Raw genomic sequence first — 115,343 nt, forward strand, 5'->3', positions numbered from 1 at the left:
TAAGTTGTACAAAAAACACCCGACGCAGCTCTCCGGTGGTCAGCAGCAACGTGTTGCGATCGCCAGAGCGTTGGTCAGTGATGCCGAGATCATTCTCGCTGATGAGCCTACTGGAGCACTCGATCAGAAAACAGGCAGGGAACTGCTCGAGTTGCTAAGTTCGATCAATGAAAATGAAAGAAAAACGATTATCGTCGTTACACATGACGACAAGGTCGCACAATATACCAGGCGGATCATCTCGATCAATGATGGAAGAATAGCTGCGGATGTTGCCAACACCGAAAATCCTCAAGATGTTTTCAAAAATACCTCCAACTTGTAGTGTGAGAGTCTGTCAATAGGTTTGTGTAAACCTGTACAAGTGGTGCTCCTTATCGCAAATGGAGATCGACAAGATCAGGAAAGTGGCTAGCAAGCAATGGAAGGATTGTCCCCAGTTTTGTAACCGTAACGCTCACTTTCGAAAGATATCCATACCTCGCCAAGCAGAGCATCTTGAACAGTGATTCGTCATTGGGAAAGATGCTTTTGCCTTTGGTAGTCTTACTCAATTGTTGGTGCACTTATTTTGCATGTCGTGTTTGGTATAGCCCCAAAGTGTCGTCCAGCTCAGCTTCCGGTATCTCCTGTAGAGTTTGAGCCTACAGGTCTTTCAGCATATCTTATAGATCCTAGACATCTGCCATCTTGTTCTCTTTGTTGAATTGTCGCAACGGTTGTTTAGAAACCAGTTTTTTATCCATGGGATGTTCTCCATTCTGTTAGACTGATTTGATTCTTTCCGGCTGGTTTCGGGATTTACACAAAATATTTTGCAGACTCTTTCCTGAAGTCGCACCTGCGCTGTTGCTTCCACAGATGTTGTATCCCGCGCCCCACACAATCGACTAGACCGATTCCAACAGGTATTCGATAAACTTCCGATGTGCGGGCGACATCCATTTCTTCTTATGATAAACAGCCTGCGCGTAGAAGAGGGGCTGGCCTTCCTTCGCACTCAACGTTTTTACCTTCTGCTCACGCACTAATGCCTCCACGCTAATCGACGGTATCAAGCTGATGCCCAGCCCGCTTACGACGCTCTGCTTGATCGCCTCCATGCTGGAAAACTCCAACCTGTTCGATGTGTCAATTCCCTTCCTCAAGAGATACGCCTCAAAAAACCGCCGTAACGAGCACTCTTTCCCGCTAAAAACGATGCACTCTCCGCTCACCTGCTCGACTTCGGTGATGGCAAGACTCGCTCCACCGATAAAGACTAACGGTTCTTCTGCAATGACTTCCACTGTGAGGTTGGGATCTTCGACTTTTGGTTCTAACACGATCGCAATATCGAGTTCGCCAGCATGGACTCGCCCGCGCAAATTGATGCAGTCGTCGTTGATCAACGAGATATTCACTTCAGGATAGCTCTGGATATACTTGGACAGGATCGGCCCAAGCGTATAGATCGTCATCGTTTCGGATGCCCCGATTCGAAGATCGCCTTTGATCTGATCGTCCTCAGCAGACATCGCTTGAATCTTCGAATAGGTGGTTAGTAGCTCCTCTGCATAGGGGTACAGCGCTTGTCCAAAGGCGGTCAATTCAATTTTCTTCCCCAACCGATCAAACAGGGGAGCTTTCATCTCCGCTTCTAGCTGTTGGATATGCGCTGTGACTGTGGCTTGGGAATATTGCAAGGTTTGGGCAGCTTTTGTAAAACTCTTCTGATCCACGACCGTCTTGAATGTTTTCAACTGGCGGATTTCGATTGCTGGCACCTCCACTCTGTGGTTTTGTTATCAGATTTTCTGAAGATATCGATTGGATATTTCATTTTTACTGAATAGGATTTTTATTATACCATCTTGGTAGTGCCGGCACCGCATCATCTCAAACCATTTGGGAGGTTGATCAAATGAAAAAAGTCTGCTTGCTATTGCCCAACGGCTTTGAAGCTGTGGAAGCCAGCGTATTTACAGATGTGCTCGGATGGAACAAGGAAGAGGGCGACGGCTCGACCGAACTGGTCACCGTGGGCACCCGTGAAAAATTGCGCTGTACGTTCGGTTTCACTGTACTCCCTGACCTGTTGCTATCTGAGGTCAAGGCGGACGATTTTGATGCGCTAGCTTTGCCAGGCGGATTTGAAACAGCAGGTTTTTATGAAGATGCCTATCGGGAAGATGTGCTCGAATTGATCCGAGCATTCGATGCCCAGGGAAAAGTGATCGCCTCGATCTGTGTCGGCGCATTGGTGCTTGGCAAGAGCGGAGTGTTGCAAGGTAGACTGGCGACCACCTACAATCTAAACGATCGACACCGACAGAAACAGCTGGCGGAGATGGGCGTGAATGTCCTTCCAGATCGGCCGATCGTCATCGACAAAAACATCATCACCTCTTACAACCCTTCAACCGCCTTCGAAGTGGCGTTCACCCTGCTGGAGTTCCTCACTTCCAAAGAAAATGCGGATCAGGTCAGAAGGCTCATGGGGTTTCTTGAATGATAAAAAATGCCGACCATCGAGCGATGTGGTCGGCATTTTTCATTCCCCAGCGAATCGGTGCTCAAGCAACCGTGACAACCAACAGCGCGATCTAGTTTCCAGCAAGCGATCTTCACCAGATGAGAAAACGACCCTCCACGATCTCCTGTGCGAACCTGATGACCTCGGTGCGAAACCGGGGTCATTTTTTAGGCAGTCACCTAATCCTCCTCATGCGAGTACCCTGTGAAAAGAGACTTTACGACAAGAGGTGAAAGCATGGGGTACTACGTGCGGGTGGAACCGAACGTAAACATTTATGTGGAAGATGTTGACCCTGGAGGTGGGAAGCCCATTTTGTTTCTGCACGGATGGCCGGCCAACCATAAGCTGTTCGAGTACCAGTTCAATGTGCTGCCAGCGAAGGGATTCCGCTGCATCGGCTGGGATATGCGGGGATTTGGCAAATCGGATCGGCCGTGGACGGGCTACCATTACGACCGGCTGGCAGATGATGTTCGGGGTGTTGTCGAAGCGCTTGGACTGCAAGATTTTACATTGGCAGGCCACTCTGTCGGTGGCGCGATTGCCACTCGGTACATGGGTCGTCATCACGGGTATGGCGTCTCCAAACTCGCCCTGATCGCAGCCGCAGCCCCCAGTGTCACGCAGCGTCCAGTTTTCCCCCACGGGTTGCCTGCCGAAGAGGTGAGCAAACTGATTCGGGCGACGTATGCAGACCGTCCCCAAATGCTGCAGGATTTCACCAACCTGTTCTTCTTCCAGAACCTGACGCAGCCGTTTGCCGATTGGTTTTTTCAACTAGGAGTCGAGGCAGCCGGTCATGCCACGGCGAAAGTTGCCACCTCCTTTCGGGATGAGAGCACATTTGCCGATCTCGGCAAAATAAACGTTCCCACTCTGATCATGCACGGGATTCATGACAAGATCTGTTTGCCTCAACTAGCCCTCGCCTTACATCGGGCGATTCGCAACTCTAAGCTTTTGTGGTTCCAATACAGCGGACATGGGCTGTTCTGGGAAGAGCGCAACAAGTTCAACGAGGAACTGGAGAAGTTTATCAACTAACAAACTGATCCGACCTGAAGCGGAGCCAATTTGCTTGGCTCCATTTTCTGAATTTTTACATCAATTATTAAATAGAAACTTGTTATTCAAAAGAAAATGTGATACATTAGATGTGGGTTTACAAATAAAAAGGAGGTATGTTAAATTGAAAAAGAAGATGGTACTGGCAGCGCTCGTTGGTGCAATGACTTTAGCAGGTGCAGGTTCTGTTTCGGCAGCTTCGGTCGATTTTGAGAAAACCGGAACAGGCGCAGAAGGCTATGTGGCAGCGGTTGAGAATACCGACCTTGTGACGATCCAAGACTGGGTCTACACTCGCGGCTACAGCAAAAGCTATCAAAACCTCTACGGCATCACCGTAGCCACTCAAACCACGAACACGCAGTGGCGCGCGAACGATGCGAAGACACAAAACCTCGCATCCGGTTCGCTGTGGCAGGATAACTGGGCGACGATCGCCTATGGCTACAAGGATGAAACCAACGCTTGGAACTATTTCTATTCCAACGTTGGACAGGCCAAGCAATCGGTCAAGTTTGAATCGGGGATTCCGACTCCGTGGGGCCATGTAGGCGGATCTAACTTCACTTCGACGATCGTGACGAATGTCTCCCCCGATGGCTCGACCACTGCGTATTAATTCGCAACGGCAGCATCGATCCACGCTATTTTGAGAAAAGAGGGATATTTGTATGATCCGTATCCAGTCGCTGACAAAGCGATACGGTCAACATCTTGCGCTCGACCATTTGACCGTGTCGATTCAGCCAGGGGATTTGTACGGCCTGATCGGGCCCAACGGGTCCGGCAAGTCCACCACTTTGCGCATTCTTACTTCATTGATCCAAGCGGACAGCGGGACCGTACAGATTATGGGTCAACATCCTTCGAAAGTATTGGGGAAGATGGGGATACTCTTTGAGTATCCTCATCTCTATCCCTACTTGAGCGGATGGGACCACCTTGTGTTATGGGGAAGTACGAATCAGCGTCCGTCAAAATCGCAAGTCTCCGAAATCGCCGAGCGAATCGGTCTGCAGGCGAGCATTCGGCGCCCGGTGAAAAAGTATTCGCTCGGCATGAAACAGCGACTTTTGATCGGGGCGATCCTGTTGCGCAACCCGCAAGTCTATTTGCTCGATGAGCCGACCACCGGTCTCGACCAGGAGGCCATTCATTATTTGCATCACCTGCTGAAGGAAGAGGCGGCGCGAAACAAGACGGTGCTGATCACTTCGCACACACTTTCCGACCTGCAAGGTGTTGTGAACCGCATCGGCATTCTCGCGCGCGGCAAGCTGGTCGTCGATGAGCGCCTTGACAACCTGTTGCACGCAAAAGATCAGTACAGCATCACATTTGCCGCAGGAAAAATGGAACAGGCGATCAATTTTCTGCACCAACATCCGCACGTTCGCGTCTTAAAGCATACGGGGCTAACTGCGAACATCTATTTGGAACAAATGGAGATGGAAGCTTTGCTTCAGGCACTCTACCAAGTCCAACTCATCCCAATCGAATTCAAACGCCATTCATATACATTGGAAGACATCTACACTTTGCATACGGGAGGGTCAGCATGAACCTGATTCGCAATGAGCTGCTCAAACAGCGCAAGCATGTGTTCACCCTGCTTGGATTCGGCTTGCTGCTGCTCCTGATCGTCTATTCGTTCAGCTCGACGTTCGATCAGTATGCAACGACGCAAGAGAGATTTGATCAATTTGTTCAACAAGAAGAAGCAAAAGGCAATCATGTGGCACCTTTACAAGCGGACGATCCGCTGTTGTTGATGAAGGCGGTGCTCAGCACGGAGAATGCGCTCTCTTGGTCGATGCTCATCCTCTCCACATTGGGGCCGATCGTGGCCTGCATCATCGGTTCGCTGTTGATCGGGAACGAGTATCGATTTGGCACGGTGCGCTATCTGCTCACCCACGGTGCTTCGCGCACCAATGTGCTGCTGTCCAAAGTGGCGGTGCTGATGCTGATCTTGGGTGGCATGATCTTGTTGCTCTGCATCGCGGGCGTCGTGACGGTGATGGTGATCGACATGCTCTACGGAATGTCGTTCGCGATGCCTGCCGGACCGCTGATCCTCGAATTTCTCGTCACCTTCCTCGGCCTGTTCTTGTGGGGCTTGGTCGGCTTTTCGATCGCCTTGTTTTTCCGCAATCCGCTGCCAGGAGTGGCGCTCGGGATCGGTTGGCCAATCTTAGAGGCTGCTGTGCTCGATCGATTTGGGATCAGAGACATGCTGCCGCTGTGGAATCAAAAAGCGTTGCTCGCCCACACGTTTGAACGGCTTGGAACGGTTGGTCCGGCTGGATTCCCGGTGCTTCCAGAGTATCCTGATATCATGCAAGCGCTGCTGATCACTCTGGTTTACGTGGGAATTCTGATCGCCAGCAGCCAAGCGGTTTTTCAGAGACAACAGATTTCATAATCAAAGCTGCCGACCATCAAGATGCATGGTCGGCAGCTTTTTTTAAAATCCAGCATCGATGAGCGAAGTTTTTCATCGTCTCTCGTTATCAATCATCCTCTCGATTCTCTTGCTGATGCAATCGTCGAAGGATCGGGCTCAAGAGGCAACTGCTCCCCCAGATAAGAGGGCGCAATTGGGATCGTTCCTCGTCGCGGCTTGCTTGCCGGTCGTAACGACGAGCATTGGATCGACATAATCGACATAAAAAAATAGATCGCCTCATCGTTGGTAGCTTCGGCGATCAATTGCGCAGGTCGGTGGTTGTGACATGCGTTCTTTTTTATTGGTTTACCTGTTCGTCCACGCAAATAGCTGAATAAAACTATATAATACACTATCTTTTGTATGGTGGTGAAAGCGATTGAAAGCTAAAGGATCAAAAACGAAAGGCAGACAAGCGGGAACGAAGAAGAAAAATCAAAAACACAAGAAAGTTGATGCACAGCTCGTCCAGATGCGGTTTTTTCAACAGGCGACTCCCATGACACCTATCACTCCTCAATCGGTAGCACCTTCGATGCCAACAACACCCATTTCCCCACAATCTGTGTCACCATCTTTTCCAACAACGATTATAGGTGGAGTGCCATTTCCGATGGGCCCAAGTCCAGAAGAAACGGCTCGTCGAGCATTAGCCGAATCATTTCGTCCGACTTACCAAGGAGGTCCGCTGATTTTCTTTGGCCCGCAGCCAACTCTTCCACCGGTCAGGCAGATGAGCCCGCTCGAACAGATTTTTATGGTTCCCTTTTTGTTTGGACGACGGCCATTTACTGAGCGCCGCTAACGTTGGACAGGCTAATTCGTTCGACAGTTTTGCTCAATTTCGGATCTGCTACTTTCGCGATGCAAAATTGTCGAGAATACGCCGCTCCGCTTTACAGCACTTTCAAGCCGCTGATCGCTCTTAAAACGCAACGTGCGCCTGTCCTTCCCGCGACAGGCCTTTTTTGTGCTCAGATGGCTGCCCTCCCCTTGTCTACATCAACAGGAGCTTCACTCGGCGAAAACTCTCCCTCATGTAAGATGATCATTAGAGTTCACCGACTCCATTGATCACACCCAATTCCGTTCCAAGAACGAGCAGCTCATCATATGGATCACCAGCCAATCCCAATACATGAGCGAAGGCTGGCTCCGTTTTCATGCCCTGTTCTTTCAGTCGAATAATTTCCGCTTTGATCTGCGGATTGGTCATCAACAGATGATGTTCCACCAGCATGTGCAGATACGCATTCTGTTGTTCAACCGCTCTCGGTTGAGCAAATAATTCAAACTCGAAGCCACCATAATGAAAATTGGTCAGCACCGTGGGCATGTCCGACATCGTCAAGTCTCGTAGAACAAACCCATCCAGCTGCCCGTATCGCGATTTCACATCTTTGCTAAAACGATCAGGTTCATAAACTTCCAAGATGATGTCTAGGTCGGAGCCCTTGATATCGATCGCGATCGGGATGGTTCCACATAGAACTGGATTATATTTGCTCATGTCCTCCAAGATCCCTAATTGATGAATCACCTGGAAAGCACGACGCTGTACTTCATTTCCTGATTCTAAATAGTTGATCGTCCGAAAGATGAGTATCTCCCCCTTGAAACCGCACCCGCGTTTCCGCTGCTCTGTGCGCGCAAACTCGATGTCAACTCGGTAACAGACAAATTGTTTACTGTTCCTTTTTTATATTCCTCCACCACGATCTCTGCAACGATCGCCCGCTGTTCTGCTTCGCTCAGGGATGTGAATCTCGTCATATACTTGTACAATATCTCGCTCATCATGCTTTCCTTTCCCCTCGTCGAACTGCCTGTTCGTTCAGAGTCGTTCTGCTCTCTCCTCCCCACTTTACCACTTTTTTGCTGAGGTACACCGCAAAGGGAGCATTACACAAGCGCTCACCGATCAGCAGCGCTTCGATTTACACAAAAAAGCCACCCCTCTACAGGGATGGCTTTATCTGATTGCCTCGGTGGCATCGAACTTCAACTCCAAGTTGCGCAATAGAGCTACACTTCTTGTCCACTTCGAGATCAGAATTGAGACTGCACTTTCGCGACATCTTAACTATAGGCCAGCTCTTTTTCGTCCAGACCTAGCACCTGCGCAGTCGTTGCATGAATCTCTTGGAAAAGCTCTGGGTTGGCCACGAGCGACACGCCATACGACGGAATCATCTCTTTGATCTTCACTTCCCATTCCATCATCTCTTGTGGGAAGCATTTTTCCAGCACTTCAAGCATGACGTGGACGGCGGTAGAAGCACCTGGAGAAGCGCCGAGCAGAGCAGCGATCGAGCCGTCAGCTGCACTCACAACTTCTGTGCCAAACTGCAGCGTTCCTTTGCCGCCAGTCGCAGTATCTTTGATCACCTGCACGCGTTGGCCGGCTACCGCAATGCCCCAATCCGCGCTCTTCGCATTCGGAATGAACTCGCGCAATTCTTCCATGCGCTTCTCATGCGATAACAGAACTTGCTGGATCAGGTATTTGGTCAATGACAGCTCTTTTACGCCTGCTGCCAACATCGTGATGACATTGTTCGGTTTGACCGAACCGATCAGATCGAAATTCGAACCCGTTTTGAGAAACTTGGGTGAGAAGCCAGCAAACGGGCCGAACAGCAACGTTTTTTTGTTGTCGATATATCTCGTATCAAGATGCGGAACGGACATCGGCGGAGCGCCCACCTTCGCCTTCCCGTATACTTTTGCATGATGTTGCTCGACAACTTCTTGATTTTTACATACCAGAAAGAGTCCGCTTACCGGGAAACCGCCGATATGCTTCGACTCAGGAATGTTCGATTTTTGCAGCAGCGGCAGACTGCCACCACCTCCGCCGATAAAGACGAATTTTGCCGTGTGGTATTCGACTTGACCACTTTCGATGTTGCGCACTTTCACTTCCCATAATCCATCGCTCGTACGTTTAAGATCCTCAACGCTATGCTTGTAGTTAATCTCGACGTTCTTCGTCTTTAAATGGTCAAATAGCATACGGGTTAATGCACCGAAGTTGACATCTGTGCCGGAGTCGATTTTTGTGGCTGCGATCGGCTCATCCGATGTGCGGCCTTCCATGATCAGCGGAATCCATTCCTTCAGTGTTTCCGGGTCATCCGAATATTCCATTCCCTGAAACAGAGGGTTGCTTGCCAACGCCTCAAAACGCTTTTTCAAAAACGAAACGTTCTTTTCCCCTTGTACGAAGCTCATATGCGGGATCGGCATGATAAAGTCTTGCGGATTGCGAATCAGATTGCTGTTTACAAGGTACGACCAAAACTGTCGGGAGAGCTGAAACTGTTCATTCACTTTAATCGCCTTGCTGATATCGATCGATCCATCAGATTTTTCGGATGTATAGTTAAGCTCACACAGTGCAGAATGACCCGTCCCCGCATTATTCCACTCGTTCGAGCTTTCTTCACCTGCGTCTGCCAGTTTCTCAAACACTTTGATTTCCCACTCTGGCGCCAACTCTTTCAGTAAGGACCCCAAAGTCGCGCTCATGACCCCAGCACCGATGAGGATGATGTCTGTTTTTTTCTGTACCTTGCTCACGATAACCTCTCCTTTTCCCCTACATACGCATATACGCATAAAAGAGTAAGCACTCCTGCTTAGGTGTCTCAAAAAGCAAGGCGCTACTCGGCAACATTTCTTTTCTGACTCGATTATACCATACGCGAGTCTATTATAGAGTTTTATAGATTGTAACATCTTACATTATATGGAAAATATAAAATGTTTTTATTTCGTAAATAATCAGAAATTTATCCTCGCCGTTTGAGGAGCATACCCAAAGCTCGCTCCACCTCATCGGGGATGAAAGCCACCCGATAAAAAGGGCTCGCTGACGCAATCAGGTCAGGGAGCCCTTTTTATCGTTTAGACATAAGGAAAGTTACGGTCATACCTTTCTGGCAGTTCGATCGGTTCACCGCTCACTCATCTTTTGATTGATTTTAATCGATTGTACAGTAAGCAAGGGAAGCGCCCATTTTTGTCGAATTCCAATATGTTGAAGAAAGGTTCGCACATCTTCACACCACTATTTGCCGCAGGAGGCATCTATCATTATGGCTTTTACTATCAATAATCTGACAGATAACGACAATGCTGTGATCAAGCAACAACTTGGCGGTTTTACGGTCATCGAGTACAAAGAGGATCTGAGCAACTCCACGCTGGAGGATGCACAATCCAACTTCTACATGAGCAAGAGCAATATGCGCAATAAACAGCTGATGATCGAATTAGAAAACAGTGAAGTTATGATGAGAGCAGGGGCCATGCAGTATATGATTGGCAATATTGAGATGACCACAGGGGTAAAAGGTGTTGGCGGTTTCGTACGCAATCTGGTAACCAGTGCGGTAACTTCGACCAGTGCGATCAAGCCCCACTACAAAGGCACCGGTACGATTCTGCTGGAAACCACCTATCAATATCTCTGGCTGATCGATGTCGACAACGACCATATCGTCATCGAAGACGGCATGTTCCTCGCTTGCGATACGACGCTGGATATCTCAGTCACTGCGCGTAAGTCCCTTTCCTCAGCCGCACTCGGCGGAGAAGGTCTGTTCAATCTGAGTGCCAAAGGGAGAGGCATCCTGGCGGTGGAAGCGCCCATCCCTTCCGAAGAAGTTGTCATCGTGGAATTGCAGAATGATGTGCTGAAGGTCGACGGAAACTTTGCGATCATGTGGTCGCATTCACTGGACTTCACCGTCGAGCGTGCGGGGAAAACCTTGGTCGGATCTGCTGCTTCCGGCGAAGGGCTGGTCAACGTGTATCGGGGAACCGGCATGGTCTGGCTAGCACCGCACATGCAATCGCGTCCGATTCCAACTCTGTCATAACCGACCGACGTTCGTCTATGAAAATTCACTGAGCTTGCATCACCAAAGTGGGTGGATTCAACGTACGACTCACCGCTGAGGAACTTGGCGAACAAAAAAGCCGGAGCTTCGACGCTCCGGCTTTTTTCGTATCGAGCAAAGCTACATCGCTTCGTCACTTCGTTTCGAAGCGGACATGAAAAGTTACCTTCGTTCCTGAACCTAACGTACTTTCGATGTGCAGTCCCGTTCCGAAGTGCCGCTTTAATCGCTGATCCGTATTGATCAAGCCGACTCCCGACCCGCGATCCGCCTTTCGCTCCAAAATTCGCTGCAATTGCGCTTCGTCCATTCCGACCCCATCATCTTCGACCGTGATCTCCGCATGCGAGTGATGGACAGCGATCCGAATCAATATTTCTCCCCCGCGAGCGCGTTTCATAATGCCATGTCGTATCGCATTTTCCACCAACGGCTGAATCGAAAGAAAGGGGATTTTCAATTCCCCGCAGTCATCTACATCCCAAACCAACTGAAGGCGTTCTTCAAACCGAACCTTTTCGATATAGAGATAAGAGCGCACCAAGCTGAGCTCCTCTTCGATCGGCACAAGTCCATCCGTATCCTGAAACCTGAACTTGCTCCGCAAGAAATTGCTGAACTCCTCAAGCAGATCTCGCATCTTATCCAAATCGATGTCGCTCAAGGCAGCCACAGCATTTAGCGAATTGAATAAAAAGTGAGGTTGGATTTGCGCTTGCAGCCATGCAGCTTCTAATCGCAATTGTTCCCGAACGACCTGTTTGATCGTAGTGAGCGCCTCGATCCGCGATCTGATCTCCAACGCTTCCACCGGCTTAGTCACATAATCGTTTGCGCCTGCTGAAAAACCGCTTTGGATATCTTTCGGCTGGCTTCTGGCGGTCAGGAGCAAAACGGGAAGCTCGGTGAGTGCAAACCGCTCTCGTATCCTGCGGGTCAGCTCATAGCCAGACATCTGCGGCATCATAATATCGGAGATGACCAGATCCCATTCCTTCGTATCGAGCAGAGCCAACGCTTCTCTACCGCTCGTCACCATCGTCAGGTCATATTCGTCGGGCGGTAAGATAGCTTCAAGCACTTGAAGGTTGACCGGGTCATCATCAACGATCAACAAGAGCGGGAGATCACGATTCGTATCCAAGCGAGTCGACTGCTTCGCGATCGGTAGAATTTCCGCTTGCTCCAAACCGATTGCTGCTGCTGCCTGAATCGGCATCGATTGCAGCGCTGATGGTTCGACCGAGATCGGAACATGCGACTCTTCCTTCTCATTCACCCCCGCCAGCTCTAAGGAAAATGTAAACGTAGAGCCTTCTCCCAAAACGGAGGACACCGCTAACGTACCTCGATGAAGCTCGACCAGTTGCTTGCTGATGCTCAACCCGAGTCCAAAACCGCCTTCAATCATGGTCTCGCTCGGGCTGGCTTGCTCATACGGCCGGAAGAGGCGTGCCAGCATCTCCTCATCCATTCCGATCCCAGTATCCGCAATCGCCACATAAGCTCTTCCGTCCCTCGCAGTAGCTTGGATCGAAATAACTCCTTCATTCGTAAATTTCACAGCATTATGAAGCAGGTTGAAAACGATTTGAATCACCCGGTTCTCATCCGCAATCACCGGAGGAAAATCTTCCGGAATTTGATTGACGATTTGGACAGACTTCAACTCTGCGTTATATTGCAGCATATCGAGCACTCCGGTTACGATGGGCTGAATCGAGATGACTTTTTCCTGTAGACGCGGATTGCCTTCCCGTAGACTCATTCCATCAATCAGATCGTTCAAGATGAGCGTTAGCCGACGTCCGACTGTCAAAACAGTTTCAAGCTCTTTGATACTCCGATCCTGTAACAAATGCCCTTCCCGTTTTAGGACCGATTGTGACATGTTAAGCATGCTGTGGAGCGGGTTTTTGAACTCATGTGAAGTGTTGGCCAAAAACTGATCCTTGTGGTCATTCATTCTTTGCAATGTTGCAGCAATTTCCTTTGTGTTCGCATGCATTTTGAAATATTCCTTAAACCATACGGAGGCGATGCACCCCATCGAAATAATCAGATCAAACGGATAGTGGACAACACTCAGCCCGCTTTCCCGCCAGATCAACAGCCAAAGAGTATGGTGAACCAGCGCAAGTATCGAAAACAGAAGTAGCAGATGTTGTCGAATATCCTTGATCACTCGTTTAAAGACTGCGATCAGCGTGATCACGCCCGCTATGCTACCCAATAGGAAATACACCGGAAAGAGCGCTATCACCTGATGGGGAGCTAAAAACAACGTGATGCCAGCAATCCCTAGATTCATTGCGATATAAACTGGATAAATTCGGCGCCAATAAGGGAGCTCGCGATGGTTCATACACTCCAACAACGCATAGCTTCCGATCATGAAAGAGACATTGGCGAGTCGAAAATCCCAGTCACTGCCGATGTAGTACAAGTAGTGGAACAACTTCTCGTCACTGCTAAAGGCGGTGGAAATGGTCACACATAGTGTTAGCAACGAAAAATAAAGCAGCCGTTTTTCCTTGTTGCCTAACAAAAATAAAATCAGAGCATAGACAGAATGCGCAAGGAAAATAATGATCCCCAACAGCTGCATGGAAACGGACAGTTTCATCTGCTTTGCAATCGCTTCTTCTGAACCAAATTTAATCGATCGAATAATCCCACCGCTGCGACTGTCCACATAATTTGCCGCCTGAATCACCAGGTCGATCACGCCGTTTTCGTCTGCCATAAAGCTGGTTGAATAAGGCAGGTTCTTCGCCGTATATTCGTCCTTCGTCTTCCCCACCTGACCGGATCTAGCAAGCAGTCGGCCATTCACATATACTTCTGATGATGTCCGCACGCTTGGCAAGTGAATGCTATAATTTAGCTCCTTTTCCGGATCTACAACGATCCGCAGGCGATAGGATGCAAATCCGTATGGAGTGGACGCTTCCCCTTCGCCAGGCAACGTTTCGTTCCATCCGTTCGGAACCGAAATCAGCTCGGGCTCCCGCTCGCCTGACACTTGCTGCCGACTACGATCCAGCAACAATTGGGAAGGATAGAACTCCCACTCCCCATCCAGCAAGAGAATGCCCCGATCATCTGCATTCCACTCCCGCAAATCCAATTGCCCATTTTTTATGGAGATCTGGTTTTGATCAGGGAATAAATCCATCCACACAAAGCGCAGGCCGGATAGAGTGACCAATAACAACCCGATTAACAAGATAATATGGATCTTTCTCATTTGGAAACTTGGGCGGTCTTTTGCCAAGAAGTATCCCTCTCCTACTCCATTCTCTACTCTTGCACATGTATGTATTTGATCAAGCTCTTATACGCGATGACATTCAAACGAGAAAAAACGATCAAGATGTCCCTCTGGTTATTATACCTTCTTTGTTGGGAATTGTTATTCAAATCTATAATAAAAATGAGTGAATAGATTTACAAATTCAGATTATCCCTCGTCACTGCTTTATCACCGGTCGCAACGATCATGAGGCGTTAGATTGCTGGGCCGGCAGTTGCTTCCATTGACCGCTTCCCTCACTAAAGATGCGCTTATCGTACCAGCAAGTTTGAAGGGCACCCAGTCGGGGGCCTTTCGAACCGATGGTTGATGGCTGCGTAGAAAATGCAATACTTCAGCGTTGAGCCGCTCCTGAAACTGTTCCCGATCAAATCCAAGCGGGTCTTTCATGCACGGCAAAAAGCCTGCGCAATGCGAAGTGGCACAAGACGCAGGCTCTCCCTTTGGTATTTCTCCACTATTCTACACCCTTCAGCGACTCAATCATGTTTATCTTGGTTACCTTCCTTCTAAGAAGCAAGTTAGAGAGGATGGTGAGTAAGAAGGCCAGCAGAACAGATATCAACAGTACGGAAATATTTAGTTTATCCGGGATCTGTTGATGGGTACTGGATAGTGCCTTTACAACATTCGCATACATATAGCCGCTAATCGGTAAGGCTACAAGAACTGCAAATGCGGTTAGGATGATGTTTTCAAAAAATATCAGCCTGTTTATTTTATGCTTTTGATAGCCTAACACTTTAAGGGTCGCAAGCTCACGATTCCTTTCATAAATGTTTATGGAAGAAATCGTATAGATAGCGCCAAAGGAGAGTATGACCGCACAAATGATAAACATGATGAATATAAAGCTGTTCTGTTTCAAGATATACTGAGCCGATTTCTCTAGATCTGTCTTATCTGCGATAGCATCTACTTGCGGATCTTGTTCAAAGAAGTTGCGGATGCTGATAAGATCGGCCGAGCTATTTGCTTCAACTAATAGCGAGGTCGGACTGTACTCCAACCCAAAGCTCTTTAAATAATCGGGCGTGATGTAAAACGACGGATTCGAATACTGGGTAGATATCTCTAAGACTTTCATATCTACAGTCTTGTTTTTAAGCTCTGGTGCTTTAAACGCTATTTTGATGAGATCCCCTTCTGAAATGTGATATTTGTCGGCGTATGATTTCGGTACCAGCACACCATTACTTTCTAAAGATATCCGATTTTCATTTTTGTCAAAGAAATGAATGAGGTTGTTTTTCTTTTCAGTCACAACTAAAGACGCCTTTTCTGCTTCATTATCTTTTACGAATTCAACAGGAAAGGTGGATAAAAAGTAGCTGTTCTTAATACCGGCGGGTAGTTGAGAAGTATCCGAAGATGCTCCCATTCTATAATCTACCCTTAGATCATAGGTATACACATCTTCAATTTGGTTCGCTACTTTTTGCAAGGAAGTTTGAGTACCAAAAGCAGTTATCAACAAAACTGTGCTTACTACAACGCCTACCGAGCTGGCCAGAGCTTTTTGTTTGTTGAGGAATATATTTCTCAGAATGATCTTGTAACTGTAAGGAATCCGACTCCAAACACCTGGAATTCTTTCGATGAATATCTTTTTCATCGTTTTTGGCGGTTTCGGACGGATCGCCTGAGCCGCACGTTCCTTCAATATGGTTCTGCCGCTTAAGTAGCAGGATAGCATCCCAAACGCGCTGGAGATAATGATCGGAGGAATGATTGAATAAAGAGAAAGCGTGAATTGAATGCCTGGCAGCGAATAGGCCTTTGCATTCGACTCAGTTACGAATGGAACAAATACGAATGCGGCGATGGCACAGCCTAGGATTGAGCCGATAATACCGACCAGCACAGGGTATCCCATGTAGTGCAGCATGATGTTTCTGTTTTTCACACCCAAAGCCTTCATAATGCCTACTTGATTTCTTTGAGAATCTATCAACCTCGACATGGTAAGAAATAAGATGATCGCTTCGATCAAAAAGAGCACCAAAGGGATGACCTTACTCATCAGATCATTATTATGTATCGTGGCGTTTAGTTGGGAGTAGCTGAAAGTCCGCTCTTTGCTCACTTGGTTTAAGTAAGGAAGCTGTTTGGACTTTTCCTCAAATGACACGCCCAATTTCCCAATATCGTAACCATCTTTAGCATCGACCATGACCTCATTATAGGAAAAGCCATCTGCGATTTCAGAGATGGACTCTTCGCCAATATAAGCTACTCCGTAGGTTTTATGGTCTTGTATTTCGTTCTTTTTTGCATGTTCAACATTCTCGCCCAAGCCGCTAATCGTAAACTTCAAACTTTTATCATCTGTACGTATACTGATTTCATCGCCGACACGATATTGATGTTCTTTGGCATAATGGGAATCTAATAAGATTTCACCCTTTTTTGACGGAATGCTACCCTCAATCATAGTAGGCGTATTGATCTCATTGCCTACAGGGATCGAATGAATTTTCAACGTAGCTTTATAACCGTCAAAAGGCTGCGTGGCATCAAATGTATAGCGCCCTTCTAGTTTATTGATGCCTTCCACTTCACTCAAGCCAGCTATCTCTTGTCGGGAAATGTTGCTGTAATATACATTCAAGTCACTTAAATTATGTTCCTGAAAGTACGCCTTCGTATAAGCGCTAAGATTATCGCTCAAGGTGACCAGCCCCGTATAGAAAAAAGCTCCCACCGCGATCACCAACACAAAGGCCAAAAATTGCCCTGCAGATTGTTTGATATCTCTGAGTAATTTGATAAACAGTTTCATAATCACCACTCAATCCCTTCAACGCTTTGCTTGTCAGCATTAATCGTTATGCTTTCTATCTTTCCGCTCTTCACCTTAATAACTTTATCGGCCATAGGAGCGATGGCCGAATTATGTGTGACCAAGACGACGCACTTTTTCGTTTCCTTGTTCAAATCTTGAAGAAGCTTTAAGACAGACTTGCCTGTAACATAATCCAAAGCTCCGGTTGGTTCATCGCAGAGTAAGAGTAAAGGATTTTTGGCAACAGCTCTAGCGATAGCCACTCTTTGTTGCTCTCCTCCCGAGAGTTGAGAGGGGAAGTTCTGGATACGATTCGTCAGTCCAACTTTATCTAAAATGTCTTTAGCATCCAGATGGTTTTTACATACTTCGGTTGCAAACTCAACATTTTCAAGTGCGTTCAGATTCGGAATCAAGTTGTAGAATTGAAATACGAAGCCCACTTTCTCACCGCGATATTCGGTCAATTTTTTCTCGTTGAATTTTGTTATTTCTTGGCCATCGACAAACACTTGACCTGAGGTAGGCGTATCCATACCGCCAAGTATATTTAAAATCGTACTTTTGCCTGCACCGCTTGCACCCAAAATCACGACGAATTCTCCCTCTGATATGGAAAAATCAACACCATCCAGGGCCTTGATTTGCACTTCTCCTATTTGGTAATCTTTCGCCACTTCTTTGAACTCGATTAGATTTTTCATCGATCACATCTCCTTGTAACGCCCATCAGACAGGGTGGATTTTCTTCACTTCTTTTAAAGAACGATCAAGATCTGTGTGGCTATTATATCTTAATTTGCCGGATTTTGTCATTCAAATTTGTAATAAAAATGAGTTGGTAGCTTCACTAATTCAGATTATTATTCATCGCAACTTTATCACGGGTCGCAACGATCATGAAGCGTTAAATTGATGGGCCGGCAGTTGCTTCAATTGACCGCTTCCCTCACTAGGGATGCGCTTCTCCGCTTATCGTACCAGCAAGTTCGAAGGGCACCCAGTCGGGTGCCCTTCGATCAGATCGATGGTTGATGGCTGCGCAGGAAATGCAATACTTCAGCCTTGAGCCGCTGATGAAACTGTTCCCGATCAAATCCGGGCGGGTCTTGGGAGGGAGGAAATGACGGGGTGATCATCGATTTTGGAAATGGGCTTAGGAAAGAAAAGTGTCCTGCATTTTCGACCGTTGTGTACTGAATCTTATTCGGGTCAGCTACTCCCCCGATAATGATCTGTGCGTGAAAAGGAGGAGTGTACGGATCATTCTCCGCATCAAGCATGAGGATCGGGAGGTTAACCGCACGCAATGCCCCTTCAGCCCGAAACCAAACGGACGCCGGCGCCAATAGAACCAGAGACTTGATCCGGTGATCTGGCACTACCTCGATGATCCGGGATTGTCCATCTGATGACTCCTGCGGAAACGAGGTCGGTATGCCGCCTGCTGCTGCCAACGCGGTGTAGCCGCCCAAGGAATGCCCGATGACCGAAACGGCTTCAGGTATGATTTTACGGCTGAACCCCTCATGCTCAAAAAACCAATCGATCGCCAGGCGAAGATGCCTCGGTCTGTATTCGAGGTTCTGAACCGTCCCTTCCAGGCGATTGTCGTCTCGATTGTTGTACAGATGCTCGGGCATGCCGACGATAAAGCCGTTTCGCGCTAAATGCCGAGCAAGCGTCCGATACACAAGCGGAGAGCCACCCGTACCATGTGAAATGAGCACGAGAGGAAACTCCCCTTCCAAGAGTTCTGCGTCTCTAGCCACTTCCAGCACATAGGGCCCTAGTTGCTCTGCTTGTTCAGGCCTGTCTGTCGGATACATCACCCGCATGGAAAACGGAACTCCCAGCGAGGCGTCGAATAGTTGTACTTCAGAATATCCTGCATACACTTGCCGATTCCTTTCTGTCATTCAAGAAAGTCCTCCAATCCTCTTTGTGCTCGGGACGATCGCATCGGGATCTAGATGTCAAATTATGAATCCTCCTGCGGTGGCCCCTGATATCTATGATCATCGTGTGCAAATTCGGTCGGTTCCTTCGAATATTCCCTGATTATAGCAACCGTGTACTATAATTATACTGAAATGTGTCTTCTATTCTCGCAACGGCGTTCTACCACCCGATTTTGTCTGCGTATTACCAGTCCCTAAAAGCAATTGGGAAACATCATGTAACCGCCGTTGGCGGCGTGGCCGGCAGCTGTGCAATATCATATTTGCCGTCCTTAAGGAGAACAGTCAGCATCGGGCAACACCACCTAAAAAATTTACCATTGTGGGGGGAAAAATAATGATTGATTTTAACATCATTCTGTTTGACGATTTTGAAACGCTTGACGCTTTTGGCCCTGCCGAGATTATTGGAATTGTGCCCGAAATCTACAAGCTGGACTACTTTTCATTACATGGGAAAACCGTAACCAGTAGTCAAAATATCCGGGTAACTACCAAACCTTTTTCCGATATGAATCCAGAAGGCGTTTTACTGATACCAGGGGGTATGGGAACTAGAGCACTGGTAAATGACGCTGATTTCATCCATGAACTGAATACGATTGCTCATAAAGCTGCTTTTGTCTTAACCGTTTGTACTGGTTCTGCACTTCTCGCAAAAACTGGGATGCTTGACGGGCGACCTGCTACATCAAACAAAATGGCTTTCGAGTGGGTTCAATCTGTCAATACCAAAGTGGATTGGGTTAAACATGCCCGCTGGGTAGCTGACGGGAATTGTTACACCTCTTCCGGTGTTTCTGCGGGCATGGACATGACTTTAGGATTTGTCGGCGATATCCATGGCCAAGACATCGCGAAGAGAATTGCAGATGATATTGAATACATTTGGAACTCTAACAAAAATTTCGACCCTTTTGCCCTTTGACTTTAAATAGCAGTTCTTTCACCACTTCGGGCCAACATGGCCCGAAGTGTCAACGCTCATCATGGGCTACGGAGTGGCGGTCTTTGATGGCAACCAGCGCATGATCGATTATCTGCGCCATTCGAGGTATTTCTGCCGGACCACCCTTGCATACTCGCTAAAATATACCCTAAAAGAGGTATGGAGCAGAGGTCGGCGCTTCTTTACTATATGTAATGGAAGACTTTATCAGGAAGGGAACAGCAACCGATATGGGAAATGCACTTACCGCTTTTGCCTTGGCCTTTTTGATCGGAGCCATTTTTTACGGTATTTTGTGGTGGCAGGGTGACGGCATGGGCCTCAGATTTGCCAAATGGTACTTCATTATCCTCTTCGTTGTATCGATGATCGTCGGAATCGTCACCCTCATCACTGGCAACAGCATCTTCGAGTAAACTTAGCCCCTCTCCGAACAAATAACAAGAACGGCAAGAACGCCAAGGTGCTTCCCTGGCGTTCTTGCCGTTCTTGCCTTGCGCAAATCGGCGATTTACAAAGCGAGGAGCCCGCGATAGACTGATGCAAAGAAATATTTGACTCTACCTTAAACACAATCCCTCTTTTGTTAAGACATTGACTTACCTAGCCTGCTTGATGGACGGTGTGATCGATTTTATGCCAAATGCTGATATAAATCGCAGTGTGTACGATGTAGGAAGCGACACTCCCTTTGCGACGTTGCGGGAATGGTTGCTCAAGCGAACCGCCATGCCGCCGGAGCAATTCCTGCCTTTTGCCCGTGCACTGGCGGCCGCGCTTGCCGAGAGCTGCAACCGCGGCTTCCCTTTGCCGGAGTTGCAGCCAGATAAAATCGCCGTCGCTGTTGACGGCAGCGTTCGGCTGTTGCAGAGGGAGCAGCGCGACCCGCTGGGCGAAGCTACCTGGCCTTATTGCTCTCCTGAACGCACGGGGCGCATGCAGCGGCAGGAGGACGAGCGCAGCAGCCTGTATTCGTTAGGCGTTATTTTCTATGAAATGCTCGCGGGGTCGCCGCCGTTTGCGGCGGACGATCCGCTCGCTTGGATGTATATGCATCTGGCGCAAAGTCCGCCCCCGCTGCGCGGGCGGCTGCCCGATCTGCCGGAAGCGCTGGAGCAGGTCGTCCTGAAGCTGTTGGACAAAAATCCGGACAGGCGCTTCAAATCAGCAGAAAGCTTGCTGGCAGCGCTTGAAGATTGCGAGCAGGCCAATCCGGCCCAGCATGGGGCGCCCGGCTTCTACGGACGGGAATCTGAAGTCGCACAGCTGGAGCATGCGTTCCGCTCCGTCTGCCTCGGATCGTCCGAGGCCGTATACGTATGCGGAGAGGCTGGCGTTGGCAAATCGCGGTTAATCGAAGAGACGTTCCGCGACGGCAAGCTCGCCGATTCCTATTACTTCATCTCCGGCAAATTCGAGCAGCTCGCTTCCGGCGTGCCCTATGAGCCGATCGTCAAAGCGTTTCGCGGCTTAATACGCCGACTGCTCGGCGAATCGGAGGCAGCCTTCGAGGCGTGGCGTGAGAAGCTGACACGGACGATGGGAAGTGTAGCTGGCGTAGTCGCCGCGCTCATCCCTGAGACGCGTCTGCTGTTCGGAACGGATGCGGCAAGCGAAGAGGAACTGCCGACGGCAGAAGCGCGCAATCGGTTTCTCTACGCATTCCGCCGCTTTGTAGGAGCACTCGCGGCCAAGGAGCATCCGCTCGTGCTGTTCATCGACGATCTGCAGTGGGCAGATATGTCGTCGCTGCAGCTGCTCGACGCCTTGATCCGCGATCCGGAATGCCAATATTTGCTGCTCATCGGCGCCTATCGCCCGGAGCTCGGCGCTTCGATGCCGCTGCCCGGCTCTGGAGCGGAGGGAAGCGCATCGGAACAGACTGTCATGCGGTATATCCGGCTCGCCTCGCTGCCGCTGGAGACGCTCAACAGACTGGCAGCCGACACGCTCGGTGCGGCCGAGGTTCAGACGCTGCCGCTGAGCGCAGCATTGGTCGCCCGCACCGGCGGCAACCCGTTTCACTTCAAGCAGTTGCTGCTTCGACTGCGCGATGAACGGCGCTTGCAGTGGCAGCCGGACAGCAACATCTGGCAGTGGCAGATCGATTCCACCCTTGGCGACGATGCCGAATTCGAGGTCGTCGGCCTGCTGGATTACCGGCTAGGGCTGTTGCCACAGTCTGCTGTCGAGCTATTGAAGGCGGCTGCCTGCGTGGGCAGCTCGTTCAACCTCAAGCTTGTCGCCTCCGTCTGCAGACTTTCGGAGGAGCAAGGTCTGGCAGCCTGGCAGGCGATGGAAGCCGGAGGGCTGGTGCTCCGCCAGCCGGACGGAAGCGCCCACTTCGCCCATGACAGCATTCAGAAGCTGATCTATAACCGGATCGGCGAATCGGAGCGCTCGCACCTGCACCTGGCGATCGGGCGATCCATTTCCGCAGAAAGAACGAGCGAAGTCGGCGGAGACGAGAGGCTGTTCGAGCAAGCCTTGCACATGAACCGCGGAGCGGAACTGCTGAACAGCGACGAGGAACGGCTTGCGCTCGCGGAGCTGAATTTACAGGCTGGCAACCGCGCCTTGGCCACTTCTGCCTATGATGCTGCGCTCAGCTACTACAGTCGCGGCAGCTCCCTGCTCGAAGAGGGGCACTGGAACGACCGCTTCGATTTGTGCTTCGAGCTGAGCGTCCGTTTGGCAGAATGCACCTATCTGTGTGGACAGGGAGAAGATTCGCTGCGACAAGTCCATACCTTGCTGACGCGAGCGCGCAATCCGATCGAACGCAGCCGCGTGCAAATGATCCGCATTATGCAGCTCATCAATCAAGGCAAATATGCGGAAGGAACTGCGCTCGGCATGCAGAGTTTGTCCGAGTTCGGAATTCGCCTGTCCCCGAAGCCTGGCCCGCTGCGGTTGCTGGCCGAGAAGTGGAAAACGAACGCGATGCTGGCCCGCTCAGATGATCGACTGCACCAGCTGCCAGAGATGACCGATCCGCAGCTGATCGCCGCCCTAAACCAGATTGTGGCGATTGTGCCGTCCACCTTTTTTACCGACAAAAAAGTATTCTTCCTGCTGACGAGCAGGGCATTGCGGCTCTTGCTTCATGGTGGCCACTCTCCGCTTGCGGCTGTCGTCTTCTCCGCTTATGGCATGCTGGCTGAGACCGCTTGGCGCAAGCACGGGATGGCGATGCGGCTCGGTCGGTTGGGTGTAGCGCTCGCCGAAAGCGGCGGTCTGGCGTCGGTCAGCAGCATGGCGCTCACCATGCACAGCGCGGTCAACAGCATCTTCGCCGGAGACGCTCGCGAGACCGACCGCTACTTGCCCGAGGCGATGCGCCACGGCCTGAACGCCGGCGATTATATTTTTGCCAGCTTCGCCATGGGCGGCCATGTCAACTCCCTGTACACGCGCTGCTCGCTGCGCGAGATGGCGCGCGTCATCGCCGAGTACATGACGGTGCTTGAGACGACGAAGGATGAGTTCGTGCAGCAAAACTTCTATCTGTATCTGCAATGGATTGCTGCGCTTCAAGGGAAGACAGAATCGCCAGTTTCCTTCAACGACAGCCAGTTCTCAGAAGCGGCCTTCCTTGCTCGCATCGGGCGAGAGGAGACGGCCGCGACGACGCTCTATCAGTTCAGCACGTATAAAGCGCAGTTGTGCTACCTGCAGGGTCGTCATGATGAGGCTGCAGCATGGTGTCTCAGGGCAGCGGAGCATGAGCCGTATGCCACCCACCTCCCGCATCTGCCAGAATGCTGCTTCTACGAAGCGCTCGCTCTGATCGGCTCCCATCTCGCGGAGGGAGCCGGGCGTAGACGCGGCAAAGCTGCACGCATTCGGAAGCTGCTGCGCCGCTACCGCCAATTTGCGGCCGGCAGCGAGATCAACTTCCGCGCCCGCTGCACGCTGCTGCACGCCGCCTATGCCGAATCGCGCGGACGCGGCAAAGATGCTGAACGACTGTACGATGCAGCGCTCCGGGAAGCTTACGAATACGGCGATTTACGGGCGAAGGCGCTCGGCGGCGAGCTCGCCGGACAGTTCTATGAGCGGAACGGGCGGCCAGCGGCAGCGAGCCATTATCATCGAATCGCGCTGGAGGGTTATACAGAATGGGAGCTGCCCGGCAAGATCGAACTGCTCGCGACTAAGCTGAACGAGGCTCGTCGGGGCGAGCAACTGCGGCAGGGCAAGCCAGACGATTCGCCAAGAGCAGAGCTTTCCGCGGGAGACGCGGGGGCTGCGCGGCAGGTGCTGCGTGAAGCCGAGCTGGAAGCTGAGCTGACCGCCATTCTGCGCGCGACCCGCGTCATCACCGGACGCGACAATGCTGACACCATGCTCGCTGAACTGTTGACGATCATGATGACCTATGCTGGAGCCAGCACGGGCGCCCTGCTGGCGGCAGGCGGAGAAGATCTGCGCATTCAGGTCTACGCCGAGCCGAATCAAGCGGCCGTCGCCGCCGAGCGCGCGCTGCAAGGAAGTCCGCTGCTGCCCGAGGGCATCGTCCGCTATGTGTATCGCACACAAGAAACGGTTGCCTACAACGGGGAGTCGGACAGCTGGCTCGCGCGCAATCCCTACGTGGCGTTGCATCGCCCGCAGTCCATGCTATGCCTGCCGGTCAAGATTCACGGCACGCTGCTCGGCGTGCTCTATCTGGAGAACCGCCTCGCATCCGGCGTGCTCGATGCAGCGCAAACTGGCGTACTGCTGTCGATGGCCTCGCAGGGCCTGATGATGTGCGTGCTGCGGCAGTCCCCGGACGGTGAGCCTTTCGCCGAGGAGGATGCGCCGCAGGTGCAAGGCGATGTCATCGAGGAGCCGCTGACGGAGCGCGAGTTGGAAGTGCTCGCTCTGCTAGCTGCTGGGCTTTCCAACAAAGAAATAGCCGACCGCCTGATCATCGCGGTCGGCACAGTCAAAGTGCACGTCAAGCATATATTCGCGAAGCTCAAGGTCAACCGCCGCACGAAAGCGATCATGCAGGCGAAGGAACTGAAGCTGCTCGACTGATGGAGGAAGGGGGTCACTCTATGGGTGACCCCCTTCAAACTTCCCCGGTTTCAGATCGACTACATCCTGCATGCAGGATAACTCATCAGTCGGAATGTACCTGTGCCCTTTCGACTTCGCCGCTGAGGTAGCGGAGCGCCTCATACGTTTGCGAAGCGGAACGGATGGCGCCAGCAGCCCAGTGGGAGGCAGGCACGTCAGACCAAGCCTGACCGCCGTCCGGCAAGGACGGACGCCCGAGCACGCGGTTCAATATGGTGACCGCTTCGGCCCGCGTCACGCTCTGGTCGGGGCGGAAACTGCCGTCCTCGTAGCCGATCATCCATCCCCGGCGTTCAGAGGTAGCAATCGCTGCGGCAGCCCAATGGGATGCCGCGTCCGGGAAGCGGGGCTGACCGGATGCTTGCACTTGGCGCCACCGCACGAGCACTGTGGCCAGCTCGGCTCGCGTCAACGGGTCGTTCGGGCTGAACAGCCCGTCAGGTCGACCGCCCATCCAACCCGCAGCAGACGCCTGCGCGATCGCGTCTGCCGCCCAATGCGTTTGCGGCACATCGCGGAACGCCGCCGCACTGCTGTCGCCGGTGCGAGCACCTCCGTCCGCCGCCGTTAGCTTGGCAAGCAGAGCGGCCAGCTCGGCGCGCGTTACCGACCGGTCAGGGCCGAAGCTGTCGACGGTGTAGCCGCTGACATAGCGCTCGAATAAGGCTTTGATCGGCTCAGCCTGAAGCACCGCAGCTCGGCCGGAAGCGTCGGAGTGCACCGCGATGCCTGTCGCGCGGCCTTGCAAGTCGTAGCGAATCGTACCGGGCACGATCGATTTCGAGCCGTCACCGTTGACGATTAAGACCGCGAGCTTGCGCAGGGCGGCAGAATCGATTCCTTCAGGCAATGGCAGCACTAGCCAAGCGGCTTCGACCGCCCCGCCGGTGACGTTTGCCGTGACTTCGGCTGGAACGCCGACGAGCTTCACCTGCAACTCGCCCGCACCTGCCGCCTTGGCGTCGCTCAGCGTCTTCTCAGCGTCCTTCGGCTGGCGCAAGGCTCCCAATTCTACGACCAGCTCGTCGCCCGTTACGGCCAAAGTTCCGGTCGGCAATTCATAAGCGACAGCGCCGATGTCCAGCGTCAGCCGGATGTTATGCGCCGACAGTTGGGACAGCGCCTGCGCCGAGAGCCGGAGCTTGACGGCGTCCACCTGCGGAGCATACTCGCCGATCAGTCCGATTCGCAGCTCGTTCTCCCGGCTCGTCTGCGCGAGTGCGACGATCGCCGAGGCATCTTCCAGCTGCAGCTCTTTCATCATCCGACCGTCAGGGCTCTGGCTGGCAGTTTCGTTCAGCACCGCCGGAGCAGGCTTGCCGTTCAGCCACGCGGTAAATGCGGCAGACGATGATCCTCCGCTCGACGGCAGGCCTTCGCGAGTCGCTTTGATCGTATAAATCTTCTGCACGGATGGAAGATGTGCGGATACGACAATTCGAATCGTATTGACGCCGAAATTCAGCGGGATCGAAGCCGTTTCCCCGCGGACGAGCGCTTTGCCGTTTACGGTGACTGTGGCGTCCTCGTCCTCCGCAGCAGCTTCCAGCGTCATCGAGCTTACCTTCGTCCCCACTTTAAGCTCATAATTTTGCTGCTCGGGATCGAAGGTGGGAGAGAACGCCAGCTCTTCCTCGCCGACCCAAGCCACGAGCGAGAGAAGCGAGGCATTCGTGCGCCTGATATTGTCGATCTCGATCGTCTCAAGCGCTTCGTTGCCGGCAGCATCGCGGACATAGACGGTGTACGTACCGTTCACCTCCGCATCGAACTTCTTGTCTGCCTGAATATCCTCGCTCAACCCTTCGCGGAAGTAACCGATCGACCGTTCTCCCTCCGACCAAAGGAGGTCGGAAATCGAATTCCCCGCTCCCTGGGCCGCCGCTTGAACAGATACGGTCACTTTTCCGCCAACCGGCTGGGTCGTCTCCGGGATAAGCACAAGCGTCGGCGCGTCTCGGAAAATGTTCGCCACGGTCAGCTGTCTGATCGTTTCATTGCCAGCCTGATCAATGGCGATCACCGTATACGTGCCATTCATCTCAACAGTAAATTCACCGTCTTCCACCTCGCTGGACGGCCACGGAAAGTCCGGAATGGGAGCCGCTGACGCCCAGCGGACGCTCTCCATGCCGCTGCCGGTGTCCGCCGCATTCACGGCGATGGTCACGCTGGCTTTCGTTGGCGCGGTCGTGCTCGGTGTCAGCGTTAAAGTTGGCGCCTCGCGGTCGATATTGGAGATGTTGATGAACGAGATTGCCACATTGCCAGCCTCATCCCGTGCGTACACCGAGTAAAGGCCGTTCTCACTCGCTTCAAACTCCTCCGTCAAAAGCGCATTTTTGCCTCCGCCGTCCGCAAAGAAGGCGACATCTCGCTCGCCCTTGGCCCAGCGCAGCGCGACCAGCGAAATGCCAACCTCCTCCCCGGCGGAATGCGCTTCGATGCCAACCGTTACCGGCTCGTTTGTCGGGAAGCTCGGAAAAGGCGTCAGCGCAATCGACGGAGCCTGGCGCAGAAGATTCGACACGGTGATTGTCGCCAGCGCTTCGTTGCCGGCCGTATCTTCAACATAGGCAGTGTAAGTCCCGTTTGCGGCCACGAAAAATTCAGTCGTGAACGAAGTGCCGTTGCCTGATTGAAAATAGGCGGCATCCCTCGTGCCCTCCGCCCAGAGACGCTTGCCGATCGCGACATTGTCGGACGCCTCTGCCGTCACCACGACATCTGTATTCGTCGGTGCGGTCGTGCTCGGCGAAAGCGTCAGCGTCGGCGCTTCGCGGTCGATGTTGGCAACCGTCACCGGCATCAGGGTTACCTTGCCGATGCGGTCGCGAGCGTACACGGTGTAGATTCCGTTTGTGCTCGCCGTGAAGCTGTCGGTGAACGCAGTTCCTTCCGCCAAAAAGTAGGAGGCGTCTTGTGCGCCTTCCGCCCATTTGATTTGCTCCACGCCGCTTCCCGCATCGCTCGCCGTGACCTGTACGGTCACGTTCTGATTCGTCGCTCCGGCGGGCGATAGCGTATAAGAAAGAGTGGGAGCCATTTTGTCGTGGATGAGAGACGTGCTGTCTGTCGTCGTCGAAAGAACCGGCCCTGGCGCCCCTGCTAGGGAGTAGAATTCTGCCGACACCGGAATAGGCCCTTCCTCGACGTTATAATCGAACAGATAAAGGCTGCCCTGCCACGTGGTGCCGCCTCCCTCGGCGAACATGGTGCGGCCGGCAATCTTCAGGATCGGCTCCATGATCGGTCGGTCGGTTATGAGAGTGACCGTTAGGGAATCGCCAGGCTTGGCGTATTGAGAATTCCCACCGTCCGAAGAGATCGAAAAAGACACGACGGACGGAGTCGGTCGGTTCAGGTTGTAGGTCGTAAATTGAACGTTGCTAATCTCCACCCAGGCCGTATGGAAGGAGACGAGCGTCGCCCACAAGGCGTTCGGTGGAATTTCGGTCGCGGTTGTCGCGGTCAGCACATCGGACCCGTTCATCGAGTACTGGAAGACAGTATTCTGGATCGGGTCGCCCGGGGTACCGTCTATTTCGAAAGAGGAAATCGTGGCCCAGGTGGCCGTTGACGGGATACTCATTGGGTCGGACGTTTGCTGGATTTTACCATTTTGGCTGTATGTGTAACTTTCTGCGGTGCTGTTACGCATCCAGCCTTCCTCGTAAAAATTGGAAGGCGTAGCCCAATCTGCCGCAGCCGGCGGTAGGTCAAATGTTTGATGAACCGTGCCGTTAACGCTGTATACATAGTGAGTGACTTTTCCGGCATAGGTCGTATTGAACAGCATTTCGAAGTCGGTCATCAGTTTGCCTTGGAAAGCAGCCGCGCTGGCTGGCTGAACGGTTGCCGCCGTTGTCAGGGCTGCGAACAGCGGCAGCAGCAACACGACGACTGCCAGCAAGGATTGGATCCTGCGTTTTTTCATCGGACTATTCCTTTCGTCTGTAAAATCATCTCGTGCGAAATCGGAGCGAATGCCTGAGCAGAGAAAAAGGGAGCATCGCTCAAACCGTTCACCTCCCTCTCCGTTGTATTCAACGCTGTTAGCGTAAAGCGCGCACACCCAAAAGACCATACTCCCTTCGGGGTATTTTGACACGCTTCACCTCGCAGCCGCGTCAAAATAGACTCAGCAGGAAAAGAGTCGGAGCGTCGCCCTCCTTTGCAAGCCCCGCAGCAAAAGGCAATCTTCAGGGCGCTATTCGTAGCAGATTCACCTGCAACTTGTAACAACATCATGAGGGGCTGTCTCAAAAGGTCATACATTGACCTGAGACAGCCCCTCTCTGTTGGGACACGGTATATGAAGTGTTGAATTTGAGCAGCCGCAGCAACTCAATGTCCAATCAGGACTCCCCTACGCCGCAGATTTAGACTGGATCAAGGCATCAAGCGGTGAGCAGGTATTCGCTCAACCAGAGGTTCGTTTCACTTGGCAAGAGGCGTTGAAGTTCGCTGTTCCTGCGCAGTGCACACTCATGCTTACAAATACCGCGCCGTGACGGAACGCTCACACTTCACAAGTTCGGCGGGCGGCCCTTCGAAGAGAATCTCCCCGCCGCCGGTGCCGCCATCTGGGCCCAAATCGATGATCCAGTCGCTCTTGCGGATCACGTCCAGATTGTGTTCAATGACGATCACAGTGTTTCCTTTCGCCACCAGTTGATCGATGATGCGCAAGATGGTGGCAACATCAGACATGTGCAACCCGGTGGTCGGTTCATCAAGAATGTAGATGTTGCCTTTCTTGTTCAATTCCTTACCCAGCTTCAGCCGCTGGCATTCCCCGCCGGAAAGCGTGCTCAGTGGCTGCCCCAAGGTCAGATAGTCAAGGCCGACCGTTGCCAGGCTCTTCAACTTGCTCCGAATGTCCTTCGCTTCGAAAAACTCCAAAGCTTCCGCAACGGTCATCTCCATCACATCTACAATGTTTTTCCCCTTGTACAGATACCCGAGCACATCCCGTTTAAAGCGGGTGCCGTCGCACTCACTGCAGACCATCTCCACCTTATCCATAAAGGACATGTTGAGCTCCACGATTCCCGTGCCTTTGCACGTTTCACAGCCGCCCTCCGAGTTCGAACTAAACAGCCCGCCCTCCACATCGTTTGCACTGGCAAACGCTTTGCGGATCGAGTTCATGATGTCCGAGTACGTGGCCGGATTGGAGCGTATGTTGGCGTGTACCGAGCTTTGGTCGATGCGAACCGCTTCCGGAAAATCTTTAGCAAACACTTCGTTGACCAGCGTGCTTTTGCCGGAGCCTGCCACTCCTGTCACCACGGTGAACACACCTTGGGGAACGCGAAGGCTGACATTTTTCAGATTGTGCAGGCTGCTTGTGCTGCTTTCGAAAAACTTGTCCACCGGCCGTGGATCTGCATTGATGGCGGTGTCGCGTGTTAAATAGTTGGCGGTGAGCGTATCGGAAGACAACAACCCCTGATAACTGCCGCTGTACATGATCTGCCCGCCGCCGGAGCCCGCTTTCGGCCCGACGTCAATGATGTGGTCGGCAACTTGAATCACATCGGGGTCATGCTCCACCACCAGCACGGTGTTGCCTCTGTCCCGCAGTTTGACCAGCATTTCATTCAATCGATACACATCCCGCGGGTGCAGGCCTGTGCTCGGTTCATCGAAGATGTACATCAAGCCGGTTAAGCTGCTGGACAGATGCTTCACCATCTTGACCCGCTGCGATTCGCCGCCAGATAACGTCGTCGTTTCCCGAGACAGGCTCATGTAGCCCAACCCGATCTCACACAGATTTCTCAGCCGTTCCACAATGCCATCCACGACCGGTTTCGCCATCGGATGATCTACTTGCATCACCACATCGATCAGCTCATCCAATTGCATGTCGGTCATATCAGCAATGGAGTAGCCCAAGATCTTGGATGTCAACGCCTTCTCGTTATAGCGCTTACCATGGCAAGCTGGGCAGGTGACAGTCGTGGTGAACTGATTCAGGATTTTGGCGCCCGCTTTCGAGGTGTCTTTGTCCGTTTTCACGTTCAAGCGCATGAATCTGACCGCAATGCCCTCGTATGTGGCGTTCAAATCGCTGTCCTGATACGTGACCACCACTTTTTGCGGCTCCGCATCCATCAGCTGCTCCAGCTCTGCTTCTGTATAGTCTTTTATCTTTTTCTCAATGTCGAAGAAACCTGACTCCGCATACATCTTCCACAGCCACGTCCCCGGCGCAAAGCCTGGCAACAAGATGGCGCCTTCACGCAGCGATTTTTCCCGATCCAGTGCAGAATCTACATTGAGCGTGATGGTTCGGCCAATCCCCTCGCATTTGGGGCACATGCCGCTGGGATCATTAAAGGAAAAGGCGTTGCTGTACCCGACCTGCGGTTCGCCAAAACGTGAAAACAGCAACCGGAACAGCGCATTGATGTCTGTTATAGTCCCCAGCGTAGAGCGAGCATTCCCGCCCAGCCGTTTTTGGTCGACCACAATCGCCGTGGACAGGTTGCTGATCTCATCCGCTTCCGGCCGGCTGTACCGCGGCAAAAACGTTCGTACATAGCTGCTGTACGTTTCATTTAACTGTCGCCCTGCTTCCTGAGCGATCGTATCAAACACGATGGAGGACTTACCCGATCCAGAAACCCCGGTAAAAATCGTGATTTTGCCTTTGGGAATCTGCACGCTGACGTTCTTCAGATTGTTTACCCTCGCGTTCATGATTTCGATAAATTCCTGTTTCATCTGATAGCCTCCTCTTCGTCTCTCATTCCCGCAGACATCAATTATCCCAATTGGCAGCTCCAACATGCAAGGAGTTTTTTGCGGAAAGTTTCTATGTATTCAATTATTAACCACGATCAGTGCAAAATAGCATGATGCATGAAATAATTTCTTGCTCGTGCTTGGTGGGCAGTCATTGGGAGGTCTGGCAGTTCGTATTGATCATGTTGGCCCAACATCGATTTTTCTCGATCTGAGGATGTACGCCGGGTACCGGATAGGCATGTGAAAACGCACTCTTACATAGGGTGAAGGAATGGGGAGTCATCTGAAAGGAGCTGTAGAAAATGGCGGGAATGTGCTTTGAGGACGGCGCCCTCTTTGAACTCCGATTTTGGCTGCAGATTTTTGGCGATCATGCGAGGTTTATTCGGGATGGGCTTGCCTCAGGGGAAGCGGCGGAAATATCCGTTGCGCAGCAGTTTATTCAGGCATTTGACAAGTTGTTGGATACCGCGCGGCGGAACCTGGATGGCGAGAGCATCGCAACCTTGCTTCAATCTGTCAATCCTTGGACTTCACAATTGCGTAGCTATAAGCTTCATTTGCTGCGACGGTCTCTAACAGGGGATATCTCCATCCATTTGTCCCAGACGTTTTTGAATCATATGGTCAATGAAATCGAGGAAGCGATGCGTGTTTTTGCGGCGCTGACAAGCGTCCGACTACCTCCTTCGGGACCAGCGGTTCATCAGCATTTGCTTTGGCTTCAAGACGCAGTCGGCCACGCGGGCATCTTGTCTGGCCAATTCGATCTGGTCGAGCAGAGCTGGAAAAACAAGAGCGAGGAATTCGAGCGCTATTTTCAAAACTATTATCTGAAAGCGATCGAGCTTGCCGGATATATGCGTACTGGCTTGACCGATTTCCCCGCTTTGCGAAGGTTCAATCGGGAAGCCAATTCTGTGATGCTTCTTTTTATGAAATTTCTGTCCGAAGTGCAGGAGCTTACAGCTGGAAAGGAATTACTGGGCACGATAGCACAGCTGATGCCCGATCATATGTATCGTGAAGAGTGCTATTACTTGACCAAACTCTCTCAAGCTGCTGCAGGTGTGCCCCACCTTGATTGCGATCCTGCCAAACCTAGAGCTGGGAACTGATCTTGCCTATCTGTTCTTTTCTGAGCATTAGACAGCCTTGGAGGTCTGCTTCATGTGCTTTGCCCCAACTCCCTTGCTCGGTCGAGCCCAGATGATGAAGTAGTTAGGTTACACAGTTCAAAAGAATCCTTTCCCAATTTTGGAAAAGGAACTTCTCATTTCAAGCCTTCATAACAGAGATTTTCATTTTTCTCCATTACTGACTGTAGCGTTCAGCAGATATGCAGGTTGTTTCTTACAGCACTTTTAAATAGATCTTTCGAATGCTAGCTTTCTCCTCAGCTTCACAAATCTCTGCAAGCTTGCTCCGAAAAGCATCATTCGCGTATTTAGGTAAACTGTAGATTTGCGTAAGCGCATAAGCTGCACTCCAACGTACCACCGTGCCGCTATCTTGAGTATTCTCCAACAAGCGCTCGATCGTAGTTTCAAGATCTTCCGCGAAGAGATGGGCGATATTTCCAATGACTTTGGCCGATTCCCATTTAAGACGCGATGCCTTTGCTCCCAGATGGTCAGTGGCGAATTTGAACAAATCCGAATTTGCCACTTCAGGCTTGTTGCTCGTGGCATATTCAAATGCTTCCATGCATGTCGCTTTCAAAGGTTCCTTCGCTGTGTTCGCAAACTGAATAACGTCCAGAACAGCCAATTCCCCGTCTAATATAGTAGCAGCAAGCGCTTCCGTTTTTTCTTTTGGTTTGATGTCTTTTCTTTTTATCAATTCGTTTAGATTCATGATACCCTCCTCAAATGATCGATCTACGGCTGAACTCAGTTGTCACCCCTCCGGCGCCTTGCGAACTCCAAGTATACCTCTTCCAACGTCGGAATCCTCTCCGCAGGAATGTTCGCGTCCCGACCATTCCTAAGCGCCTCGTGCAGCATGGCCGTTTTCCACTGCTGCGGCGATTTCGGCCCGGACACGGCTCCATCCACCATGAAAAGCACCTGATCGACCCAATCCTCGATCTCCGAATACATATGACCGACCAGCAGGATGATGCAGCCGTTCGCATGTTTGTGCAGGAGATCCATCACATTGGCTCTCTCTTCTAAATCCAGCCCTTCCAAAGGCTCATCCAGAAGCAGCAAATGCGGATCGCTCAGCATCGCTTGAGCGATCGACAATCTTCTTCTTTGCCCGGTGGATAACGATTTGATGCGGCTTTTCCCGAATCGGGCAAGGCCAAAGTCGGTCAGCACCTCAGCGACCCTGTCCGGAATCAGGCGGGGCGAGATCAGCCTCATTTCCGCCGCATAAGTCAAAAAATGTTCTGCCTTCATCTCCTCGTAAAAGGCAAACTGCTGAGATACATAGCCGAGCCGTTCCCGAAACCGTTTGCCCCCCAGCTGTCGATCCTGCAGCGTAAACCGAATGTCACCTTTGCCGAATGTCCGGATGCCGGCGATGCATTCGAGCATCGTCGTTTTGCCGCATCCATTGGGGCCGAATAAAGCGTTGATTCCCGGCGACAAGGAAAATTCCGCACCTTCGAACACCCAAGGAGCAGCCAACGAATGGCGGAACGCCGCCTTGCACACATCAAGCCGGATCATATCGCCCATTCTCCCCCTTCCCACCGTATCGGATTGTCCAGCAAGCGACGAAGATGAGCATCGCCGTCATCGCGAATGCGATGATGCGGCTGCTTCCCCAATATGCATAGCCGGTGTCGCTCATGAAGTAAAACGGTCCGAGCAAGTCCCTTAATGCTAATTGCGCCGCCCATACCGCGAGCGACAAACCAGCTCCAATCCGCGGCCCGAAACGGACGATGGCAGCAAATGCGAGTGCGGTGCAAAAGCATAAAGGCGCCAACCAACCGATGATAAATGCGAACAACGGGCCGGTCTGACCGGTCAGCGATAAGAGGACGCTGGCCGCCAAAGCCAGTATCATGTCATACAGAACGATGATGCCCAGCCGTCCCAACATCATCTCGACCGGAGAGACCGGGAAAGTCGCCTCCAGCTTGGACATCGGCGTGCCATACGACCTCAGCGCATAGAAGACGCCGATTCCGGCTACAAATGTCGATACGAAGACGAAACTATTGATACCGCTGCGCCCGATAAGCGGCATTGCGAGCGCGCCGATCATCATGATGACAGCCGATACGATCCAAAACGACTTGGAAAACAGCCGAACTTGCGGCGCGAGAAAGCGAATGAGCGCGACCCATAGCGGCGCGCTTCCCGGCTCCGCATGCGGTAGACGGTCGGCAAATCTCAACCGCTCCGGCTCGGCCACAAGCGGAGTCAAGCGGGCGAGAAGCGCCTTCGTCTGTTCATCAGACGGACCCTCCACCCGATATCGCTCTAAGCCGCGTGTGGTTCCCTCGAACGCTTCTTGGCACCACTCCTCCGCATCGCCCTTGTCCGCTTCTTCGCGAAAAATCGGCTCCAGTTCCCGCCATATGTCTTGAGTCCGTTCACCTGGGGGAATGCGCCTTTCCATGCGGCTCCACCTCCTCCGTCTTCAGTATCTTAGCCATCTTTTTAAACGTCTTATATAACTTCGTCTTGATCGATCCTAGCGGCTGCTCCAAGATTTCGGCAATTTCGTCCAGCTTGAGCTCGTGATAAAACCTGAGAACGATCACTTCCCGCTCATCGTCGGCCAACCTGCCGAGTGCGCGAATCACCGCTTCCCGTTCCCACTGTCGCTCCAATATGGACGAAACTGTGTCGCCGGCAGAATGAAGGGACATTTTATCGGCTCCGCTTAACGCTTCCTTGCGATAAGCTGACGACTTCCAAACGTCCTTGCACAGATTGGTGGCAATGCGGTAGATCCATGGGCGAAACCGGCTCGGCAGGCGTCCTGTCCTCACGGTCTTGCACACGCGGATAAAGCATTCCTGGCATAAGTCTTCTGCGAGCGATCTGTCGTTCAGCATGCGCTGCAAATATTCGTAAATCGGTTTATGATAGCGGTACACAAGCGCCTCCAAGCTGGCCTCGCACCCAGTCGCGATCTGGCTCAACAACTCCTCGTCGGAAATCATCAGCATCCCTCCTTTCTTTCGGCTCATTTTTATGGCTCTTATTTGCCGAGACTGTCCGTATCGGCTTGCCGTTTCGACCGCAACCGCTTTTGAAGCATATAGGCGCCGACTCCGATCGGGGTGTAAGCCGTAAATGCCAAGATTCGTTGCAGCAGCCCCCTGATCATCGATTTGTCGATTTCCACCATTCCGCTCATGACCGGAATCATCGCCACAAACAACAAGATATTGCCGACAAAGTATCCTTTCAATAGCCGCGAATCGCTTTGCTTCCACAATGCGATGGCAAAAATAATCGGCAGCAGGAACGTGCCGACCCCCAAAATCCCTCCGCCATGTCGTGGGTCGGGACTTGGAAATATGCCCGATAATAGAGTGCCGAGTCCAGCTGAACAAACGGCTAGCGACACGATCCATGCCAAATATGGGCGGGTTCCAAGGCGAAGGAACGCACGCAAAAAACCTAAAGCAGCAATCAGGGTCACGACTCCGAGCAAAATAATTGCCACATTGACCGGCATCGGATAGACAGCATGATTGGAGCCGAGATCGCTTGCAGTATTCCTTATGAAGCTATAACCCGGGTAAAACGGCGCGGCGATGACGGGGATACCGAAATAAAGAATCGGGATCATCAGACCGAAGCGAAGCATAGCTTCCGTACCGCTCCACGCCTTCTTCGAATGCGGGGCAGTTTCGCCGCCGTTCTGCCACGGAGATAAGAGACCTCTTTTCTCATTCATTCCACGCAGCCTCCTTCCGCCCCTTTCTTTTACGGGGTCAAGCTGTTTAAAAATACGATAAAATCCTTATCGACATCATGTTCATTTCCTTCATACCGACGCGCGTACTCGTATAGCTGTCGGATCGCCTCGGGAAACCGCGCTCTTCCGAACGCTTCATACACTTTGTTCAGCGCCAAGTAAACCGGATGCGGTGCACCGTTCCACTGATGCCTGCTCGGGATGAACAAAGGTTCGTCCCGCCCGGTATCGTCATGCCCGATCGATTGCGATATCGCTTCTGTCATATATCCAGCCAGTTTAGACTGGGGGACAGACATGATGCTTGCATCAAGAACCGTTGCCCGCAAAAGATCCTCGTCAAAATAAGCCAAGCCGTTATAGGTCATCGAAGCAGGGTGGTTCGGGTAAGATAAATAGTTGAAGCCATTGCTGTCGATCGGTTTAAGAAATTCCCCCTTGATCGGCGGCGATCTGTATAGCAGTTGGTTGTTGATCGATTCGTTTTGCACCTTGCCCGGATAATCGGCGCGGACAAAATGGATGCGGCTCGGATAATAAGCATCCGGATTGAGCATCTTCGCTATTTGGGACAGCTCCGTATAATGGGCAAGCAGGTTGCTGGCAATGCTCTTCGCACGGTCCGGAGGAATTTGATTCGATAAGACGATCGAAACTGTGGCCAGATGATTCGACTCGCTCCACTCGGTCATATTCCCGCCAATGAGGTTGAAGCTGCGAACGCCCGACGCATCAAATACGACACGCTGTCTCCCATCCGCCGCTTGGGATTTCGTCCTCTCCCCGTTCGCGATCAGCTGCAGCTGCTCACCCGCTTCAACCTCCACATGAAAATCTGCAGGCTGCCGGTAAGGCTCGCTCTCTCGAACAGCTTCATCCACAATGGGACTTGATGGTCTTTCGTCGAAGCGCACTTGCTCCAGTTCGGCCAGCCTGTCAGTTCCCGGGTAAGGATACCATCCGTAATATCCCGGCAAGAACAGCTGATCCGCATCGACAAAAACTCTTCGCTCCCAATGGGCATCAAGCGAATCGTCGATTCCTCCAGACCCTTGCGGATCATACCAATCATTGATCGTACCCGCATATTTCATCGTGGTTTCCACGACCGTGCGAGGCTGAACAGGCCGAGCCGGGACGACCCATACGACATCCTCTCCGGGCTCCCACTCGAAAGCTGCTAGCATCCCGTCGACCTTGATCTCTTCGATTTGGAAATGATGTCTGAGCGACAGCGGAAAGCGCTCCATCGGCTCCTGACCCTCATGCTGCAATTGGATTGCGCTCTGCACTTCCATGCGGTGCTTTTCCCCGATAGTTACCTTCAAATCGTATTTTCGTGCTGTCAACATGGCGTACTTCTTGCCCAGAAGGAGCATGTTCTTATGCTGCTGCGTCAGTGGGTTCGCGTTCGGATCCGCTTCTTCGCCTGCCAGAAACCGTTCGACAGCAATTCGATTGATCTCCGAAGGATTTTCTTGGAGCAGCTGTCTGTAAAAGGTGAAACTCTCCTTGGACGATTCGGTACGCTCCGTCCAGATGGACGCATAGCCAAGTGCGCTCATAACCATTGTGACGACGGTGGCAGCAGCAGTCGAGCACAGGACTGTATTCCGGCTCTTTTCCTTTCTCTTTCTCTTCGCGCTGTACACGATTCCTCCGAATATGAGGACGATCAGCGCGATATGGAACAAACGGAGAAGCCCGTATGCCGCAGCGTCTGTAAAGCCCCATAGTTCCGAATAAAAGCCCAGCTGGGTCAAGTCGGATAAACCAATATCGGCCAAATAGGTCCACTGTGCCGGCATCCATTCGAGCAAAACAACTTTAGTCAAAAACAAAACACCCGCGACCATCGCCACGCTGTACAAATAAACGATGCGGTTGCGGGTCCAAGTGCCGATCCAATAACCGAGCAAGATCGTAAAGGTCGTCGGAATGATGAATGAGCTGAGCATATATAGCCCCGTTGCCATCGCGGAAAACGCCATTCCCGCATGCCAAGCATGGTAGGCGTAAAAGCACGCGGGCAGCAGGGAAAACGCGCCCAGCGGAATGATCAAGGCGAGCAGTCTGGCCGAAATCAATTGTGCGGAACGATAGGGCAAAGCACCTTGTATCAGAAGAGTCTTCACCGCCGTTTCCCTTCGCGCCACCGATACGGCCATAAGCGGTGCCAGCAGAAACAGAAACCACATGAACTTGTATGAACTTGAGATGGTATACCACCCAATATCGTCCGCATACGCGTTATTGATCAGAGAGATTGCAAAAGCCCCACCTGTCACGACCAGCAGGATCAAGCCGAACCATCCTCGGAACATCAGCTTCCATTCGACGACAGCATATTTCCAAGTCGCAATCATGTCAGCTGCACCTCCGGCTTCATGACATCCAGATACGCATCTTCCAATCCGCTTGCCGCCAGCTCCGCCCCTGCAAAGGGTTTCGCTCCGTCACCTGACAGCACGCGTATTTCCCGACCGTATGCCGTCTTCCGGGAAGAGAGCACTTTCATGCGCGTTTTAATCGCATCAAACTGAGACTCTTCGACCATCCCCGTCCATACCCTGTCCTTCACCCGTTCAAGCAGCTGTGCTTGTGTGCCCTGGTAGACGACTCTGCCGTCCTTCATCAGGGCAAGCTGACTGCAGCTGTTGCCGATATCGGCTGCGATGTGAGTCGACAAGATGACAATGCGATCTTTGCCCATCTGATCGAGCCGCTTGCGAAAGCGAATTCGCTCCTCCAGATCGAGTCCTGCCGTCGGTTCGTCGACGATAATCAGTTTCGGAGATCCGATCATCGCCTGAGCGATTCCGATCCGCTGCTTCATGCCGCCAGAATAGCTTCCCATCAGCTTCTTCGCTCGATCGGTCATATTCACTTGTTCCAGCAGCGAAGCAACCGCCTCTTTTCGCTGGCGCGAATTCGTGATTCCTTTCATCAGCGCCACATAATCGAGATACTCGTATCCGGATAAGTTGCCGTATAAACCGAACTCTTGCGGCAAGTACCCGAGCATCGCTCGAATCGCCTGATCGTCCCGCCCCAGCTTGCAATCGCCGATCTCCACGCTGCCTTCCTTGGCCGGCAGCAAGGTGGCGAGAATTTGCATGAGCGTCGTTTTCCCCGCCCCATTCGGACCAAGCAAGCCGAAAATGCCCGTTTGTATCGTCAAGGTGACCCCGCTTAGCGCAGGCGTGGCACCGTATGTTTTCCCCAAGTTGGTGATCTGAATTTGCACAGGCTGCCCCCTCTCCCAAAAGTAACCCGCTTGCTCGGTGCTCGCGCGCGTTGAGCATGCTTCGGCTAGTATAACGAGCATGCAGCGAAAAAGATTTGGTACGGCAGCATTTTTTTGAAACATTTTTATTCGCTGGCAAACATCGATGAAATTGCCAATTGCGAAGCTTTCGCGCGAAAACGGCAAGCTTACACCGAAAAGACCATCCTTTGCGGGATGGCCTTACACTACAAAAATCTCGAAATGAGAATAGTGCAGAATCGGTCAACGCTCATTTTTTCAAAACCGATTCCCAAACTTCGCTTTATAAGGGCAAAACCACTCCTACTCAATCAGATCTAACCCTCGCTCATGAATAGCTCAGATGTTTGAGATGGCAGATCAATAATTTTTTTTATACATATACGCATAAAACATAATTTGTTTTATCGATATGGTGGACGTAATATAGCACCCGTAACCAAAGTTCAAAGTATCGGAGGCAAAATAGATGGGAAAACAAATCTTACTGGCTGTCACCAATCATACAGATCTGCAGGAAGGCAAAAAGACAGGAATCTGGCTATCAGAATTCGCGGAAGCTTATCTGGCTTTCCAAGAAAACGGCTATGCGATCACAGTGGCAAGCCCAAAGGGAGGAACTGGCCCGATTGACCCAGGCAGCGTTGACGACCAAACACCGCCAGAAATCTTGGACGCTGCCAAGCATCTGGAAAACACCAAAAAGCTGGATGATGTAACGGCAGAAGAATTCGAGGGGATTTTCCTGCCTGGCGGTCATGGCACGATGTTCGATCTGCCAGAAAACCAAAAGCTCCAGCGATTGCTTCGTGAATTTTACGAGCAGGAAAAATTGTCGCCGCTGTTTGCCATGGTCTCGTTGGCGCGACTTTGTCCAACGGACAGCCGCTGGTCGCAGGCAAGCGCGTGAACGCATTCACTGACAGAGAAGAAGCAGCGACGGGCTTAGGCCCTTACCTGCCATTCCTCTTGGAGAGCAAAATCCGTGATCTGGGTGCTATTTTTGTTGCGGCGCCAAACTGGAACACACATGTAGAAGTCGACGGCAACCTGATTACCGGACAAAATCCTCAATCTACGCTCGCTGTCACAAAAGCAGTAGTAAGCAAACTAGGCGATTAATACACGTGAGGCTGATCGACGAAAAATATCAGCCTCCTTCCATAATCATCTTTTATACAAAAGGAGGGCTACTCACTACTATGATCACGGAAAATACGGCCCATCACTCTGAACAAGAAAATGCCACTCGCAAAGGATCGACTCTCGCCTTGTTCGCGCTCACACTCGGGGCGTTTGCTATCGGGATGACAGAATTCATCATTATGGGGTTGCTCCCTGAAGTGGCAACCAGTCTGAAGGTCTCGATCCCGATGGCCGGCTTCCTCATTACGGGATATGCACTGGGAGTTGCGATCGGTGCTCCCTTCATCACGCTGGCTACCCACAGAATGCCGCGCAAAGCACTTTTGCTATTTCTGATGATTCTATTTATCGCAGGAAATGGGCTTGCCGCTCTCGCACCGAATTATACGGTGCTGATGCTGGCTCGCATCTTGGCAGCACTTACCCACGGATCGTTCTTCGGAGTTGGCTCGGTCATTGCCTCAGAGCTGGTTCCCAAGGAAAAGCGCGCCGGTGCCATCGCCATCATGTTTACCGGGCTGACACTGGCTAATATTTTGGGTGTGCCGTTTGGAACATTTCTGGGACAAGCGTACGGCTGGCGCTCTACTTTCTGGGCGATCACGCTGATTGGGATCATTGCGCTGATCGGGATTTTCATGCTCGTCCCGAAGGTCGCCAACGCAACATCTAGCCTGCGAAAAGAGCTCGGGGTGCTCAAACGCCCAGCGGTTCATATCGCGCTGTTGATGACCGTATTCGGGTTTGGTGGTGTATTTACAGCTTTTACGTACATTTCGCCAATCCTGGTGGATATCACGGGCTTCTCACCTGGCTCTGTTTCCTACATCCTCGTCCTATTCGGCTTGGGAATTACCATCGGGAATATTTACGGCGGAAAATTGGCAGACCGCAGCCTGTTCCCCTCCCTGCTTGGGATACTTTTCGTGTTGGCGATCGTGCTTGCCGTATTTAGTTTCACAGATCAAAATAAGCTCCTCACCTTGATCACCGTATTCGTATTGGGAGTCGCAGCATTTGGCACCGTTCCCGGTCTGCAGCTCCACATGCTGAACACAGCCAAAGAAGCACCCACACTCGCCTCGACATTGAACATCGCTGCCTTTAATCTGGGCAATGCACTCGGTGCCTTTATCGGGGGGATCGTCATTGATGCGGGCTTTGCAGGAGGGCTCCCTGCCGTGCCATGGGTCGCTTCGCTTGTGACGGTCATCGGAATTTTGTTTACAATATGGGGAGCACAACACCAGAAACGTCTCAGTTAAGAAAGGATCGCGAGCATGGTGGACTTTGAATGGTACCGAAGCTTTATTAGCATCTACAAGCATAGCTCCGTATCGGAAGCTGCCAGGACGAGGATGATGACCCAACCAGCCATGAGCCAGCATTTGGCTTCCCTGGAAGCAGAGGTGGGGGAGCCTTTGTTTACACGAGCTCCCCGGAAAATGATTCCGACGGAGAGAGGAAAAGCGCTCTATACACAGGTGGCTCCACTCATCGAAGCTTTGGAGGAAACCTCGCAAACCCTCAAGACGAACGCGATCTCTTCTTTGCCCGTACTTCGAATTGGGTCTGCGCATGAGTTTTTCCGGGAACATATCGCTCCGCATATTGGCAGCTACCAGATGCGCGTCATCGCCTATCTCGGTGTCGCTTCCAAGCTACTTGACTGGCTGCTTGAAGAAAAGGTAGACATCATCGTCATGTCTAAAAAGCTCACTGCCCCTGGAATCGAATATATCCCGTACATGCAGGAAAAGTTTGCGTTGGTGGCGCCTCCTGATTACGTTGAACCAACATTTGACGATAAGGGGTCATTTGAAGCGTGGCTTTGCTCCCAACTGGCGTACCAGATGAAAAACCGGAATTCGCCTCATCTAAAGACATTGATCGAAGCACTGAAAAAATCAGTTTGAATATACACTTCTTCCAAGTTGGAAAGAGGCTGTCATCCTATGCTGGATCACAGCCTCTTTCTTTAAAGTACCGGTCGAGCGTAAGGTGTGCGTCATCGTTGTTCGAATGCAAGCTTCAATCCAAATCCAATAGGAGCCGCTCCCGTAATTCGATCCATCCAATTTGGGGCATTTTTACTTTGAAGCCACTTCGCAAGATCGACTTGAACGAAAAGAAAATAGACTTGGCACACGAACTCACCAAGCCTACTGTAAAGGAAATATCTTTTGATCGAGTGCAATAGGTTTTGTCTACCCGTAGCCTTGACCTTGGTCGTGACCATCGTGAAGCATCTCGTAGACAACCAAAATAAAAAGAAATAGATCGCCCTTGAGTTGGCAGCTCAGCGATCTATTTCGTCTTGCAAATCCATATTGAGCCGACACCCTTGATGGGTATCCGTTGTGCAACGACCGTAGGTGTTCATAGCACCTATGGTCATTTTTTATCCTATGCATTGCTTGTAGTCTTATTCTAACACACCATCTGCACTTGCTTCAAATCGCGCTTCCCTTACTATGATACAGCTCTCCTCACTCAGCAAGTCTTATAGCGCGGCAGTCTACTGGAAATCAAGGCGCATCACGACCCGACGCTCGGTGGGTCTGGTCACCTCGCGGAACCCGGCTGCGGCAAAGGCATTGCGGCTGCCGACGTGAAGCTCCCCCCACGCGATCTCCTTTCCAGGTTCGGTGATCATCGGGTACCCCTCTACAGCGCGGGCCCCCCGCCGCCGAGCGAATTCGACTGCAGCGCGCGTGAGCTCATAGGTGAGTCCGCGCCGACGATAGCCATTGCGAATGACGAAACAGGTGATAGCCCAAACGCCATCGTCGTTCTTGTCCTCGTTCCGTCCCGCCCACGGAACCCGGCTGCTCAACAGCTTATTGTAGGCAGTCCGAGGCTCAATCGCACACCACCCGACGGGCTGATGGTCGAGGTATGCGACGAGGCCGCTGGTTGTGCTCGACTCTGGGTTCCCGCAGTGGGTCTCGGCGCGAAGCAGGAAGGCGCGTTCGTCGTCATCTACCTGTTTCCACTTCGAGTTCGGGATCTTGTACCGCTGGCAATAGCACTGGGCAGCGTGGCACCGGGCAGAGCCTAGTACAACGTCTAAGTCCTCCCATGACGCCTCGTTCGCGGGCACAACAGAGATGTGACCACCTATTGTCGACATTGAGACCGCCCCCTTGTCTTCGGAAATTGCCTTTCGAATTCTTTCGTGGTCATCTGCCTGTACCTTCACACATCCAATCATGGAAGGAGGTGAGGTCGGTAGTATGACAGAATATCAGACGCTTATTCTAATGATATCGTCCATATTTATTTTTGAGCATCCAGTACAAATAAGGATGCGTCATGATTCATGAATATTTTACTTCCAGTATAGATAGTTTTGGATTGGATATCTCTAAAACCTATTTTGCTCATAAGCTCGGTAAGGATTTCTTGATCGAATCCATTATGAACCTTATCTGAGGCTATGTTTTCATTTTTATCAAAATCTACGATCAGCAAATGTCCTCCTGCATCTAGGACATCATATAACCTTGATAAAACTAATTCAGTATCTTGAATATGGAGTAGAACCTGAGCCATGAAAATGTAGTCAGCACGTAAATCCGGTCGACTTTCCTTTTCGAAGTCAAAACATAATGTATCTGCGTTCTGGATCTTAAAGTCGGAGATTTTTTGCTTTATCTGATGAATCATGTTTTGCGATGTATCCAGAAAAAGCATAGATTTGAAATCATTCAATAAGTTCATTCCAACAAGACCAGTTCCGCACCCAAAATCAATCGCGCTCTTCCTGTCTGCGTCAACTAAATATTCACGAATGGCATCTGATGCTACCTTGGCAATTTGGATTCTTTCAGAAGTGTCATATCGATTCGCCATCATTTCAAAGATGTCGTTATTTCCCACGATTACCCCTCCAAGTCTGTTAGAATCTAAATCCCCAAAATAACTCCCCAACTTAGATGTTTCGTCGCGGTGACACGACTTTCTCCAAAAACCTAAATGATCAACTTGTTTGTTTTCGAACCAGCAATACACAGCACTCCACTTGGTCACCGTATCGTTCTACGTGCTACATGCAAGTCAGCCGCCCCAAGAGCCTGATTTTTTTGTACTGTCAGGCGGAGAGCATCCTTCTATTCCCAGACCTTCATCTTACCACAGCTTGCTCCGTATTCGTCTCGTCTGTCCTCACGTTGTAGCTATGACTTATACTGCCAGCAACATAGTAATACCGAGTATGCTCACAACAGAACCCCTCTTTTCTTCAGGCGCCATTTTGAAAATCAAAGTGATGCCGATCGAGGACACCATGCAGTCGCCTATACCCTGTATCATCCGAAATAATATTTTTCACTGAAAAGGACCTATTCAAAAAAATCGCGTCCTCCAAGGGAGAACGCGATAGGAAGCAGCCTGACTCTGTGTTTCAACATCGTCATTTACGCTTTCGGGCGACCACCGCCAAACGACCGTCGTCGGTCGAATACTCGCACGTGGAAAGCACAAGAAGCTTGTCGCCATACCTGGCTGTCACGCCCGTGTCGTAAAGAGCGAGTTTCTTGATGTTCTGAACATACGAATCGAACTCGGCAGGCGTGCTTACCGTCCCAATCTGGTAGTATTTAAAAACGTCGTCCGATTTGCGATAAACTTTGGACAGAATAACGGCAACTATCTCATACTCTTCCTTTTCGTAAAGCGTACTGAACTGGAACTTAGCATGCTCCTGATAAAAGCTTTCTTTCTTGTACTTCAACAGATCTGTAAACATCGAGCCGCTGTTCATGTGATGTCCATGAATCAGCAAGATGTCCGAACTGTTGATCCGGCTGTCAGCATCCAAAAAGGGGAGGCCGCTTGTGTTTTCCTGTTTATCAAAATCGTGATTGAGATAGAACTGCGCATCCTGTGAGTTCTGCATAATCGGGTAACTGATTCGGGTGCCGCCCATCTTCAGCCAACCGACAATGTCCGGGTTTCTCTCGTAAAGCTCGCGAAATTCGGGAAGCATGCCCGGCTCATGCGCCGGGATCAAAGAGGAGGGGAGTGCATCCCCTCCGCCTTTGGCCGACTCTTTCTCCCAAACTTTCGTCAGCTCTTCAATTTTCTGTTGCTCAGCATAATCCCGCAGGAGAGTTCTCGCAACAGTGACGAGAGAAAATACCAACAGAAGAGAGGAAACGGCGATAAGAAATTTTTTAGTTTTACTCAATTCCTTACCGCCCCTCCAGTTATTAGATGTGCTTTTTCTTTTTGCCACCGCGTAGACAGAGTCCGATCGTAATCAAGGACATCAGCGCCAAAGCCATATAGAAAATGGGCGATACGCCGCTTTCCCCTGTTTTCGGAACATTGTCCAGATCGCTGTCGGTTCCGGGCTTACCGGGGTTAGGCCCGGGATTCCCAGGTTCTGGCTTGACAGGGTCAGGCCTTGGATTGCCGGGATCAGTTCCGGGATCAGTTCCGGGATCAGTTCCGGGATCAGTTCCGGGATCGGTTCCAGGATCAGTTCCAGGATCAGTTCCGGGATCGGTTCCAGGATCAGTTCCAGGATCAGTTCCGGGATCAGTTCCGGGATCAGTTCCAGGATCAGTTCCAGGATCGGTTCCGGGATCGGTCCCAGGATCGGTTCCGCCGCCATTGCCACCAGAACTTACCGGCCTCAGCTGTACATCGTAGCGTACGATGTCGCTTCCGACCGAGATCGTTGGGCTCGTATGCGTCTCATACCCGGCTTTCGTTACAACCAGATAGTAATCTGTGTCCGGGAACACCATGTAAGCATATGCACCGTTTGCGTCGCTGTTCTGACTTGGGCTGGCGTTATCGTTCGGCGCAAAGCCCGGAATCGCAGGCAGCGTCACTTTCGTGCCCGGCACGATGCCGTTCGCCCTGTTCTTCGGCGTATCGGCATAGTATAGCGTCACTTTGGCGCCTTCGATCGTTTTGCCGGTCTTTGCGTCCGTAATGATGCCATACGGGTCGACGAGCTCCTGAGAAATATTCAATTCCCCGTTCGCCTTCACGTCCAGCTCCGCGTCTGGAATGAGCGTCAGTTCTTTGCCCGGCTCAACTTCGTAACGCACTTCCATCTTGTAGCTCCCCGCAGATAGACCATCCACAGAGAATGCGCCGTTCGGTTGCAAGCCGAATGCTTTCGGAGCCCCGTTCTCATCCACAACATATTGGCCGTTCGCATCCCGCAAATAAATGCGCATCTTGCCGGCGAGCGCGCTGTCCAGCAGCGAAGACTGCCCTTTAGGCTGCTTCAGAAGCACGACGCCTACAGCCGTAATGTTCGCCGGTATCAGCTGTCCGCCCTTCACATTGCTGTCAACTTCCGCTTTTTGCGTGAAAGTGATCGACTCGTCAGCGCCATTGATTTTGATCTTTTTCGTGAAGCTGATCGTATAGTCGCCACCATACTCCACCGGGAGGAAGTACACGCCATTCGCATCGGTCGTGATCGTGTGCTTCTCGCCATTCGTATCGTTGGTGATGACAACGGTCGCATTCGGAATCACTTCGCCCGTCGTGTTGTCGCGCAGCACCCCGGTGATTGCCGCCGGAACGGCGGTTACCTTCGTAGTGGCGGTCAATTTGCCTTCCGTCAGACTGTCCACCTTAGCCGTGATGAGGTGCTCCTCAGGCGTCGTGGTTTCCAGCTTTGGCGGTGTATAAGGGATGACCGCTCTTCCTTGTGCATCGGTCTTGGCCGTGACTTCCGATTGATCCGGCAGGACGAAGACGATCTCTTGGTTCGCAACCGGCTTGCCTTCATAATCGGTCAACGTTGCTGTCAACTGCGTAGGCGTCAAACCATTGCCGGGAACGAACTCTGGATCTGCCGTCAGCGTCAGATTGCCGGGGAGATACTTCGCATTGACGAAGCGGGCTTCGGCAATCTGCTTCTCCATGATCGTGCCGCTATGCGTCCGATTCACCGGGTCGGCGGTGTAATTCTCGCCCGAATAATCGGTTTGGACGACGATATAACTGTCTCCGCTCGGAATGCCTTCAATGGCGACAGTTTCCCCGTGCTTCAGGGTGATCTTACCGTCAGACTTGATCGTTCCCTGCGTGCCGTCCGACTTCGTGTAGGGATACGCAGCACCTGCAGCGGCGTCAGGGAATTTGACCGTAAACTCAAATTCCTTCTTCTTGTCCGCCCCGCTGCCTTCCACCATCTGCCCGATCAGCAGGCCGCCGTACACCATCCGCGTGTTGACGATCTCCGCTTTATGGTCGCCACCATCGACAATGGTGCCGGTCGTTTGCCGATCCGGCCAATTCGTCGTGTAGCCGTCGCGCGAATAATCGGCCTCGGTGACGGTGTAGGTCGTATCCAGAGGAATCCCATCGATGACGGCAGTTTCCCCATGCTTGAGGGAGATCTTGCCGCCAGACTTGATCGTTCCATTCGTACCGTCCGACTTCGTGTAGACGTACTCTCCGCTTGCACCCGCGCCTTCGAAGGTGACGGTGAACTCAAACGACTTGTTCTTGTCCCCACCATTGCCCGCGACCGTCTGCCCGATCGTCAGCTTGCCGGGAAGGTGCTTGGTGTTGACGAACTTCGCTTCGACCGTTTCCTTCGCCACGATGCTTCCGGTACGCGTCAGGTCGGCCGGATTCGTAACGTAGCCATCGTCTGTGTAATCCTTCTGGACGATGGTGTAGGTGATGCCATCCGGGAGATTGAAGATGATGGCCTCGCCGCCTTTCAGCATAACAGTTCCGCCGCTGGCCACAGTTCCGCTTTTGGAGCCGGAATAAGCATAGGACTTGCCGGTGCTGAAGGTAACCGTATACTCAAATGCCTTGTTCGGGTCCGCACCTTTCCCCTCAATCGCCGTGTCCAGCTTCAAATCGCCGGGCACCCACACCGGGGTTGGCACTTCCAGCGGTTTTTTGTCGGTTACCTCCACCCCGTCCACCCAGATCGGATTAAAAGGAGTGGATGCCACACGCACCTGATAAACCGTCGTGGTCGGCAGATAGGTGGTCGGGTCGATATAGGTTTGCTTGAGCACGTAAAGCCCCGCTTTGACAAACATGCTAAGTTTGCCGTCTGCACCTGTGGTTCCGACTTTGACCTCGGTTACGCCGTCGGGCTCATACAGCGTGAATGTAACGCCACCCAGCGGCTTGCCGTCCGGATCGACTTTGAGTAGATCCAGCTTGCCTTGGGTTTCCGCGCTGCCGCCCACGTCACTGTTGTCGACCGCGTGTTCGCTTTTGGCGCCGATGTTAGTCAAGGTGTCATCGCCCATCAGCTTGATCTCGTTGCCAGCCTTCCCGCCGCTGGGCACTTTGGTGACCTCAGTCTGATAGACAATCTGGTAGAACTGATTTGGATCTGCCATGCGGAAGATCAGTCGGGTCGCGCCGCCTTCCGTGACAGTTTCGACCTTGACCTCGCTGTTCGGGTCGTACATGTTCAGCGCGTCGCCGTCCCTCGTCAGCACACCGCTGGGGGTCAGCTTGGCTCGATATACTGCCATGTCAGGGCGTCGCAGCGAGAGGTTCCCGTTTTCGTCCTTGCGCAGCGCCAGCCCCTCGCCAAGGGTGTCCTGCAGATAGACGTCGTCCTTCATCTCGAAGGGCGGGGTGTAATTCACCGTCCACTCCAGCACGCCGGGGTTCGGCTTGGTTACCGATTTGCCCAGCGACTTCATCGGGACGATGACCTTGCGGCTGGCTTTGACTGCGGTAGGCTCATCCCCCCATTTGATGTTCAGCTCGGCGTTGTTATTCATCTCATGCTTTGTTTTGCCGGTTTCAAAGTATTGACGTAGGGTCTCCTCGGTGGGTCTCGCCTTGACCAGAATGACATAGGGACTTTCCAGCTTGGTAAAGGAAAAGGTGCCTATGTTCCCTGCGGAGGAGAAATTCACCAGATCACTTGGGTCGGAAATAAGCGTCGTAGCGCTAACAGTCGCTCCATAGTCTGCCCGGTTTCCGTTGTAAATCGCAAAATCCTGCCCCTCCGCATAGGGCACAAACTCCCAGCCCTCGGGCAGGGTATCGACGAGATTGATGTCGCTGGCAACGTGATTGCCGCCATTCTTTGCCATCTCCTCGGTCTTCAGGCCGTTCATATTGACCGACAGCCGGAAGGTCACCGTCTTGGTCACCTGATCAAAGGCCGCCAGTGTATATGCTTCATTACCGTCGTTCCGAATGTAGTGGTTGACAGAATTGGGGTTAAGGGTTGTCCCCTCCGGCCTTGACGCAAAGAGCATTTCTTTGGCCAGCATGCCGCCGTTGACCTGTTGAGTAGGGAAACTTGAATCAACTGTCCATTTTGTCCCTTCAAACAGGGACGCCTTATTACCGTGAGTTGAACTGTTATTGCCCGCAAAATGCTGCCACTGCGTCATCAGGGAATTAAATGCGAAGGAAGCGGGCGCATCGGTATTGTATCCGGTGACACGAAGCAAGTCGGCAACAGGCTTCCCATCCTGTGAAACTGTGTATACCTGATGCTCTAAGCCGTCGCTCGACTGAAAGGAACCGGACTGAAACCGCTGGTAGTAATTCGGAAAAATGTTCTTCAACTGGGCCAAGATTCCGGCGTCAATCTCTGGGTTGACGGTAACCTTGGTGAAGTCGATTGAGTTCTTATCCCCGTACACCAGCAGATCGTACACCGAACCGTCTGGAAGGGCCTCTTGAGGTGTAAGGGTAACCTTCCACGGCAATGTGCCGGAAGAAAGGACATTAACACCGGTACCTACGCTCTTGGTCAGAGTATGGGCACCAATGGTGACCACCGCAGTGTCCCACACGGTAGCTTGGTCATTGTCCTGCACGGTATTGACATCCAGCTTCCACTGGGCGATCGCCTTGTTGGTAAAGCTGGTTGTACTGCCTGTAACTTCGGACACGATGACCAGCCGGATCGGGCCGTTCACCTCACCGAAGGAATACTCATTTCCTACAGGTTCGATCGGCGTTTTTGTCGCGAACCAGTCCTTCTTGACACTGTCCCACGCCTGCCATGTGGCCGATTTCCAGGTAAGTCCGGCCGGCAGGGCATCGGTGATCTTGAAGTCTTTCAGACCCTGTTTGCTGTAGTTCTTGTTGACATCGATCGTCCATGTAATGGTACGCGGGTCTGTAGAACTCGACCGCTTGTCCAGCGTGCCGCTCTTTTGAATCCAGTCTGGTTTGATGGCGACTCGCCACGAATTCGAAGAGAGCAGCTTACTGTCCGACTTGTCCCTCAGCTCCGCGATATTGGTGACGGTCTGCCACCCATTATTACCGCTGTTATACTCATAGTAATACATCGCCTTGGGTATCCACGTCTTGAAGGTGACGATCGCCTTGTCACCGAAGTTCGCGGGGAAGGTGTACGCCAGCGCGTTCGTGGTGCCGCTGTCCGGTGTTACCGCACTGCCGTTGACCTTGAGAGAACCCTCCACATAGGTACCCACCTGAGTGGGATTGAGCGCGTCATACAACTTCAGCCCGTCCAGCGGCTGCGGGATGGCAGGGTCAAACATATCTGTGGCGGCGATTTCCATCTGCCACTCGATTGCCCCCTCCACAAAAGCCGCCTGAGTGATATAGCCGTTTTCGGAAGCATTGCTGTTGGACTTCTTTGTGATGCTGTACGCAGGCGTGACCTCGGGGTTTTCGAGCATGTAGCTCGCCCCGAAGATGTTAATCGGCTTTTTGTTGCCATAGTTTATGCCCGACACATCCGCCTTTGCGGTGGATTCAAAGCCGAAGGTGATGTTCTTGCCCTGGCCATTGAAAAAGCGTTCTTCGCCGTCAAACACCACCTTGATGCCCGCTGCGGAGAAATGGGCGGTTCCGATTGTGTAGCCCGATCTTTCCTTCAGCGTCATGGTAGCAGTCGGAAGAACCACTTCCGGAAAGTAAGTCGCTTTGTCCAGCATCACCCAGTCGCCGTACAAAATGACCGTGCTGCCATCCACTGCGTTCGGGTCGGCGGCGTCACCCTTCACCGGAACCTTGATGCCGGCCGACTTGAGGGAAAAGGGCTTTCTGCCGTGAATGGCATCCCCCGTCTGCAAGACCTTCCCCTCCTGTGTGACTTCCAGGGGAAAGGGCGAATTCGCTCCCATGAGCACCGCCGTTTTATCCGCCGGGGTTGCCGCCAGCGCTGCGAAATCTTCTGACGTAGCGTTCACCGCCTCAGGTACCGCCGACGGTTCGGCCGCGTTCGGCAAGCCACTCTCCGCATATGCAGTAGTGGAGAACGTCAACGTCTGCAAGACGAGCAAAACTGCCATGCAGAAAGATAGCAGAGCTTTGCCTACACTGCGTTTTCGTTTCAAAAAAAACTCTCCTCCATCTCCGAAATTTTTGACGACATCGAGATCATCTGCCCGAAAAACGCTCAAGCGAATCGACCTATGCGATTTGCTTGATCCCTGCGGCCTTTTACACCATCGATTTTTGCGGTGTTCCAGATGAACGGGTAAGTGCCGTGGATGTGCAGGCAGTTGATCATGCCTAGTAACTTTCTCCCCCCTTTCTTTTGATCATCTTTGATATTCAAATAATGTAAATGACATTATACGCCGTTTTTACATAGCGTATTACACCATTATAGTAGCGGGATCTATACAAAACCTGTACAACCACTCGACAATTAAGAAGCGAGAAACTCGATTCCCACCATCACATGCGCGTCCGATCCGATCATACAACCGGCCGCACGACGAAAGTAATGCCTCACCCCTACTACCAATGTGGAGCTTGCAACAACAAAGGCTCTGCGGTCTGCTCGTCCAACACGCTGAATCCCTCCGAAAACATCAATGGGAGAAGGGTCAAAGACATTTCGCTTGTCTTTGACCCTTCTCCCCATCCTCAAAACGATGTACTCACTTATGATACGGCTCAGCTGAACGGGTCTATCGGCGTAAAATATGCCGTGGCCGATAGTTGCTGGACTTCTTTGCTCAGTAAATCAAACAAATTTCAATCCTTGGATCAGATCAAGCTTTCATAAACATGCACTGAAGGCCGCCGAAGTAATCGGCGGCCTGGTTGTAAGTCATTCAACTGTCGTTCCCGTTAGCTAGCGCAAGTCATAAGGGTATTTTGTCATTAAATCTCTCGTCCGACATTCATGTCCGTTCGATACATTTTTTCTGCTTCAATCGGGCTTTCTTTTGCCGTCACATGGTGCGGGATAACCCGGCAAACTTGAACCGGTCCGCCGAATACAGCCGACCTATACTTGTCCACATGCTGCTTTGACAAGGGGCGGTTATAATAGCCGGGTACGTATTTATTGATCATTTCCTGAAGTACATGGGTGGCTTCGTCCAAATCTGTGATTGGCTCCGCTTGACCAAATATCATGACGCTCATATATGCCGTATCCGTTTTGGCTGGCACCGGATCTGTGATCGTTCCGTATTCCTCACATACCGTAAAACATACCTCTGGATTTTCACTCATGACATGATTGCGTCTTCCATCTCCAGCCCCGTGAAAATAGAGCTTCCCTTCCGTCCACACATAATTAAGCGGTACAACATAGGGCAGCTTCCCATCAACCAACCCAAGGTACCCAATTCTCGCTTGGTGAAGGAAACTTTCGATTTTTTCTTGATCCCGGCATTCCCTGATCTTGTAACGAATCGAATGCATTTCAAAATCTCTCCTTTCACTCCTAAGATATTCATCCCACTCCAATTTGTCTTAACTCCGATACTCTTCTAGGGTGCAGCAACGACCAGGTTGCAAATACCTGCGTTCTTACGGTAGTATATCAGCGAATGGATTGTGTTAAAACATCCAAACATCACGGTCACGAACAGTCCATAATGGATATTTTATGATGTGAACTTCTAATTTGGCGGTGTGTGCGATGATGAAAGTAATTCGTAATGATAAGAGACCAATCTGGCAGCAATTGCTTGATCAAGCGATTCATAATATTACCAGCGGAATCTGGGCGCCAGGAGAATTGCTGATTCCTTCCCGTGAACTTGCTCACATGATAGGTGTATCTCGCTCAACCATACAGATCGTCTATGAGGAATTGCTAAGTCGAGGCTATACGGTTACATCTCGCCGAGGAGGAACTCGCGTTAGTAATTGGAAGCAAGTCACTGAGTCAACGAAGGAAATAATCGCAGCCGGTCCCATCCCCCCCTCACTTCCCTTGTTGAACTCAGCTGTCGATCAATTACATGACTGGCTCAGAGGCAAAGAACAGCGAGAAGTGGATATTGATTTTAGTCCCCATGAACCCTATTTGGATGGACAATTTCAAAAGAACTGGCGACAATCGCTTCTCCACGCATCCGCTGAAATGGATTTATCAAACTGGGCTTACGGCAACCCCTATGGTTTCACACCATTACGTGAGCAAATTCAGCGTTATTTATCACTTGAACGAGGCATCCATATCCAAACAAATCAGATTCTATTGACTTCAGGAGCTCAACATAGTATAGACTTAATCGCACAATCGCTTTTAGCTGATGGGGACACTGTTTCTGTAGAAGATCCCGGTTTTCCAGCAGCCTGGATGGCGATGAAATATCGGCGTATGAATGTGCTGCCCGTTCCCGTTGATGAGTATGGTCTTGTGGTTGAGCAGATTCACCCACAATCCAAACTGATCTTTACGACCCCTTCGCACCAGTGCGCGGTCGGGGTCGTTATGTCGGAGCCGCGCAGGCAGCAATTGCTACATAAGGCCGCTCAAGAACAATTCTGGATCATCGAGGACGATTATGATAGTGAATTTCGATATCGTGGGGAGCCGCTTCCAACGCTGTTTTGTCAGGCACCTACTAACACTTTATATCTCATGAGTTTTTCTAAAATGATTGCTCCAGGCATTCGTATTTCAGCTATCGTTGGATCTGTCGAGGCAATTGCTCAACTAGCCAGGGTACAGGAGCTGACCTACCGTCATCTTCCGATTATGGATCAGCTAACACTAACCCACTTCATCTCGAATGGGCATTTTATGCGCCATATGAGAAGAGTCAGAAATGTGTACCGCCGAAGACACGAAGCCATGACAAAGGCTATTATAGCTAGCGGTTTAGGGGAGCGTTTCACACTAAGTGGAGTAGAAACGGGATTGCATATGTTACTTGAAGCTGAAGGGTCATACGACGAAGAAACCGTGACAAAGTTAGCCCTGCAAAAGGGAATACGTGTGTACCCCCTTGCACCCTATTGTTTGGAAAGCAAACGAAAGGGATGGGTGTTGGGGTTTGCAAAAGTGGATGAAACATCGATCGAGCAGGGGATTCATCGCCTTTCGGAGTTGATCTTATAGGGTCATCTTCACAAGAAAATTTCGCTAGGCCTTACCAAGAGAACCGAAGCAAACGGTCATTTCCTTCACCCTCAAGGGTGATCTCCTATTGGCCCCTCAAACAGAGAAAGACCTCGCCACGATGGTATACGTGGCGAGGTCTCCCCCTTCATCTCAAACTCACTTATGATACGGCTCAGAGTAGCTGGAACAAGCACAAACTGTTGAAGCCCTACTCCTAGGGGCCTTTTTAGCGAGGGAACGTCATCACCATCAGTTGCTCGCCCCACGGTGCCTTCCCACCATCCTCAAAGCCGAGGGATGCATAGAGCTTTGCGGCCGCAAGATTGTCCGGGTGGAAGCCGATAATCGCTTTGGTGCAATCGGGAGTCGCTGCAAGGCGATTGATTACCTCGCGCATCGCCGCTTTGGCATACCCCTTGCCCTGATGAGCAGGAGCGATCATCAGGCGGTACACCCAGTAGTTGTTATCATCCCAATCAAGTCCATACATGACAAAACCGACCATCTCTTCGTCCGCATAAATCGCGTATGGATTCAAGGTCGGCTCCACATAAGCCTGAGCCAGCGATTCCACGTTCGGTGCTACGAACTTTTGCTGTTCTGGAGCTGGTTGTAACAGAATGCAGGCCTCTAGATTGTCCCGAACGATCTTACGCAAAGTAATATTCATGTTGTCGTTTCCCCCTGTTGCTGAGTTGCTCCCATCGGGTGCGGAACAACTTGTGGTCGTAGTATTCGGTACCCCTATGAGCGGGTCGTTTATGATCACTTGTTTGTCCGTGTAGCCGTGCATCTCGTGCGCGCACACTATGAATAAGCACAAACTTACGAATGAGTGTAAAATTTTTATCTTCATCTAAATCGACAGGCACTCATCTTTATATTCTTCTATGATAGAATACGAGCAACACAACTGAATAGGCTCCTCAAGGGTGATCGGCTCATCCCCTCATGAAAGGGGGTGAGAGGATGTCGACAAAAGATGTCATTTCACTCATGCTCCAGTTCGGGCTGTTTTTACTCGCAGCTTTGACCTTGGTCGTGACCATCGTGAAACATCTCGTAGACAACCAAAATAAAAAAATAGATCGCCCTTGAGTTGACCGCTCAGCGACCTATTTCAACAAGACTATGAGCCGACACTCTTGTTGGGTATCAGTTGTGTCAACCGACCGTAGGTGTTCCAGCACCCATGGTCTATTTTTATTAGACGCGAGTTCTACAAGTTAATTCTAGCATAGGACAGATATCGGATACAACGTAAGGAAATCGTACGTGTGCCGGTCAATCCTCGGTTTCTACAAGAGTAGAAGCCGCTCTGTCATCACAGAAAACTACCGGATCCGCAGCGAGGCACCTTTCCTATTTGGAGGGACTACTCTGGGCGCTGGTTTAACTTTTGAACGGGAGCGCCTAGAGATTCGCTATTTCCCAAGCTCGGTCAGCCGGTTGCACACTCCAGACTAGGCTTTAAGGATCTTCTTTCTCCGCGCAGCGCGCAGCCAGGACGGGAATTCGTTGAACAGTCGGTCATAGAGCACTTGGTCTGACACTTGGTCGAGGTCGTCTAGGGCGAAAAAGTTGCAGTTGTCGACGGTTCGGCCTGACAGGTTGTCGAATTTCTCTAGAATCCCATAGTTTGCATCGCCTAGGCCGACAAATTGCCAGAACAGATTATGGCGGGAGCTTTTAACAATCAACTTGGCAATTTGATCCGAATAGTAAACGCCTCCATCGCTGAAGAATACGATGAAAACCGGTAGATGTTTATTTGGCGATTCAACCGTATATTTTTTTATAATGTCTTCCATTACTTCGGGCTCGTTGTTTCCGTATCCCAGCTTATCTTGGAAATCCATGTCCGAACGATAATAACGATCGACATAACCCTCAAACTTGGTTGCCTTCGCGCTTGGCGTTCTGGCCGATTTGCTGGCGAAAAACCAGACGTCCATTTCCCCGTCGTCATCCATGCTGGCGGCGACCGCAAGCACCCGTTCGAAAGCGCGTTGTACGGTTCCCTGCTGGTACAAGTGATACATGGAACCGGAGGCGTCGAACACGACAGCGACGCGAGCCTTCTGCGAGCCGATCCCTTTCTTCTCCAGCGAAATCTGTACCTCTTTTTTGAGCAAATCGATTTTGCTCAGATTAACCTTAGAACCGGCCGGCGGCTGTGAAGGCGGGGCGGAAATCTTCGTCGGCGTCGACGCTACGTTCGCTGCCGGCGGCGCGGACTGGTCGGCATTTTCATCATCCGCGACGGTGACGCCGTGCGCTTCGGCAAGCGGTTTCAGCCCGCCGTTGAACCCGCGGCCCACCGCCCGCAGCTTGAACGCCGATTGATGGCGATACAGCTCGACGAACACTAAAGACGTCTCGCGTGTCGCTTCTTTAATGTCATAAACGACGGTCTGCCCACCGACACGTGCGGTTACGGTGCAGCCGGAAACGTCGGCAAACGTGCCGGGCCCGTCTAGCGTCGCCGCAAACACGAGTTTGGCAGCATCCGCCGACAGCTTGTCCAGCCTGACCGCAAATGTCGATGACCGAGCATCGACCGAGCTCAATTTCACGTGTCCGTGTGGATCGGACCGCTGATTGTAGAATACAAAGTAATCGTCGGAAGCCACTTTGCCGTTATTGCCCACGATAAAGCAACTTACATCAAGTTCGGTGGGTGCAGCATTCCACGAGACGGTGACTTGCAACTCGTTCCCTGAGTCCAGTACCACGTTGCCACCAGTAACGAGGTTGGATGTCGAATTGGTCATGTTTGCAGCTCCTCTTAACCCATGTTTATTGTTTGCTTTCCAACATTATACAACAAATTTACTAATTAGTCCCATTTGCCAATTTCTTCGAAGCCGAATTTTCTGATTTAGATATGAAAAAGCTCCCTTTACAGGAACAGGATTAATTATTTCACCTGTCAACCGTAAGGGGCGCATATCAAGCCATTTCTTTACAAGGTTTTTCGCTCGATCGATGTTCGATCGCTTGCGCCTCTCTACTGTTCCCCTTGTTCGGAGCTCTGCTGACAAACCTAGTTAAAAGTGCTAGCATGTTAACTAATGATGGCCTACAGATTACTATGTGAAGCATGGAGGAATTGGGACGATGTTTGGGAACCGTCACCTTAAAGTCATAATGGAAGTCCAACAGCAGATGCTGTTATCTAACTTTGATTTGAAGCTGTTTATGCAGACGATCTGCGATCGGATGTGCCTATTAACCGATGCCGACGGTTCTACCATCGAGATGCTGGCGGGCGATGAAATGGTTTATGCTGCCGTCAGCGGCACCTTGCAACCTCATCTCGGAATTCGAATAAATAAGAACGGCAGTTTGTCGGGCTTGTGCGTGACGGTGAAGGAAATCTTGTATTCGCCTGATACGCAGCAGGACGATCGCGTCAACAAGGTAGCGACGATGAAAGTCGGCGCGCGGAGCATGGTCTGCGTTCCCCTGTTCGAATCTAGCAACGCCGTCGGCGTGTTGAAAGTCATCTCCGCCCGTCCCGATGCTTTCTCCAGCCGCGATATCGAGAGGTTGCAGTTGTTATCGCTCGCCCTGGGCTCGGAGCTAGGCAAGCAAATCAACTACGACGACAAAATTCGGATTCTGAACGATTACGAGCAATTATTGGTTCAATTAAGAGCCGAAATTGAGAGACGCGAAAAACTAGAGAGCGAGCTTATTCAATTGACAGAGCGCGACATTCTGACAGGATTGCTGAATCGTAGAGGCTTTAGCGATCGAGTCCAAGGCTGGATGAATCGGGCCAGTCGAGAAGAAGGCTTATTCGGGGTGTTCTACCTCGATTTGAATAAATTCAAGCAATGCAACGATACTTACGGACATGACGTCGGCGATCTCGTGCTTGTAGAATTCGCGAATCGCATCAAGGAAGTGGTTCGCGAATCCGATCTGATCGCGCGCGTAGGCGGCGATGAGTTCGTGGTGGCAGCATGGCTGCAGAACGACTACGACGACTTGATGCAGATTGCCAAGCGTTTGATCGAGCAACTGGAGTCGCCGATGCGGATTAAGGAGCTTCAACTGCCGATGACCACCAGCGTCGGCTGTACGCTATGGGCAGAGGGCAAGACGGAGCTCGATCTCATTCGCGAGGCGGATCAATCGATGTATCTCGCCAAGTCCAACGGCGCCAACCGGATTGCGGTAAATGGGGAGCTCGTGGGGTAATTTCAGCTATATAGCTACCTCTATACCCCTGTCCCAGTTCAGCACATCGGCGCTTCTTTCCCAGTCATTATTTGATCAACTCACCTGTCCCTGTGTGAACTGATTGAGATACAAATTCGCATAAAAGCCTTTCTGCTCCAACAGCTCCTTATGCGAACCCTGTTCCATAATCTCTCCATCATTAATCACGAGAATTGTATCCGCCTCTCGGATCGTGCTTAGTCGATGGGCAATGACGAAGCTGGTTCTCCCCTTCATCAGAGATTTCATTGCCTCCTGAATATGAAGTTCTGTTCGCGTATCCACACTGCTCGTAGCTTCATCTAGGATAAGTATCGCCGGATTCGCAAGCACAGCTCGGGCAATGGTAAGCAACTGCCGCTGTCCTTGGCTTAGATTGCCGCCCTCGGCGCTCAGGTAGGTGTCATAGCCATTTGGCAGCTTTCGAATGAACGTGTCTGCGTTGGCGAGCCAGGCCGCTTGTTCCACTTCCTCATCCGTTGCGTCTAGCCGTCCATATCGAATGTTCTCCCTTATCGTTCCGGAGAACACATAGGCGTCCTGCAAAACCAGTCCAATTTGCTGCCTTAATGCATGCTTGTCGATCTGTTGAATATTTTCGCCGTCGATCAAGATCTGCCCAGACTGAATTTCATAGAATCGCGTCAACAGATTAATGATCGTCGTCTTGCCTGCGCCTGTTGGGCCAACCAAAGCAATCATCTGACCTGGTGAGGCGTGAAGAGACAAATTCTTCAGCACCGCAACATCCGGCTTATACCCGAAATTGACACGATCAAACACCACTTCGCCCTTGAACGGATGCTTCGGCGCGAATGGGACTTCTTCTGTCGTCTCCGGCTCCTGATCCAGCACTTCAAATACACGTTCAGCACCGGCAATTGCGGACTGGAGTAGATTGTACTGATTGGCCAACTGGTTGATCGGCTGGCTGAATTGGTTGGAATAATTCAGGAAACTTACGATGACCCCAATCGTAATCAATTCATGGTAGGCAAAGATGCCTCCAGATATCGCGATCACGACAAAGCTCAAATTGCGCATGGTATTCATGATCGGTCCCATTGATCCGGAGAGAGTTTGCGTCTTGATGCCAATCGAGCGCAATCGCTCATTCAGCTCGCGAAACTGCTCGACAGACTTAGACTCCCTGCCGAACACCTTGATCACCTTCAGTCCGGATATGTTTTCCTGTACGAATCCGTTCACTTCTCCCAAACACTTCTGCTGTTCGGAGAAAAACGACCTCGTGTACTTCGTGATGCGTTTTGCGACGAAGGCGAAGAGCGGAACCGTAAGAATGGTGATCAGCGTCATCCACAAGCTAAGGCTCAACATCATCACCAGGCTGCCCACGAGGATCAACACGCTGGAGATCAGTTGAACCACCGTCTGGTTCAGCGTATTGGAGACGTTCGAAATGTCATTGGTCGTACGGCTCATCAGTTCGCCATGAGCCCTTTGATCAAAAAACTGCACAGGCAGCCGCTGATATTGCTTGAACAAGTCCTGGCGCATGTCCCGAACCGTATCCTGTGACAAGCTCGAAGCCATATACTGTTGCACCCACGTAGAGACCGCCCCCAACAAATACACACTCAATAAGAGCAAGCCTATGCCTATCATCCCGTCAAATTGATGGGGGATGATATATTGATCGATCGTTTTGCCGATCAGGTAAGGGCCTAGCAGGGAAAATAGAGTGCTCAATGCCGTACAAACAACCACCACGACCAACGACCGACGATGTAGCTTCAGATATCGCCAGATTCGACGCAGCGTCCCTTTCGCGTCCTTTGATCTGATCTTCTGCACTTCACCCGGACGAAACCCACGACCCGACTGAAAGCCCATCTGGGCTAGATTCGCAGCCCCCTTATTATCATTTGAACGATTAGCTGGATTGTTGTTGGACATCCGGCACCTCCTGCTGACCGAATTGGGATCGGTAAATGTCCCGGTAAACCTCGCATGTTCTCATCAGCTCGTCATGCGCACCACTGCCCACGATCGCCCCTTCTTCGATGACCAGAATCTTCTCGGCTTCGACCACAGACGTAATGCGTTGCGCGATCAAGAACGTGATACTGCTCTTCATGAGATCTCTGAGCGCATGCTGGAGCCGCTTCTCGGTTCCAAGGTCCAGGGCACTTGTGCTGTCATCCATGATGAGGATCGGCGGCTTGATCAACAGCGCACGCGCTATGGAGATACGCTGCTTCTGCCCACCGGATAAATTCACACCCTTCTGCCCCAGCACCGTGTCATAGCCATCCGGAAGCCGTGAGATGAAGTCATGCGCCTGTGCGCTCTTCGCGGCCACCTCAATTTCCTCCTGTGTCGCGTCGGTTTTGCCGAACGCGATATTGTCCCGGATCGTGCCGGTGAACAGAAACGACTCTTGGAGAATCATCCCGATCTGGCGACGAAGCTCAAGGAGTGGAATCTCACGGATATCCTGGCCGTCCATCCGAATCGAGCCCGACGTGGCATCGTACAGTCTCGGGATCAACTGGACAAGCGTCGATTTCCCCGCTCCTGTCGCACCGATGATGGCAACCGTCTCGCCTTGTTTCGCCTCCAAATTGATGTCCCTCAGCACCAGCTCTTTGGAATCGGTCGACCCCGAATAGGAAAAAGCCACATTCTCAAACTTCACATGCTGAGCCGGAACGGTTATTACCGAATTCTGCAGCACCGTTTCAATCTGAGGCTGTGTGTTCAAGACCTCTAGGATGCGCTTTGCGGACACATTGGACTGCGAAAGACCCATCAAAAGCCCGCTCACCATAATCAGAGAAGACAGGGCCTGAACCACATAATTCACAAAAGCCACCAAGTCGCCCACCTGCACCGATTTCATCCATACCAAATTCCCGCCATACAAGAGGATGACAACGAGGCATGTGTTCATAATGATGGTTACGATTGGCAGGTTCAATGCAATATAACGCGCCGCTTTGATCGAGATTTCTGTGTAGTCCCGATTGACCTTGGTGAACTGCTTGGTTTCATAATCAGACCGGTCGAACGCCTTGACAACCCGGATGCCCGCGAGATTTTCTTGCATTCGTGTGTTCACCGCATCAAGCTTGGCCTGAACCCCGATAAAGAGAGGAGCCGAAAACCGGATGAGCAACACGAGCACCACCACAAGAAGGACCAGCGTGCCCAGCAAAATGAGCCCCAGCCTCTGATTGAGGAGAAGCGCCATCACTACACTGCCAATGAGCAAGCTTGGCGCCCTCACCAAGCCTTGTAGCAAGACCTGCATAAGGTTCTGTACCTGTACCACATCGTTGGTAATCCGTGTAATGAGTGAACCTGATTGAAATGCGTCCATATTTTCAAACGAGAAGGTCTGGATCTTCCTGAATAATGCCTCTCGAATATCGGCACCGAAGTTTTGCGAGGCGCGGCTGGCGAAGAAATTACAGCCAACGCCCGCAAGTAACGATAACAGCGTCACGCCAACCATCGTGAGTCCGGTGTGCTCAATATACGTGAAATCACGTTCGACCACACCGAAGTTCACAATACGAGCTGCCAGCGTCGGCTGTAGCAAATCAAAAAACACTTCAAATAGCATAAAAACCGGTGCAAGCAGCGCAAATTTCCAATATGGCTTTAGATAGGCTCGTAATCCCCACATGATTATGACTTTCCTTCCTCTCGCTCAAGTTCATGTAGTTTTGCGTATTCATGAAGCTCGAAGTGTTGGGAATACTCCTCAATCATCAGATCAAGCGCTTTTAACTCCCCTTGGAGTATGAGCTTGATCTCCTGAAACTCTGGCGCATCGAGTTGCTGCTTTAGCAGGTCCCGCCTCACCATCAACCGTTTCAGGAAGTCCAATGCCCGCCCTCTGCGGAAAGTCTGCGCCCCATGATGATCGTGCCGCCTACCCTTATGCTCACAAGCATGATGCTTGTCACCTTTCATGTGCCCATCTGAATTCCTCATTGTCCTTGCCTCCCGATGTATGCATTTGTATACAGTGTCAGTGTACCTAATGTATGCAAATGTATACAGGAAGTCAAGCGGTATTTTCCGCGCTATGAATGAGAAAAAGCAGTCCCACCGAAATCGGTAGAGACTGCTTTTTTTAGATTCGATGTTTTATCCATGCGTTACTTGTGAAACGGCTCTCCGCGCTGTCTGTAACGGCAAGTTTTAAGGCCATCCTTGGCGAGATGGCCTTATATTCAGAAATGATGTACCCGTATTGCAGTAAGAACTTCTTTCATTATTTTTTCATAACCGGTATCCAAATCTCGCTTCTAAAATTGGGGGAAGATACATCCTTACTTTCATTCCATAAGATTTCCGGTCCCTTTGCTAACTCATAGCTTGAGGAGGGAAACCATTCGGAATAGATGCGTCCCCAGACATTTTGCAATGTATCGGGAAATGGTCCGACAGCTTCGAATACAGCCCATGTTGCTGCCGAAACCTCAAATTTCGTCAAATATTCGGGACACTCTTTTGTTGTAGCCACGCCAACATAATGGTCAAGTTCCCCCTTTTCCTCCATTCGCCCCTCAGAAAAATTTATCGACGCTTGAAGCAGCCCCAGAGGTTCAACATTCGAGAGTTTTTTGAGTTGGTCGATGTCGTCGCTGGTCAGGCTTTTCCACATTGACGCAATTTCCGGGTTTACGCCATTGAATTGGATAGGCACCCTCCTCATGATGCCCACGATACGGAATGGTTCTTTCTCTACGATACGATAATTCATCGCGTTACCTCCCTGAATGGTTACTTGAAAGGTCAAACGCGGATAGGCTTTTAATGATTGGCCCTGCGACTTTACTAAAGATGGTGAAATACCGTGCAAGCCTTGGAAAGCTCTAGAAAAGGCGTCTGCTGAGCTATATCCGTATTTCACCGCCACATCCATAATTCTTAAACCCCCGGTTTGAAGCTCAAATGCAGCAAGAGTTAGGCGTCTCCGGCGAATGTATTCAGATAGCGTGATGCCTGCGAGGAATGAAAACATTCTAGAAAAATGATATTCGGAACAACAAGCCAGCCTCGCCGCTTCTTTCAGATCGATATCTTCAGCAAGATTTTCTTCAATGAATTGTAAGGCACCGTTCAGATTTGCAAGCCAATCCATTCGAATGACCTCCCTTCACAAACAGGATAGCAAGTTTCGGCGGTACCCATCCGACATCTCATGCACAGTTTTGCAGGGTTACCCAAGAAAATTTTGCTGTTACTTGTGAAACGGCTCTCCGAAAGAACTCGATTTGGGATACAAAGCTGCATACTATTGAATTCTCTACAGATAGTCCAAACTATAAAAAATCAAAATCAGCCCGACGATACTCATCATCCATGAAATAGCCGATCCCGAATACTTCGAAAGCTTGATTCGAAGCCTTTCCAATGGTCTTTGCATCACGCGACCTAATAATAAATGCAGTGTAAGCAAGATTATTGGCGGTAGTACCATAACGAGGTTATAGCCAACTAAAGTCGGGAGCCACTGATAGACCGCTAAATTTGAGGTGGACATAAGACCAATCGCTGCAAAATAAGGAAATGCTGCTCCCACTTCAATTAATGATGTCGTGAAGCCAAGCGCAATCATGGATGATTTACTTTTCGACTTCGGCCGTGGCAAATCGTTTTTTTCACTCTTAGGATAGTAAAAGCTGGCTATAAACAGAAGCACTCCAATGATCAGCATAACCCAACTTACGATACGATTTTGAAAGATGGAGGAAAAAGCAGTGAGTAAAACGTCTAATCCCAACATAAAAACAATACCTACAAAAAAATAAAACGCTGCGACTGTCGACAAATAAATCATCAATCGTGAACTCAATCGCTCTTTTTCAGTTAATAACAAATATACTGTGACTCCCAAAGTTGCAGGACTGAGCATATCTAATAGGGCTAATCCCCCTACAACAAGAAGCAATTCAGCACTCACGATACTCCTCCTTGCTGGGAGGGAGAATTCTGCACAGAAGAAATGTAAATTTCATATGCTCGCTCCATGAAATCTAGAACTTCTTGTTCTATCGGATAAAGTCCAAGCTTCTCCGATTGAATGGGAGACTTCCTTAAATCCCACAATTTATCGATAAACTCGTCCTCACCTTTGAATTCGTCCATTTGTTTTTCAAGCATACGCCGGATTATATTCTGTACTCTTAATGATGCAGGATCATCACTCATATGTCGTTTTATCTGACCGATCAGAGCAATCCATTCCAGAGAATCTGGATCTCCTCCCCCCATTTTGGGAAGCTTTGTCCACAGCTCAAGTTCTTTATCATTAAACATGTTCTCTCTGAAGGTCCGCAATCTTGTTTTATCCTGGTTCGATAACTGGATGAGTTTCTGTACTGCAAGATGGTCATCCCCACCTTCTACTGCAATGCTATTTATCAATTCATTTAGAGACGACTCTATACTGTTTAATCTCTCTTTCTCTTCGATGATATACACCAGTTGGCTTTTTAAACTAATCGACCAACTCCAAGTAGAGTCGGATAACATATCTTTAATGTCTTGCAAGCGGTAGCCCATTCCTTTTAGAAATTGGATTTGTTGAAGCCTTTTCATATCGTCATCCGAATATAGACGATGCCCCCCTTCTGTTTTGGAAGTGGCTGTCAATAATCCGATCTGATCATAGTACCTTAGTGTTCGAACCGTGATCTTAGTCTGTTTCGCTACTTCTTTGATATGAATCATGCACGTACACCTCCGACGACCAAGTTGGTATCAATCTTCTTTGTCTTTATATAAACCAAGTTTGATTAAATATCCTAATCCTAGACCAACTAGTACGCCTGGAAATGCATGATCAATCATAAGTCCAATCCCTGCTCCTATGATGACACATGCATAAATAATGATATCTCCTTGCTTCATATCTTCATCCCCCTTGGTATGATTTCTTCTCCCCTTCCACCGAATTAATGGACTTAACTCATGAGGAGCTTTATATTGGCTCCATTATACAAAATGACGCAACGTCACTTTCAAGTGTTTTTATCAGATATATACTTCCCGTAGAGGTCGGCAAAAACAGCTTGATAATGACGCAACGTAATCATATATAATCATCTCTACAATTACCGAGGGGTGATGAAATGAACAAATACTGTGTTTATCTTCTTTTAGTGAGTATGCTTTTTCTTAGCGCCTGTAGTAATGATAAGGAAACCGAAGAACTGCAAACTATTTCACTCGCAGAAGTAGATATCCTCCATATTAACCATGGCAGTACAACAGTAGTAGTAGAATCGGCGGATATTGAGTCACTTGAGGCTACCTTGCTTATGAATAATAATGGACCGGGAATTGTTTTAGATGAGGGGAAACAAAAAATCGAAATTCGTCTTAAGAATGATATCAAACGCATGCTAAATATCGGGAAAATGCCTCAGCTTTCCATCCGTATTCCGACCAATTATGAGGGAGAAGTAATGCTTGAAGGTTCTTCCGGCAACGTAAAGATAAAAGATCTGAACACCCATAAACTCGACATTAAAGGAAGTAGCGGAGATGTATCACTTGACTACTCAGTAATAAATGGTGACGTAGATGTTTCTGTCAAAAGTGGCAACCTTCTTTTAAATCTTGAAGACAAAGACTCCAATATACACTGGCTTTTGCAATCTGGTAGTGGAAGACGATCTGTTGCGATTCCTTTGGAAAATCGTCAACAAAGTAACAGAAAAACACAGGGACAAACGGGGGATGGCTCATTTAGTGTGCAACTCCAAACAACTTCTGGAAATATTACAGTCAAATAAAAACATCTTGATGGCTCTGGTCGCAAAGAAAGACCCTGGAATGTAGACAGTGAAAAAAAGAAGCTGTTCTTTGTTGAAGACCAGAGTTATGCATACTTAAATTCAGACTGCAGATATCGTAACATCAACGTTCAACTCGATTCTCTGCTTTACCACTATCGATGATATGACTCAGCGCGCTGTCTGAAACGACAAGTAGGGCCACCCTTTTACGGATGACCCTTTCTTTGATCTCACTTTGTTCAACTATCGCTTCCCGTTAGTCGAATCATGATCTGCAAGTGATTGCACCACAAATCTCTCAATTGCAACAGCAACACCATCATTATCATTCGAAGCGGTTACGTGGGCTGCACAATCCTTTAGTTCAATTATCGCGTTTTCCATTGCGACCGGAAATCCAGACATATGGAATAGGCCTAAATCGTTAAAATCATCTCCGAATACCATTACATTTTCCGATTTCACTCCGATATCGTTTAACACCCATTGCACAGCTTTTTCCTTTGAGGCTGATTTATGCATGATTTGGACCAATACTCCTTCATCGGTTGCGATTACGTTCACATGGTCACCGAATTGCTCGCATATCTCCCTCCATGTGCTGCAACCTAGAACCAATATTTTGGTCGGGGAAAGTGAACTAAAATAATCTTTATCAACAACCTCGGGCTTCGGTTCATTCGAGCGGATGCCTAATGAAGCCCATTGGGAATCGGAAACTGGTCTACACGTATACCATGAATCATTAACCTCATATGAGATTATCGATTGCGGTTCTCGTGACTCGATGAACTTGTTAATCTGTTGGCTAATCTCCAGAGGGATACTAATGTGCCGCTCATTTTGCTTAGATTTGCATGTAACTAAAGCACCATTGTAATAAACCATGTAGTCTACAAAGGGGAACTTCTTCAAAAATTGATTAGCCGCTCTGGGCGGCCTCGCCGTGGCAATAATAATATGAATTCCAGAATCAAAACATCTTTGAACAGCCTGATAGTTCCTAGGAGATACCGATTTATCACTACCGAGCAAGGTTCCGTCCAAGTCTAGTACAATTGCCTGAATAACAGACATCTGTATCCTCCCCACAAAATAAGCTAAATTGGTAGAATAATACTACTTAATAAAGGTGTCGTCAACAGAAAAGTTGTATTATCCTGCTCATCGCGTAATCGGGACATCAAACACAGGGCGGACGGAAGCAGTATTCCCGCGCCGATCTGCCCGATCTACGCCCGCTACCCTCTCACCTTCTCGATCATCTACACACAACAAAAAGGCGACTCGCTTGGAATCGCCAATGACATGTTATTTGATTAGCCGCCATCTTACTTCCCCTCTATCGCGAACAGAAACTCGACAGTTACACCTAGCACCTGTCCAATTCATAGAGCTTCAACCACGTTGGGCTTTCTATCCCCTGTCTCGTACATTGCATACCGGCTTTCAGACCTTTAATCCAAAAGCATCGACATTTCTTTGATCGTTTATCCTTTTTGCTTATCGTGTCCTGCTCAAATTTGGAAAATATACATTCTTCGGCATCAGCAGAAAACCCCGATGTACCTGTCCCGAAATTCGCCTCGATGACCTTCCATTTCCAACAATGAAGAGATGCATTTTGATGAAATGACCTCCGAGTACATCACTGCTAGGCTGTTACCGAACAAGTCGATCAAGCATCACAAAATCAAAGTCTTCTACTCTCCGCCATTGGCACTTGAACGAAATCCCTATGTATACCTCAACATCGATCTGAAGTACTCGGTGCATTCGAGATTGCACCCAAGAAGCTAGCAGCACAGTAAGATCACGGTGTAAACAGTTTCCAATGCCCTTCAGATACAACTTCGACCGCTCCATCGATCACTTTGATGGCAGTTTGATCATCAACTGCATACGCCGGCCCCTGCATCCCAGCTGCCCATCTCTCTGCATTCGCCATCGTGTTATACGGCAGCATTTCGTGCTCCAAATGCGGGAACATCGCAAAATCGACCAGACCCAGCGTGTCATCGCCACCGGTGGGTGGAGTCCAGCCAACGAAGAATTCCCCGATGTTAGGTGCCATCACCATGCTCCCAGCACTCATTCCCACATAGACTAACCGCAGCGACGGCAAGAGGTCTGCCAGCCCGGACTGCCGCATCCAGTAAGACAAAAACAACGGGTCACCGCCATTCACGAGCAGAACGTCAGTCTCCTTGAGCATCGGAACCCACAGCTCTTTATCGATGCTGGGCAGTGCAGTGAGCTCCAGCACCCCCATGGACTTCCAGCCCAGCTCGGTCATCGGTGCGCCGGCTTGTCCATTGAAGAACTGCCATGCGAGACCTGCACCCCCGCGCAATGCGTACGACGCAGTGGTTATGCAGAGGGCGCTCGACTCGGCAATCGGTTTGTCCAGCATGTCAACCAACGCGTCATGTATGCTTTGGTTATTGATGCCTCCAGATGTAAGCAGAAGTTTCATAACTCATCTCCTCGTCTTTGTGTGCGTCTGATATTTAATTCTTCAGACTTTTAAAATGTAGTTGCGGACGTCTATTGGGACAACTTCGGCTGGTACAAGAGCCAAACTGACCCGATACGTTAGTCGGTCTTATTAAGACCCATTATCGTTATGGGTATGCAACTGGATGCTATATCTTATATGCTTACATCAGGGTGCAGAAAGAGTCAAGAGGAAAACATAAATACATATTCATTCTTCAAAAGGAAAAGTCCGAATTCACATGAAAAAGCCGCTGCAAGAGCACAACTACGTGCCTTGAAACAGCGGCTGCCTTGGAATAGAGGCTTGTTCTAATATTCACCTTTTATTACAAAATAGGTTCCCCGAATCGTTCCGGCAAGTTTAGATTTCTGTCTGGCAAACTTAAACTTCCCTAACTCCTTGGGAATCTCCATCCCCTCGGAAAGCTTAAAACCAACAGCTCGCTTCTTAGGGTCATCAACCGTATACAAAACGTTGACCGAAAGACCATCCTCATAAAAGACGTAGGTCCAATCGATATTCTCCACCTGCAAACGCGACGTTTCCAAAGGCTTGGCCGCAAACTCAATTCCACGTTCTTCTTTCAAAATACGGTTCACATAATCAAGGTTCTCCTGGCTTTCGCTAGCCGCTACAACAGTGAATTCATGCTTGTACTTGTTCATGAAGTAACGGGCTTCATTCGCACGCAAACCAGCAAGTGCTTCTGCTACAGGTGAAGATTCCAGCCCAACTGTAGATACGTTTTTAAAGTCGACGATATACGGCATTTCCGCCCCTCCATTGCTCTGTTTATTTCTTAACGACAGGAATCCACATTTCACCAAAAACGGAGTCGTTTCGCTGTCCCATCACAACCGCTGTGTTCGGCCCGCCAACATAGGCGAAATTCTTTGCTTCCGGCAAGGCTTGACCAAAGGCAATAGCTGCAAGTTGATTACTCAGCTCTTCAGCCGTCTTCCCTTCCCCTTTTACAACCAAGTATTCTCCTTTGGGGAACTGGATGACCCTAGATCCTTCTACTGCGGGTACGGACGCTTCGGTCATAACACCGGCATAGAACATCATCTTGTTATTCACCGCTTCGCTCACGGCAAAAACGAAGTCATTTGCGGCCATGCCTTTTAAAGTATCCAATCTGCCATCCTGGCCGACTGCCTGCCAAAAGTCCGATTTCTCCTTGTTTATGCCCGCATAGTCCGTGTAATGGCTCTTCAGCTCCGTTCCAAGACCAAAAACCGTAAAGCTCTCTTTTTGCTCCAGCGTATAATCTGCCATGTTCAAAACCTTCCTTTTCCGTAAATTTAATGAGTTGTTTTCTTATCCTGCTAGGAATATGATATCCTTTAATCGTGTCAAAAAATGAACCTATTTAGGAGCTCCGATGAAAAAAGTTGAGCGGATCAATACCATTATGCGGTATATCAACAACCGATCCCAATTTACCATCTCTGAAATCATGCGGGAATTTAACATCTCTCGTTCAACCGCCGTTCGAGATATTAGAGAAATTGAGGCCTTGGGGATGCCGCTTGTCTCTGAAGTCGGAAGGGACGGCGGGTATTTTGTCATGCACAACTCGCTCCTGCCTGATGTCCGTTTTACCGATAATGAGGTCAAAGCTCTTTTTATTGCCTTTATGGCCACAAGAAATGCACAACTCCCCTATCTCAAGAGTCGCCAATCTTTAGCCGAAAAATTACTCGGCCTCATCTCCAAAAACCAGCAAGATGACCTTGTGCTTTTAAATGAAATGTTGCTATTTGAAGGCACCAACCCGCATAACCCCGACTTGCTTGAGCTGTCAGACCTCCCCCATCCCATGTTGGAAAAACTCATTCAGACCCTGCTTACGGACAACTATTTGTGGATTACCGTCGAAGAAGAGAAGGAAACCAGATCTTATCCCATCTATCTCTTGCACCTTTATCGTGAAAAGAGCTACTGGCTAATAGAAGGCTTTCACTTAAAGGAAGAAAAGAAGATGATTGTTTCTGTCGATCAACTCACTGATGTCGAACCCTTCCCGTCGAAAAAGAGAATGACCCGGAAAAAGATTATGGAAAAATTGAGTAAGCAGCAAGAAGAAATCAACCTTGTCCTTGAACTGGGTCCATTGGCAATTGCACAGTACAAGAAATATCATCCTTTGAAAGCGTCCATTTCCTATACAAATCCATACCAAGCCACAGCCATTCTAAAGACCTTTGTCAACGTACATCAACCAGAAGAGTTGACGGATATCACAAATTGGCTTCTTTTCCTAGGTGAAGATATCAGGGTCAGGGAAGTCCCTGAAGAGGTCGTAGAAGGTTTACAAAAGAGAGGATGGTGGCTTAAAGAGGAGTTCGGTGGATAAAAGCAGGGGGCGGCGAAAAATGCGAAAGGAGCTTTCGCAGGCGCGACACCTGCTCTCAAAAAATATAACCATGACCGGAAAAAACCTGTCAAGCGAAACTGTCCAGACCCCTCCTTTGGACTATCGTTTACGGCTCATTAGACACCATAGCTTGTGTTCAAAATCAGTGACAAAAAAAATTCCGGTAGAGCGTCACAAGTTCGCTTGCACCTTACGTAACGTAATGTTTTACAATAGAGCTACCGGTACATAGCTAGCGCCAAAGAGTGGAGATGGTCAATGAAGAGACATTGGAAGGTTGGGGACCTCGCCAAGCTGACGGGGCTTACCGTACGAACCCTACGCTTTTATGATCAAATCGGTTTGCTATCTCCATCCGGCCAGACGGAATCGGGCCACAGGCTATATAGTGAATCGAACTTGTCACGCTTGCACCAGATCCTATCGCTTAAGGAGCTGGGGTTATCTCTTGAGGAGATTAAGTTGGCCTTAAGTGGCGGGCAGATCAGTCCGCTTGAGATCGTCAACCTGCAGATAAATCAAATCAAAGAGCAGATCAAACTGCAGCAGAAACTATTGGAGCAGCTCAGACATGTATCCAAGCTTATGCAAGGCAAGGCGGAATTAACGGTTGAAGATTTCACGAGCCTTCTGCAAGCGATGAAGATGGGATTCGAGAAGCCGGTCATTGAGCGGCAAACGAGTTGGGAGCGACATTTGGACCTGTTAGGAGACTTTCTTGTCGAGGAGAGCGGAATTCCGAGACATAAGGAGGAAAATCAATGAACGAACGATTTGTCAAGCATGGAACTTTCGTCGTTGAGCGGACGTATGCCGCTTCGCCGGAGAGGGTTTATCACGCATGGGCCGATCCGATTGCCAAAGCCAAGTGGTTTTCTAAGCCAGACATCTTCGATTTTCAGGTCGGTGGGCGCGAGTACAGCAGTGGCGGGCCGCCGGAAGGGCCGATCTTTTCCTTCGACGCCATCTATCAGGAGCTTGTTCCAGAGCAGCGCATTGTCTATACCTACACGCTGGATTCGGGAGGCATACGCATCTCCGTTTCAATCACAACGATCGAGCTTATCAAGGTGGAGGGCGGTACGAAGCTGATTTTCACGGAGCAAGGTGCGTTCTTTGACGGACACGATACACCAGAAGTGCGGGAACACGGTACAAACGTCATGTTGGACGCACTGGGCAAGGTAGTCGAAGGGGAGGTAGGAGCATGACCATAGGTGAAAATGAACTTCTTGCTACGCGCGAGTACGATGTCCCGCGGGAGATCGTGTTTCGAGCCTGGACCACCCCCGATTTGTTAGCCCAATTTTGGGGGCCGCAAGGTTTCACGAATACGATTCACGAGTGCGACATGAGACCGGGAGGCACGTGGCTGTTCACCATGCATGGACCGGATGGCGTGGATTATCCTAACCATAACGTCTTTGTTGAGATCGTGCCGCCGGAGCGGATCGTGATTGATCATCGATCCGGCCACGAGTTTCGCGTAACGGCTACCTTCGAGAGCTTCGAAGGCCGCACAAGGGTTACCTTCCGTCAACTTTTCAAGAAAAAAGAGGAGTTTGAACAAGCCAAGCTGATCTGTATAGAAGCCAATGAACAGCAGCTTGACCGACTTGGCAAGCTACTGGCGGAATTGGCCTACTAACTTTGCAAAGTTATATCGTCTTTTACCCGAAAGAACTGCTGCTTACGTGATGACTCTAAAATTGTCGCCGTTCACGTTCCCCGTTGGGAATCGGACGGCGACTAGCGTTGCGCGGGAGCGCTTCCTGCAGCGCTCCTCGTTCATATTGTGGACTACTTCAACCAATTATGGACTGAACCGCGAACTGTTTGCCAAAAAAATCGATTTGTTTAGAGGCTCAGAATCACTCCATTCAACATACCTACAACACGCCCTGCGATTCCCACAACAAAATTCTACGCCGTCACTTATGATACGGTTCAGCTTAACGGGGCTATCGGCGAAATCAAAGGATAGCATCGAGAGTTCCATGGAGTCTCGTGTAAGCAATAAAGTCTCAAACGTGCTCAATCCCAGAAATCAGAAAAGGAATGGCCGACTTAATAAATTCTTCCGGCGATGATTCCTTACGATTTCTCCTCCACTCCACAGAAGCACCATAAACACCCCAACTTAAAATGACAGCTGTAATTTTAAGAGATTCATCCTCTTCTGTTGTATGTTGTTTTCGTAACATTCCATAGAAAATGATTTCAAGTTGTTCCCTAATAATGCGGGCTATGGTCTCATCGTATCCTCTATGACACCGATTCGATATAGCTTTTTGGAAATCCGTTATGGCTACGAAGATATCAATAATCGATGCTTCATTTAATTCGCTTTTCTCGAAATCCATGGAGTTAAAATTGATCAATAAAACTTCCGATAACACTTTATCCAACAAGTCATATATATCTTCAAAATGATAATAGAACGTTGCGCGATTAATCTTAGCCTCTGTTGTAATATCCTTAACGGTAATATCCTTGAACTCTTTTTTGCCCGAAAGTTCAATAAAAGAGTCCATGATTAACTTACGAGTTCGTAAAACTCGGGGATCTGTCTTTGATTGAGTCATATCATGTCCCTCCAGCTTTTTAAACAATTGTATCAATGTGTTGCATAAACGACAAATGGAATGATCTATTGGTGTTCCGCTAGATTTTTTACGGATAGAATATGGTTGTAAAACAAAGCGATGTTACTAGTAACGCTTGTTTATAACACTTCAAGGAGGCAACCAACATGGTAAATGAGGATAAACGAATGGCGAACGATAATCATATGATTTGTGATTTAGAAACAGGTGTATGTGGAGTAGCTGGGGAGGAAGAAATGGAGATGATCGATTTTAATCAACCCCAAAGATCCATTGAAGTTTATTATGTAACGGATCCAATTTGCTCTCACTGCTGGGCGCTTGAACCTGTTCTTCGTCGTTTTAAAGAGCAGCTGGGACATTATTTCAACTTTCATACGGTTATGGGTGGATTGCTGGAAAAATGGAGTGATGAGCCTGTCGACCCACGTAACGGAATATCAGGACCTGCTGACGTCTTCGGCCACTGGAGAGAGGTTGGAGAATATTCGCGCATGCCGATTGACGGTTCATTGATGCTCGACAATCCGGTCCAATCCTCCTACCCGCCTTCTCGTGTATTTAAAGTGATTCAAAAAAATTATAACGATGCATTAGCCTATGAGTACTTAAGACGATCACGAGAAGCTCTGTTCGCATATAATCGAAATATCGCCGATGAATCCATCATGATAGACATCGTAAATCAGCTTGGACTTAATGGAGAAGCTATTGTAACAGATGCCGAACAACAAACCGGCCAGCAATTATTGAATGAAGATTTTAGTCTCGCTAGAAGCCTTGGAGTTAGAGGTTTCCCGACGATCATTATGATTAACAAGGAAAATGGAGGATTGAAAATTGTGGGTAGTCGTCCATTTGAATCCTATGTTGAGGGCCTACAGCAAATTCTAAATACGGAAGAAATACAACCCAAACAACAACCACCCCTTTCTAACTTGCTTGAAAAAGAAAAGCTATTATTTTCTAAAGAAATTGAAGTTATGTATGATGTTGAAAAGTCGGAAATCAACGCTTTTGTTGAAAAAGAACTTGCACCAAGCAGTTATCAAGTGAAGGAACTTCTAGGGGAATCCTATTTTACAACCACGAAATAATAATGGAAAATATTGTCGTATCTTCCTATGTAAAAACCCTCTAAACTCCAACTTTAGGGGGTTGCGGTTTTTTATCCGATCTGCTGGGGCGTATCGCTCAATTATACTTTTATAGAAAAGGAGTTTAACATGGGAAAGGATGCGATCAGCAATCATATACGGAATCTTCGCTTGCATCATAACGAGATGACCCAGCAGCAATTAGCGGATAAAACTGGGGAGTGAAGGTCCGCAAACATCTGCCAAGGGCATGGTATGATAAGGAGGTTAATTATATTGAGGAAGAGTACATTCTCAGGTAGAAGGTCTGCAGTTATTACTGGGGTGTTATTTATAGCCGGTTTGGTTACAGGCCTATTTAGTGTTGTTCCTGTTATAGATGGAGCAGACTACCTTGTCAAGGCTTCTACAAATGAAAGCCAGGTACTAATAGGAGCATTTTCCCAGTTGTTAATGGTTGTTGCATATGTTGGTATTCCAATATTGATGTATCCGATTTTAAGTAAGCATAATAAAGGTTCTGCTCTTGGATCTGTTGCTTTCGGCATCATTGCAGGTGTGTTCATTATCATGGGTGTAATCATTCTTCTGTTGCTATTGACATTAAGCCACGAATTTGCAAAAGTTGGAACTCTGAATGGTTCGTATTTTCAGACCCTGGGTGGATTGTTGCGGGAAGGACGTGATTTGGTAAACCATGTGGCGACGACACTGACATTTGTTTCGGCTATGTTCTTGTTGAACTACATATTTTACCAAACCAAATTAGTTCCGCGTTGGTTGTCCGTTTCGGGTCTTATTGGGTCAATATTGTCCATATTGGCAAGCTTATTATTTATGATTCGCTACATCGGTTTGGATGCAACCTACATGATGTTGAACGTTCCAATCGCCTTTCAACAATTGGTTTTGGCTATATGGCTAATCATTCAAGGATTCGACCGGGCGGAACAGGATTCTGTAACCCATTAAGATGAATGCTCAAGAAAGCTGGTGTACCTGAAATGAATAAACCAGAAAGCTTTTGGGATAAAACAGCAAGTAAATATGATCAATTAGAGAAGAAGGATGAACAAACTTACCTCCAAATCATACAACGAACGAAAATGCATCTCAAATTAAGCAACGTGGTGCTGGATTACGGCTGTGGAACCGGATTAATATCCAATGAAATTATCGAAGACGTGAAAGAAATTCATGCGATTGATATATCTTCTAATATGATCGCAATTGCCGAAAAAAAGGCAAAGGAGCGAAACATCGCAAATATTAACTATTCTCATGCGACCATTTTTGATGAAAGGTATAAGAAAGGATCATTTGATGTCATTTTGGCCTTTCATGTTCTGCATTTGTTGGAAGATGAACATATCGTTCTGCAAAGAATGAACGAATTGTTGAAACCAGAAGGATTATTAATATCTGCAACACCATGCGTGGGAGAAAAGATAGTTCTAAGAAACTTCTTAAACTTTGCAGGTAGAGTTGGTTTAGTGCCGAATATACGATCATTTAAAATACTCAATTTAGTCGATACAATTGAGAAAGGGAATTTTTCAATTGTCGAAACGGAATGCTTGAAGAAAAGTTCTCAGGAATATTTCGTTGTTGCTAGGAAGATTTGATATGTAAGAAAGGGGCCCTTTTACCAAAAATTTCGCCGTCACTTATGGCACGGTTCACCGTATCGCTCTAAGTGAGAAAGGACACGTATTTCGCGTCCTTTCCATGCTCCCCTAACCACTAAGGTTTAACTCAACAATATTTTTGGATGACACAAATCCACCTATCCATATCAACAAAAAAAGGTGCCATTTTTAGGGGCACCTTTGCAACAGTGTAGTAACTAACTTGTTATGTCTCTAGATCTTGATTCTAACTTATCCTTAATGCTCACGATATTGCCTGTATGGGCAATTTCCGTCTCCAAATACCCTTCTTCAAGCCCTAATAATCCTTCAACTTCTTCCCGTAACAAGCTTAATCCATAATGCTGCGATAATTTCTGCATAAACCCTTCGCCGCTGATGTAGTCATTCTCAATCAACAACTCTATAGCCTGCTTCATCGAAACTGGATCTTTCAAGTCTTTTAAATCATCGAGCGGCTCTTTTGTTCTCCAACCTTTATGGCTTATAGAACGCTGCATGTACTGATAAGTTCCATCATTGATTGCTCCTAACTTGTAGGCCCGCATCACCATTGCTCCGATAGACACACACCACTTTTTTTTAAGCAATGTATAATAGTTCAAGTCATTAGGATGCATGGATACATCCCTCAGAAAACTTTCTCTAGGTAGCAAGAACGCTGCAGCAAAATCATTCGCTTCCTTCTCGATTTGCTTAAACTCTTCTTTGCTTAAGTCCTCAATATTCAAATACGGGTCATGCAAAACTTTGTGGCCTAACTCGTGAGCAACGTCAAACTGACGTCTATAAAAAGACCGTTTATCATTACCTAAAACAATGGAATAGTACAACTTTCCATCTATTTCATGTTGTGAGCCGAAAGCGTCAATCATCTTATTATCTAAATTCAAAGAGGATATAACAAAACCCTTAGTTTCAAGTAAATAAATAATATCCTTTATCGGTCTATCACCAAGCGACCAAACCATTCTGACTTGGTCGGCCACTTCTTCAACACTTTCAATATCCCGATCGGAAAAGTCTGGAACATCAAGCTCTGGGAAATCCACGTACTCCTCAAGCAAAGCACGAATAATTGTTAAGTACTTTACTCGGTCATACTGCATCTCTCGTTCTTTCTTTCCCGTAGTCAACAAAGAACGAAAATAGGTGCTTCCCGTCTTTACTTCAACAGGTGTTTCATAAAAGAATTCTCGGGGGAATTTCAAAATATTTGTTATATGCAACAACGAATCTAGGTTAGGAACAGCTTTGTTGTTTTCATACTTCGAAATCATCTGTTTACTAACACCGAGTTCGTTAGCTAGATCAGTAATAGTAAGACCTCGATATATCCTTCCCTCTCGTAGTCTCGCCCCATTAAACTGCCGCTGAAACATTCCGATTCCTCCTTATATCGAGGAATATTAGCCGTTATCTTCCTCTTTTTTTCTTTTTTCCTTTTTTCCTTCTTCAACGAGCTTCTTCTTGTCAATTTCCGCTTTCCGCTTCTTAACCGATGGCTTAATTTTAGGTATGATACCCATGTTCTCCATGCCTGGATCGTTTAAAACAGCCACGTCACTATATTCGTCTTTAGACACATATGCTGTCCATTCCGCCTTGTCAATTAACTCAAAATATCGATTAAACAGGCGTGCTTCAACACCAACAATTTTCTTACCGATTTCCTGACCAACTACAAAAATTACTTGCTTGACCAAAGGATATTCTTCTCCCAGTATCTTCTGGACTTCAAGCAACCTTTTGTTTTCATATTCTTCTGTCAGTGGTTCGAATAACGTCATTTGTTGGTTGGGGAACTCAAGGGGATTACTGTTCAACGATACGAACGCATGAAAGTAGTGAATACTCTTTTTACCAAAATTCTTGATTACAACATCTAAGTTCTTTTCCTTTGAGAAAATATACAGGCTACCAGTACCTAAATCCAGAACACAGACAAATGTCCAGATACCCCTGCTCTTCGTGAGTACAACCAGATCATTTTGAAGTGCCGAATCTTTAATACGGCCAAACCGTTTATCCCAAGAACCGCCATGCCTAAAGTTCCCGGTACCCATACCATAATCCTTTGTAATATCGTTTAAGACACTCTCTGTTTCTTGAGTAAAGGACTTGACCAATAACTTTGCCATATCATCATTCAACAAAAAACGACTCAGCAAATTATTCCACCTCCAGATCACCATACTGGATTTTTTTCTAATTATACTACACAAAATCAAAAAAAGTAAACCTCCGACTGCTATTTTATCTCATTATTCTCCATGCCCAAACATGTGAGGAGCTATCTTTGAAGACATAGTGTTAGCGACTGCCATTCTAGACCGCCTTCTCCACCATTCCAGTACCACGACATAGAGGGTGAAAGTTATCGCGCGCAGGAGAAGAAAAGCAAGCTAAAGACAGGAAACTCCGATAATTGTGAGCAACGGTTGAAACTTCCCCACTTCCAACGGACAATCTCTCCGAGAGGAGAGAAATCATGGTCAAGAACGGGGAATTTTTCGTGATTAAAGAGATGAAACAACGAGGAATGAGCATCACGGCTATTTCAAAAGAGCTTGGGCGCGATCGGAAGACTATTCGCAGTTGGTTGCGCGAGGAGTCCCCAGAAACTTACCAACGCACATTAGAAAAACCTGAGAAGTTGGCACCTTTCAAAGCTTACGTTCGCAAGAGAATGGAAGTAGGGTGTTTGAACGCAGTTGTTATTTTGGATGAGATTCGAGCTGCTGGCTACACGGGTGGCATCACAAGACTTCGAGATTTTATGCGGCCGCTCCGGCCACTAGTCGCTTCCAAAGCAACGGTTCGATTTGAAACTCCGCCTGGACGACAGGCGCAAGTGGATTGGGGCGAGTTTCAAGTCGATTGGAACGGAAAGAAAAAACGCCTTTATGCGTTTGTTATGGTATTGGGGTACTCCCGGATGATGTATGTGGAATTTAAGGAGGATCAGCGTCTGGAGACTCTTATCGGTTGTCACGAACGAGCCATCCGGTACTTTGGGGGCATAACTGAAACGTGTCTCTACGATAACATGAAAACTGTGGTTTCAGGGACTGACGAACAAGGAGAAGTTGTTTGGAATCACCGTTTCGGCCAGTTCGCTTCTCACCATGGCTTCCTGCTCCGTCGCTGTCGCCCCTATCGAGCTAGAACGAAAGGAAAGGTAGAAAACGGAGTAGGCTATGTACGAAAAAACTTTTGACAGAGGGTTCAGACATTCACGGATCTTCAACATCTCAATGAACAAGCTCTACACTGGCTGAATACGGTTTCTAATGTGCGCCTACACGGTACCACACAAGAACGGCCCGTTGACCGTCTTCCCCGTGAGCATTTGAAATCACCTGCAGTTGTACTTTGACTACTTAGACTATCAGGTTCGAAAGGTGTCGTCAGACACGCTCGTTTCCTACGAAGGAAACCGCTACTCGGTTCCAATCCAGTTTGTGGGTCACCTTGTACAAATCAAAGATGACCGTCGTGGAGGCATCCACATCTATCATGAAGGCATGGTCATCGCGGAGCACAGAAAGGCTACGGGGCACCGAGAAATTGTACAAAATAAAAAACACTTCGATGGGATTCGAAAAGACAGTGTCGCGAGACCGGTCAGCCAACCATCACCTCGACTTATGTCTAATCCAATACCTGTAGCGCCCTCTCGCCGTCTATGATCAGCTCATGGACGAGGGGGTGATGCGCTCATGATCATACAAGAGCGCTTGCAGACTGCCTTTCAACAGTTTGGATGGGTTCGGATTCCCGAGACTCTCCATGCTCATGCTGAAGAAGCAGCTACACACAATCTAACGTATTTAGAGTTTCTAGACAAGTTGCTTCAAGAGGAATTGGCGGCGAAACACGAGCGATATCTAAAGACGAGGACACGCCTAGCGAAGCTGCCGTATCATAAGACGCTTGATCAGTTTGATTTCGAATTTCAACCGTCCATTGACGAGCGTCGGATTCGAGACTTAGCTACCTTGCGGTTTGTCGAGAACCAGGAAAATGTCATTCTGCTGGGACCACCTGGTGTTGGGAAAACGCACCTACTGGTAGCTTTCGCTATGGAGGCAATCACCCAACGTAAAACCGTCTATTTTACGTCTGCTCATGACCGTGTGCAGACACTTCAAGACGCGCACCGCACTGGAACAATCCAGCAGAAGATGCGAGCTTTCACCAAGCCAGACCTGCTCTTGATTGATGAAATTGGGTATCGAAAAATGGATGAAACCGCTGCCCACTTTGTCTTTCAAATCGTATCAGAGCGGTATGAAAAAGGATCCATTGTGCTGACGTCCAACAAATCTTTCGGGATGTGGGGAGATATCTTTGGCGATACCGTCTTGGCGACAGCCATTTTGGCTCGTCTCCTCCATCATTCCAGCACCATTAACATTAAAGGGGAAAGCTATCGAGTAAAGGAAAAGAAAAAAGCGGGATTCTTTAGTTCCGAGAATCGCACGGATCAAAGTGACAATCGTTCGTGCTAGATCGGCGAAACTGGGTAATTTTTAAACGGTGTTTTTGAGGAATTTTCAACTGATGTTGACATCTATTTCTCATTAAGCCTATGAGCCGGGTATCAATTGTGCAACTACCGTAGGTGCTACCAACACCTGCGGTCATTTTGTATCCTATGCATTTTTTGTAACCTTACTCTAACATAGTGCCGGCAGTTGCTTCGATTGGTGGTTTCCCTCACTTATGTTACGGCTTAGCGTATGACTCTGAGTGTGAAAATAATTCATCTAACGAATCAAAGAAGGTGTCTTATGACTGTAACCCATATATACATATATCAATTTTATTCTATATAATATATTAAAAGCAAGTTCTATCGAGAAATATCACTACCATTGAAGAAACCTGATAACCTTTTAGGAGGGATCGATTCATGGCAATCGCAGAGTCTGGCGGCCCAACTACACAAGCTGGTATCACTTTTCAAAATGCCATTGCTGCCCTGTATCTTGGACGAATGTTAGACCCACGACCTTCTATTGCTTCGAAGAAAGTAGTAGAAGTGCGGGTTGAAGCCCCTGAAGATGTAGACGACATCGTAGTGACGTATGCAAACAGTAGAAAAGAATTTATCCATGTGAAAGAATCAGTATCAAAATCTAACGGTTTAGATAGTGCATGGGGCAAAGTTTGGAGGGACTTCGAACAACAATTCAAACAAGCTTCCTTCAATATCGGCCAAGATAGATTGCAACTTGTGTACGGCATCTTTAAGGACGAACTCGAACTCGCCAAAGATTTGACCAGACGGGCAACCTCAAGCCAAAACCACTCAGAATGGGTATCAAGGCTAAACAACAATTTGATCAACTTCCTTGACCATCTCAAAACATTTTTATCCGCAGAGCTACTCAATGATAAGGAAAAGCTACTGTCCTTCTTTGCGAGCATTGAGGTGAATCACTCCCCTAGGGAATTGGTCGAAGGAGCCCAAATGGTGTATGAAATGCCAGAATCGAACCATACACCCTCCGCCTTGTTTTCACTGCTTCGAGATCATGTTGGCGGTGAGGCGATCATCCGCGGAACTCATACCAATGAAGCTCTCCAAGATTGGCTTCAAGATAAAAACATCATCATCTCCAAATCCGTATCGAGCGAAGAGTTACGTTCTGCCATCTATTCTAGTAGCTCCACCATGAGACATCACCCGAATATCATCGGTAGAACAGGAAAACACCTTGAGCGCGATACAACTAAGGCCATCACCAAATGGCTCTTGGAAACAACTGACCAAGAATCTGTCGGTGTTCTTTTGGATCAAGCCGGCACGGGTAAATCCGTCCTGATCCGAGAGATACTTGAGGATCTCGAACGGCAACAAATCGATGTCCTCGCGATCAAAGCAGATCAGCAACTTTCTGGTGTGAGAAATTTGGATGAGTTGCAGATCAAGTTGGACTTGCCTGTTCGAGTAGAGCGTATCGTGCCGACCTTAGCATCTCAAAAACCATTTGTCGTGCTACTTGACCAGTTAGACGCATTGTCTTTATCCATGGCTCATGATCAAGAGGGGATGCACTTTGCACTGGACTTGATATCAAGGCTGAGATCGATATCGGGCGTGCGTATTATCATCAGTTGTCGCAAATTCGACTTTAACAGCGACCCCCGACTGAAAAACCTTGAGGGCTGCAAGCAATTTTCTCTGCCGGAGCTTTCAGAATCGGAGATCCAAACGTGCTTAGAGGAAACTGGGCTTAATTTCAGTCTTTTGTTGCCTTCGACTCAAAAACTCTTGCGAATTCCCCTACATCTAAACCTCTTTCTAATGGCATATGAGTCCATGGAAAACAAGGCGTTGCTACAAGGCAGCGACTTTACAAGTTTGCAAGAACTCTATCACCTTGTCTGGGAAAATGTGATTGGGAAACAATCCCCAGACTCTCCGTCAGTCGGAGAGCGTGAACAAGCACTGATACTCATGGCGAATTACATGGATCGTGAACAGAGAATATCAGTGCCAAAATCTTTTTTCAATAAGCTGGATACAACTTATTTTGAGAAGGCCGTTCATTGGTTGTCTAGCGAAGGAATTTTAGTAGAAGAAGGGAGAGAGTTAAGTTTCTTTCACCAGACTTTCTTTGACTACTGCTATGCGAGAGACTTTGTCGAACAGAAGCATTCGTTGGTACAAACATTAGTGGAATCCCCTCAAGGTTTGTTCCAACGCCCACAGCTTGTACAGGTACTTTCCTATCTGCGCGGTTCCAGTGACTTGAAAGCATACCTGCAACAATTGATTGCTCTCTTTACTACTGCGGACCTGCGATACCACCTAAAAAACCATCTACATCATTGGTTTGCATCACTCCCCTCTCCTAGCGATCATGAGATAAGGCTGGCAGATCGCTTGATCAAAGATCAGAAAATGCGCTCGCAGCTCCTAAAATTCACATATGGAAACCCTGACTGGTTCGAATATTGGAAGAGCCGTGTATTTCCTGACCTGTTGGATCAAGGTCAGGAAGAAAGCTTTTGGGAGGTATTTCGCTATCTGGGATCGATAGTAGAATTGCGGCAGAATGATGTCATCGAATTTCTCCGACCTTACTATGGCAAAAATGAAGTGCGCGATCAGGCTATCGGGAGCCTAATCTTGCGTATTGAGAAGTGGAGTTGTGACGAGGCTGTTGAGTTCCTTGAATTAATAGTGAGCAAGGAAAAACTGGATACCCGCCAATCCTATTTTGAGTGGGAAGAATTGGCTCATTACGATCCGAAAGCCGTTTGCCGTATCCTACGTATCTTTATGGATCAAGCATTGGAGAATTACATAACGAAAAAACAAGAGGTGAATCGCGACCCTAACAACGCCTATAGCTTCCATTTCTTAAGCCTTGTTGAGGAATTAGACAGGATTAACCATACTACTCTCAATAAAGCTCTGGAGGTCGTTATTCAGTTCTCCGCCCTATTTTTCTTGGATACATTAGTACCTTGGTTAATCCATGCTGTACAGACCCAAGCGCACCAGAAAGTAGAGTCCGCTGAAAGTTTCATTTCGGATCATGTATTCTCTGATTGGTATGAAGGTGGTATAGTCCGATTCAATGATGTCCTCAAAGAGTTTTGGTTAAGGGCATTTGTAAAATTGGCCGATAGTCAACCTCAAAAGTTCCTCGATAAAATCCAGTACCTAAGCAGTTATCCTTTCAGTTCTGTTCAATTTTTGGTAGCCCGTGTATTAAGAGAAGTATCAGGGCAGTACGCCTCCACTGCCCTAAAGTTTCTTTTAAATGACCCACGGAGACTAACCATCGGGGAACATGATGATTATGACAGCAGAGCTTTGATAAAATCCATCATTCCACACCTTCAAAAGTCACAACTTCATGAGTTAGAAGATTTTATTATGACTCAAACACCACGTTATAAGAATTTGAAACTGTACGGTTACTACTATCAGCAAATGTGCCAACTGAGATTGTTACAGGCATTTTCCTACACAAATCTCAGTGACAAAGGCAAGAGGTACATGCAGCAACTTGAGAGACGTTTCCCCAAATATCAATTCTCGGACAATCCTAGTCGGATTCGGAGCGGGACGGTGGGCTCACCTATTGCATATGACTGTGCAAGCAAAATGTCTGACAAACAGTGGGTTAAAGCCATGAAAAAATACCAAGGAGTTGTGCGGCATGATGACTGGCTCAGAGGAGGTGCCAGTGAGTTATCTCATCTTCTTCAAAAGTTGGTTCAGAAGGAGCCTCAACGCTTCTTCGCCCTGTTCAGAAAAAGTAATACTGAACTTGACCAGCATTATGTCTGCGCTCTGCTAAACGGACTGGCGGAATCCTCAGCACCTGCTGACTTGTTGTTTGAGGCCATCAAGCTATTTGAAGGCAATGAGGATTTGAACGTTCGCCGGACTACCGCATGGGCTGTAAACAAACGTGCAAGTCAGAATGTGCCTCAGCAGATCATTGATTTATTGAAAACCTATCTCGATGACCAACTTCTGCATGAGCACGAGTATTCTAATGAGCACTTTTCTGAATACATCAACACAGTTCGAGGAGCATCCATGCAAGCCTTAATGCGTATATATAGTCACGATGAGCGGTTCCTCTACGAGAAATGGGCTATTCTTTGCTATGCTACACGTAGCGATATGCTCTTTCTGCGAGCTGGTGCAATTCATGAACTGATTTATATGATTAGTCATGACTGCCAGCGTGCAATAGACCTCTTCGAACGGGCCATTTCCGGACATCCTGAGCTATACCAAGTGTACTATACAGCTGAATTTTGCTACTGGGCAATGGATAATTCGTTTAAGCGGGTCATTCCTCACATACTTGGATTAATGCTTGATGAAAAAGAGGATGTGCAAAAACACGGAGCCAAACTGGTTGCTTTATCACTAATTTCTCCAGATTGCTTTGAAGATACAGAAGTACAAGTGAAGATGGAGTGTCTCTTGAAAGAGGCACTATCAGGCCCTGCTTCATATAGACAGGGGGTTGCGAAAGTTTTCACAATTAATCTTTTGCACCATCCTTCTCCAATTCTCATCAATGGATTACAACAATTGATGAATGATGATGACGAGGAAGTGCAGCATCAAATAGGATTCTTCCTATTTGACTTGAAAAAGAACCATCCCACCCTTCGAGAAGAAATTCGTGAGTTCATTTATGAATTCGCCGGATCTAAGTCTGCCATCCGTAACGGGGATCAACTCAGTACAGTGTTGTGGGAACAAAGTATAGATGATCCAAAATGGACCTTGTCCGTTATGAACCACCTGTTGAATAACAAGCACATCCAGAATTCAACCAACAGATATCATCTGGGCGCTAAGGATTTGGTTCGCGCCGTGATGAACATCTATAACGACCCCTTCTCCGACGAAGACCTGCAAAACCAAGCAATGGATACGTTCGACCGCTTGATGGAACTGTACTCGGCTCAGGCTCAAATCGTCCTTTCAGAGTGGGATCGGCGGTAGTGCAATGTATGGTATATAGTAAGATAATTCATGATTGTCCTTTGCATTTCGGATTGAGCTCCCACACAAGATACTCCCATAATAAAAAAAGACCTCCGCCACGATGGAATACGTGGCGAGGTCTCCCTCCCAGTTCATCCTCATTTATGATACGGCTACCCTTAATATTTAACATATACTATATCAGGAACATTTTCAAAAACTGCACGTTGTGCATTTCCATTATAAATATGTTATCATTTGGTATAATACCTAAAAAGAATGGCGGTGCTTTGAATGTCAACCTCAATTTGCTTCTTTAACAACAAAGGCGGAGTTGGTAAAACTACTCTTACTTGTAATGTAGCCTCCTACCTCGCATTAAAGCATGGGAAAAAAGTCCTTTTAATCGACGCAGACCCTCAGTGTAATGCAACACAGTACATTCTTTCTCAAGAAACTTATGAAGAAATTCTTGAAGAGAAGAAGCACCACACAATTATGGATATTATTAATCCTATCAAGGGCGGTGGTGCAACTATTAATCTAGATGTGCAACCTATTCCTGGTTCCGATAATCGTTTTGGTATAGATATCTTAGCTGGTCACCCAAGATTTTCCCTATTTGAAGACAAACTCAGTAAATCATGGCTAGACATGAATAACGATGTCGGTTCACTTAGAATCACTAATTGGTGCTATAGGCTAAGCAATCACTTCAAAGATAACTATGATGTTATTATCTATGATGTAGGTCCTAGTCTTGGCGCAATTAATAGAACTATACTTATTGGCTGTGATTTCTTTATCACTCCAATGGGCTGTGACACTTTTAGTATGATGGGAGTAAGTAACATATCCGAATGGTTAAGTGCATGGGTGAACTTATATTCAATGAATTACAAGTATATAAGTACAAATGAGGAGGAATTGGTTAACCAACATCATAATGACATTCTTAATGATCTCGGTAGTCAATGCCGATTCTTAGGCTACACTGTCCAATTGTATATCCCAACTAGATCTACTAAAAAAGGTATTCGTCCTACAAAAGCTTTCGAAGCCATCTTAGAGAAAATACCAAACAAAGTAATCGGTGAATTATCTCCTTTTGTTCCAGAGAAATTATCCTTATCTAATTTAAACTTGGGGCAAGTACCCCATCTCTTTAGTCTTGTTCCTATGGCGCAGGCAGCCAATGCCCCCATTTTCATGTTAGATTCAAAAGATGGACTTAATGGTTCACAATATAGTCAACAAAGGGCATATATATCTATACTAAAAGAAATTGCCGCTAATTTACTCCGAAATGTCGAGGTAGGGACTCAGTATGAAGCTCTATAACGTCGAAACAAAACAATTTAAATGGCCGGAGTCGTTAGTTACGGAGATTGCTGAGCGTAGATGTATTATTGTATTAGGTGCAGGGGCATCTGCATCATCAACAAATGAACTAGGTAATCGACCGAAGGACTGGAGCAAGTTCCTTAGAGTTGCAATTAGAAAGATGAACGATTCACAAGCCCAACTCTTAGCTATTGAACTTTGTGATAAGGGACTTTTTCTAGATGCAGCTCAAATCATTCACGATCACATTGATCCAGGTGATTTTGACCAAGTCATTCAGCAAGAGTTTAATCCCAATATTGCTTTTCAGCCTTCTGATCTTCACAGAAACATTCTTTCGCTCGATCCAAAGATTGTTATTACAACTAATTATGACAAAATTTATGAGTCGCTATGCAATCTTGATGGTGCTGGGGCTTCGTTTAACACCCTGTATTACTACAGTAGTAATCTCCTAAGTGAAATCCGTTCAAAAAAGAGACTTATTATCAAGGCGCATGGCTGCGTTAATGATTCGGACAAAATTGTATTAACAAGAAAAAGTTACTTCGACGCTAAAAACGACTACCCTTCTTTCTACAAAATTTTGGATTCTCTGTTTTTAATAAACACAGTTCTATTTATAGGTTGTAGTATGTCTGACCCTGATATTAACCTTCTGTTAGAAGGAGTAAATATTTCCGCGAAAAGCTCTCGTTCCCATTATGCAATTTCCGGTGACGGCCGTCCAATCTCTATAAAAAACGCAATCAAAACTACCTATAATCTCGAATTGCTCGAATATCCTGAGGGAGAACACCATTTAGTAATTGATGCTTTAGAGGATCTGGTTACTCAGGTTTGGCATTTTCGCGAAACTGGTGGGCATATCGAGGATGGTGAACAAGATGAAAGTGAGTAAAATAGAGCCACTTCCCTTGAAGTGGCTCTATTTTATATACGTCACTTATGATACGGTTCACCGCACCTGTTCTAAGCACATAGTCTTTGACCGAAAGGTTCGAATCACCATCTAGTATCTCCTCCAATGTGCTTTTTTCCATGTCGGGACACAGACACCTCAACTACAGGCGATTAATTATCCAAAACGGACGTCTGTTATCGTCCTTGCCACGCTGTCGAATCAAAAAAAGAAGTAGACCCCGTTACTACGGCGATCTACTTCCGTTAGCTTTACGGAAAGCTACAATACCTCTCTACCGTTTAGCTAGCATCGCATGAAACTCTGTAAGCCCTCTCATCAACAAAATCGGTAACTTATGCTCGAAAATCGAGATATATCGTCGAATTAACAACGATATTTTCGAGTCTGTTTCATTTTCAAGTATCCGACTCCATTCATAAGGGTTGTATCGCATAATGTTGCTAAACGAACTCATCAATAGGAAGTGTACACAGATTTCAGGAAGAACAACAGGGTGTAGAGGATTTTCTACGTACCAGAAGTCACCGTATATGTCAGAATAAATCGTTCCTCTGATTCCTTGCATTTTCTCGTTTGAAATCGAAACCTTAGCCTTCCCTTCAGATCTTGAAATTTCACAATCTTTGAAGGAACTTTCCAAATCTTCTCGGGAAGGAAGGTCATGACCATCACCTATAAAAATGTCCCAAGAAATTGCTCTATGGTTTTGACCGCGTACTACTTTAAGCTGATGAGTTCTGCTATTCTCGCCTGTCAAAAGTTTATAATAATCTCTTAGCTCTGGAATCATACTGAGTAATTCTAGAATAGAAATTTCATAGCGTGATTTCCAAAACGCCATGATAGATTCCCTATTGTCCTGAAGTAACTCAACCCCGTTACCTACGTGGTTGATCACTGAAAAGGAAGTAAATAGATCACTGAATGTTCCCTCGGTAATATCTCCACCAAATTGAATCCGTGACTTGCTATCCACAAAGTTTACACCATGAGAACCATTTAGCATACTTAACCTATAACGCAATGGGTTGTTCATAACAATAAGAGCATATACATAGGCAGTAAAAGAATAGAAAAAGATAAGCGGTTTTACCATCATTGGGGAGTTTCTCCCAGACTCAAATAGCTCCCTTCCTTGACGGAGACAACTTTTTATTATCTGAGCCTCGTTCGCATCCAAGCCAGTACTCCCTACCGATTTTTTCTTAAATCTATACAGAGACTTAATTTGATCAATGTTCTCAATCATTTCCAAATAATCACATGCAGCCCGTTCCTGCAAATGATCATTTATTTCTAATAATTTAATACCTGAATCAAATTGTAATCTTTTCTCGGCTTCCTCCCACATTAACCTAAAATTATTCTGTTCCTTCGTTGGATCAAAATAACCCTTTTCTCGGTAGAAATTGCCGATTTTTTTATTATATTGATCACGTTGCACTTCAGGTTTTAAATTTCTCCACGTTTCAGTTAACTCTCTTTTTAAATCCTGATTCTTCTCGTAGTCAAACTCTTCGAATGGCAATTTGCTGTTCTCCAAAGGGGTTACGTACTTCGGTGTTGCTTCCAAAAGTTTTTCCCTCAAAGTTCTGCACCTCCAAACAAACTCAATAAAGCATAATATATATAGTCTAGCAAAATCCCCTTCCATTGAAAAGTAAATCTTGAGAAAGGTTGATCGTTTTTAAGGAAGTGAGGTGGGCATCAGTCACCATTAGCTGATTTTAGGAGAAGTATATTGAAATGTCAAAAGTGACTTCTCATAAAGCCTCAATTTTATGTCGAACAATAGTCACCTAATTCAAAAAAAGGTCATTGGACAAGTGAAGATCACCTAAGTCGAGCCGTAGGTGTACTACGGGTGACAATTGCTTTCATATTTTGTTAACGCCCGTTTCTGCAAGCTTACCTGATCGCTCTGACACCAAGACATAGCTGTCTGGCGAAAATGGTTCGCGCTGACTATGCGGAGAGTGCGGTTCTGGAACGCATTCAATCCGTTGTCCTCGTAGAAGCCAACTTGCAAGCTATCGTGGACAAGCTCAATGAGAAGATCGCCAATCTGAAAGCCCCGTTACTGTCACAGCAAGCATATACAGAAACCCAGCTTGATCAAGCCACAAAAAACCTGAACAAGCTCGTGACCCTCTTCATGCGTCCCGATTTTGAATCTGAAACGGTCAGCGAAAACATCATGACTCTGGAACGAGAAATCAAGGAACTCAAAGAGCGCAAAAAAGAAATTGACTGCGAACTGAACACGACCTCCATTGAAGAAGTCTCGTTCGATCAAGTCCAAGAGGTACTAACTCGATTCGCAGAAGCCTTGCCCCTCGTGACACCTGAAAAGCAGAAACACATCCTCCACAGCTTGATTGAATTTATCACACTGAACCCCTCCGAAAACATCAAAGGGAGAACGATCAAAGACATTACGCTTGTCTTTGACCCTTCTCCCAATCCTCAAAACGATGTCCTTACTTATGATACGGCTCCCCCCGCTGAATCCGAAACGCCCGATACACCTGCTCCAGCAGAATCGCGCGAACCATCTGGTGCGGGAACGTAAATTTGGAGAAGGACAGCTTCAAATTCGCCCGCTTCAGCACATCCTCGTGCAGGCCGAGCGAACCGCCGATCACAAAGGTGAACGTGCTATACCCCTGCGACGCCTGGCGATCCAGATGATCGGCAAACTCCTCTGACGACAGGCTCTTGCCTTCGATCGCCAGCGCGATCACATAGTCGCGGTCGCCGATCTTGGCCAGCAGCTTGTCCCCTTCCTTTTTCTTGATCGCCGCCTCTTGCGCGGCCGACGCGTTGTCTGGCGTCGGCTCGTCTGGCACTTCGATCAAATTCACCTTGCAATACGAAGAGAGCCGCTTCGCATATTCGTCCACGGCTCCGGTCCAATATTTTTCTTTCAGCTTGCCGACAGCAAGCAGGTTGATCTGCACAGTTCGATCTCTCCCTTCCCTGCGCTCACACGATCAGGAACTTGGGCACTTGCGAGCAATACTCACACTTCGCCGGGGCTTCCCAGGCGGTAAACGAAATCTCATCGAGCTTATAGACGTCTGGCGCTTGCCCTTCATACTCGTCCACGAATTCGTCGAGAGCCATCTCGACATGCTCTTTGCACACGACGTACATGCGGAGTCCACCTCATCTGTTGAAAGTAGGTAGGGATGTGGAAGTAGTTCTAATACTAGCAGTCTCCCCCGATTTTGTCCAAAAAAACGAGGATGCAAAAAGCGGCAGGGCCGCCCCTTGAGGCGCTCTGCCGCTTTTCATCCCGCTTACGGTTTTGCGAGAACAAGCTCCACCGTCTTCAGATCTTGCCCACGGTAAAACTCGACTTTGACCGAGTCGCCCGGCTGCTTCTTGTACAGGATCTTCCGCAGTTGGATCGGATCTTCGACCGCAGCACCATCGATCTTGACGATCACGTCGCCCGCTTCGATTCCCGCCTTTTTGGCGTTCTCATGCGACTGGTAGACGTAGATGCCCGCCTCGACTGGCACTTTCCCGCGGTAGCCTTCCGGAACTTCGGTCAGCGCGACCGGGGAGATGCCCATCACCGGACGCACGATCGAGCCTTTTTCCATCAGCTGTTGCAAGATCGGCTGCGCTTCGTTGATCGGGATGGCAAACCCGATGCCCTCAACGCCTGTCGACGAGATCTTCGCCGAGTTGATGCCGATCAGCTCGCCTTTGATGTTGACCAACGCGCCGCCAGAGTTGCCCGGGTTGATCGCCGCATCTGTCTGCAAGACGTTTTGCGAGAAGACTTCAACGCCCGATTCGTCATAGATCGGCATTTCGCGCTTGGTCGCCGAGATGACCCCTACGGTGACCGACTGCGCAAACTTCAGGCCGAGCGGGTTGCCGATCGCAATCGCCGGCTCCCCGATGTTCAGCGATTCGCTGTTGCCGAATTTCGCCGGCGTGATGCCTTTGACATCGTTCGGGTCCACTTCCAGCACCGCCAAGTCGGTCATCGAGTCTGCCCCGAGCACTTTCGCCTTGATCCGCTTGCCGTCCTGCAAGGAGATCTCCACCGTGTCCGCCCCATCGACCACATGGTTGTTGGTGATGATGTGACCCTTGTCATCGAAGAGAATGCCTGAGCCGGTGCCTTTCATCTGCTCGTTGCCCGCGCTGCGACCGAAGAAGTCGCGGTTCTTTTGCAGGTTGAGCACGCCGACGACAGCCGGCTTGATCTTCTCGACCGCCTCGACCACGCCCGTCTGAACGTTGACGTTGATCGTCTCTGACGACCCACCTTTGCTGTTGCCATTATCCGCAAATACGGTGTTGCTTTCGATCACGTTCGATTTTATCAAAGTTGGAACCAAAGCCACCGTGGTCGCCGAGCCGATCAGGGCTGACACGAGCGAAACTGCAATCCACGTGCCGAAGCTACCTTTGTTGCGCTTAGGCTTTGAATCAAAATCATCGTAGAATCCCATCTTCAAACCCTCCTCCTTAAGCTATCCCTAACCCTTTTTCTTCTATGCGCTTGTCGAGTGTAGGTTTCAGTGTACCCTTATTATACAGAGTATATTTTCGTTCGCTCAAGGTCTCAACAGTTACTGTCAAAAATCGTTCAAACAGTTGTTTGAAAATTCTCCACAAATTACTTCCTCAACAGGAAAATCGCAGTTTCATTTCCGATTTGTGTTTATTCTCTTCACAAGTTGGACATAATTAGGACTACTGAATGATTCTGAACGGGAGGGATGCCCGATGAACAGACGAAACGGATTGCCAGTCGAAGTCGATCTGATCGCTCAGCTGGCCGACCTGAAGGAAGTGGACTATAAGAACACGCTCGTCCTCACCGCTCTGGTGGAACTGCTCGTCGAAAAGGGCATTCTCGATCGAAAGGATGTCATTCGCAAAGCGCATCAGCTGGATGACGATCTCACCCCCGAGGTGAATCGTTCCGAGTATGCCAACTAAGCTTTCTACCCACTTGCTTTTGTCTCCCCCTTCTCTATCTTGAAAACCCACTTCCGCAGTTCGGAAGTGGGTCTTTTTTTGATCTGCACCGTCTTGTTGCCTTCCCCTACATCCGCTTGATCGTCTTCAGCGCTGTCGGCTTGTCGCGATAGGTGTCGTGGAGCACGACCTCTTTCCCCACCTGGTAGCCGTTCTGCGTCAACACGCCGCGCACGGTGATCTCGGCGATCTCCGGCATGTTGTTGTCTGGGCTCAGATGAGCCAAGTAGACATCTTTCGAATCGCCGCTGAGCACTTCGGACAGCACATCTCCGGCCGATTCGTTGGAGAGGTGGCCTTTGTCGCCTAAGATCCGCTGTTTGACGCTCCACGGGTACGGCCCCATGCGGAGCATCTCCGGATCGTGGTTCGCCTCGAAGATCAGCGCATCCGCCCCTTGGATCGCCCGTTTCACCCGATCGCTCGCATAGCCGAGGTCGGTGGCCAACGCCAGCTTCGTCTCCCCTTGGTAGAAGCAAAACCCGACCGGGTCGAGCGCATCGTGCGAGACGGGGAACGGCTCGATGTGCAAGTCAGCAAAATTGAGCGCATCCTCGACAGCAAACACATGTTGCCGCTCCTCGGCGATGTCGCCCACATGCTTTTGCATGCCTCTCCACGTGCCCGCTGTGGCGTAGACGTCGAGCCCTTTGCACTTGCGCGCCATCACGCCAACGCCGCGCACATGGTCAGAATGCTCGTGCGTGACGAGCAGCGCGTCCAGCTCGCTCACGTCCACGCCGATCTCCTTCAGCGAGGAGGTGATCTGCTTGCCCGAGACGCCAGCGTCGATCAAGATCTTCGTCTGGTCTGTCTCGACATAGATCGAGTTCCCCGAGCTGCCACTGCATAAAACGCTAAAGCGTATCAAAACGTCTCCCCCTAGCTGTCTCCCTGCCCATTTTCGTTGCGCTGTTTAGGAACCGGCCTCCACTTGGCCGGTCAGTGCGTTTACGTAGAACACTTTATAATCGGTCACGATGCGCCACATCGGCGCGAGATACCATTCGTCCGCTCCCGCATAGTTTTGCGAGTAGTACCCGAGCTTCACATCGTGGATCGTGACAAACTTCTTCGGATCTGGCAGCTGTGCCGGATCATGCTTTTCAGCGACGGTGCGGATCGCCCCGATCGCTGAGATCACGCGCTGTCCCCGCTCTTCCTCTTCGCCGATCTCCATCGCTTTCTGATTGTAGCTGGTGACCCCCGAGCTGTTCAGGTTGACTTCGAGCACCGCCGAGAAGATCGGGTAGCGCTGATAGCTTTGCAGGTAGCGCAGCGTTGTGCCTTCTTGGCTCAAGTTGTTGATCGCGATGTCCTCTTTGTACAGCGAGCCGTTCCAGACGCTCGGGCTGATCAGCTGCAAAATGTATTGCCCTCGCTTCACGCCGAGATCGCTTTCGATCTTCAGCGCAGGGCGATATTGCAGTTTGAAGTAGCCGGCGCTTGTCACTTCAAACTCGCCCTCATACGAGTTGAACTTCATCGTCCCTTTGCTGCGATCATCCTCGACGAGCTTCTCATTATGCAGGATGCGATCGGCGATGTCCGGCAAGGGCTCCTGCGGATGTCCCGCCGCCAAAAAGTACATCACCGGCGTCTCTTTCGGCACTTCGGTCATCAGGATCATCCGGCGTTCGCGCAACACTTCTTTCAGCTCGTCAAGCTGTGTCGAGAAGGACTGTACATAGCCGAGCGCTTCCTGTTGAGACGAGTAGTACTGATAGCCGAGCAGCAGGTCGAGCAGCAAAAAGGCGACGATCAAGTACGTCTTGGCTCTACTCCAATCCACGCAGCATGACCTCCTCGCTCTGCAGTTGCACGCCTGTCACCGCATCGAAGACACCCTCGCGATAGTCGCTCGCCTGCTCGATCACCCAGACGGGGCGCAGTTTGGAAGATTGACCACTCTGCGACTCCATCAGGTAGGCGAGGTAGATATCGGAGATGCGATCCGGTCTGAGCAGCGCGTTGTTCTCCACCAAGCTCATCACTTCTTCGCCGGAGAGAATCTCCTGCTCAGCTCCTTGCACCGGCTTCCCTCCGACCATATAGGGGGAGCGGCGAAACGCGGCGACATCGTTGTCGATCACCAGAATGGCAGCCGAGGAGAGGTTGCCGATCACCTGCAGCCCCGCGACGGTCGGTCGGAAATCGAACTGGCGACCGTCCACGTCCAAATCGTTCGGACGGATCGTGCGCATCTGGTGAATCGTCACCTGGCCGAGGAAGCCGCCATGCGCGTTGGCGAAGTCGAGCGCTTTGGCGATGCTCATGTCTTCATCGAGCTGGTTGCGCCGCATTTTCTCGACGTTCAAGTTGCGATATTCGATCATCTTTCCTTTGCTGTCGACGCGCACCAAGCGATTGCCATCGGTCACGATCTCCGAGCCGTCGCGCTCGACGACGCGGCGGGTCAGCGACCGATCCAGAAAGAATGAATCGACCAAGCGCCCCATCTCGATCCCCTGATTGACGTCGATCGTATAGGCGTGCAGCTTTAGGCGCGCGACAGGCAAAAAGTAATGCCGCTTGAGCGAATCTCCATACAGCGCGTAGGCAGGCGCATCTTTCTGCTCCTCATAAAGCGCTTGAAACCGGTCTTTGCTGAGCACGACGTTGGCGCTGTAGACCGTCTCTGCGTCTTCGACAAACACGACGCGGAACTCGCTCTCGCCGTTTGCGTACAGATAGATCGTCCTGACGTTCATCAGCGGCTCGACCCGCGATGTGAAGTGCAAGGTTCCCATCTCATTGAGCATGTTGATCGGAATCACCGCGTCAAAATCATACTGAACGCTCTTCTTTTCCCCGATCGTCCGCTTCCATTCCTCGTCGGTAAACTTGGTGTCGATCTTGATGTCAAAAAGCGAGGCATCTGCCAACAGCTCCATCCCTGCCGAGTAGCCCGATTGCCCAGGAAATAGCGCCTTGTGCTTTCCCTGATCGGAGTGCAACAGGACGGCGCGCGGGCTGAGCACATTGTTGAGTGTGCGTTCAAAGCTCGGATCGGTGGTGGCGATGTTGGAGGAAAATTGCGGCCCATCGATCGACTCGTACTGAGGCGTGATGCTCCAGATGCCAAGCGACAGCAGCAGGCTTGCGATCACGAGGACGGTGAGCAGGAGCGTCTTCAGTTTTTCCAAGATCACGCACCTCCGGTCGCTACAGGTAACGTAAAGGAGACGGTCGTCCCCTGTCCTTCTTCACTGTCGATCTGGATCTGCCCGCCGTGCAGCTCGATGATCTGCTTGGCGATCGAAAGTCCAAGCCCGGTGCCGCCCATCGCGCGGGATCGCGCTTTGTCCACGCGGTAGAAGCGGTCAAAGATCAGGGGAAGCTCTTGCTTCGGGATGCCCATCCCGGTGTCGATCACCTGGACGAGCACATATTTGCCGCTCGGACGATGCGCCCGAACGCGAACGCGACCGCCGTCTGGCGTGTATTTGATCGCGTTGGAGATCAGGTTGTCAAACACCTGATCGAGCTTGTCCGCATCGACGCTGACGATCAGGTTGGCCGGAACTTCGAACGAGAGCGATACATCCTGACCCTGCAAGTGCATCGAGAAGCGGTAACAGGCATTTTGCACCAACTCCCGCAGCACGTGCGGCCCGATCCGCAGCTGTTCGCGGTTCGAGTCGAGGCGCGATAGCTGCAACAGGTCGCTGACCATCCGCGTCATGCGCTCCGTCTCGCCGTGGATGACGGAGAGGAAGCGCTTGGCATGATCGGGAGATTCGATCGCGCCGTCTTCGAGCGCTTCGATGTAGCTTTTGATCGTCGTCAGCGGCGTGCGGATCTCGTGTGACACGTTGGCGACAAAATCGCGGCGGGCGCGATCCTCATTCTCCTCTTCGGTCACATCGCGCAGCACGACCACCGCGCCGCGCTCTTCGCTGCTCTGGCCGCGAAACGGCACCGAGTAGGCCTGAACGATCCGCCCCGACGGGCCTTCGAGCGTAAACTCGGAGACGGTCGTCAGCAGCAGGTCGGTGTTGCCTTCCTCGCCGAAGTTGATCGCCGAGTCGAGCGGGCGCTGCAGCAGCTCCTCGACCGACTCGCCGCTGAGCATCTTGGCGCCCGCCGGGTTGGCGAGGATGATCGTGCCCTCGCGATCGATGGCGACCACCCCGTCCGACATGTGCTGCAGGATCGCCTCCAGCTTGTCCTGCTCCTGCTTGTTCTCCGTCTGCGCCTCGCGCAACCGCACGCGCAGCGTGTTGAACATCTCGGCCAGCTGACCGATCTCATCATCGGAGCGCACCGTCACCGCCTGGTCAAAATCGCCGCGGGCCATCGCGCCCGCCTTTTTGGTGATCTCGACGATCGGGTTGGTGATCGTCCGCGAGAGCAGGATGATCAGGCCGGCGGTGAGCAGGACGGCGATCACCGTCCCGGTGTAGAAGATCACCGTGATGTCGTGGATCGTCTGGTAGACGGACGAGAGCGAGGCGACACAATAGACGGCGCCGAGCACCTGTGTCCCCACCTTGACCGGTATCGAGATGTACAGATAGCGCTGTCCGTCTGTCGGATCAACTTTGATCGTCTCCGCCTCGTTGCCGAGCAGAGCGCGGGTCACTTCAGGACGCAAGCTCTTCTGTTCCAAATAGTTTTTGTTGCCCGACGTGGCGATCAAGATCTGCTGGTTGTTGATGATGTTGATCTCCGCCCCCGCCGCGTTGGCAAACGAGTCGGCGAGAAATCCGATATCGTTTTGCAAGTTTTTCTTCTGCTCGTTTTCGCTCAGGTAGGCCGGCAGAACATCGGCGAGCACCAGCAGTTGGCCGGACACTTTCTCCTGAAAGGAGTTGATAAAATGAGTGTTGACCCGCTGGATGAAGTAAAATCCGATCACCTGCATCGCGACCAGAATCACCAGCAGGTACATCAGGACGAGCTTCCACTGAATGCTTTTCAGCAAACGCCCCTACCTCCTCAGCGTGTAGCCAACGCCGCGACGGGTCAAAATGTATTCTGGGTTGCTCGGATCATCTTCGATCTTTTCGCGCAACCGGCGAATCGTCACATCGACGGTGCGCACGTCGCCATAGTAGTCATAGCCCCACACTTCCTGCAGCAACTGCTCGCGGGTGAGCACCGTGTTGCGGTGTTTGATCAGATAGACGAGCAGCTCAAACTCGCGGTGCGTAAGCCCGACATCCTGGCCGCGCTTGCTCACCTCATAGGTCGCCGTGTCGATCACCAGATCGCCAACGTTGTATTTCGGCTTCTGCTCCGCCTTCGATTCGGGCTGTTTCTGGCGGCGCAGGTTCGCTTTCACCCGCGCCATCAGCTCGCGATTGGAAAACGGCTTCGTCACATAGTCGTCAGCGCCGATCTCCAGGCCGAGCACTTTGTCGATCTCGCTGTCCCGCGCGGTCAGCATGATGATCGGCACGCTGGAAAAGACGCGAATCTCCCGGCAGACCGCAAAGCCGTCCTTCTTCGGCAGCATCACGTCGAGCAGGATCAGGTCGGGGTTTTCTTCGGCCGCCTTCTCCACCGCCTCTTGCCCATCGTGGGCGAGCACGACATGATAGTTTTCTTTTTCTAATGAGAATTTAAGAATATCAGCAATTGGTAGTTCATCATCGACCACCAAGATTTTGTAATCCATTCATTTCACCTCTCTGGAAAGGTATCACTCCTTATTGTAACAGAAACGGGCGGGAAATCGGTTAGTTTCTGGCGATTGGGAAACACTACTGGACGAAAAGGGGGTCTCTGCTGATGGCGAACACACAATCGATACTTGCCTACTTCAACTCCCCTGACCAAGCGGAAAAAGCGAAGCAGGGGATGCTCGAACAGCTCGACCTGACAGATGAAACCTGCCAGATCGATCGGATCAGCGCCCAGCCGGGAGATGCGACCGAACAGGTGATCAACCCGATCAACGCGAGCTTTTCCAGCCATGCGACGCTGATCGAAAATCTATCGCCGACAGAGAACAGCTCCGGCATCCTGCTCGGCTCCGATCCGGCCGTCTCCGGCATGTCGGATGGCACCGGCATGCTCAGCGGGCGCGATACGCTGCTCACCGTCGTCTGTCCGGCCGACAAGCTGGATCGAGCGCTGCAGATCATCGAGCAAAACGGCGGCCAGCACTAAAAAAAGTCCTCTGCCTGATCGTCAGGTAGAGGACTTCGTCGTGCGCTCAAAGAGGATCAGCACGCCGTCCGGATGAAGCACGCGCTCAAGTTCCGCCAGGGTAGCTTCCCGATCTTCCAGATGGTCGAGCACATCTCGCGTGTAGACCAGATCGAAAGACCCGTCTGCGAACGGCAGCTTGCGGAGATCGAGCTGAAGAAAATCGATGCCGCACCGCTCGGCTGCTGCCGCCATGCAACCGAGCGAGAGCGAGCCGCAGCTGAGATCGACGCCGGTCAACCGCCACATCGGGCGCTGGCGGGCAAGCTCCCGCAACAGCGGGCCGGTGCCACATCCCGCTTCCAACACGCGCGCTCGCTCTGGCAAGCGCAACTCGGAGAGGATCTTCACCTGTTCGACGAGATCCTGTTCGCTGACGATCATCTCTGCACTCCCTCCCAAGATGCGATCAAATCGATCCGATTAGCGAAAACAGCCATCCCGCAACGTTCCTGAGATGGCTGTTCCGCATTCAGTTTAGCGAGCTTCGTACAGTTCGACGACCGGAATGGTCTGCTCACGACCCGGGCCGACGGAGAGGATCGCCAGCGAAACGCCGGTGATCTCTTCCACTTTGCGGATGTACGCTTTGGCGTTTTCCGGCAGGTCTTCGTAAGCGCGCACGCCGGTGATGTCCTCATCCCAGCCTGGCAGCGTTTCGTAGACCGGCTCGCAGTCGCGCAGGACGCGGAAGGAAGTCGGGAACTCGGTCAGCATCTCCCCGTTGTGGGTGTAGGCGACGCATACTTTCAGCTCTTTGAGCCCGGTCAGGATGTCGAGGCGCGTGATCGCCATGCCATCAAGGCCGGAGACGCGGCGCGCGTGGCGGACGACCAGCGCGTCAAACCAGCCACAGCGGCGCGGGCGACCGGTGGTCGTGCCGAACTCGCGGCCTTGGTTGCGGATAAAGTCGCCCGTCTCGTCGAGCAGCTCGGTCGGGAACGGACCGTCGCCAACGCGCGTCGAGTACGCTTTGACAACCCCGATCACCTTGTCGATCTTGGTCGGGCCGACGCCAGAACCGATGCAGACGCCGCCAGCGACCGGGTTGGACGAGGTCACGTACGGATAGGTGCCTTGGTCGATGTCGAGCATCGATGCTTGTGCGCCTTCGAAGAGGATGTCAGTCCCTTTGTCGATCTGCTCGTTGAGCACGACAGACGTGTCGCACACGTAGGGGCGCAGCACTTCCGCATAGCCGAGGTACTCTTCATAGATCTCTTCGAACGTGAACGGCTCCGCACCGTACAGCTTGGTCAGAACCTCGTTTTTCAGCTTGAGGTTGCGCTTCAAGATCTCGGCGAAATCTTCGCGATCCATCAGGTCGATCATCCGAATGCCTGTGCGCGCCGCTTTGTCCATGTATGCCGGACCGATCCCTTTTTTCGTGGTGCCGATCTTCGCGTCCCCTTTGCTCTCCTCTTCGAGGATGTCGAGCTTCAAGTGGTAGGGCAGGACGAGATGCGCTTTGTCGGAGATGCGCAGCCCTTTGGTCGAGACGCCCTTGTCATGCAGATATTGAAGTTCTTTGACCAGCGCCGCCGGGTTGACGACCATGCCGTTGCCGACCACACAGATTTTTTCTTCGTAGAAAATCCCAGACGGGATCAGGTGCAGTTTATATTCAATTCCCTCAATCCAGATAGTATGACCTGCGTTGTTGCCGCCTTGGTAGCGGGCTACTACTCCTGCTTTTTCTGCCAGGAAGTCTGTAATCTTACCTTTCCCTTCGTCGCCCCATTGGGTGCCGACAACGACTACTGTTGCCACACGACAACACCTCCACATAGTAACATGCTCTCGAAGAGCACGCCTTACTCACAGCATAATGAGTGTAGCAAGGATTTTTCCAGATGTCAATGCATTTTCCGAACGATTATCAATCGGTTCCGTTTGATTGTTCGTCTTTACTCGCTTCCTATTCGGCCAGCCGCCCGCACAGCAGAAAAAACCCGGTCGACTCGACCGGGTTACTTGTCCAAAAAGTCCTGTTCGAACTGCCAGAGCACGATCGGTTTCTCGACGATCCCGGCAAAATCCCGCAAGTTCAACTGGAACTGATGAAACGTTGTGCTCGGTCCGCTCACGTACTCGTCCAGCTTGTAGACGGGCGGGCCAAACCACCACGGCTTCAGCACCAGAAACCCTTCGCCCTGTTCATACGCTTCCACATTTTCGCGAACGAGCGGCGGCACATCGTGCACATAGCCGATCTTGCCGTAGATCAGCACGGCGATCACGATCAGGGGAACGAAGATCAGCAGCAGGCGGTAGGTCCACTTCCCGACCATCGGCTCCATCTCTTCATCATCCAGTTCCTTCTCGTCCGCTTCCTCTGCCGTCCGCTCTGAACCTGCCAGCTCTGCCACCATCGCAGCTGCCATCTCGTTGTGAGCGGTCTGCTGCTCCTGCAGGCTGGCCGCTCGTGTCTGATCGGGCTGCTCCGCAGTCAGTCGCGCCGCCCGATCGTGCTCGACAGGTTGCTCGACAGGTTGCTCGACAGGTTGCTCGACAGGTTGCTCGACAGGTTGCGCGGCAAGTTGTTCAGCGCGTGGTTCGACAGGCTTTTCGACGCTCTGCTGGTCACGATGTCCGACATGCGATTCAGCAGGTTGCTTCGTGTGTTGCTCGACACGTTTTTCGGTGCGTTGCACAACATGTTGCTCCTCGCGATGTGCTACACGCGATTCAGCAGGTTGCTTCATCTGTTTCTCGACACGTTTTTCGACGCGTTGCGCAACAAGTTGCTCCTCGCGATCTTCTGCACGCGATTCGGCAGGTCGCTTCATCTGTTGCTCAACGCGTTTTTCGGTGCGTTTCGCAACAGGTTGCTCCTCGCGATGCTCCGCACGCGATTCAGCAGGTTGTTTCATACGTTGTTCAACACGCGACTCGGCAGGCTGCTCGATGATTTCCTCAAGCGGCGCTGGAGTCGCTTTTTGCTTCTGCTGTTTTTCCTTCTTTCGCCCGTGCTTGTCTTTGCGGCTCGGAAGGGGCATCCCGACTTGCCAATCGGAGTTTTCATATCGGCTCATGATACTATGCTCCCGGCGCTCTCTCAAGAGAGACGAATTTGTTAAAGTTCTTCAAAAAGACCAGCTCGACCGTCCCCGTCGGACCGGAACGCTGCTTGGCGATGATGATCTCGATGATGTTTTTGCGCTCCGACTCCGGGTTGTAATAGTCATCGCGGTAGAGAAAGGCGACGATGTCCGCATCCTGCTCGATCGAGCCCGATTCCCGAAGGTCTGACATCATCGGCCGCTTGTCCTGCCGCGACTCGACCGAACGGGAGAGCTGCGACAGCGCGATGATCGGCACGTCCAGCTCGCGGGCGATCAGCTTCAGGGTACGCGAGATCTCGGAAACTTCCTGTTGGCGGTTGTCGCCGCGCCCGCGCCCTTGGATCAGCTGCAGGTAGTCGATCACGACCATCCCGAGCTTTCCACCCTGCTCCGCCTTCAAACGTCTGCATTTCGCCCGGATCTCCGCGACGGTGATCCCCGGCGTGTCATCGATGAAGATCGGCGCTTCTGACAAAGTGCCGACCGCCATCGTCAGCTTCGGCCAGTCATCCTCATCCAAGAAGCCTGTCCGCATCTTCCCCGCATCGATGTTCGCCTCTGCGCAGAGCATCCGCTGCACGAGCTGCTCCGCTCCCATCTCCAGCGTGAAGATCGCCACCGCTTCTCCCGCCCGCACCGCGATGTTCTGCGCGACGTTCAGAGCGAACGCCGTCTTCCCGACCGCCGGACGAGCTGCGAGGATGATCAACTCCGAGCCGTGAAAGCCGGAGGTCATCTTGTCGAGGTCAGGGTAGCCGGACGGAATGCCCGTCACCCCGCCTTTGTTGTTGTACAGAAACTCGATGCGCTCAAACGTGCTGAGCAGCACATCTTTGACGTGCGTAAACCCTTTGTTGATGCTGCCCGCCTGCGAGATCTGAAGAATGCTCCGCTCCGCCTCGTCGATCGCTTCGGTCACATCGACGCCCGTGTAGCCTGTGGCCGCAATCTTCGTCGCCGTGTTGATCAGGCGGCGCATCACCGATTTCTCTCTGACGATCGCCGCATAATGATCCGCATTGGCTGCGGTCGGCACCGAGTTGGACAGCGAGGCGAGGTATTGCACCCCGCCGATCTCGTCGATCTGACCTTGGTTTTGCAGATCGGTCGTCAGCGTCACCAAGTCGACCGGATTGCCCTTTTCGTTGGTGCGCAGGATCGCCTCATAGATCAGGCGGTGCGACTTGCGATAAAAATCTTCTGGTGTCAGCAGCTCAGACACGGTGATCAGCGCTTCATTGGAGATCAAGACCGCACCGAGCACCGCCTGTTCCGCTTCCACATTTTGTGGAGGCACCCGCTCCACGAGTTCTTCTTCCATGTGTTGCAGCGCCTCCCTTACCTATAGTTTCAACGGCGCGATCGTCAGCTGGCCGCGACCTGCTCCAACCGCTCTTCGAAGACGAGGCCGACCACTTCGTCGATCGTCTTGATCAGATGCACCTCGATGCCTTCCAAGTCGCTCGGCACATCGCGGCGGTTGTCATACGGCACGAGCACGCGGGTCATCCCAGCTTGGCGCGCGCCAAATATTTTCTCAAACACCCCGCCGACCGACTTCACCTTGCCCTGGATCGAAATCTCGCCGGTGATCGCCACATCCTGCGGGATCGGCTTGCTCAGCATCGCGCTGTAGATCGCCAAGGTGATCGCCACGCCTGCGGACGGACCGTCGATCCGCCCGCCGCCGACCACGTTGACATGAATGTCAAAATCCTGCACGTCCAGCCCGGTGATCCGGCGCAAGACGGCCGCTGCGTTGAACACCGAGTCTTTGGCCATCGAGCCTGCCGTGTCGTTAAAGCGCAGTCGCCCTTTGCCCGCTTCGTCAGCCGGATAGGCGACCGCTTCGATCTCGATCGTCGAGCCGAGGAAGCCTGCGACGCCCAGACCGTGGATCTTGCCGACCTCCGCTGGCTCCGCATCCTGCTCCTTGTCCTGCACATAGGGCACCAGTCGGTTCATGCGCAACACCTCTTCGATGTCCGCCTGCACGATCGTCACCGACTCCTCCGCCGTTCCGCCTGCCCGATAGACGGCAAGGCCGTGCGCGTCGGAGAGCAGGTTGACCGCCTTGCGCCCTTCGATCGTGTACTTGGCGATCGTCTTCGCCACCGATTGCTCCAAGCTGACCTGCAGCCGATCAGCAGCTCCGGCGACGATCTCCTCCACCTGCTGGGGAACCAGCGGTTCGAAATAGATCTCCGCACAGCGCGAACGAAGCGCCGGGTTGATCTCCGACGGGTCGCGCGTGGTCGCGCCGATCAGGATGAAGTCTGCAGGCGCTCCCTCTTCGAACAGCTTTTGAATGTATTTAGGAACGTTCGGATCTTCCGGATCGTAGTAGGGCGACTCGAAGCGCACCCGCTTGTCCTCCAACACTTTCAGCAGCTTGTTCTGCAAGACCGGATCGAGCTCCCCGATCTCGTCGATGAACAGGATTCCGCCGTGCGCATCGGTGACCAGACCGAGCTTCGGCTCCGGAATCGCCGTGTCGGCCAGATCGCGGCGCGCCCCTTGATAGATCGGGTCGTGCACCGAGCCGAGCAACGGGTTGGTGATGTCGCGCGGATCCCAGCGCAGGGTCGTCCCGTCCACTTCCACAAACGGCGCCTCTTCTGCGAACGGGGTCGAAGCGAGCTTCGCCGCCTCCTGCAGCGCGATCCGCGCGGCGGTCGTCTTGCCCACGCCGGGCGGACCGTAGATCAGGATGTGCTGCGGGAACGGGCTCGCCAGCTTGGACATCAGCGAGCGCTTCGCCTGCTCTTGGCCGATGATCTGCTCCATCTGTTGCGGACGCACCCGCTCATAGGTGGACTTGGAGAGCTTTACGCTGTCCAGCTTTTCCAACTGCGCATACTTTTTCAAAGTTTGCGCGTTTTCCGGGCCGGACTGCTCCTTGACCAGCTGTGTGCGAATCTCCTTGATGTAGTCTTCATGCTTCTCTTGCATCCGCTCGTTGACGCGCTTCTCCAGATCTTCCTCCACCGTCTTGCGGGCGAGGAAGTTGGCGATCGCCTCTTCGACATCATTCAAGATCTCAGGGATGCGCTCCGGCGTCGGTCGTTCCTCGATCGTCGGGTTTTCAAAGACGATCCGCTGCAGCGCGATGATGCGCTCCTCCACGCTCGAAGAGCGCATCAGGCTGAGCGCATCCAGCTTTCCTGCGCGAAGCACCAGCTTATCCGGTCCATAGATACTGCTAAGAATCCCAAACAATGCGGTGACCTGACGGCGCACCGCTTCCTCATCATCCAATTTTTCGTGTAGTTTGCTGCCGGGGATTCGGTTGAGCTTCTTGAGCAGTTTTTTTAACATGATCGATTACTCCGCAACGACTTGGACGCGAAGCTCCGTGGAGACTTCCGGATGCAGCTTGACTGTCACCACGGTGGTGCCCAACGCTTTGATCGGCTCGTCCAAGAGAATTTTCCGCTTGTCCACGTTCAGCTTCTTTTGATCTTTCAGCCCATCGGCGATCTGCTTGGTCGAGATCGCGCCGAATACGCGGCCGCCGTCGCCCGCTTTCGTTTTCAAAACGATGGTCGTCTCTTTCAAGATCACAGCAAGCTCTTTCGCTTCCTGCAGAATCTGTGCAGCCTTGCGCTCTTCGCCCGCCTCTTTTTGCTTCTGGCGATTGATGTTCTCAGCGGTCGCCTCAACGGCGAGGTTCTTTTTAAAAAGGAAGTTTTGCGCGTATCCAGCAGATACTTCTTTCACTTCGCCTTTCTTCCCTTGACCTTTTACATCTTGCAGAAAAATTACTTTCATCGTTTCACCCTCCAATGCGGATGAGGAGCCTTGAAACAGCATCTAGGACCAGAATTCTGCTTTGGGCATTCTTATCTCTAGTTATACCATGTTTCAACCCTGTGCGCGGCATGGAATGACTTCCAAAGGTGACAATGTGTCACCAGCGCCGCCGCTCCCCACCTCTTTTTAGTTGAAAATTGAAGCAGATGAACGGTTTACATCTGCCTCAATCTGCGCTCGCGCTTCCTATTCACTTTAAAACTGCTCAGATCGATCCTCACCGGGACAATCCACCTTTTTGCAACCGGATGACACAGCGCCGCGTCTATTAGATACCAGCAAACGCGCTTCGGTGACCTCGATCCCGCTTGCAACATCTGGCTGAGGAAGCCCGCTGCCACCGCTTGCCTGGGGCGCTTAGGGAAAGGATTTCGACAACTCATTTGGAACTTCCTGCATAAATCGTTCCGCGCGTGCAGGCTGACCGTCCCTGGAGCGCGTATTATTTCTGAAGCGAGACGAAAGTAAAAACGCAAGCATCGAGGAGGAGATACCGGATGACATCCAGCGAACGCGCCGGATCGTTCGATCACTATGTACAACAGTATGCAGCCCAGATGGACGAGCCCTGGGCTGACATGCTCTATCAACTGCTGTTCGCACAGCTCGGACAGGTGCTGACCCCGACGATGCGGTCGGCGCTGACCGTCGGGTGCGGGCTGGGAACGACAGATCGCTTTTTAGCTGAGCAGGGGCTTGCGGTCACCGGCACCGATATCGCGCCGGCGATGGTCGAGTTTTCTGCGCGGCAGGCGGCAGAAGCTGGTCTTGCGATCACCTATCGCGTACAGGACGCGATGACCGCCCGCTTCGATCAGCCGTTCGACCTGATCGTCTGCCACAATGTGCTGGAGTATGTCGATCTGCCCGAATTTGTGATCGCCAACCTCGCCACCTCGCTGCGGTCGGACGGCCTGCTCTCGTTGGTGCTGCACAATCCGACCGCCAAAGTGCTCAAAGCTGCCGTGTTCAACCAAGATCCGGAGCGAGCGCTTGCGCTGTTGGACCAGCGTGAGTTTCATTATGAGCTGATGAACAAAAGCGCGCGCGCATACACGCTCAAGGAAGCGGTCAATTGGCTCCACCTCTGCGGGCTGGAGGTCGTCGAACATTTTGGCGTGCGCACGCTCTACGACCTGATCCCCAACCAGCCTAAGTATGATCCCGCTTGGCACCAACAGGCGCTGAAGATGGAGCTGGAGCTGAGTAAGCGCTCCCCTTTCCAAGAGATCGCGATGTTTCACCATCTGATCGCACGCAAAAAGGGCTGACCTGCATCACCTGCGATCGTTCCAAAAGTTGAGCGGAGGCATGTTCCCTTTCAGCGGGCGCAGGTCATACCCGCTTGCCTGCAGATGGGTGAGGATGCGCGGCAGGGCGGCGAGCGTCGCCTTGCGGTCATGCAAGAGGATCACCGGCGTCTCCAGCTGAGCGGTCTGCTTCACCACTTCGCGCACGATCTGATCGGGTGTGACGTTCAGACTGCGCGAATCGTAGCTGTCCACGTTCCAGTCCCACATCCGATACCCTGCGCCAACCAGCCGGTCGCGATAGCTTTGCGACATCCACGGCTTGCTGCCATATGGAACGCGCGCCATGTTGGTGCGGATTCCGGTCACGCGGGTCAGCGCGGCGTTGCACTGCTCCATCTCGTTCACCACCGACTGTGCAGACGCGTAGATCACCTGCGCATTATGCGTCACCCCATGCAGTGCGAGCCCATGCCCGGCGCTTGCCATCCGCTTCACTTCGCGCGGATGCGACTCGATCTGCCGTGCCAGCATGAAAAATGTCGCCTGTGCTTCATAGCGGGCCAGAGTGTCTAAGATCTGCGCCGTATGCTCGTTGGGCCCATCATCAAACGTGAGGTAGGCGATCTTGTCGGGCAACTTCGCTTTTTCTGCCGCAATTTTTCGCTGGTTGCTCAGATAGACTTCTGCATCCTCCAGACGCCCAGCACCATCTCGGGCGCGGGCGATCGGGCCTTGCGGAAAATAGGAAACCTTATATTCGAACAGGTCGGCCACCGTGCGAAACGGCACCATCAGCCTGTTTTTCTTCAAATAGAGCGGCAACGATGTGGACAGTCCGGTGGAAGTGGTCATCCATCTGTCCGGGATGTTGATGGTGAGGCGCTTGTCCTTGCGCACCACCTGCACCGTCTCCGTTTTCACATCGTACTCGACCGTGGCGCCGATCGCTTCGGCAAAAGCGCGCAAGGGCAGATAGGTGGTGCCGCCGATCAGCTCCGGCTGCGCATCGGAAAAGGACACCAGCTGATCGTTCAAGGCGACCGCAATATACTCTTTTTGCGTCTGCGCGCTCACAGTCTCGCCTTTCGCCAACGCGAACAGGCCAAGTAGGATGGTCAGCAAGATGATCGTTCGCAACATATACCGCACAACGACTCCCCCAATTCTTCTCTATCATTTGAGCAAGATTCTTCTACTCAGCAAGAATCTTCTTCTCAAAATGGTTATGAGGGAGAGTCGTAGAAAAGACCGGCGAATATTTCTTGGGAAATAAAAATGACCCCCAGCGAAAAGTGAGGGTCATTTAGCACAACCTGATCGATTGTTGACAGCAACATTGATCAGCTAGGCAAGCAGTTTAAACGTGGCGCCGACGAACAGCTTCACACCGTACTCCAACGACTCTTCGTCGATGTCAAAGTTCGGATGATGATGGGGATGGACGATTCCTTTCGCCGCATTCCCCGCCCCGGTGAAGAAGAAGCAGCCGGGCGCTTTTTGTTGGAAGGCGGAGAAATCTTCGCCGCCCATGTTCGGATCGAGATGCTGGATCGCCTGCTCGCCGAACAGTTCGCGCATCGTCTCTTCGATCGCACCGGTCACCCGCTCCTCATTGACGACAGAGCGGTAGCCATGTTCGTAGCGGAACGTGTAGGTGGCACCATGCGCTTCGCAGATGCCGCGGACGATCTGTTCCATGCGCTCGGCAGTATGCTTGCGAATCTCCGGATCAAAGCTGCGCACCGTACCCTGCATCTCGACCGTGCCGGGAATCACATTGTGCGTCGTGCCGCCGTGGAACTGGGTGACCGAGACGACCAATCGACCGAGCGGATTGGTGTTTCGAGCGACGATGTGCTGCAGGTTGGTGACGACTTGGGCACCGATGGCGATCGCATCGATCGTCTCATGTGGCTGTGCCGCATGCCCGCCCGCACCTTGGATCGTGATCCAAAACGTGTCGGGCGCTGCGGTCGCCGGACCATACGTAACGCCGACCAGACCCGCCTCCAGACCCGACCAGAGATGCTGCCCGATCACCATGTCGACGCCTTCCATCACGCCCGCTTCCACCATCTCTTCCGCGCCGCCCGGCGCGAGCTCTTCGGCGTGCTGAAAGAGAAAGCGAACTTCGCCTTTGATCTCCGCTTGCAGCGTAGACAGCACCTTTGCTGTGCCGAGCAAGATCGAGGTATGACCATCATGACCGCAGGCGTGCATCACGCCCGGATTTTGCGATTTGTATTCCACGTCGTTCGCCTCTTCGATCGGCAGCGCATCCATGTCGGCGCGAATCGCCAACACCTTCCCCGGCTGCTTGCCGATCAACCGCGCCATCACGCTGTTTTTCGTCGGTCTCGACAGCTCCAGATTGCCAAACGATTCGAGCGTTTCATAGACGAACTGCGCCGTTTTCTCCTCTTGGAATGACAGCTCAGGATGCTGGTGCAAAAAGCGCCGCCAGCGGATCACCTGTTCTTTGACGCTCTCCGCGAGCTTGTGTACCTCGACTTCGACCACAGGTTGCCCCTCCTTTTTCCCCTTCGAGTGTGTGTCTATTCCAAATGATAACAGTAACAGATTGTTTTGAATAGATAAAAAATTTCTTGGATCATAAGCCCTCCCGCTGATGAGGGCCACTGATCAGAAGACCGCCTTCTGGTTAACACCTGTTACGTTTTGCAGGTAGAGCAGCGAGGTGGCGGAGACGTCGAGGTGCCCGCTGCCGGAACGCACCACCTGGCTCAGCCGCTCCATCGCCTGCTCCCCAACCGGATATTCGCGCTGAAGATCGGCTGCGCTCAGCATCGCGTAGACCATATCTTTGTGCAGGATGCTCACTTTGGAAAACACTTCATCGTGCGAGCCCTCGATCATCTTCTGCCCTTTGTCCTTCAGGTTGCGAATGGCAAAGCCGGTCGCATCGAACGTGTTCACCACCTGCTGCAGATCGAGGCCGAACGCTTGCGCCATGCCGACCGCCTCCCCGAGCGCGACGAGCATCGTCCCGGTAAACAGGTTGTAGAGCAGTTTGAACCGCGTGCCACAGCCTGTCGGGCCAAATCGGTACTGCGCTTGCGAGATCGCGTCGAGCACCGGGCGGACGCTTTCGATCGCCTGCAGATCGCCACCCAGGAACAGGTGGAGCGTGCCCGCCTCCGCTCCCGCCCGATTGCCGGTGGTCGGGCTGTCGATCGGCAACAGCCCTTCCGCCTGCAGACGCTCGCTCCAGCGCTCGATGCAGGCGAGCGAAAGCGTGGAGCATTCGAGGCCGACCGTGCCGGGAGCCGCTCCGGCAAGCGCGCCGCTCGGACCGTACCAGACCGCTTCGCTCGCCGCATCGTCTGTGACGACCGACAGGATCACATCCGCTCCTCTCGCCGCCTCAGCTGGCGTCTCGCACAGCGTGTCCTGCCGCTCGACGAGGCTGTGCAACCTGTGTGCGGTGCGGTTGTAGAGGCGCAAGGTCAAACCTGCCCGCTGCATGTTGCGGATCATCCCGCTGCCCATCATGCCTGCGCCGAGCACCGCGACTGTCAAATCGCTCTTCTCTCCCCTGCTTGCTTCCCTCATCCCTATCACCTCTTGGCCGGAATCAGATCGTTGTAAAGATCGGGAATCTTGTCCTCCCCCGTCACCTGCATCCGCCACCTGCGCACATAGTCGCGGCGAAGCAAGATGACCGTCTTCAACAGCTCGCGAAACGCATCATTGTGCAAGCGAAGCGGTTCGTTCCACAGATTGTCGGTCAAAATGTGCAGATCTGCCTTGACGGCGACCAGATCGTCCTGCTCCATCCGCCGCAGAATCGTCGAGAACAGCTCCAAGAACAGGCGCTGGCCTTCGCCGTCTTCATCGAGCGAGAACATCAGGGCGAGCAGGGCGTAGCGATAGGATGGCAGGATGTGCGCGGAGCGAAGCGACAGCTCGTCCAGCCGTTCCCGCAGTTGATCGGAGCTGACGTCCGGCTGCTCGAAGCCCAGATGGACGGCCATCGACGCTTTGAGGATCTTGATCACATCGAGCTCAGGGATCTCCACCGTGCCAAACAGTTCCCGCGCTTCTGTGAGCAAGGCGATCGTCTCCGGATCGACGATGCGCGCGACTCGCGGGTCGAACCGCTTCTGGTAAACGCTGTAATAGCCGATCACCTCATCTTCGGCGGAGCGGAATTGGGTGCGCAGACATTCGAGGATCAGCTTGACATAGTGATAGCGCGCCTCCGGTCGAAAATAGGCGCCTTTGCTCAAGCCGCTCCACTGCGGGTGCAAGAACGTGTTGGAGATCTGATGCACCATCACGTTGAACATCTGCACCGGATCGAACGCATCTTTTGCCAAGCGCTCCACATCAAACGACTGATAGACTGGAAAGCGTTGTGCTAGCGACAGATCGCGGGCAAAAAAACCGCTGGCGTTGTTCAGGTCGGACACGAGCGCGACGGTCGAATTGAACTGCGGATAACGCTGCTTCAGAAAAGACTCAAGATTTTTCAACCACGGATCGTGCTGATGTTCAAGCGAGGTGTGCACCACAAAATCAATATCGGAAAACAGCCGCAGCTCCCCGGCTTCCGTCCAGCATACGGACGGCTCCTGCCGAGCCAACGACCCACCGGTGTAGACGACCGCCGGGATCGCTCGCTCGCGAAAGAGGCGGCGAATCTCATCAAAATAGTGGTGGAGCATGCGGTTGAGCTCCGCTCGTACCTCTGCTGACAAAAAGACGGAGTTCAGACAAACGCTGTGCGCTTCGGACATGATCAAAATCCCTCCTGCACTGAATTTACAATATCTTATCTAAAACTTTACATATACCGTGTTGACAATTTGCACAACGTATTGATTATAAAAATAATTAAACCTGTGAAATCATTTATACCAACACATTAACTTAAAGTCAACTATAAAATATAAGATCTGCGTGAGAGTTCGTAAGCTGTGCAGAGGTATGATACGATTATGAGCGGTAGATCGACCGATTCCGCACAGAGGAGGAGAAACGGATGGAGGACGCGTTGCGAAAGCTGTCGCAAATCGACTGGGAACACCTATCCGATCGGGAGCTGTTGACGATGCATCAGCAGCTGTTGCAATGGCAGGGTCGCCTGCAACAGCTGGTCGAGGAGGTGGCCGATGTGCGAGCGCACAGCTGGTGGTCACAGCTGCCCGCTGAAGATGCGCGAACGATTCGCCTGCTGTTAAAAGGTGGCCGGCTGACCCCGCAGCTGCTGAAACACCAACCTGCGCTTTCCCATCTGATGCTGCTCGTCGAGATCGACAATCCTGACGTGGTGCGGCTGTGGGCGAAGATGACGCCCGAAGCGCGAGCAGAGCGGATCGAAGACTTGCGCGCCGCCATCTTGCACACCGAGGTGCGCCGGACGACATCCGAACGGGAAGATGAGCAGGAGTCGCGGCTATTGGCCTATGAAGTGCTCGGGTTGACCCCGAGCGCCTCCTGGTCGGACGTGAAGAAGCGGTACCGCGACTTGGCGGCGAAGCATCATCCAGACCAAGGTGGAGACACTCTGATCTTCATGGGGTTACAAAAGGCTTACCGACTCTTGGAAAACAGGTATTTGTGACCATGCCCCCACTCGGGACATTCAGGGATTCCCCCCGACCAACTCGGGGAATCTCCCGATACATCCCCCTCTCCCCTTCTCCTATACTGATGATGACTTAGGAAAAGGAAATGAGAGGTTTTTCCATATGTATTGCAATCAGTGTAAACACGCCCAGAGAGGCGGCTGTAAAGTGGTCGGCGTCTGTGGGAAAAATGAAGAGATCTCCTCGCTTCAAGACTTGATCATCAACGCGCTCAAAGGCGTCTCCGCCTATGCGACACATGCCCGCCAGCTCGGGTCCTATGATGAAGAGGTCAACCGCATCACGCACGAAGCGCTCTATATGACCCTGACCAACTCGAACTTCGACCTGAACGAGCATCTTGAAATGGCGATCGAAGTCGGCTCTGCTGCGGTTCTCGTCATGGACATGCTGGACAAGGCGCATACCGCCCACTTCGGCATTCCCGAGCCGATCACCGTCACGCAGAACAAGATCGAAGGCCATTCGATCGTCGTCACCGGGCACAACCTGTACGCGCTGGAAGAGCTGCTCAAGCAGACGGAAGGCACCGGCATCAACGTCTACACCCATTCGGAGATGCTGCCTGCACACGGCTATCCTGCCTTAAAGCGATATCCGCACCTCAAGGGCAATGTCGGCAAATCGTGGCATGACCAGCGCCGGCTGTTCGAAGAGTTTCCCGGCGCGATCCTCGCGACGACCAACTGCGTGATGCAGATTCGCGGCACCTACGGCTATCGCTTCTTCACCTACGATGTGGTCGGGATGGACGATGTCGCAAAGATCGAAAATGACGACTTCTCGCCGTTGATTCGCACCGCGCTCGCCCTGCCGAAAGCGGAGGTCTCCTCCGATCTCACCCTGAGCACCGGCTTTCACCATCAGACGGTGATCGACTTCCTGCCACAGCTGGTGGATGCTGTGCGGTCGGGCAAGATCAAGCGCTTTTTCGTCATCGCCGGCTGTGACTCGCCAGGGCCTGGAGGCAACTATTATCGTGAACTCGCCGAAAGCTTGCCTGACGACACGGTCATCTTGACCACATCCTGCGGCAAGTTCCGCTTTAACGACCTTGAGTTCGGGACGATCGACGGGACGATACCT

Annotated in this window: 94 protein-coding genes and 4 pseudogenes (2 of these 98 running past the window's edge); 40 read left to right on the top strand and 58 right to left on the bottom strand. The window is 50.6% G+C overall.

Annotation, left to right across the window (positions count from 1 at the left end; genetic code table 11):
- A protein-coding gene (locus ACFSOY_RS10795) for an ABC transporter ATP-binding protein (protein ID WP_386046475.1) crosses the window boundary here: on the top strand, positions 1-325 show its 3' portion. 401 nt of this gene lie to the left of the window's left edge; the window shows 325 of its 726 coding nt (coding positions 402-726); the start codon falls outside the window, past its left edge; it ends in the stop codon at positions 323-325.
- 565 nt (positions 326-890) lie between these two features.
- Here the strand turns inward: ACFSOY_RS10795 and ACFSOY_RS10800 are convergent.
- Entirely contained in the window at positions 891-1,766 is an 876-nt protein-coding gene (locus tag ACFSOY_RS10800; RefSeq protein ID WP_386046476.1) for a LysR family transcriptional regulator, read from the bottom strand.
- Positions 1,767-1,903: 137 nt separating this feature from the next.
- Here ACFSOY_RS10800 and ACFSOY_RS10805 point away from each other — a divergent pair, with 137 nt between their 5' ends.
- The 6 genes from ACFSOY_RS10805 (at position 1,904) to ACFSOY_RS10830 (ending at position 6,837) form a co-directional block, all read left to right on the top strand.
- Entirely contained in the window at positions 1,904-2,494 is a 591-nt protein-coding gene (locus ACFSOY_RS10805) for a DJ-1/PfpI family protein (RefSeq protein WP_386046478.1), read from the top strand.
- Between the two features lie 258 nt (positions 2,495-2,752).
- Complete coding sequence (locus tag ACFSOY_RS10810) at positions 2,753-3,562, top strand: alpha/beta fold hydrolase (protein WP_386046480.1); 810 nt, start codon at positions 2,753-2,755, stop codon at positions 3,560-3,562.
- Positions 3,563-3,707: 145 nt separating this feature from the next.
- Positions 3,708-4,202 carry a hypothetical protein gene (locus ACFSOY_RS10815; RefSeq protein ID WP_386046482.1) on the top strand — a complete coding sequence of 165 codons (495 nt, stop codon included), beginning with the start codon at positions 3,708-3,710 and terminating at the stop codon, positions 4,200-4,202.
- 52 nt (positions 4,203-4,254) lie between these two features.
- On the top strand, positions 4,255-5,145 hold the full coding sequence (locus tag ACFSOY_RS10820) for an ABC transporter ATP-binding protein (RefSeq protein ID WP_386046483.1): 891 nt from the start codon (positions 4,255-4,257) through the stop codon (positions 5,143-5,145).
- Positions 5,142-6,008, top strand: a complete 867-nt coding sequence (locus ACFSOY_RS10825; RefSeq protein ID WP_386046485.1) for an ABC transporter permease — start codon at positions 5,142-5,144, stop codon at positions 6,006-6,008. Before ACFSOY_RS10820 ends, ACFSOY_RS10825 begins: the two co-directional genes overlap by 4 nt.
- Before the next feature lie 403 nt (positions 6,009-6,411).
- On the top strand, positions 6,412-6,837 hold the full coding sequence (locus ACFSOY_RS10830) for a hypothetical protein (protein ID WP_386046487.1): 426 nt from the start codon (positions 6,412-6,414) through the stop codon (positions 6,835-6,837).
- Positions 6,838-7,083: 246 nt separating this feature from the next.
- Here ACFSOY_RS10830 and ACFSOY_RS10835 read toward each other — a convergent pair whose 3' ends face one another.
- The 3 genes and pseudogenes from ACFSOY_RS10835 to ACFSOY_RS10845 all read right to left on the bottom strand — a co-directional run bounded on the left by ACFSOY_RS10835 (position 7,084) and on the right by ACFSOY_RS10845 (position 9,614).
- On the bottom strand, positions 7,084-7,632 hold the full coding sequence (locus ACFSOY_RS10835) for a DUF4269 domain-containing protein (protein WP_386046821.1): 549 nt from the start codon (positions 7,630-7,632) through the stop codon (positions 7,084-7,086).
- A gap of 86 nt (positions 7,633-7,718) precedes the next feature.
- Positions 7,719-7,829 (bottom strand): annotated as a pseudogene (locus ACFSOY_RS10840) (Crp/Fnr family transcriptional regulator); the annotation flags it as partial.
- Positions 7,830-8,111: 282 nt separating this feature from the next.
- Positions 8,112-9,614, bottom strand: coding sequence for a malate:quinone oxidoreductase (locus ACFSOY_RS10845; RefSeq protein WP_386046489.1), 1,503 nt, complete (start codon positions 9,612-9,614; stop codon positions 8,112-8,114).
- 518 nt (positions 9,615-10,132) lie between these two features.
- On the opposite strand from ACFSOY_RS10845, the gene ACFSOY_RS10850 reads away from it, so the two are divergent.
- On the top strand, positions 10,133-10,918 hold the full coding sequence (locus ACFSOY_RS10850; protein ID WP_386046491.1) for an AIM24 family protein: 786 nt from the start codon (positions 10,133-10,135) through the stop codon (positions 10,916-10,918).
- Positions 10,919-11,072: 154 nt separating this feature from the next.
- Here the strand turns inward: ACFSOY_RS10850 and ACFSOY_RS10855 are convergent, their stop codons facing one another.
- The 4 genes from ACFSOY_RS10855 to ACFSOY_RS10870 all read right to left on the bottom strand — a co-directional run bounded on the left by ACFSOY_RS10855 (position 11,073) and on the right by ACFSOY_RS10870 (position 18,959).
- A complete protein-coding gene (locus ACFSOY_RS10855) occupies positions 11,073-14,189 on the bottom strand; it encodes a hybrid sensor histidine kinase/response regulator (RefSeq protein ID WP_386046823.1) in 3,117 nt (1,038 codons plus the stop codon).
- Positions 14,190-14,712: 523 nt separating this feature from the next.
- Positions 14,713-17,037 carry an ABC transporter permease gene (locus ACFSOY_RS10860; RefSeq protein ID WP_386046824.1) on the bottom strand — a complete coding sequence of 775 codons (2,325 nt, stop codon included), beginning with the start codon at positions 17,035-17,037 and terminating at the stop codon, positions 14,713-14,715.
- A gap of 2 nt (positions 17,038-17,039) precedes the next feature.
- Positions 17,040-17,744 (bottom strand): ABC transporter ATP-binding protein, encoded by a 705-nt coding sequence (locus ACFSOY_RS10865; RefSeq protein WP_386046493.1) that lies wholly within the window; start codon positions 17,742-17,744, stop codon positions 17,040-17,042.
- A 315-nt stretch (positions 17,745-18,059) separates the two neighbouring features.
- Complete coding sequence (locus ACFSOY_RS10870; RefSeq protein WP_386046495.1) at positions 18,060-18,959, bottom strand: alpha/beta hydrolase family protein; 900 nt, start codon at positions 18,957-18,959, stop codon at positions 18,060-18,062.
- A 379-nt stretch (positions 18,960-19,338) separates the two neighbouring features.
- On the opposite strand from ACFSOY_RS10870, the gene ACFSOY_RS10875 reads away from it, so the two are divergent.
- The 3 genes from ACFSOY_RS10875 (at position 19,339) to ACFSOY_RS10885 (ending at position 24,978) form a co-directional block, all read left to right on the top strand.
- Positions 19,339-19,929 carry a DJ-1/PfpI family protein gene (locus ACFSOY_RS10875; protein WP_386046497.1) on the top strand — a complete coding sequence of 197 codons (591 nt, stop codon included), beginning with the start codon at positions 19,339-19,341 and terminating at the stop codon, positions 19,927-19,929.
- Between the two features lie 251 nt (positions 19,930-20,180).
- Entirely contained in the window at positions 20,181-20,366 is a 186-nt protein-coding gene (locus tag ACFSOY_RS10880; RefSeq protein ID WP_386046499.1) for a hypothetical protein, read from the top strand.
- Positions 20,367-20,586: 220 nt separating this feature from the next.
- Entirely contained in the window at positions 20,587-24,978 is a 4,392-nt protein-coding gene (locus ACFSOY_RS10885; RefSeq protein WP_386046500.1) for an AAA family ATPase, read from the top strand.
- 85 nt (positions 24,979-25,063) lie between these two features.
- On the opposite strand, the gene ACFSOY_RS10890 is transcribed toward ACFSOY_RS10885, so the two are convergent.
- Entirely contained in the window at positions 25,064-28,681 is a 3,618-nt protein-coding gene (locus ACFSOY_RS10890; RefSeq protein ID WP_386046502.1) for a cadherin-like beta sandwich domain-containing protein, read from the bottom strand.
- A gap of 69 nt (positions 28,682-28,750) precedes the next feature.
- Between ACFSOY_RS10890 and ACFSOY_RS10895 the strand changes: the two genes are divergently transcribed.
- Positions 28,751-29,014 carry a hypothetical protein gene (locus ACFSOY_RS10895; RefSeq protein ID WP_386046503.1) on the top strand — a complete coding sequence of 88 codons (264 nt, stop codon included), beginning with the start codon at positions 28,751-28,753 and terminating at the stop codon, positions 29,012-29,014.
- A gap of 500 nt (positions 29,015-29,514) precedes the next feature.
- Here ACFSOY_RS10895 and ACFSOY_RS10900 read toward each other — a convergent pair whose 3' ends face one another.
- Positions 29,515-31,755, bottom strand: coding sequence for an ATP-binding cassette domain-containing protein (locus ACFSOY_RS10900; protein ID WP_386046505.1), 2,241 nt, complete (start codon positions 31,753-31,755; stop codon positions 29,515-29,517).
- Positions 31,756-32,081: 326 nt separating this feature from the next.
- Here ACFSOY_RS10900 and ACFSOY_RS10905 point away from each other — a divergent pair, with 326 nt between their 5' ends.
- Positions 32,082-32,897, top strand: coding sequence for a DUF2935 domain-containing protein (locus ACFSOY_RS10905; RefSeq protein ID WP_386046507.1), 816 nt, complete (start codon positions 32,082-32,084; stop codon positions 32,895-32,897).
- 235 nt (positions 32,898-33,132) lie between these two features.
- On the opposite strand, the gene ACFSOY_RS10910 is transcribed toward ACFSOY_RS10905, so the two are convergent.
- Genes ACFSOY_RS10910 through ACFSOY_RS10940 form a run of 7 tightly spaced genes read right to left on the bottom strand, consistent with a single transcriptional unit; the run spans position 33,133 to position 39,919 of the window.
- The gene (locus tag ACFSOY_RS10910; RefSeq protein WP_386046509.1) at positions 33,133-33,636 is read right to left on the bottom strand and encodes a hypothetical protein; all 504 of its coding nucleotides are present in this window, start codon (positions 33,634-33,636) and stop codon (positions 33,133-33,135) included.
- A 35-nt stretch (positions 33,637-33,671) separates the two neighbouring features.
- Positions 33,672-34,457, bottom strand: a complete 786-nt coding sequence (locus tag ACFSOY_RS10915; protein ID WP_386046511.1) for an ATP-binding cassette domain-containing protein — start codon at positions 34,455-34,457, stop codon at positions 33,672-33,674.
- Positions 34,444-35,358: a hypothetical protein gene (locus ACFSOY_RS10920; RefSeq protein ID WP_386046513.1), complete on the bottom strand. Its 915-nt coding sequence runs from the start codon at positions 35,356-35,358 to the stop codon at positions 34,444-34,446. Before ACFSOY_RS10920 ends, ACFSOY_RS10915 begins: the two co-directional genes overlap by 14 nt.
- Positions 35,333-35,908, bottom strand: coding sequence for an RNA polymerase sigma factor (locus tag ACFSOY_RS10925; RefSeq protein WP_386046515.1), 576 nt, complete (start codon positions 35,906-35,908; stop codon positions 35,333-35,335). The genes ACFSOY_RS10920 and ACFSOY_RS10925 overlap by 26 nt, the downstream gene beginning before the upstream one ends.
- A gap of 38 nt (positions 35,909-35,946) precedes the next feature.
- On the bottom strand, positions 35,947-36,651 hold the full coding sequence (locus ACFSOY_RS10930) for a DUF998 domain-containing protein (protein ID WP_386046517.1): 705 nt from the start codon (positions 36,649-36,651) through the stop codon (positions 35,947-35,949).
- Between the two features lie 29 nt (positions 36,652-36,680).
- Positions 36,681-39,038: an ABC transporter permease gene (locus tag ACFSOY_RS10935; RefSeq protein WP_386046518.1), complete on the bottom strand. Its 2,358-nt coding sequence runs from the start codon at positions 39,036-39,038 to the stop codon at positions 36,681-36,683.
- Positions 39,035-39,919, bottom strand: coding sequence for an ABC transporter ATP-binding protein (locus ACFSOY_RS10940; protein WP_386046520.1), 885 nt, complete (start codon positions 39,917-39,919; stop codon positions 39,035-39,037). The genes ACFSOY_RS10935 and ACFSOY_RS10940 overlap by 4 nt, the downstream gene beginning before the upstream one ends.
- Before the next feature lie 490 nt (positions 39,920-40,409).
- Here ACFSOY_RS10940 and ACFSOY_RS10945 point away from each other — a divergent pair.
- The 3 genes and pseudogenes from ACFSOY_RS10945 to ACFSOY_RS10955 all read left to right on the top strand — a co-directional run bounded on the left by ACFSOY_RS10945 (position 40,410) and on the right by ACFSOY_RS10955 (position 43,002).
- A pseudogene (locus tag ACFSOY_RS10945) lies at positions 40,410-41,062 on the top strand (type 1 glutamine amidotransferase domain-containing protein).
- Positions 41,063-41,142: 80 nt separating this feature from the next.
- Positions 41,143-42,351 (top strand): MFS transporter, encoded by a 1,209-nt coding sequence (locus ACFSOY_RS10950; RefSeq protein WP_386046522.1) that lies wholly within the window; start codon positions 41,143-41,145, stop codon positions 42,349-42,351.
- A gap of 15 nt (positions 42,352-42,366) precedes the next feature.
- Positions 42,367-43,002: a LysR family transcriptional regulator gene (locus ACFSOY_RS10955; RefSeq protein WP_386046524.1), complete on the top strand. Its 636-nt coding sequence runs from the start codon at positions 42,367-42,369 to the stop codon at positions 43,000-43,002.
- Between the two features lie 602 nt (positions 43,003-43,604).
- On the opposite strand, the gene ACFSOY_RS10960 is transcribed toward ACFSOY_RS10955, so the two are convergent.
- The 6 genes and pseudogenes from ACFSOY_RS10960 to ACFSOY_RS10985 form a co-directional block, all read right to left on the bottom strand.
- Complete coding sequence (locus tag ACFSOY_RS10960) at positions 43,605-43,742, bottom strand: hypothetical protein (RefSeq protein WP_386046836.1); 138 nt, start codon at positions 43,740-43,742, stop codon at positions 43,605-43,607.
- 24 nt (positions 43,743-43,766) lie between these two features.
- Positions 43,767-44,300, bottom strand: a pseudogene (locus ACFSOY_RS10965) (GNAT family N-acetyltransferase); the annotation flags it as partial.
- A gap of 65 nt (positions 44,301-44,365) precedes the next feature.
- Positions 44,366-44,968 carry a class I SAM-dependent methyltransferase gene (locus ACFSOY_RS10970; RefSeq protein ID WP_386046525.1) on the bottom strand — a complete coding sequence of 201 codons (603 nt, stop codon included), beginning with the start codon at positions 44,966-44,968 and terminating at the stop codon, positions 44,366-44,368.
- Positions 44,969-45,500: 532 nt separating this feature from the next.
- Positions 45,501-46,277, bottom strand: coding sequence for a class B sortase (locus ACFSOY_RS10975; protein ID WP_386046527.1), 777 nt, complete (start codon positions 46,275-46,277; stop codon positions 45,501-45,503).
- 22 nt (positions 46,278-46,299) lie between these two features.
- Positions 46,300-52,377, bottom strand: coding sequence for an MSCRAMM family protein (locus ACFSOY_RS10980; RefSeq protein WP_386046529.1), 6,078 nt, complete (start codon positions 52,375-52,377; stop codon positions 46,300-46,302).
- A gap of 778 nt (positions 52,378-53,155) precedes the next feature.
- Positions 53,156-53,704, bottom strand: a complete 549-nt coding sequence (locus ACFSOY_RS10985) for a pyridoxamine 5'-phosphate oxidase family protein (protein ID WP_386046531.1) — start codon at positions 53,702-53,704, stop codon at positions 53,156-53,158.
- Between the two features lie 220 nt (positions 53,705-53,924).
- Here ACFSOY_RS10985 and pdxR point away from each other — a divergent pair, with 220 nt between their 5' ends.
- Entirely contained in the window at positions 53,925-55,355 is a 1,431-nt protein-coding gene (gene pdxR, locus ACFSOY_RS10990; protein ID WP_386046533.1) for a MocR-like pyridoxine biosynthesis transcription factor PdxR, read from the top strand.
- 229 nt (positions 55,356-55,584) lie between these two features.
- Here the strand turns inward: pdxR and ACFSOY_RS10995 are convergent, their stop codons facing one another.
- Positions 55,585-56,028: a GNAT family N-acetyltransferase gene (locus ACFSOY_RS10995; RefSeq protein ID WP_386046534.1), complete on the bottom strand. Its 444-nt coding sequence runs from the start codon at positions 56,026-56,028 to the stop codon at positions 55,585-55,587.
- Between the two features lie 299 nt (positions 56,029-56,327).
- On the opposite strand from ACFSOY_RS10995, the gene ACFSOY_RS11000 reads away from it, so the two are divergent.
- A complete protein-coding gene (locus tag ACFSOY_RS11000) occupies positions 56,328-56,456 on the top strand; it encodes a putative holin-like toxin (protein ID WP_386046536.1) in 129 nt (42 codons plus the stop codon).
- A gap of 365 nt (positions 56,457-56,821) precedes the next feature.
- Here the strand turns inward: ACFSOY_RS11000 and ACFSOY_RS11005 are convergent, their stop codons facing one another.
- Entirely contained in the window at positions 56,822-58,132 is a 1,311-nt protein-coding gene (locus ACFSOY_RS11005) for a VWA domain-containing protein (RefSeq protein ID WP_386046538.1), read from the bottom strand.
- 346 nt (positions 58,133-58,478) lie between these two features.
- Here ACFSOY_RS11005 and ACFSOY_RS11010 point away from each other — a divergent pair, with 346 nt between their 5' ends.
- On the top strand, positions 58,479-59,567 hold the full coding sequence (locus ACFSOY_RS11010) for a sensor domain-containing diguanylate cyclase (protein WP_386046539.1): 1,089 nt from the start codon (positions 58,479-58,481) through the stop codon (positions 59,565-59,567).
- A gap of 75 nt (positions 59,568-59,642) precedes the next feature.
- On the opposite strand, the gene ACFSOY_RS11015 is transcribed toward ACFSOY_RS11010, so the two are convergent.
- The 7 genes from ACFSOY_RS11015 to ACFSOY_RS11045 form a co-directional block, all read right to left on the bottom strand.
- Positions 59,643-61,505 carry an ABC transporter ATP-binding protein gene (locus ACFSOY_RS11015; protein WP_386046541.1) on the bottom strand — a complete coding sequence of 621 codons (1,863 nt, stop codon included), beginning with the start codon at positions 61,503-61,505 and terminating at the stop codon, positions 59,643-59,645.
- Positions 61,483-63,240, bottom strand: coding sequence for an ABC transporter ATP-binding protein (locus ACFSOY_RS11020; RefSeq protein ID WP_386046543.1), 1,758 nt, complete (start codon positions 63,238-63,240; stop codon positions 61,483-61,485). Before ACFSOY_RS11020 ends, ACFSOY_RS11015 begins: the two co-directional genes overlap by 23 nt.
- Before the next feature lie 2 nt (positions 63,241-63,242).
- On the bottom strand, positions 63,243-63,551 hold the full coding sequence (locus tag ACFSOY_RS11025) for a hypothetical protein (protein WP_386046545.1): 309 nt from the start codon (positions 63,549-63,551) through the stop codon (positions 63,243-63,245).
- A 283-nt stretch (positions 63,552-63,834) separates the two neighbouring features.
- Positions 63,835-64,707 carry an AraC family transcriptional regulator gene (locus ACFSOY_RS11030; RefSeq protein WP_386046547.1) on the bottom strand — a complete coding sequence of 291 codons (873 nt, stop codon included), beginning with the start codon at positions 64,705-64,707 and terminating at the stop codon, positions 63,835-63,837.
- A 165-nt stretch (positions 64,708-64,872) separates the two neighbouring features.
- The gene (locus ACFSOY_RS11035) at positions 64,873-65,529 is read right to left on the bottom strand and encodes a GAP family protein (RefSeq protein ID WP_386046549.1); all 657 of its coding nucleotides are present in this window, start codon (positions 65,527-65,529) and stop codon (positions 64,873-64,875) included.
- Positions 65,526-66,299: a MerR family transcriptional regulator gene (locus tag ACFSOY_RS11040; RefSeq protein ID WP_386046551.1), complete on the bottom strand. Its 774-nt coding sequence runs from the start codon at positions 66,297-66,299 to the stop codon at positions 65,526-65,528. The genes ACFSOY_RS11035 and ACFSOY_RS11040 overlap by 4 nt, the downstream gene beginning before the upstream one ends.
- Positions 66,300-66,329: 30 nt before the next feature.
- The gene (locus ACFSOY_RS11045; RefSeq protein ID WP_386046553.1) at positions 66,330-66,479 is read right to left on the bottom strand and encodes a hypothetical protein; all 150 of its coding nucleotides are present in this window, start codon (positions 66,477-66,479) and stop codon (positions 66,330-66,332) included.
- Between the two features lie 221 nt (positions 66,480-66,700).
- On the opposite strand from ACFSOY_RS11045, the gene ACFSOY_RS11050 reads away from it, so the two are divergent.
- A complete protein-coding gene (locus ACFSOY_RS11050) occupies positions 66,701-67,366 on the top strand; it encodes a DUF4097 family beta strand repeat-containing protein (RefSeq protein WP_386046554.1) in 666 nt (221 codons plus the stop codon).
- A gap of 246 nt (positions 67,367-67,612) precedes the next feature.
- Here the strand turns inward: ACFSOY_RS11050 and ACFSOY_RS11055 are convergent, their stop codons facing one another.
- From ACFSOY_RS11055 to ACFSOY_RS11070, 4 genes are all read right to left on the bottom strand, one after another.
- A complete protein-coding gene (locus ACFSOY_RS11055) occupies positions 67,613-68,446 on the bottom strand; it encodes a Cof-type HAD-IIB family hydrolase (RefSeq protein ID WP_386046556.1) in 834 nt (277 codons plus the stop codon).
- A 736-nt stretch (positions 68,447-69,182) separates the two neighbouring features.
- The gene (locus ACFSOY_RS11060) at positions 69,183-69,845 is read right to left on the bottom strand and encodes a Type 1 glutamine amidotransferase-like domain-containing protein (protein WP_386046558.1); all 663 of its coding nucleotides are present in this window, start codon (positions 69,843-69,845) and stop codon (positions 69,183-69,185) included.
- A gap of 332 nt (positions 69,846-70,177) precedes the next feature.
- Positions 70,178-70,639 carry a phage tail protein gene (locus ACFSOY_RS11065; RefSeq protein ID WP_386046559.1) on the bottom strand — a complete coding sequence of 154 codons (462 nt, stop codon included), beginning with the start codon at positions 70,637-70,639 and terminating at the stop codon, positions 70,178-70,180.
- Positions 70,640-70,661: 22 nt separating this feature from the next.
- Entirely contained in the window at positions 70,662-71,147 is a 486-nt protein-coding gene (locus ACFSOY_RS11070) for a GyrI-like domain-containing protein (protein ID WP_386046561.1), read from the bottom strand.
- Positions 71,148-71,253: 106 nt separating this feature from the next.
- On the opposite strand from ACFSOY_RS11070, the gene ACFSOY_RS11075 reads away from it, so the two are divergent.
- From ACFSOY_RS11075 to ACFSOY_RS11090, 4 genes are all read left to right on the top strand, one after another.
- The gene (locus tag ACFSOY_RS11075; protein WP_386046563.1) at positions 71,254-72,228 is read left to right on the top strand and encodes a helix-turn-helix transcriptional regulator; all 975 of its coding nucleotides are present in this window, start codon (positions 71,254-71,256) and stop codon (positions 72,226-72,228) included.
- Positions 72,229-72,507: 279 nt separating this feature from the next.
- Positions 72,508-73,014 (top strand): MerR family transcriptional regulator, encoded by a 507-nt coding sequence (locus ACFSOY_RS11080; protein WP_386046565.1) that lies wholly within the window; start codon positions 72,508-72,510, stop codon positions 73,012-73,014.
- Positions 73,011-73,460 carry an SRPBCC family protein gene (locus ACFSOY_RS11085; RefSeq protein WP_386046567.1) on the top strand — a complete coding sequence of 150 codons (450 nt, stop codon included), beginning with the start codon at positions 73,011-73,013 and terminating at the stop codon, positions 73,458-73,460. Before ACFSOY_RS11080 ends, ACFSOY_RS11085 begins: the two co-directional genes overlap by 4 nt.
- Complete coding sequence (locus ACFSOY_RS11090) at positions 73,457-73,897, top strand: SRPBCC family protein (RefSeq protein ID WP_386046569.1); 441 nt, start codon at positions 73,457-73,459, stop codon at positions 73,895-73,897. Before ACFSOY_RS11085 ends, ACFSOY_RS11090 begins: the two co-directional genes overlap by 4 nt.
- 376 nt (positions 73,898-74,273) lie before the next feature.
- On the opposite strand, the gene ACFSOY_RS11095 is transcribed toward ACFSOY_RS11090, so the two are convergent.
- Positions 74,274-74,834, bottom strand: a complete 561-nt coding sequence (locus tag ACFSOY_RS11095; RefSeq protein ID WP_386046571.1) for a TetR/AcrR family transcriptional regulator — start codon at positions 74,832-74,834, stop codon at positions 74,274-74,276.
- A 167-nt stretch (positions 74,835-75,001) separates the two neighbouring features.
- Here ACFSOY_RS11095 and ACFSOY_RS11100 point away from each other — a divergent pair, with 167 nt between their 5' ends.
- The 3 genes from ACFSOY_RS11100 (at position 75,002) to ACFSOY_RS11110 (ending at position 77,577) form a co-directional block, all read left to right on the top strand.
- Positions 75,002-75,952 (top strand): DsbA family protein, encoded by a 951-nt coding sequence (locus ACFSOY_RS11100; RefSeq protein WP_386046573.1) that lies wholly within the window; start codon positions 75,002-75,004, stop codon positions 75,950-75,952.
- Positions 75,953-76,225: 273 nt separating this feature from the next.
- Positions 76,226-76,924: a DUF4386 domain-containing protein gene (locus ACFSOY_RS11105; RefSeq protein ID WP_386046826.1), complete on the top strand. Its 699-nt coding sequence runs from the start codon at positions 76,226-76,228 to the stop codon at positions 76,922-76,924.
- A gap of 32 nt (positions 76,925-76,956) precedes the next feature.
- Entirely contained in the window at positions 76,957-77,577 is a 621-nt protein-coding gene (locus ACFSOY_RS11110; RefSeq protein WP_386046574.1) for a class I SAM-dependent methyltransferase, read from the top strand.
- A gap of 221 nt (positions 77,578-77,798) precedes the next feature.
- Here ACFSOY_RS11110 and ACFSOY_RS11115 read toward each other — a convergent pair whose 3' ends face one another.
- Both ACFSOY_RS11115 and ACFSOY_RS11120 read right to left on the bottom strand, forming a co-directional pair.
- Positions 77,799-78,983 (bottom strand): helix-turn-helix domain-containing protein, encoded by a 1,185-nt coding sequence (locus ACFSOY_RS11115; protein ID WP_386046576.1) that lies wholly within the window; start codon positions 78,981-78,983, stop codon positions 77,799-77,801.
- A gap of 27 nt (positions 78,984-79,010) precedes the next feature.
- Entirely contained in the window at positions 79,011-79,772 is a 762-nt protein-coding gene (locus tag ACFSOY_RS11120; protein ID WP_386046578.1) for a DUF5986 family protein, read from the bottom strand.
- Positions 79,773-79,890: 118 nt separating this feature from the next.
- On the opposite strand from ACFSOY_RS11120, the pseudogene ACFSOY_RS11125 reads away from it, so the two are divergent.
- From ACFSOY_RS11125 to ACFSOY_RS11155, 7 genes and pseudogenes are all read left to right on the top strand, one after another.
- Positions 79,891-80,120: pseudogene (locus tag ACFSOY_RS11125) on the top strand (ATP-binding protein); the annotation flags it as partial.
- Entirely contained in the window at positions 80,093-80,821 is a 729-nt protein-coding gene (gene istA / locus ACFSOY_RS11130; protein WP_386046580.1) for an IS21 family transposase, read from the top strand. The pseudogene ACFSOY_RS11125 and the gene istA, both read left to right, overlap by 28 nt.
- Before the next feature lie 184 nt (positions 80,822-81,005).
- On the top strand, positions 81,006-81,293 hold the full coding sequence (locus tag ACFSOY_RS11135; RefSeq protein ID WP_386046582.1) for a Mu transposase domain-containing protein: 288 nt from the start codon (positions 81,006-81,008) through the stop codon (positions 81,291-81,293).
- A 30-nt stretch (positions 81,294-81,323) separates the two neighbouring features.
- Positions 81,324-82,115: an IS21-like element helper ATPase IstB gene (istB, locus tag ACFSOY_RS11140; RefSeq protein ID WP_386046584.1), complete on the top strand. Its 792-nt coding sequence runs from the start codon at positions 81,324-81,326 to the stop codon at positions 82,113-82,115.
- Positions 82,116-82,519: 404 nt separating this feature from the next.
- The gene (locus tag ACFSOY_RS11145) at positions 82,520-87,100 is read left to right on the top strand and encodes an NACHT domain-containing protein (protein ID WP_386046586.1); all 4,581 of its coding nucleotides are present in this window, start codon (positions 82,520-82,522) and stop codon (positions 87,098-87,100) included.
- Positions 87,101-87,376: 276 nt separating this feature from the next.
- Positions 87,377-88,423, top strand: coding sequence for a ParA family protein (locus ACFSOY_RS11150; protein ID WP_386046587.1), 1,047 nt, complete (start codon positions 87,377-87,379; stop codon positions 88,421-88,423).
- Entirely contained in the window at positions 88,410-89,327 is a 918-nt protein-coding gene (locus tag ACFSOY_RS11155) for an SIR2 family NAD-dependent protein deacylase (RefSeq protein ID WP_386046589.1), read from the top strand. The genes ACFSOY_RS11150 and ACFSOY_RS11155 overlap by 14 nt, the downstream gene beginning before the upstream one ends.
- Positions 89,328-89,622: 295 nt before the next feature.
- On the opposite strand, the gene ACFSOY_RS11160 is transcribed toward ACFSOY_RS11155, so the two are convergent.
- Positions 89,623-90,939 (bottom strand): YaaC family protein, encoded by a 1,317-nt coding sequence (locus ACFSOY_RS11160; protein ID WP_386046591.1) that lies wholly within the window; start codon positions 90,937-90,939, stop codon positions 89,623-89,625.
- A 363-nt stretch (positions 90,940-91,302) separates the two neighbouring features.
- Between ACFSOY_RS11160 and ACFSOY_RS11165 the strand changes: the two genes are divergently transcribed.
- A complete protein-coding gene (locus tag ACFSOY_RS11165) occupies positions 91,303-91,923 on the top strand; it encodes a hypothetical protein (protein WP_386046592.1) in 621 nt (206 codons plus the stop codon).
- On the opposite strand, the gene rlmH is transcribed toward ACFSOY_RS11165, so the two are convergent.
- The 3 genes from rlmH to ACFSOY_RS11180 form a co-directional block, all read right to left on the bottom strand.
- Complete coding sequence (rlmH, locus tag ACFSOY_RS11170; protein WP_386046594.1) at positions 91,832-92,311, bottom strand: 23S rRNA (pseudouridine(1915)-N(3))-methyltransferase RlmH; 480 nt, start codon at positions 92,309-92,311, stop codon at positions 91,832-91,834. The genes ACFSOY_RS11165 and rlmH overlap by 92 nt on opposite strands.
- Positions 92,312-92,336: 25 nt before the next feature.
- The gene (locus ACFSOY_RS11175; protein WP_386046596.1) at positions 92,337-92,507 is read right to left on the bottom strand and encodes a CxxH/CxxC protein; all 171 of its coding nucleotides are present in this window, start codon (positions 92,505-92,507) and stop codon (positions 92,337-92,339) included.
- 146 nt (positions 92,508-92,653) lie between these two features.
- The gene (locus ACFSOY_RS11180) at positions 92,654-93,826 is read right to left on the bottom strand and encodes a S1C family serine protease (protein WP_386046598.1); all 1,173 of its coding nucleotides are present in this window, start codon (positions 93,824-93,826) and stop codon (positions 92,654-92,656) included.
- 277 nt (positions 93,827-94,103) lie between these two features.
- On the opposite strand from ACFSOY_RS11180, the gene ACFSOY_RS11185 reads away from it, so the two are divergent.
- Entirely contained in the window at positions 94,104-94,319 is a 216-nt protein-coding gene (locus ACFSOY_RS11185; RefSeq protein WP_386046600.1) for a hypothetical protein, read from the top strand.
- Between the two features lie 106 nt (positions 94,320-94,425).
- Here ACFSOY_RS11185 and ACFSOY_RS11190 read toward each other — a convergent pair whose 3' ends face one another.
- From ACFSOY_RS11190 to yycF, 5 genes are read right to left on the bottom strand one after another with little or no spacing between them, the layout of a single operon-like run.
- Positions 94,426-95,226: an MBL fold metallo-hydrolase gene (locus ACFSOY_RS11190; protein ID WP_386046827.1), complete on the bottom strand. Its 801-nt coding sequence runs from the start codon at positions 95,224-95,226 to the stop codon at positions 94,426-94,428.
- 48 nt (positions 95,227-95,274) lie between these two features.
- Positions 95,275-96,150, bottom strand: coding sequence for a two-component system regulatory protein YycI (yycI, locus tag ACFSOY_RS11195; RefSeq protein WP_386046602.1), 876 nt, complete (start codon positions 96,148-96,150; stop codon positions 95,275-95,277).
- Positions 96,137-97,504 carry a YycH family regulatory protein gene (locus tag ACFSOY_RS11200; protein WP_386046603.1) on the bottom strand — a complete coding sequence of 456 codons (1,368 nt, stop codon included), beginning with the start codon at positions 97,502-97,504 and terminating at the stop codon, positions 96,137-96,139. Before ACFSOY_RS11200 ends, yycI begins: the two co-directional genes overlap by 14 nt.
- 2 nt (positions 97,505-97,506) lie before the next feature.
- Positions 97,507-99,285, bottom strand: a complete 1,779-nt coding sequence (locus ACFSOY_RS11205; RefSeq protein ID WP_386046605.1) for an ATP-binding protein — start codon at positions 99,283-99,285, stop codon at positions 97,507-97,509.
- A gap of 6 nt (positions 99,286-99,291) precedes the next feature.
- Positions 99,292-99,981, bottom strand: a complete 690-nt coding sequence (gene yycF / locus ACFSOY_RS11210) for a response regulator YycF (protein ID WP_386046607.1) — start codon at positions 99,979-99,981, stop codon at positions 99,292-99,294.
- Positions 99,982-100,094: 113 nt separating this feature from the next.
- Here yycF and ACFSOY_RS11215 point away from each other — a divergent pair, with 113 nt between their 5' ends.
- Entirely contained in the window at positions 100,095-100,475 is a 381-nt protein-coding gene (locus ACFSOY_RS11215; protein ID WP_386046609.1) for a hypothetical protein, read from the top strand.
- A 21-nt stretch (positions 100,476-100,496) separates the two neighbouring features.
- Here ACFSOY_RS11215 and ACFSOY_RS11220 read toward each other — a convergent pair whose 3' ends face one another.
- The 6 genes from ACFSOY_RS11220 to rplI all read right to left on the bottom strand — a co-directional run bounded on the left by ACFSOY_RS11220 (position 100,497) and on the right by rplI (position 107,350).
- Complete coding sequence (locus ACFSOY_RS11220) at positions 100,497-100,898, bottom strand: class I SAM-dependent methyltransferase (RefSeq protein ID WP_386046611.1); 402 nt, start codon at positions 100,896-100,898, stop codon at positions 100,497-100,499.
- A 93-nt stretch (positions 100,899-100,991) separates the two neighbouring features.
- Complete coding sequence (locus ACFSOY_RS11225; protein ID WP_386046612.1) at positions 100,992-102,284, bottom strand: adenylosuccinate synthase; 1,293 nt, start codon at positions 102,282-102,284, stop codon at positions 100,992-100,994.
- A 200-nt stretch (positions 102,285-102,484) separates the two neighbouring features.
- Positions 102,485-103,549, bottom strand: coding sequence for a hypothetical protein (locus ACFSOY_RS11230; RefSeq protein ID WP_386046614.1), 1,065 nt, complete (start codon positions 103,547-103,549; stop codon positions 102,485-102,487).
- A 4-nt stretch (positions 103,550-103,553) separates the two neighbouring features.
- Positions 103,554-104,900: a replicative DNA helicase gene (gene dnaB, locus ACFSOY_RS11235; RefSeq protein ID WP_386046616.1), complete on the bottom strand. Its 1,347-nt coding sequence runs from the start codon at positions 104,898-104,900 to the stop codon at positions 103,554-103,556.
- Positions 104,901-104,944: 44 nt separating this feature from the next.
- Positions 104,945-106,897, bottom strand: coding sequence for a Lon family ATP-dependent protease (lonC, locus tag ACFSOY_RS11240; protein ID WP_386046618.1), 1,953 nt, complete (start codon positions 106,895-106,897; stop codon positions 104,945-104,947).
- 6 nt (positions 106,898-106,903) lie between these two features.
- Positions 106,904-107,350: a 50S ribosomal protein L9 gene (gene rplI, locus ACFSOY_RS11245; protein ID WP_386046620.1), complete on the bottom strand. Its 447-nt coding sequence runs from the start codon at positions 107,348-107,350 to the stop codon at positions 106,904-106,906.
- A 539-nt stretch (positions 107,351-107,889) separates the two neighbouring features.
- Here rplI and ACFSOY_RS11250 point away from each other — a divergent pair.
- A complete protein-coding gene (locus ACFSOY_RS11250) occupies positions 107,890-108,663 on the top strand; it encodes a class I SAM-dependent methyltransferase (RefSeq protein ID WP_386046622.1) in 774 nt (257 codons plus the stop codon).
- Positions 108,664-108,669: 6 nt separating this feature from the next.
- On the opposite strand, the gene ACFSOY_RS11255 is transcribed toward ACFSOY_RS11250, so the two are convergent.
- The 4 genes from ACFSOY_RS11255 to ACFSOY_RS11270 form a co-directional block, all read right to left on the bottom strand.
- Positions 108,670-109,785, bottom strand: coding sequence for a polysaccharide deacetylase family protein (locus ACFSOY_RS11255; protein ID WP_386046829.1), 1,116 nt, complete (start codon positions 109,783-109,785; stop codon positions 108,670-108,672).
- A gap of 204 nt (positions 109,786-109,989) precedes the next feature.
- The gene (locus tag ACFSOY_RS11260; RefSeq protein WP_386046624.1) at positions 109,990-111,165 is read right to left on the bottom strand and encodes a M20 family metallopeptidase; all 1,176 of its coding nucleotides are present in this window, start codon (positions 111,163-111,165) and stop codon (positions 109,990-109,992) included.
- Between the two features lie 123 nt (positions 111,166-111,288).
- Positions 111,289-112,218 carry an NAD(P)-dependent oxidoreductase gene (locus ACFSOY_RS11265; RefSeq protein WP_386046626.1) on the bottom strand — a complete coding sequence of 310 codons (930 nt, stop codon included), beginning with the start codon at positions 112,216-112,218 and terminating at the stop codon, positions 111,289-111,291.
- Between the two features lie 5 nt (positions 112,219-112,223).
- A complete protein-coding gene (locus tag ACFSOY_RS11270; protein ID WP_386046628.1) occupies positions 112,224-113,405 on the bottom strand; it encodes a nucleotidyltransferase family protein in 1,182 nt (393 codons plus the stop codon).
- Between the two features lie 245 nt (positions 113,406-113,650).
- On the opposite strand from ACFSOY_RS11270, the gene ACFSOY_RS11275 reads away from it, so the two are divergent.
- Positions 113,651-114,232 (top strand): J domain-containing protein, encoded by a 582-nt coding sequence (locus ACFSOY_RS11275; protein ID WP_386046630.1) that lies wholly within the window; start codon positions 113,651-113,653, stop codon positions 114,230-114,232.
- 127 nt (positions 114,233-114,359) lie between these two features.
- A protein-coding gene (hcp, locus tag ACFSOY_RS11280) for a hydroxylamine reductase (protein ID WP_386046632.1) crosses the window boundary here: on the top strand, positions 114,360-115,343 show its 5' portion. 312 nt of this gene lie beyond the right edge of the window; 984 of the gene's 1,296 nt are visible here — the first part of the coding sequence; its start codon is at positions 114,360-114,362; its stop codon lies off the right edge, out of view.

Origin of the sequence: Tumebacillus lipolyticus, from assembly GCF_042682745.1 — a bacterium.
GTDB lineage: Bacteria > Bacillota > Bacilli > Tumebacillales > Tumebacillaceae > Tumebacillus_A > Tumebacillus_A lipolyticus.

Excerpts from the sequence above, each read along its gene's own strand:
- ACFSOY_RS10805 (WP_386046478.1), top strand. The coding sequence starts at position 1,904 with ATGAAAAAAGTCTGCTTGCTATTGCCCAACGGCTTTGAAGCTGTGGAA.
- ACFSOY_RS10810 (WP_386046480.1), top strand. The coding sequence starts at position 2,753 with ATGGGGTACTACGTGCGGGTGGAACCGAACGTAAACATTTATGTGGAA.
- ACFSOY_RS10820 (WP_386046483.1), top strand. The coding sequence starts at position 4,255 with ATGATCCGTATCCAGTCGCTGACAAAGCGATACGGTCAACATCTTGCG.
- ACFSOY_RS10825 (WP_386046485.1), top strand. The coding sequence starts at position 5,142 with ATGAACCTGATTCGCAATGAGCTGCTCAAACAGCGCAAGCATGTGTTC.
- ACFSOY_RS10850 (WP_386046491.1), top strand. The coding sequence starts at position 10,133 with ATGGCTTTTACTATCAATAATCTGACAGATAACGACAATGCTGTGATC.
- ACFSOY_RS10855 (WP_386046823.1), bottom strand. The coding sequence starts at position 14,189 with ATGAGAAAGATCCATATTATCTTGTTAATCGGGTTGTTATTGGTCACT.
- ACFSOY_RS10860 (WP_386046824.1), bottom strand. The coding sequence starts at position 17,037 with ATGAAACTGTTTATCAAATTACTCAGAGATATCAAACAATCTGCAGGG.
- ACFSOY_RS10865 (WP_386046493.1), bottom strand. The coding sequence starts at position 17,744 with ATGAAAAATCTAATCGAGTTCAAAGAAGTGGCGAAAGATTACCAAATA.
- ACFSOY_RS10870 (WP_386046495.1), bottom strand. The coding sequence starts at position 18,959 with ATGACAGAAAGGAATCGGCAAGTGTATGCAGGATATTCTGAAGTACAA.
- ACFSOY_RS10875 (WP_386046497.1), top strand. The coding sequence starts at position 19,339 with ATGATTGATTTTAACATCATTCTGTTTGACGATTTTGAAACGCTTGAC.
- ACFSOY_RS10880 (WP_386046499.1), top strand. The coding sequence starts at position 20,181 with ATGGGAAATGCACTTACCGCTTTTGCCTTGGCCTTTTTGATCGGAGCC.
- ACFSOY_RS10885 (WP_386046500.1), top strand. The coding sequence starts at position 20,587 with ATGCCAAATGCTGATATAAATCGCAGTGTGTACGATGTAGGAAGCGAC.
- ACFSOY_RS10890 (WP_386046502.1), bottom strand. The coding sequence starts at position 28,681 with ATGCGTAACAGCACCGCAGAAAGTTACACATACAGCCAAAATGGTAAA.
- ACFSOY_RS10895 (WP_386046503.1), top strand. The coding sequence starts at position 28,751 with ATGAACCGTGCCGTTAACGCTGTATACATAGTGAGTGACTTTTCCGGC.
- ACFSOY_RS10900 (WP_386046505.1), bottom strand. The coding sequence starts at position 31,755 with ATGAAACAGGAATTTATCGAAATCATGAACGCGAGGGTAAACAATCTG.
- ACFSOY_RS10905 (WP_386046507.1), top strand. The coding sequence starts at position 32,082 with ATGGCGGGAATGTGCTTTGAGGACGGCGCCCTCTTTGAACTCCGATTT.
- ACFSOY_RS10910 (WP_386046509.1), bottom strand. The coding sequence starts at position 33,636 with ATGAATCTAAACGAATTGATAAAAAGAAAAGACATCAAACCAAAAGAA.
- ACFSOY_RS10915 (WP_386046511.1), bottom strand. The coding sequence starts at position 34,457 with ATGATCCGGCTTGATGTGTGCAAGGCGGCGTTCCGCCATTCGTTGGCT.
- ACFSOY_RS10920 (WP_386046513.1), bottom strand. The coding sequence starts at position 35,358 with ATGGAAAGGCGCATTCCCCCAGGTGAACGGACTCAAGACATATGGCGG.
- ACFSOY_RS10925 (WP_386046515.1), bottom strand. The coding sequence starts at position 35,908 with ATGATTTCCGACGAGGAGTTGTTGAGCCAGATCGCGACTGGGTGCGAG.
- ACFSOY_RS10930 (WP_386046517.1), bottom strand. The coding sequence starts at position 36,651 with ATGAATGAGAAAAGAGGTCTCTTATCTCCGTGGCAGAACGGCGGCGAA.
- ACFSOY_RS10935 (WP_386046518.1), bottom strand. The coding sequence starts at position 39,038 with ATGATTGCGACTTGGAAATATGCTGTCGTCGAATGGAAGCTGATGTTC.
- ACFSOY_RS10950 (WP_386046522.1), top strand. The coding sequence starts at position 41,143 with ATGATCACGGAAAATACGGCCCATCACTCTGAACAAGAAAATGCCACT.
- ACFSOY_RS10955 (WP_386046524.1), top strand. The coding sequence starts at position 42,367 with ATGGTGGACTTTGAATGGTACCGAAGCTTTATTAGCATCTACAAGCAT.
- ACFSOY_RS10960 (WP_386046836.1), bottom strand. The coding sequence starts at position 43,742 with ATGATCACCGAACCTGGAAAGGAGATCGCGTGGGGGGAGCTTCACGTC.
- ACFSOY_RS10985 (WP_386046531.1), bottom strand. The coding sequence starts at position 53,704 with ATGCATTCGATTCGTTACAAGATCAGGGAATGCCGGGATCAAGAAAAA.
- pdxR (WP_386046533.1), top strand. The coding sequence starts at position 53,925 with ATGATGAAAGTAATTCGTAATGATAAGAGACCAATCTGGCAGCAATTG.
- ACFSOY_RS10995 (WP_386046534.1), bottom strand. The coding sequence starts at position 56,028 with ATGAATATTACTTTGCGTAAGATCGTTCGGGACAATCTAGAGGCCTGC.
- ACFSOY_RS11000 (WP_386046536.1), top strand. The coding sequence starts at position 56,328 with ATGTCGACAAAAGATGTCATTTCACTCATGCTCCAGTTCGGGCTGTTT.
- ACFSOY_RS11005 (WP_386046538.1), bottom strand. The coding sequence starts at position 58,132 with ATGACCAATTCGACATCCAACCTCGTTACTGGTGGCAACGTGGTACTG.
- ACFSOY_RS11010 (WP_386046539.1), top strand. The coding sequence starts at position 58,479 with ATGTTTGGGAACCGTCACCTTAAAGTCATAATGGAAGTCCAACAGCAG.
- ACFSOY_RS11015 (WP_386046541.1), bottom strand. The coding sequence starts at position 61,505 with ATGTCCAACAACAATCCAGCTAATCGTTCAAATGATAATAAGGGGGCT.
- ACFSOY_RS11020 (WP_386046543.1), bottom strand. The coding sequence starts at position 63,240 with ATGTGGGGATTACGAGCCTATCTAAAGCCATATTGGAAATTTGCGCTG.
- ACFSOY_RS11025 (WP_386046545.1), bottom strand. The coding sequence starts at position 63,551 with ATGAGGAATTCAGATGGGCACATGAAAGGTGACAAGCATCATGCTTGT.
- ACFSOY_RS11030 (WP_386046547.1), bottom strand. The coding sequence starts at position 64,707 with ATGGATTGGCTTGCAAATCTGAACGGTGCCTTACAATTCATTGAAGAA.
- ACFSOY_RS11040 (WP_386046551.1), bottom strand. The coding sequence starts at position 66,299 with ATGATTCATATCAAAGAAGTAGCGAAACAGACTAAGATCACGGTTCGA.
- ACFSOY_RS11045 (WP_386046553.1), bottom strand. The coding sequence starts at position 66,479 with ATGAAGCAAGGAGATATCATTATTTATGCATGTGTCATCATAGGAGCA.
- ACFSOY_RS11050 (WP_386046554.1), top strand. The coding sequence starts at position 66,701 with ATGAACAAATACTGTGTTTATCTTCTTTTAGTGAGTATGCTTTTTCTT.
- ACFSOY_RS11055 (WP_386046556.1), bottom strand. The coding sequence starts at position 68,446 with ATGTCTGTTATTCAGGCAATTGTACTAGACTTGGACGGAACCTTGCTC.
- ACFSOY_RS11060 (WP_386046558.1), bottom strand. The coding sequence starts at position 69,845 with ATGAAACTTCTGCTTACATCTGGAGGCATCAATAACCAAAGCATACAT.
- ACFSOY_RS11065 (WP_386046559.1), bottom strand. The coding sequence starts at position 70,639 with ATGCCGTATATCGTCGACTTTAAAAACGTATCTACAGTTGGGCTGGAA.
- ACFSOY_RS11070 (WP_386046561.1), bottom strand. The coding sequence starts at position 71,147 with ATGGCAGATTATACGCTGGAGCAAAAAGAGAGCTTTACGGTTTTTGGT.
- ACFSOY_RS11075 (WP_386046563.1), top strand. The coding sequence starts at position 71,254 with ATGAAAAAAGTTGAGCGGATCAATACCATTATGCGGTATATCAACAAC.
- ACFSOY_RS11080 (WP_386046565.1), top strand. The coding sequence starts at position 72,508 with ATGAAGAGACATTGGAAGGTTGGGGACCTCGCCAAGCTGACGGGGCTT.
- ACFSOY_RS11085 (WP_386046567.1), top strand. The coding sequence starts at position 73,011 with ATGAACGAACGATTTGTCAAGCATGGAACTTTCGTCGTTGAGCGGACG.
- ACFSOY_RS11090 (WP_386046569.1), top strand. The coding sequence starts at position 73,457 with ATGACCATAGGTGAAAATGAACTTCTTGCTACGCGCGAGTACGATGTC.
- ACFSOY_RS11095 (WP_386046571.1), bottom strand. The coding sequence starts at position 74,834 with ATGACTCAATCAAAGACAGATCCCCGAGTTTTACGAACTCGTAAGTTA.
- ACFSOY_RS11100 (WP_386046573.1), top strand. The coding sequence starts at position 75,002 with ATGGTAAATGAGGATAAACGAATGGCGAACGATAATCATATGATTTGT.
- ACFSOY_RS11110 (WP_386046574.1), top strand. The coding sequence starts at position 76,957 with ATGAATAAACCAGAAAGCTTTTGGGATAAAACAGCAAGTAAATATGAT.
- ACFSOY_RS11115 (WP_386046576.1), bottom strand. The coding sequence starts at position 78,983 with ATGTTTCAGCGGCAGTTTAATGGGGCGAGACTACGAGAGGGAAGGATA.
- istA (WP_386046580.1), top strand. The coding sequence starts at position 80,093 with ATGGTCAAGAACGGGGAATTTTTCGTGATTAAAGAGATGAAACAACGA.
- istB (WP_386046584.1), top strand. The coding sequence starts at position 81,324 with ATGATCATACAAGAGCGCTTGCAGACTGCCTTTCAACAGTTTGGATGG.
- ACFSOY_RS11145 (WP_386046586.1), top strand. The coding sequence starts at position 82,520 with ATGGCAATCGCAGAGTCTGGCGGCCCAACTACACAAGCTGGTATCACT.
- ACFSOY_RS11150 (WP_386046587.1), top strand. The coding sequence starts at position 87,377 with ATGTCAACCTCAATTTGCTTCTTTAACAACAAAGGCGGAGTTGGTAAA.
- ACFSOY_RS11155 (WP_386046589.1), top strand. The coding sequence starts at position 88,410 with ATGAAGCTCTATAACGTCGAAACAAAACAATTTAAATGGCCGGAGTCG.
- ACFSOY_RS11165 (WP_386046592.1), top strand. The coding sequence starts at position 91,303 with ATGGTTCGCGCTGACTATGCGGAGAGTGCGGTTCTGGAACGCATTCAA.
- ACFSOY_RS11175 (WP_386046596.1), bottom strand. The coding sequence starts at position 92,507 with ATGTACGTCGTGTGCAAAGAGCATGTCGAGATGGCTCTCGACGAATTC.
- ACFSOY_RS11180 (WP_386046598.1), bottom strand. The coding sequence starts at position 93,826 with ATGGGATTCTACGATGATTTTGATTCAAAGCCTAAGCGCAACAAAGGT.
- ACFSOY_RS11185 (WP_386046600.1), top strand. The coding sequence starts at position 94,104 with ATGAACAGACGAAACGGATTGCCAGTCGAAGTCGATCTGATCGCTCAG.
- yycF (WP_386046607.1), bottom strand. The coding sequence starts at position 99,981 with ATGGATTACAAAATCTTGGTGGTCGATGATGAACTACCAATTGCTGAT.
- ACFSOY_RS11215 (WP_386046609.1), top strand. The coding sequence starts at position 100,095 with ATGGCGAACACACAATCGATACTTGCCTACTTCAACTCCCCTGACCAA.
- ACFSOY_RS11220 (WP_386046611.1), bottom strand. The coding sequence starts at position 100,898 with ATGATCGTCAGCGAACAGGATCTCGTCGAACAGGTGAAGATCCTCTCC.
- ACFSOY_RS11230 (WP_386046614.1), bottom strand. The coding sequence starts at position 103,549 with ATGAGCCGATATGAAAACTCCGATTGGCAAGTCGGGATGCCCCTTCCG.
- dnaB (WP_386046616.1), bottom strand. The coding sequence starts at position 104,900 with ATGGAAGAAGAACTCGTGGAGCGGGTGCCTCCACAAAATGTGGAAGCG.
- lonC (WP_386046618.1), bottom strand. The coding sequence starts at position 106,897 with ATGTTAAAAAAACTGCTCAAGAAGCTCAACCGAATCCCCGGCAGCAAA.
- rplI (WP_386046620.1), bottom strand. The coding sequence starts at position 107,350 with ATGAAAGTAATTTTTCTGCAAGATGTAAAAGGTCAAGGGAAGAAAGGC.
- ACFSOY_RS11250 (WP_386046622.1), top strand. The coding sequence starts at position 107,890 with ATGACATCCAGCGAACGCGCCGGATCGTTCGATCACTATGTACAACAG.
- ACFSOY_RS11255 (WP_386046829.1), bottom strand. The coding sequence starts at position 109,785 with ATGTTGCGAACGATCATCTTGCTGACCATCCTACTTGGCCTGTTCGCG.
- ACFSOY_RS11265 (WP_386046626.1), bottom strand. The coding sequence starts at position 112,218 with ATGAGGGAAGCAAGCAGGGGAGAGAAGAGCGATTTGACAGTCGCGGTG.
- ACFSOY_RS11270 (WP_386046628.1), bottom strand. The coding sequence starts at position 113,405 with ATGTCCGAAGCGCACAGCGTTTGTCTGAACTCCGTCTTTTTGTCAGCA.
- ACFSOY_RS11275 (WP_386046630.1), top strand. The coding sequence starts at position 113,651 with ATGGAGGACGCGTTGCGAAAGCTGTCGCAAATCGACTGGGAACACCTA.